The organism is Streptomyces sp. NPDC046862 (assembly GCF_040704615.1).
Taxonomy (GTDB): Bacteria; Actinomycetota; Actinomycetes; order Streptomycetales; family Streptomycetaceae; genus Streptomyces.
On the sequence record NZ_JBEYXP010000008.1, the window covers coordinates 57,672 to 158,113 of the forward strand.

86 protein-coding genes, 3 tRNA genes and 1 riboswitch (1 of these 90 only partly in view) are annotated in these 100,442 nt (G+C 70.5%); of the genes, 49 read left to right on the plus strand and 40 right to left on the minus strand.

Features of this window, described 5'->3' with window-relative positions; translation table 11 throughout:
* On the minus strand, window positions 1-690 hold the 5' portion of the coding sequence (femX, locus tag AB0959_RS10945; protein WP_366826033.1) for a peptidoglycan bridge formation glycyltransferase FemX. It extends 429 nt beyond the left edge of the window; 690 of the gene's 1,119 nt are visible here — the first part of the coding sequence; its start codon is at window positions 688-690; its stop codon lies beyond the left edge, outside the window.
* A 212-nt stretch (window positions 691-902) separates the two neighbouring features.
* Window positions 903-1,217 carry a hypothetical protein gene (locus tag AB0959_RS10950; RefSeq protein ID WP_366826034.1) on the minus strand — a complete coding sequence of 105 codons (315 nt, stop codon included), beginning with the start codon at window positions 1,215-1,217 and terminating at the stop codon, window positions 903-905.
* 263 nt (window positions 1,218-1,480) lie between these two features.
* Here AB0959_RS10950 and rpsF point away from each other — a divergent pair, with 263 nt between their 5' ends.
* From rpsF to rplI, 4 genes are all read left to right on the plus strand, one after another.
* Window positions 1,481-1,771: a 30S ribosomal protein S6 gene (rpsF, locus tag AB0959_RS10955; RefSeq protein ID WP_005482942.1), complete on the plus strand. Its 291-nt coding sequence runs from the start codon at window positions 1,481-1,483 to the stop codon at window positions 1,769-1,771.
* Window positions 1,772-1,847: 76 nt separating this feature from the next.
* The gene (locus AB0959_RS10960; RefSeq protein WP_366826035.1) at window positions 1,848-2,444 is read left to right on the plus strand and encodes a single-stranded DNA-binding protein; all 597 of its coding nucleotides are present in this window, start codon (window positions 1,848-1,850) and stop codon (window positions 2,442-2,444) included.
* A gap of 81 nt (window positions 2,445-2,525) precedes the next feature.
* A complete protein-coding gene (gene rpsR, locus AB0959_RS10965) occupies window positions 2,526-2,762 on the plus strand; it encodes a 30S ribosomal protein S18 (protein WP_003949403.1) in 237 nt (78 codons plus the stop codon).
* Window positions 2,763-2,780: 18 nt separating this feature from the next.
* Entirely contained in the window at window positions 2,781-3,227 is a 447-nt protein-coding gene (rplI, locus tag AB0959_RS10970; protein WP_366826036.1) for a 50S ribosomal protein L9, read from the plus strand.
* Window positions 3,228-3,359: 132 nt separating this feature from the next.
* On the opposite strand, the gene AB0959_RS10975 is transcribed toward rplI, so the two are convergent.
* Window positions 3,360-4,703: an MATE family efflux transporter gene (locus AB0959_RS10975; RefSeq protein ID WP_366826037.1), complete on the minus strand. Its 1,344-nt coding sequence runs from the start codon at window positions 4,701-4,703 to the stop codon at window positions 3,360-3,362.
* Between the two features lie 455 nt (window positions 4,704-5,158).
* Here AB0959_RS10975 and dnaB point away from each other — a divergent pair, with 455 nt between their 5' ends.
* The gene (dnaB, locus tag AB0959_RS10980; protein WP_366826038.1) at window positions 5,159-6,634 is read left to right on the plus strand and encodes a replicative DNA helicase; all 1,476 of its coding nucleotides are present in this window, start codon (window positions 5,159-5,161) and stop codon (window positions 6,632-6,634) included.
* Window positions 6,635-6,694: 60 nt separating this feature from the next.
* Window positions 6,695-8,086, plus strand: a complete 1,392-nt coding sequence (locus AB0959_RS10985; RefSeq protein ID WP_366826039.1) for a serine hydrolase domain-containing protein — start codon at window positions 6,695-6,697, stop codon at window positions 8,084-8,086.
* A gap of 89 nt (window positions 8,087-8,175) precedes the next feature.
* Here AB0959_RS10985 and AB0959_RS10990 read toward each other — a convergent pair whose 3' ends face one another.
* Both AB0959_RS10990 and AB0959_RS10995 read right to left on the minus strand, forming a co-directional pair.
* Entirely contained in the window at window positions 8,176-8,628 is a 453-nt protein-coding gene (locus AB0959_RS10990) for a GNAT family N-acetyltransferase (RefSeq protein WP_366826040.1), read from the minus strand.
* Window positions 8,629-8,638: 10 nt separating this feature from the next.
* On the minus strand, window positions 8,639-9,097 hold the full coding sequence (locus AB0959_RS10995; protein ID WP_366826041.1) for a MarR family transcriptional regulator: 459 nt from the start codon (window positions 9,095-9,097) through the stop codon (window positions 8,639-8,641).
* A 141-nt stretch (window positions 9,098-9,238) separates the two neighbouring features.
* On the opposite strand from AB0959_RS10995, the gene AB0959_RS11000 reads away from it, so the two are divergent.
* A complete protein-coding gene (locus AB0959_RS11000; RefSeq protein WP_366826042.1) occupies window positions 9,239-10,477 on the plus strand; it encodes an MFS transporter in 1,239 nt (412 codons plus the stop codon).
* Window positions 10,478-10,567: 90 nt separating this feature from the next.
* Here the strand turns inward: AB0959_RS11000 and AB0959_RS11005 are convergent, their stop codons facing one another.
* On the minus strand, window positions 10,568-11,434 hold the full coding sequence (locus AB0959_RS11005; RefSeq protein WP_366826043.1) for a GNAT family N-acetyltransferase: 867 nt from the start codon (window positions 11,432-11,434) through the stop codon (window positions 10,568-10,570).
* Between the two features lie 613 nt (window positions 11,435-12,047).
* On the opposite strand from AB0959_RS11005, the gene AB0959_RS11010 reads away from it, so the two are divergent.
* The gene (locus tag AB0959_RS11010) at window positions 12,048-13,481 is read left to right on the plus strand and encodes a globin domain-containing protein (protein ID WP_366826045.1); all 1,434 of its coding nucleotides are present in this window, start codon (window positions 12,048-12,050) and stop codon (window positions 13,479-13,481) included.
* Between the two features lie 28 nt (window positions 13,482-13,509).
* On the opposite strand, the gene AB0959_RS11015 is transcribed toward AB0959_RS11010, so the two are convergent.
* The 5 genes from AB0959_RS11015 to AB0959_RS11035 all read right to left on the minus strand — a co-directional run bounded on the left by AB0959_RS11015 (window position 13,510) and on the right by AB0959_RS11035 (window position 17,244).
* Complete coding sequence (locus AB0959_RS11015; RefSeq protein WP_366826046.1) at window positions 13,510-13,992, minus strand: NUDIX hydrolase; 483 nt, start codon at window positions 13,990-13,992, stop codon at window positions 13,510-13,512.
* 125 nt (window positions 13,993-14,117) lie between these two features.
* Window positions 14,118-15,023 (minus strand): LysR family transcriptional regulator, encoded by a 906-nt coding sequence (locus AB0959_RS11020; protein ID WP_366826047.1) that lies wholly within the window; start codon window positions 15,021-15,023, stop codon window positions 14,118-14,120.
* 209 nt (window positions 15,024-15,232) lie between these two features.
* Window positions 15,233-16,369, minus strand: coding sequence for a cystathionine gamma-lyase (locus tag AB0959_RS11025; protein WP_366826048.1), 1,137 nt, complete (start codon window positions 16,367-16,369; stop codon window positions 15,233-15,235).
* Window positions 16,366-16,857 carry a low molecular weight protein-tyrosine-phosphatase gene (locus AB0959_RS11030; protein WP_366826049.1) on the minus strand — a complete coding sequence of 164 codons (492 nt, stop codon included), beginning with the start codon at window positions 16,855-16,857 and terminating at the stop codon, window positions 16,366-16,368. Before AB0959_RS11030 ends, AB0959_RS11025 begins: the two co-directional genes overlap by 4 nt.
* Before the next feature lie 9 nt (window positions 16,858-16,866).
* Entirely contained in the window at window positions 16,867-17,244 is a 378-nt protein-coding gene (locus AB0959_RS11035; protein WP_366826050.1) for a phage holin family protein, read from the minus strand.
* Window positions 17,245-17,304: 60 nt separating this feature from the next.
* On the opposite strand from AB0959_RS11035, the gene AB0959_RS11040 reads away from it, so the two are divergent.
* The 4 genes from AB0959_RS11040 (at window position 17,305) to AB0959_RS11055 (ending at window position 19,722) form a co-directional block, all read left to right on the plus strand.
* Window positions 17,305-17,622, plus strand: coding sequence for a cupin domain-containing protein (locus AB0959_RS11040; RefSeq protein WP_366826051.1), 318 nt, complete (start codon window positions 17,305-17,307; stop codon window positions 17,620-17,622).
* 164 nt (window positions 17,623-17,786) lie between these two features.
* Entirely contained in the window at window positions 17,787-17,999 is a 213-nt protein-coding gene (locus tag AB0959_RS11045; RefSeq protein ID WP_366826052.1) for a DUF5326 family protein, read from the plus strand.
* 389 nt (window positions 18,000-18,388) lie between these two features.
* The gene (locus AB0959_RS11050; RefSeq protein ID WP_366826053.1) at window positions 18,389-19,186 is read left to right on the plus strand and encodes a helix-turn-helix domain-containing protein; all 798 of its coding nucleotides are present in this window, start codon (window positions 18,389-18,391) and stop codon (window positions 19,184-19,186) included.
* A gap of 98 nt (window positions 19,187-19,284) precedes the next feature.
* On the plus strand, window positions 19,285-19,722 hold the full coding sequence (locus AB0959_RS11055; RefSeq protein WP_366826054.1) for an SsgA family sporulation/cell division regulator: 438 nt from the start codon (window positions 19,285-19,287) through the stop codon (window positions 19,720-19,722).
* 65 nt (window positions 19,723-19,787) lie between these two features.
* On the opposite strand, the gene AB0959_RS11060 is transcribed toward AB0959_RS11055, so the two are convergent.
* A complete protein-coding gene (locus AB0959_RS11060) occupies window positions 19,788-21,329 on the minus strand; it encodes a YibE/F family protein (RefSeq protein ID WP_366826055.1) in 1,542 nt (513 codons plus the stop codon).
* Between the two features lie 71 nt (window positions 21,330-21,400).
* A riboswitch (TPP riboswitch) is annotated at window positions 21,401-21,557 on the plus strand.
* Between AB0959_RS11060 and thiC the strand changes: the two genes are divergently transcribed.
* Window positions 21,550-23,361, plus strand: coding sequence for a phosphomethylpyrimidine synthase ThiC (gene thiC, locus AB0959_RS11065; protein WP_366826056.1), 1,812 nt, complete (start codon window positions 21,550-21,552; stop codon window positions 23,359-23,361). It overlaps the preceding riboswitch by 8 nt.
* Window positions 23,362-23,553: 192 nt before the next feature.
* Here thiC and AB0959_RS11070 read toward each other — a convergent pair whose 3' ends face one another.
* The 3 genes from AB0959_RS11070 to AB0959_RS11080 all read right to left on the minus strand — a co-directional run bounded on the left by AB0959_RS11070 (window position 23,554) and on the right by AB0959_RS11080 (window position 27,057).
* On the minus strand, window positions 23,554-24,429 hold the full coding sequence (locus tag AB0959_RS11070) for a hypothetical protein (RefSeq protein WP_366826057.1): 876 nt from the start codon (window positions 24,427-24,429) through the stop codon (window positions 23,554-23,556).
* A gap of 193 nt (window positions 24,430-24,622) precedes the next feature.
* Window positions 24,623-25,714 carry a metallophosphoesterase gene (locus AB0959_RS11075; RefSeq protein ID WP_366826209.1) on the minus strand — a complete coding sequence of 364 codons (1,092 nt, stop codon included), beginning with the start codon at window positions 25,712-25,714 and terminating at the stop codon, window positions 24,623-24,625.
* Between the two features lie 230 nt (window positions 25,715-25,944).
* Entirely contained in the window at window positions 25,945-27,057 is a 1,113-nt protein-coding gene (locus tag AB0959_RS11080; RefSeq protein WP_366826058.1) for a LacI family DNA-binding transcriptional regulator, read from the minus strand.
* A gap of 418 nt (window positions 27,058-27,475) precedes the next feature.
* Here AB0959_RS11080 and hisC point away from each other — a divergent pair, with 418 nt between their 5' ends.
* The 5 genes from hisC (at window position 27,476) to AB0959_RS11105 (ending at window position 36,199) form a co-directional block, all read left to right on the plus strand.
* Window positions 27,476-28,555 (plus strand): histidinol-phosphate transaminase, encoded by a 1,080-nt coding sequence (hisC, locus tag AB0959_RS11085; protein WP_366826059.1) that lies wholly within the window; start codon window positions 27,476-27,478, stop codon window positions 28,553-28,555.
* Window positions 28,556-28,786: 231 nt separating this feature from the next.
* Window positions 28,787-30,295 (plus strand): cytochrome ubiquinol oxidase subunit I, encoded by a 1,509-nt coding sequence (locus tag AB0959_RS11090; RefSeq protein WP_366826060.1) that lies wholly within the window; start codon window positions 28,787-28,789, stop codon window positions 30,293-30,295.
* A gap of 20 nt (window positions 30,296-30,315) precedes the next feature.
* A complete protein-coding gene (gene cydB, locus AB0959_RS11095) occupies window positions 30,316-31,320 on the plus strand; it encodes a cytochrome d ubiquinol oxidase subunit II (protein WP_366826061.1) in 1,005 nt (334 codons plus the stop codon).
* A gap of 105 nt (window positions 31,321-31,425) precedes the next feature.
* Complete coding sequence (gene cydD / locus AB0959_RS11100; RefSeq protein ID WP_366826062.1) at window positions 31,426-34,926, plus strand: thiol reductant ABC exporter subunit CydD; 3,501 nt, start codon at window positions 31,426-31,428, stop codon at window positions 34,924-34,926.
* A gap of 208 nt (window positions 34,927-35,134) precedes the next feature.
* Entirely contained in the window at window positions 35,135-36,199 is a 1,065-nt protein-coding gene (locus AB0959_RS11105) for a peptidoglycan DD-metalloendopeptidase family protein (RefSeq protein ID WP_366826063.1), read from the plus strand.
* A gap of 69 nt (window positions 36,200-36,268) precedes the next feature.
* On the opposite strand, the gene AB0959_RS11110 is transcribed toward AB0959_RS11105, so the two are convergent.
* The 5 genes from AB0959_RS11110 to AB0959_RS11130 form a co-directional block, all read right to left on the minus strand.
* Window positions 36,269-37,144, minus strand: a complete 876-nt coding sequence (locus AB0959_RS11110) for a Cof-type HAD-IIB family hydrolase (RefSeq protein ID WP_366826064.1) — start codon at window positions 37,142-37,144, stop codon at window positions 36,269-36,271.
* A gap of 116 nt (window positions 37,145-37,260) precedes the next feature.
* Window positions 37,261-38,163, minus strand: a complete 903-nt coding sequence (locus tag AB0959_RS11115) for an LLM class flavin-dependent oxidoreductase (protein ID WP_366826065.1) — start codon at window positions 38,161-38,163, stop codon at window positions 37,261-37,263.
* Window positions 38,164-38,210: 47 nt separating this feature from the next.
* Complete coding sequence (locus AB0959_RS11120) at window positions 38,211-38,759, minus strand: RNA 2'-phosphotransferase (protein WP_366826066.1); 549 nt, start codon at window positions 38,757-38,759, stop codon at window positions 38,211-38,213.
* A 148-nt stretch (window positions 38,760-38,907) separates the two neighbouring features.
* Window positions 38,908-39,885, minus strand: coding sequence for a MerR family transcriptional regulator (locus AB0959_RS11125; RefSeq protein ID WP_366826067.1), 978 nt, complete (start codon window positions 39,883-39,885; stop codon window positions 38,908-38,910).
* A gap of 99 nt (window positions 39,886-39,984) precedes the next feature.
* Complete coding sequence (locus tag AB0959_RS11130; RefSeq protein WP_366826068.1) at window positions 39,985-41,766, minus strand: SDR family oxidoreductase; 1,782 nt, start codon at window positions 41,764-41,766, stop codon at window positions 39,985-39,987.
* Between the two features lie 337 nt (window positions 41,767-42,103).
* Here AB0959_RS11130 and AB0959_RS11135 point away from each other — a divergent pair, with 337 nt between their 5' ends.
* From AB0959_RS11135 to AB0959_RS11155, 5 genes are all read left to right on the plus strand, one after another.
* Window positions 42,104-43,102 carry an ABC transporter ATP-binding protein gene (locus AB0959_RS11135; protein WP_366826210.1) on the plus strand — a complete coding sequence of 333 codons (999 nt, stop codon included), beginning with the start codon at window positions 42,104-42,106 and terminating at the stop codon, window positions 43,100-43,102.
* Entirely contained in the window at window positions 43,092-44,021 is a 930-nt protein-coding gene (locus tag AB0959_RS11140) for an ABC transporter permease subunit (RefSeq protein WP_366826069.1), read from the plus strand. Before AB0959_RS11135 ends, AB0959_RS11140 begins: the two co-directional genes overlap by 11 nt.
* Complete coding sequence (locus AB0959_RS11145; protein ID WP_366826070.1) at window positions 44,018-44,929, plus strand: ABC transporter ATP-binding protein; 912 nt, start codon at window positions 44,018-44,020, stop codon at window positions 44,927-44,929. Before AB0959_RS11140 ends, AB0959_RS11145 begins: the two co-directional genes overlap by 4 nt.
* Before the next feature lie 10 nt (window positions 44,930-44,939).
* Entirely contained in the window at window positions 44,940-45,659 is a 720-nt protein-coding gene (locus AB0959_RS11150) for an ABC transporter permease (protein WP_366826071.1), read from the plus strand.
* Between the two features lie 92 nt (window positions 45,660-45,751).
* Window positions 45,752-46,009 carry a hypothetical protein gene (locus tag AB0959_RS11155; protein WP_366826072.1) on the plus strand — a complete coding sequence of 86 codons (258 nt, stop codon included), beginning with the start codon at window positions 45,752-45,754 and terminating at the stop codon, window positions 46,007-46,009.
* A 678-nt stretch (window positions 46,010-46,687) separates the two neighbouring features.
* Here AB0959_RS11155 and AB0959_RS11160 read toward each other — a convergent pair.
* From AB0959_RS11160 to AB0959_RS11200, 9 genes are all read right to left on the minus strand, one after another.
* Window positions 46,688-47,506, minus strand: coding sequence for an HAD family hydrolase (locus AB0959_RS11160; RefSeq protein ID WP_366826073.1), 819 nt, complete (start codon window positions 47,504-47,506; stop codon window positions 46,688-46,690).
* A complete protein-coding gene (gene serS, locus AB0959_RS11165; RefSeq protein ID WP_366826074.1) occupies window positions 47,503-48,780 on the minus strand; it encodes a serine--tRNA ligase in 1,278 nt (425 codons plus the stop codon). Before serS ends, AB0959_RS11160 begins: the two co-directional genes overlap by 4 nt.
* Before the next feature lie 765 nt (window positions 48,781-49,545).
* Window positions 49,546-50,481 (minus strand): prephenate dehydratase, encoded by a 936-nt coding sequence (gene pheA, locus AB0959_RS11170; protein ID WP_366826075.1) that lies wholly within the window; start codon window positions 50,479-50,481, stop codon window positions 49,546-49,548.
* A 119-nt stretch (window positions 50,482-50,600) separates the two neighbouring features.
* Entirely contained in the window at window positions 50,601-52,025 is a 1,425-nt protein-coding gene (gene efeB / locus AB0959_RS11175; RefSeq protein ID WP_366826076.1) for an iron uptake transporter deferrochelatase/peroxidase subunit, read from the minus strand.
* A gap of 8 nt (window positions 52,026-52,033) precedes the next feature.
* Window positions 52,034-54,235 (minus strand): copper resistance protein CopC, encoded by a 2,202-nt coding sequence (locus AB0959_RS11180; protein ID WP_366826211.1) that lies wholly within the window; start codon window positions 54,233-54,235, stop codon window positions 52,034-52,036.
* Between the two features lie 23 nt (window positions 54,236-54,258).
* Window positions 54,259-54,699, minus strand: a complete 441-nt coding sequence (locus AB0959_RS11185) for a copper chaperone PCu(A)C (RefSeq protein ID WP_366826212.1) — start codon at window positions 54,697-54,699, stop codon at window positions 54,259-54,261.
* A gap of 26 nt (window positions 54,700-54,725) precedes the next feature.
* Window positions 54,726-55,424 (minus strand): SCO family protein, encoded by a 699-nt coding sequence (locus AB0959_RS11190; RefSeq protein WP_366826077.1) that lies wholly within the window; start codon window positions 55,422-55,424, stop codon window positions 54,726-54,728.
* Between the two features lie 137 nt (window positions 55,425-55,561).
* Complete coding sequence (locus AB0959_RS11195; protein ID WP_366826078.1) at window positions 55,562-56,320, minus strand: YcnI family protein; 759 nt, start codon at window positions 56,318-56,320, stop codon at window positions 55,562-55,564.
* Between the two features lie 198 nt (window positions 56,321-56,518).
* A complete protein-coding gene (locus AB0959_RS11200; protein WP_366826079.1) occupies window positions 56,519-57,379 on the minus strand; it encodes a hypothetical protein in 861 nt (286 codons plus the stop codon).
* A gap of 376 nt (window positions 57,380-57,755) precedes the next feature.
* Here AB0959_RS11200 and AB0959_RS11205 point away from each other — a divergent pair, with 376 nt between their 5' ends.
* From AB0959_RS11205 to AB0959_RS11220, 4 genes are all read left to right on the plus strand, one after another.
* Window positions 57,756-58,208: an ATP-binding protein gene (locus tag AB0959_RS11205; RefSeq protein WP_366826080.1), complete on the plus strand. Its 453-nt coding sequence runs from the start codon at window positions 57,756-57,758 to the stop codon at window positions 58,206-58,208.
* Window positions 58,209-58,315: 107 nt separating this feature from the next.
* Window positions 58,316-58,540, plus strand: a complete 225-nt coding sequence (locus AB0959_RS11210; RefSeq protein ID WP_366826081.1) for a helix-turn-helix domain-containing protein — start codon at window positions 58,316-58,318, stop codon at window positions 58,538-58,540.
* Window positions 58,541-58,566: 26 nt separating this feature from the next.
* Window positions 58,567-59,526 carry an intradiol ring-cleavage dioxygenase gene (locus AB0959_RS11215; RefSeq protein WP_366826082.1) on the plus strand — a complete coding sequence of 320 codons (960 nt, stop codon included), beginning with the start codon at window positions 58,567-58,569 and terminating at the stop codon, window positions 59,524-59,526.
* 9 nt (window positions 59,527-59,535) lie between these two features.
* Entirely contained in the window at window positions 59,536-60,375 is an 840-nt protein-coding gene (locus AB0959_RS11220; RefSeq protein WP_366826083.1) for a triphosphoribosyl-dephospho-CoA synthase, read from the plus strand.
* Between the two features lie 159 nt (window positions 60,376-60,534).
* On the opposite strand, the gene AB0959_RS11225 is transcribed toward AB0959_RS11220, so the two are convergent.
* The 4 genes from AB0959_RS11225 to AB0959_RS11240 all read right to left on the minus strand — a co-directional run bounded on the left by AB0959_RS11225 (window position 60,535) and on the right by AB0959_RS11240 (window position 66,576).
* Complete coding sequence (locus AB0959_RS11225; RefSeq protein WP_366826085.1) at window positions 60,535-61,809, minus strand: MFS transporter; 1,275 nt, start codon at window positions 61,807-61,809, stop codon at window positions 60,535-60,537.
* 106 nt (window positions 61,810-61,915) lie between these two features.
* Window positions 61,916-63,286 carry a PLP-dependent aminotransferase family protein gene (locus AB0959_RS11230; RefSeq protein WP_366826086.1) on the minus strand — a complete coding sequence of 457 codons (1,371 nt, stop codon included), beginning with the start codon at window positions 63,284-63,286 and terminating at the stop codon, window positions 61,916-61,918.
* A 63-nt stretch (window positions 63,287-63,349) separates the two neighbouring features.
* Window positions 63,350-64,828 carry an aminopeptidase P family protein gene (locus AB0959_RS11235; RefSeq protein ID WP_366826087.1) on the minus strand — a complete coding sequence of 493 codons (1,479 nt, stop codon included), beginning with the start codon at window positions 64,826-64,828 and terminating at the stop codon, window positions 63,350-63,352.
* 185 nt (window positions 64,829-65,013) lie between these two features.
* The gene (locus AB0959_RS11240) at window positions 65,014-66,576 is read right to left on the minus strand and encodes a PP2C family protein-serine/threonine phosphatase (RefSeq protein WP_366826088.1); all 1,563 of its coding nucleotides are present in this window, start codon (window positions 66,574-66,576) and stop codon (window positions 65,014-65,016) included.
* A 484-nt stretch (window positions 66,577-67,060) separates the two neighbouring features.
* Here AB0959_RS11240 and AB0959_RS11245 point away from each other — a divergent pair, with 484 nt between their 5' ends.
* Window positions 67,061-67,726: a bifunctional DNA primase/polymerase gene (locus AB0959_RS11245; protein ID WP_366826089.1), complete on the plus strand. Its 666-nt coding sequence runs from the start codon at window positions 67,061-67,063 to the stop codon at window positions 67,724-67,726.
* Window positions 67,727-67,970: 244 nt separating this feature from the next.
* On the plus strand, window positions 67,971-68,501 hold the full coding sequence (locus AB0959_RS11250; protein ID WP_366826090.1) for a hypothetical protein: 531 nt from the start codon (window positions 67,971-67,973) through the stop codon (window positions 68,499-68,501).
* Window positions 68,502-68,756: 255 nt separating this feature from the next.
* Here AB0959_RS11250 and AB0959_RS11255 read toward each other — a convergent pair whose 3' ends face one another.
* From AB0959_RS11255 to AB0959_RS11265, 3 genes are all read right to left on the minus strand, one after another.
* Window positions 68,757-69,746, minus strand: a complete 990-nt coding sequence (locus AB0959_RS11255) for a DUF5926 family protein (protein WP_366826091.1) — start codon at window positions 69,744-69,746, stop codon at window positions 68,757-68,759.
* 313 nt (window positions 69,747-70,059) lie between these two features.
* The gene (locus AB0959_RS11260; RefSeq protein ID WP_366826092.1) at window positions 70,060-70,692 is read right to left on the minus strand and encodes an ATP-binding protein; all 633 of its coding nucleotides are present in this window, start codon (window positions 70,690-70,692) and stop codon (window positions 70,060-70,062) included.
* A gap of 242 nt (window positions 70,693-70,934) precedes the next feature.
* A complete protein-coding gene (locus AB0959_RS11265) occupies window positions 70,935-71,744 on the minus strand; it encodes a glycerophosphodiester phosphodiesterase (RefSeq protein WP_366826093.1) in 810 nt (269 codons plus the stop codon).
* 274 nt (window positions 71,745-72,018) lie between these two features.
* Between AB0959_RS11265 and AB0959_RS11270 the strand changes: the two genes are divergently transcribed.
* Both AB0959_RS11270 and AB0959_RS11275 read left to right on the plus strand, forming a co-directional pair.
* Window positions 72,019-73,566 carry a trypsin-like peptidase domain-containing protein gene (locus AB0959_RS11270; RefSeq protein ID WP_366826094.1) on the plus strand — a complete coding sequence of 516 codons (1,548 nt, stop codon included), beginning with the start codon at window positions 72,019-72,021 and terminating at the stop codon, window positions 73,564-73,566.
* Window positions 73,567-73,608: 42 nt separating this feature from the next.
* Window positions 73,609-73,693 (plus strand) — tRNA-Ser (locus tag AB0959_RS11275).
* Between the two features lie 74 nt (window positions 73,694-73,767).
* Here the strand turns inward: AB0959_RS11275 and AB0959_RS11280 are convergent.
* Window positions 73,768-74,637: a bifunctional DNA primase/polymerase gene (locus AB0959_RS11280; RefSeq protein ID WP_366826095.1), complete on the minus strand. Its 870-nt coding sequence runs from the start codon at window positions 74,635-74,637 to the stop codon at window positions 73,768-73,770.
* Window positions 74,638-75,019: 382 nt separating this feature from the next.
* Here AB0959_RS11280 and AB0959_RS11285 point away from each other — a divergent pair, with 382 nt between their 5' ends.
* From AB0959_RS11285 to AB0959_RS11320, 8 genes are all read left to right on the plus strand, one after another.
* Complete coding sequence (locus tag AB0959_RS11285; protein ID WP_366826096.1) at window positions 75,020-75,325, plus strand: hypothetical protein; 306 nt, start codon at window positions 75,020-75,022, stop codon at window positions 75,323-75,325.
* A 265-nt stretch (window positions 75,326-75,590) separates the two neighbouring features.
* Complete coding sequence (locus AB0959_RS11290) at window positions 75,591-76,754, plus strand: acyl-CoA dehydrogenase family protein (protein ID WP_366826097.1); 1,164 nt, start codon at window positions 75,591-75,593, stop codon at window positions 76,752-76,754.
* 68 nt (window positions 76,755-76,822) lie between these two features.
* Window positions 76,823-77,785: a bifunctional MaoC family dehydratase N-terminal/OB-fold nucleic acid binding domain-containing protein gene (locus AB0959_RS11295; protein ID WP_366826213.1), complete on the plus strand. Its 963-nt coding sequence runs from the start codon at window positions 76,823-76,825 to the stop codon at window positions 77,783-77,785.
* Window position 77,786: 1 nt separating this feature from the next.
* Entirely contained in the window at window positions 77,787-78,899 is a 1,113-nt protein-coding gene (locus tag AB0959_RS11300) for an acyl-CoA dehydrogenase family protein (RefSeq protein WP_366826098.1), read from the plus strand.
* Window positions 78,896-79,306, plus strand: a complete 411-nt coding sequence (locus AB0959_RS11305) for a MaoC family dehydratase (RefSeq protein ID WP_366826099.1) — start codon at window positions 78,896-78,898, stop codon at window positions 79,304-79,306. Before AB0959_RS11300 ends, AB0959_RS11305 begins: the two co-directional genes overlap by 4 nt.
* Window positions 79,303-80,469 carry a lipid-transfer protein gene (locus AB0959_RS11310; RefSeq protein WP_366826100.1) on the plus strand — a complete coding sequence of 389 codons (1,167 nt, stop codon included), beginning with the start codon at window positions 79,303-79,305 and terminating at the stop codon, window positions 80,467-80,469. Before AB0959_RS11305 ends, AB0959_RS11310 begins: the two co-directional genes overlap by 4 nt.
* Window positions 80,470-80,661: 192 nt before the next feature.
* Window positions 80,662-81,216 carry a SigE family RNA polymerase sigma factor gene (locus AB0959_RS11315; protein ID WP_366826101.1) on the plus strand — a complete coding sequence of 185 codons (555 nt, stop codon included), beginning with the start codon at window positions 80,662-80,664 and terminating at the stop codon, window positions 81,214-81,216.
* A gap of 244 nt (window positions 81,217-81,460) precedes the next feature.
* Complete coding sequence (locus AB0959_RS11320) at window positions 81,461-83,116, plus strand: long-chain fatty acid--CoA ligase (RefSeq protein WP_366826102.1); 1,656 nt, start codon at window positions 81,461-81,463, stop codon at window positions 83,114-83,116.
* Window positions 83,117-83,260: 144 nt separating this feature from the next.
* On the opposite strand, the gene AB0959_RS11325 is transcribed toward AB0959_RS11320, so the two are convergent.
* Window positions 83,261-88,108 carry a PAS domain-containing protein gene (locus AB0959_RS11325; RefSeq protein WP_366826103.1) on the minus strand — a complete coding sequence of 1,616 codons (4,848 nt, stop codon included), beginning with the start codon at window positions 88,106-88,108 and terminating at the stop codon, window positions 83,261-83,263.
* Window positions 88,109-88,464: 356 nt separating this feature from the next.
* A complete protein-coding gene (locus AB0959_RS11330; protein ID WP_366826104.1) occupies window positions 88,465-88,974 on the minus strand; it encodes an SSI family serine proteinase inhibitor in 510 nt (169 codons plus the stop codon).
* A 265-nt stretch (window positions 88,975-89,239) separates the two neighbouring features.
* Here AB0959_RS11330 and AB0959_RS11335 point away from each other — a divergent pair.
* The 4 genes from AB0959_RS11335 to AB0959_RS11350 all read left to right on the plus strand — a co-directional run bounded on the left by AB0959_RS11335 (window position 89,240) and on the right by AB0959_RS11350 (window position 92,311).
* A tRNA-Ser gene (locus AB0959_RS11335) sits at window positions 89,240-89,330 on the plus strand.
* 199 nt (window positions 89,331-89,529) lie between these two features.
* A tRNA-Arg gene (locus tag AB0959_RS11340) sits at window positions 89,530-89,602 on the plus strand.
* Between the two features lie 232 nt (window positions 89,603-89,834).
* A complete protein-coding gene (locus tag AB0959_RS11345; RefSeq protein WP_366826105.1) occupies window positions 89,835-91,049 on the plus strand; it encodes a hypothetical protein in 1,215 nt (404 codons plus the stop codon).
* Between the two features lie 437 nt (window positions 91,050-91,486).
* Window positions 91,487-92,311, plus strand: a complete 825-nt coding sequence (locus AB0959_RS11350; RefSeq protein WP_366826106.1) for a DUF2637 domain-containing protein — start codon at window positions 91,487-91,489, stop codon at window positions 92,309-92,311.
* Window positions 92,312-92,321: 10 nt separating this feature from the next.
* Here the strand turns inward: AB0959_RS11350 and AB0959_RS11355 are convergent, their stop codons facing one another.
* The gene (locus AB0959_RS11355) at window positions 92,322-92,798 is read right to left on the minus strand and encodes a MarR family transcriptional regulator (protein ID WP_366826107.1); all 477 of its coding nucleotides are present in this window, start codon (window positions 92,796-92,798) and stop codon (window positions 92,322-92,324) included.
* A 122-nt stretch (window positions 92,799-92,920) separates the two neighbouring features.
* Here AB0959_RS11355 and AB0959_RS11360 point away from each other — a divergent pair, with 122 nt between their 5' ends.
* The 6 genes from AB0959_RS11360 to AB0959_RS11385 all read left to right on the plus strand — a co-directional run.
* Complete coding sequence (locus AB0959_RS11360) at window positions 92,921-93,304, plus strand: HGxxPAAW family protein (protein ID WP_366826108.1); 384 nt, start codon at window positions 92,921-92,923, stop codon at window positions 93,302-93,304.
* Between the two features lie 74 nt (window positions 93,305-93,378).
* The gene (locus AB0959_RS11365; protein ID WP_366826109.1) at window positions 93,379-94,269 is read left to right on the plus strand and encodes a DUF2797 domain-containing protein; all 891 of its coding nucleotides are present in this window, start codon (window positions 93,379-93,381) and stop codon (window positions 94,267-94,269) included.
* A gap of 369 nt (window positions 94,270-94,638) precedes the next feature.
* Window positions 94,639-95,379: a response regulator transcription factor gene (locus AB0959_RS11370; RefSeq protein ID WP_366826110.1), complete on the plus strand. Its 741-nt coding sequence runs from the start codon at window positions 94,639-94,641 to the stop codon at window positions 95,377-95,379.
* On the plus strand, window positions 95,376-97,025 hold the full coding sequence (locus AB0959_RS11375; protein ID WP_366826111.1) for a HAMP domain-containing sensor histidine kinase: 1,650 nt from the start codon (window positions 95,376-95,378) through the stop codon (window positions 97,023-97,025). Before AB0959_RS11370 ends, AB0959_RS11375 begins: the two co-directional genes overlap by 4 nt.
* Before the next feature lie 14 nt (window positions 97,026-97,039).
* Window positions 97,040-98,542 carry a bifunctional glycosyltransferase family 2/GtrA family protein gene (locus AB0959_RS11380; protein WP_366826112.1) on the plus strand — a complete coding sequence of 501 codons (1,503 nt, stop codon included), beginning with the start codon at window positions 97,040-97,042 and terminating at the stop codon, window positions 98,540-98,542.
* Window positions 98,539-100,442 (plus strand): glycosyltransferase family 39 protein (locus tag AB0959_RS11385; protein WP_366826113.1); only part of this gene is annotated, 1,904 nt, incomplete at its 3' end. The genes AB0959_RS11380 and AB0959_RS11385, both read left to right, overlap by 4 nt.

A 100,442-nucleotide genomic window follows, 5' to 3' on the forward strand; every position in this document is an offset into this window, starting at 1 on the left:
CACGGCCGTGATCTCGTAGAGCCGCTGCCACTCCTCCAGGTCGTGGTAACCGCCCTGGACGACCTCGACGCCCGCCTTCTCGGCCTTCTTGATGTTGCGCCGCCACAGCTGGTTGAAGTTCTTGTGGACCTCTTCCAGGGAGCGGTTCGCGAGCGGCACCTGGAAGACGTAGCGGGGCTGGACGTCACCGAAGCCGGCCCCGCCGTCCTCGCCCTGCTGCCAGCCCATGCGGCGCAGCTTGTCGGAGACCTCGAAGGCCCGCGGCTCGATGAAGTCGGCCTCGATGTCGCGCAGGCGCTTCACGTCCGGGTCCTGGATGCCCTTCTTGATGGACGTGGCTTCCCAGCGGCGGATGATCACCGGCGGGCCCATCTTCACGGAGAAGGCGCCCTGCTGCTTGAGGTGCGCGAGCATCGGTTCCAGCCAGTCGGTCAGATTCGGCGCGAACCAGTTGATGACCGGGCCCTCGGGCAGATAGGCGAGGTAGCGCTTGATCTTGGGCAGCTGCCGGTACAGGACAAGGCCGGCGCCGACCATCTCGCCCGTCTTGTCGAACCACCCGAGGCTCTCGGAGCGCCACTCCGCCTTGACATCGGCCCAGGCCGGGACCTGCATGTGGCTCGCCGCCGGCAGGCTCTGGATGTACGCCAGATGCTGCTCTCGGCTGATCGTCCTCAGGGTCAGGCTCATTCGGGGCGCTCCTCGGGCTGGTGTGTCCCCATGGGTACAGGGGCTCCGGCTCTAGCGCCGAAGCCTACTGCGCCCTGCGAGCGCGCCGTCTGGCCGTATGCAACCTGGGTCCCGACCGGTGCGTGGGCGGGACGCCGAGGGGTGTTGTCCGGCCGGCTGACGGGTCGTCGGCCGAGAGCCTGCCGATGCCCCGTCAGCCGGACGCGACGGGATCAGCCGATGAGCCCGCCGAAGAGGCCCCCGTGTGCCATGCCGAGGAAGAAGCCGACCGCCGAGGCACCGAGACCCACGATCAGACCGAAGCGCTCACGGGTCGTCTCGGAGATGAACTGCCCGTACGCCCCGGTCAGGATCCCCACCAGCCCTGTCCAGGAACTGAGCAGGTGCAGATGGTGGAACATCGCCGTGACGAAGGAGACCACCCCGAGCACGAGCGTCACGGCAAGAAGGGTGTCCTGCACGGGATGGGGCTTGTGATCGGTGGCGAACAGGGATCCGGCGATGTTGGGTCGCATTATCTGTGCCATAGGGCACCTCCTGCGGAAGGCGGCGCATCGTAGCGCCTTACACACCCGATGTGTACAGATTGACGGTCCGCGCCGCCTGATTTCAACCCGGAGGACGGGTGCGGGTACTCTGTACCGTCTGCAAGGTGTCTGCCCTGGCCACGACGGGGGATCCCAGCCGGGATCCCCGATTGTCAGTGGCGGCCGATACCGTTGCGTACGCATCACAACCCTCCTGCCACGGAACGACCGTGGCCGCTGAGTCCAAAGGAGGTGGGTTCTACATGCGTCACTACGAGGTGATGGTCATCCTCGACCCCGATCTGGAGGAGCGCGCCGTCGCCCCCCTGATCGAGAACTTCCTCTCCGTCGTCCGTGAGGGCAACGGAAAGGTCGAGAAGGTCGACACCTGGGGCCGTCGTCGTCTCTCGTACGAGATCAAGAAGAAGCCTGAGGGCATCTACTCGGTCATCGACCTTCAGGCCGAGCCTGCGGTCGTCAAGGAGCTCGACCGCCAGATGAACCTGAACGAGTCGGTCCTCCGGACCAAGGTCCTCCGCCCCGAGACCCACTGAGCACTCCCGCTCAGCTGATCTCGGGACTCGAGTAGCAGCACCAGCAGCCAGCAGCAATCCCGCCGAGAGGTTCCCCATGGCAGGCGAGACCGTCATCACGGTCGTCGGCAATCTTGTCGACGACCCCGAGCTGCGCTTCACCCCTTCCGGTGCGGCGGTCGCGAAGTTCCGTGTCGCGTCCACGCCCCGCACCTTCGACCGCCAGACGAACGAGTGGAAGGACGGCGAGAGCCTGTTCCTGACCTGCTCTGTCTGGCGTCAGGCGGCGGAAAACGTCGCCGAGTCGCTCCAGCGAGGCATGCGCGTCATCGTGCAGGGCCGGCTGAAGCAGCGGTCCTACGAGGACCGTGAGGGCGTCAAGCGCACGGTCTACGAACTCGACGTCGACGAGGTCGGCGCGAGCCTGCGCAGCGCCACGGCCAAGGTCACCAAGACCTCCGGTGGCGCTCGCGGTGGCCAGGGCGGTTACGGCGGCGGTGGCGGTGGCGGCCAGGGTGGCGGCGGCTGGGGCGGAGGCCCCGGTGGCGGCCAGCAGGGCGGCGGCGCTCCCGCCGACGACCCCTGGGCGACCGGCGCTCCCGCTGGTGGCAACCAGGGCGGCGGCGGTGGCTGGGGCGGAGGCTCCGGCGGCGGCGGCGGTGGCGGCGGCTACTCGGACGAGCCCCCCTTCTAGGCACCGAGGACCGGGATGCCGGTCCTTTGTGGCGAGGGCGGGGCCGTACCCCAAACTTCTTGATCACACAGGAGAAACACCATGGCGAAGCCGCCTGTGCGCAAGCCGAAGAAGAAGGTCTGCGCTTTCTGCAAGGACAAGGTCACGTATGTGGACTACAAGGACACGAACATGCTGCGGAAGTTCATTTCCGACCGCGGCAAGATCCGTGCCCGCCGCGTGACCGGCAACTGCACGCAGCACCAGCGTGACGTCGCCACGGCCGTGAAGAACAGCCGTGAGATGGCGCTGCTGCCCTACACCTCCACCGCGCGCTAAAGGAAGGGTGACCTACTCATGAAGATCATCCTCACCCACGAGGTCTCCGGCCTCGGCGCCGCTGGCGATGTCGTCGACGTCAAGGACGGGTACGCCCGTAACTACCTGATCCCGCGGAAGTTCGCGATCCGCTGGACCAAGGGTGGCGAGAAGGACGTCGAGCAGATCCGTCGCGCTCGCAAGATCCACGAGATCCAGACCATCGAGCAGGCCAACCAGATCAAGGCCCAGCTCGAGGGTGTCAGGGTCCGCCTGGCCGTCCGCTCCGGCGACGCCGGTCGTCTCTTCGGTTCTGTCACCCCGGCCGACATCGCCTCGGCGATCAAGGCTTCTGGTGGCCCCGAGGTCGACAAGCGCCGCATCGAGCTGGCCGCGCCGATCAAGACGCTGGGCGCTCACCAGACGTCCGTGCGTCTGCACCCCGAGGTGGCTGCCAAGGTCGCCATCGAGGTCGTTGCGGCGTAAGCGTCGCGCTCGCTGAAGCGGTATCCGGGGCCGCACCCTTCGGGGTGCGGCCCCGGATGTTTGCTGGGGCGTGTTTCACGTGAAACGTCGTGTTTCACGTGAAACACGGTGACCCGGATGCCACCGGCCTGCTCAGCGCGTCGCTCCGGTGACGATCCAGCGACCCGAGCGGGAGCGCAGCCAGAGCGTCAGCATGCGCATGGTCATCATCAGTGTCATGGCTCCCCAGAGCGCGGTCAGACCGCCGCCGAAAGTTGGGACGAGCAGGGCCACGGGGGCGAAGACCGCGAGGGTCAGCACCATCGCCCACGCCAGATAGGGGCCGTCTCCCGCACCCATCAGGACGCCATCGAGAACGAACACGATGCCGGAGACCGGCTGGGAGAGTGCCACCACGACGAGGGCGGGCAACGCGACGTCCTGGACGAGCGGATCGCCGGTGAAGAGCGGGATGAACAGGGGGCGGCTGATGAGCACCAGCAGGCCCAGCACGATCCCGGTGGCGATGCCCCACTGCACCATGCGGCGACATACCTCCCGCGCACCGTGGGCGTCGCCCGCACCGAGGTAACGGCCGATGATGGCCTGCCCTGCGATGGCGATCGCGTCGAGTGCGAAGGCCAGCAGGCTCCACAAGGACAGAATGATCTGATGCGCTGCGATCTCCGTGTCCCCGAGGCGCGCTGCGACCGCGGTGGCGATCATCAGGATGGCCCGTAGCGAGAGCGTACGCACCAGAAGCGGTGCCCCTGCCTGGGCGCAGGCTCGTATCCCCGCTACGTCCGGTCGCAGCGAGGCACCGTGTCTGCGTGCCCCGCGGACCACGACCCCGAGGTACACGGCGGCCATGCCGTACTGGGCGATGACCGTGCCCCACGCTGAGCCGGCGATGCCCAGATCGGCGCCGTACACGAGACCAGCGTTGAGCGCGGCGTTGGCGACGAAGCCCGCTATGGCGACGTACAGCGGAGTCCTCGTGTCCTGGAGTCCGCGCAGGACGCCCGTGGCGGCCAGCACCATCAGCATCGCCGGGATGCCGAGCGCAGAGATACGGAGGTACGTGGTCGCGAACGGGGCCGCGGTGTCAGAGGCGCCGAACAGGTCCACCAGAGCAGGCGCTCCGGGCAGGACGACGACCACGACCGTCGCACCGAGAAGGAGCGCGAGCCAGATGCCGTCCATGCCCTGGCGGATGGCGGCCCGCAGATCGCCGGCGCCCACACGTCGGGCGACCGCGGCCGTCGTGGCGTACGCGAGGAAGACGAAGACGCTCACTGCGGTCGTGAGGAGGGCAGCGGCGACACCGAGACCGGCCAGCTGTGCGGTGCCGAGGTGACCGACGATGGCGGTGTCCGCCATCAGGAAGAGAGGCTCGGCGACGAGTGCGCCGAAGGCCGGAACGGCCAGCGCGACGATCTCTCGGTCGTGCTGTCGCCGGGCGGCCCTGGTTGCCGCGGGAGCCTGTGTCATGAGCATCAATCTAACCGTCCACAGGTAAGAGATGCAATTGGCCTGCGACCCTTACCTTTCTCTCGCTCGGGCGTGTCGTGGCAGCTCGTTCGAGAGGATCTTGGTCCGGCTGTGAAAGTTTTTCTTCTGCACAGCCAGTGGATCGGAAAACAGCAGGTCAGAGGCATAGATTCTGAATGCCTCAAGGCTTGTTCACAGGCCTGTCCACCGTGTCGTGCACAGGTTTCGTGGAGTTCTCCACAGCATCGGGCCCGTCGTCCACATGGCCTGTGGATAACCAGATTGGCTGACGGTGCCGACAGGCCTACCGTTGTCCGGCGCCCGCCCTGTCTTCCGGTCTCGGATATGCACGCAGAACCGACGTGCCGGAAGCGGAGTCGGGCCTCTCATTTGTCAGTGTCGTGCCGTAGGAAAGAGGGGCACGGCGAGGTCCGCGGGGGCGGACGGGAGGAGGTGGCCCGGTGAGCATTTCCGAGCCCTTGGACGAGCCGTGGGCCGACAGCGGACCCAGCGACCGTCTGCCCGCCTCCCGCCGGCGCGGCAACGGAGGCCGGGGACGCGACGAACAGCACGACCGGGGCCGTGAGGACAGCGCATGGGAGGGCGCGGGTCCGTCGTTCGAACGGGTGCCGCCGCAGGACCTCGACGCCGAGCAGTCCGTCCTCGGCGGCATGCTCCTGTCCAAGGACGCCATCGCGGACGTGGTCGAGGTCCTCAAGGGCCATGACTTCTACAAGCCCGCACACGAGACCATCTACCAGGCCATCCTCGACGTCTACGCCAAGGGCGAGCCGGCGGACCCCATCACGATCGCCGCCGAGCTCACCAAGCGCGGCGAGATCACCAAGGTGGGGGGTGCCGCGTATCTGCACGCCCTCGTCCAGACGGTGCCGACGGCGGCGAACGCCGAGTACTACGCCGAGATCGTCCACGAGCGCGCGGTCCTGCGCCGCCTGGTCGAGGCGGGCACGCGCATCACCCAGATGGGATACGCGGCCGACGACGACGTCGACGAGATCGTGAACAGGGCGCAGGCGGAGATCTACGCCGTCACCGAGCAGCGCACCACCGAGGACTACCTCCCGCTCGGCGACATCATGGAGGGCGCGCTCGACGAGATCGAGGCGATCGGGTCGCGGTCGGGGGAGATGACGGGTGTGCCGACCGGCTTCACCGACCTCGATCAGCTCACGAATGGCCTGCACCCGGGTCAGATGATCATCATCGCCGCCCGTCCCGCCATGGGTAAGTCGACGCTGGCGCTGGACTTCGCGCGGGCGTGCTCGATCAAGCACAACATGCCGAGCGTGATCTTCTCGCTCGAAATGGGCCGCAACGAGATCGCGATGCGTCTGTTGTCCGCCGAGGCGCGTGTGGCTCTGCACCACATGCGCTCCGGCACGATGACCGACGAGGACTGGACGCGTCTCGCCCGCCGCATGCCGGACGTCTCGGCCGCCCCGCTCTACATCGACGACTCCCCGAACCTGTCGATGATGGAGATCCGTGCCAAGTGCCGCCGCCTCAAACAGCGCAGCGACCTGAAGCTGGTCGTCATCGACTACCTGCAGCTGATGCAGTCCGGCGGCAAGCGGTCCGAGAGCCGCCAGCAGGAAGTCTCCGACATGTCGCGAAACCTCAAGCTGCTGGCCAAGGAGCTGGAGCTGCCGGTGATCGCGCTGTCCCAGCTCAACCGTGGCCCCGAGCAGCGCACGGACAAGAAGCCCATGGTCTCCGACCTGCGTGAGTCCGGATCGATCGAGCAGGACGCGGACATGGTGATCCTCCTGCACCGCGAGGACGCCTACGAGAAGGAGTCGCCGCGCGCGGGCGAGGCGGACATCATCGTGGGCAAGCACCGTAACGGCCCGACCGCCACGATCACCGTGGCCTTCCAGGGCCACTACTCACGCTTCGTCGACATGGCTCAGACCTGATCAATCCGCTCGCCATAAATCCGCTCGACTCCTGGTTCCGGGCCCGTTGGACTGGGCCCCATGACGACACCAGAGGAAGAGCTGCTGCCCGCCACCCGTCGCGCGCTGCTGCACCGCGTCGCCGTAGGTCAGGCCGAGGGACGGGCGCCGTCGATGGTCGCTGCGGTCGTCCGCGGCGGTCGGACGGTGTGGACGGGGACGCGGACCTGCCTGGAGGGACACGCGCCCGACGAGAACACGCAGTACAGGGTCGGCTCGATCACCAAGACGTTCACAGCCGTCCTGGTGCTGCGGCTGCGTGACGAGGGCGTACTGGACCTCGGTGATCCGCTGGAGAAGCATCTGCCGGGCACCGGCGCGGGGGAGGCCACGATCGCGGAACTCCTCGCGCACCGGGGTGGACTGGCGGCGGAGACACCCTCGCCCTGGTGGGAGCGCACCCCCGGCACGCTGCGTCCGGAACTCGCCGATGCCCTGGGTGAACAGCCGCACCGGCATCCCGTCGGCCGCCGCTTTCACTACTCCAACATCGGCTACGCCCTCCTGGGCGCCCTCGTCGAAGAGCTGCGCGGCGCCCCCTGGGAGGACGTGCTGCGGCGTGAGGTACTCGAACCGCTGGGCCTGCGCCGCACGAGCTGTGAGCCGATGGTGCCCCATGCGGGTGGCTGGGCCGTCCATCCCTGGGCGGACGTGATGCTGCCCGAGCCCACCGAGCACTTCGGACGCATGGCGCCCGCCGGACAACTCTGGTCCACCACAGAAGACCTGGCTCGCTTCGCAGCCTTCCTCGCCACGGGCGACGATCGGGTGCTGAGCGAGGAGTCCCTGCACGAGATGCGGACGCCCGCCGCGCCGGCCGAGGTAGCGGATGTGGCAGCGGGAGCGGCGTACGGACTCGGCATGCAACTCCAGCAGCACGAGGGCCGCTTCCTCGTGGGGCACTCCGGATCCGTTCCGGGTTTCCTCGCGGGCCTCACGATCAGTGTGGAGGACGATGTGGCGGCCGTCGTGCTGGTCAACTGCACTTCAGGCCCCGGCGCGTGGAGCGTCGCGGCCGATCTCGTCCGCATCGTGGCGGAGGCCGAGCCCCGGATTCCCGAGCCGTGGCGGCCACTGCCCGACGTCGATCGGTCGGTGCTGGAGCTGGCGGGGCAGTGGTATTGGGGTACGCATGCCTTCGCGCTGCGCCTCGTGACCGGCGGAGGTCTCTCGCTGGATCCGCTGTCGGGCGGTGGCGAGGACCTGGGCGCGCGGTTCAGGGTGAATGGTGACGGCACGTGGACCGGACTCAACGGCTATTTCGCGGGCGAGTCCCTGCGGGCCGTGAGAAGGCCCGACGGGTCCGTGGACCATCTGGACCTCGGGTCGTTCGTGTTCACGCGACAGCCGTACGACGAGGGGGCCTCGGTGCCGGGTGGGGTGGACCCTGAGGGGTGGCGAGGGATCTCGTAGCCCTGGCCGAGTGCATGAGGGTGCTGAGCGTATGAGGGCGGGGTGCTGTTTCACGTGAAACAGCACCCCGCCCTCATACGGACGGCATGTCAGAGGGGCAACTTGAAGCCCACGTGAGAGGCCTCGAAGCCCAGTCGTTCGTAGAACCGGTGGGCCTCGGTGCGAGTGGCGTCGGAGGTGAGCTGGACCAACTGGCAGTTCTGGCGCCGGGACTCGTCGATCGCCCAGTGGATGAGCTTCGTGCCGAGGCCGCTGCCGCGTTCGTCGCTGTGGACGCGGACTCCCTCGATGACCGATCGGGTCGCTCCCTTGCGGGACAGCCCGGGAATGATCGTGAGCTGGAGCGTTCCGACGACGCGGCCCTCGCGTACGGCGACGACCAGGTGCTGGTTCGGGTCGGCGCTGATGCGTTCCAGGGCCACCAGATAGGGCGTCAGGTCGTCCGGTGACTCGCGCTGGGCGCCCAGCGGGTCGTCGGCGAGCATGGCGACGATGACGGGAACGTCGGCGGTGACGGCGGGACGTATTTCAAGATCTCCCATGGCCCGCAGCCTATGCGGGCGTGCTCAATGACTCGACGACCCGGACAAGGGGAGCCAGTTCGGGAGTCTCGGCCGCCTTGTCGAGGGCCTCGCGGAGAGCCGCATCGTTGGTGGGCCGGGCTTCTTCAAGGAGCTTGAGCCCCGCCTCGGTGACGTTCGTGTAGATGCCACGCCGGTCCGTGGGACACAGATAGCGCGCCAGGAGCCCCCGGTCCTCAAGACGGGTGACCAGCCGCGTGGTGGCGCTCTGGCTGAGGACGACCGCGTCGGCGACCTGCTTCATCTGCAGGTGGCCCCCGTCGCCGTCGTGCTGCCGGCTGAGCACGTCGAGCAGGGAGTACTCGCGCACGCTCAGGTCGTGCTTGCCCTGCAGCGCGCGTTCGATGTGGGCCTCGATCCTCCCGTGCAGCAGAGAGAGGGCGCACCAGCCCTGGGCGAGGGCGGTGAGCGCGGGGTCCGTCGCGGTCATGCGTGTTCCTCCGTCGCGGGGCGGCTGGATCCAGGATATGCCAACTGAGCAATAGACGGCACTTGCTGTTATAGAGCGTCTGCAACTATTTTGTGCGCTGACAAAGCGCTCTTGCAATCTACTGGGAAGGTGTCACCCTCCATGCCTCTCGCGCTTCTGGCCCTCGCGATCGGGGCCTTCGGCATCGGCACGACCGAGTTCGTCATCATGGGCCTCCTGCCCGGGGTCGCTCAGGACTTCGGCGTCTCCATCCCCACGGCCGGCTGGCTGGTCACGGGCTACGCACTGGGCGTCATGGCGGGCGCCCCGATCATGACTGTTCTCGGCACCAGGATGCCGCGCAAACGGATGCTGATGCTGCTGATGGGCTTGTTCATCGTCGGTAATCTGTTGTCCGCCGTCGCCCCCGTCTTCGCCGTCATGCTGCTCGGCCGTGTGATCGCCTCGCTCGCCCATGGCGCCTTCTTCGGCATTGGCTCGGTCGTCGCCGCCGAACTGGTGGCCTCGGACAAGAAGGCCGGAGCCATCTCGATGATGTTCACCGGTCTCACCGTGGCCAACGTGGTCGGCGTGCCGCTGGGCACCTTCATCGGGCAGTCCATCGGCTGGCGGGTCACCTTCGCAGTCGTGGCCGCCCTCGGCGTTCTTGGGCTGGTGGGTATCGCACGGCTCGTGCCGGACCTGCCCAGGCCGGAAGGAGTGAGCCTGGGCCGTGAGCTGGCCGCGTTCAAGAACGTGCAGGTCCTGCTCGCCATGGCGATGACCGTGCTCGGCTTCGGCGGCGTCTTCGCGGCCATCACCTACATCGCTCCGATGATGACGCACGTCGCGGGCTACGCCGACTCCTCCGTCACCTGGCTCCTCGTCCTCTTCGGCCTGGGCATGGTCGGGGGCAATCTCGTGGGCGGCCGGTTCGCCGACCGCGCGCTGATGCCCATGCTGTACGCCTCGCTGGGTTCCCTGGCCGTCGTCCTCGCTCTCTTCACGCTCACCGCGCACGACAAGATCACGGCAGCGGTGACGATCGCACTGGTCGGTGCCCTGGGCTTCGCGTCCGTACCGCCTCTGCAGAAGCGCGTCCTCGACCATGCGCACGACGCCCCCACGCTGGCCTCGGCGGTGAACATCGGTGCCTTCAACCTCGGCAACGCGCTCTCGGCCTGGCTCGGCGGTCTCGTCATCGCCGCTGGTTTCGGCTACACGGCCCCCAACTGGGTCGGCTCCGCACTCGCCGCGACCGCCGTCGTCCTGGCCGTCCTCTCCGCCGCCCTGGAGCGCAGGCGCAGCGCACCCGGCACGATCGCGGCCGGGGCAGGAGAAGGCGACGGAGCCGGGGTGGCCGCGAGCTCGGCCGAGCGAGAGCACGCCGTTCGCCGCTGACACGGCGACGGCTCAGCCACATCCCGGTCCGTCACAACGACAAGCGGCGCGAGGGCACAACCGCCCCCGCGCCGCTTCTCGTGAATACCCTCAGCCTGCCGCCACTGTCAGGGGAGCGAACCGCCGGGTCCAGTCTCCCGGCAGATCCGGAACCCCGTAGGTCATCACCGCGTTGAAGGCCACCGACGTCAGCCCGCGGTTCTTCACCCACGTGAGCAGCTCGTCGTGACGTACGTCGATGTCGGTCCGCAGGGGGCGGTCGGAGTGGGCGGCCAGGGAGGTGATGAGCGCCTTGGCCGCCTCCGTGTCCCGCGCGATGAGCGGGCCCACGACATGGGTGTCCATGTTGGGCCAGGCAGCCGCGTACCCGATGATCCGGCCGTTCTCCACGGCGACGTGAAGGAGGTCGGCGAACGCCGGAAGACGCGTGATCACAGGGGTGCGGTCGGTACCGAAGACCTCTTCGTCGAGCCGGAGGATCGTGGTGACGTCCTCCGCCGCGGCGGGCCGGGTGGTGATCGCGGGTGACCGGTCGCCGGGGGTGAAGTGCCCCCTGACCATCTCGGCCCGACCGGTGACCTTGAAGCCCAGTTCCTCATAGAGGGGCCGGCCGTGCGGCGTCGCATGAAGGGTCAGCGGAGTCGTGGCCATCTTCGTGATGACATGCCGCATCAGGTGGCGGCCGACACCCTGGCGGGAATGACGCTCGGCCACCAGCACCATGCCGATCGCCGCCAGATCGGGGCGGCCTGGCGAGCCGTACTCGGTCACGACGCAGGCTGTGACGAGGCCGCCATCGGGGTCGTCGATGCCGTATCCCTTCCCCGCCGCGAGTAGCAGCCCCCATTTGTGTTCCTCCCGGGGCCACCCCCGGTCCTCGGACAAGTCGGCGCAGGCGGTGAGATCGCGAGGCGTCAGACGGCGAATGGGCAGAGCGGCGAGGGAAGGTGTCGGCACGCAGGTCAGGCTGTCTGACCTGCGCCCCTGACGTCTACCGGTTTGCGGGACCACGCATGAGCTTTTGGCCATGTCGTGCCCAAGTCCCCATCAAGCGGACAGGTGTTTCACGTGAAACAACGCGAGCGTTCAGCGCACCGACACACCTGGTCTCCCTATGGGATGCCCATCAATTGGCCTGCAGCGCCCGGTAGTTGAAGGAACCTGAGGGTTCGCACCCCGTCCTGATCGTGACGAAGGAAGGGGGGACTTGTGTGAGGGACGCCTGCCGGTATGGTCGAGTCCGGTTCTTGTCCAGGGCGAGGTGCGCTCATCTCATGAAGGCAAGAGCGCAGGCCAATGCAGCATAACGGGACGGAGAGATCGAAGAACCGCATTCTGCGTGATGTGGCCGGACCGCCGGGTGCGCGGTGGGACGCTGCGGTGTGAGTACTGCGGTCCATCTCACACTCTCTCCTACTTGTCCGTACACAGCGGAAACCCGGGTTGAATGTGGCCGCTTGGCCTACGGGACCGAACGGGGAATGCAAGGCCGTCTGCGGGGGACAGCAGGCAACCTCCCCGCCAGGGGAGTACGCAGAACGACCGAAAGAAGTTCGAGGCGAGGCACACCATGGACGCTCCCACCACCACGTCGGCCGACAACGCCACGTCCGGCGGCAACGGCGTGGGCGGCTGGTTCACCCCGCGTAAGCAGCCCACACCCACCGGCGGAGAACAGGAGACCGAGGGCAGCCGTCTGGCTGGGCTGCGCCCGGTGGGTCGGCCCGCGGAGGGTGAGCCGGCGTCCGGCGGCGGCCCCGCGGCGGGCGAAAGCGCCGGTGCTCAGGAACGAATACCGGACGCGCCGGCGCCCGCCGAGGATCCGGCGCCGGGATCGATCTTCCAGCAGGAACGCATACCCGCCCAACGCTCCACCTCCGCTCCCCAGGCCTCCCCCGATGCCGTGCTCATCCGCCGCACCATGGCGGAGATCAATCCGGTCGCCGACAAGGTCACCTCGTACTTCTACGCCATGCTCTTCGTGCGGCACCCCGACCTGCGCCCGCTCTTCCCACCGGCGATGGACGCGCAGCGGGACCGCCTGCTCAAGGCGCTGCTGACGGCGGCCGAACACATCGACAACACTCCGGTCCTGGTCGAGTACCTGCAGGGTCTCGGCAGGGGGCACCGCAAGTACGGCACTCAACCCGAGCACTACCCGGCCGTCGGTGAGTGCCTCATCGGGGCGCTGAGCCGGTTCGGTGAGGCCGTCTGGGACGACGAGACCGAGGCGGCCTGGGTGCGGGCGTACACGACGATCTCCCAGGTGATGATCGACGCGGCGGCCGCCGACGAGCTGCGGGCCCCGCCCTGGTGGATGGCCGAGGTCGTCTCGCACGACCTCAGGACGCCGGACATCGCGGTCGTCACGGTCCGGCCCGACCAGCCGTACCCCTTCCTCGCCGGGCAGTACACGAGTCTGGAGACTCCCTGGTGGCCGCGGATATGGCGGCACTACTCGTTCGCCTCGGCGCCCCGCTCCGACGGTCTGCTGTCGTTCCATGTGAAGGCGATCCCGGCAGGCTGGGTGTCCAACGCGCTGGTACACCGCGCCCGCCCCGGCGACGTCGTACGGCTCGGGCCGCCGACCGGTTCGATGACGGTCGACCACACCACCGACAGCGGACTGCTGTGCCTTGGTGGTGGCACCGGCATAGCGCCCATCAAGGCCCTGATAGAAGACGTCGCGGAGCACGGCGAACGGCGCCCCGTCGAAGTCTTCTACGGTGCTCGCACCGACCACGACCTGTACGACATCGACACGCTGCTGCGGCTGTCGCAGAGCCACTCATGGCTGGAGATCCGCGCGGTGGTGGATCGCAACGGGCCGCTGCAGCTCCCCGACGCCGTGCGCGAGTACGGGCCGTGGAACGAGTACGACGCGTATCTCGCGGGTCCGCCCGGCATGATCCGCAGCGGTGTGAACACGCTGAGAGACGTCGGCATCCCGTGGAACCGCATAAGGCACGACTCGGTGGAGGAACTGGTCGCGGCAGGGGACTGAGGTTCGCCGGTCTCCGTCCGGATCAAGGTCAGCCCAGGTCGGGCGCGTGCATCGCCCGTACGCCCTCGATGTTCCCGTCGAGGTAGTGCCGCAGGGACAGCGGTACGAGGTGGACGGATGCGATCCCGACCCTGGTGAACGGCACGCGGACGATCTCGTACTCGCCCTGAGGTTCGTCGACCTCCGGTCCGTGCCGCTGGGAGGTGTCCATGGACTCGAGGCGGCAGACGAAGAAGTGCTGGACCTTCACGCCGGTCGCACCGACGTCCTCGCCGATGTGCTCGACGGTGTCCACGAAGCAGGGCACCACATCGGTGATCTTGGCGCCGAGTTCTTCGTGCACTTCGCGATGGAGCGCGTCGACGACGGTGGTGTCCTCAGGTTCGACCCCGCCACCCGGTGTGAGCCAGTAGGGATCGACGCCGGGCTTGGTCCGCTTGATCAGGATCAGGTCGTCGCCATCGAGCAGGATGGCGCGGGCGGTGCGCTTGACCACGGGTCGGACGGTCATGGGAGAAATGTGGCCCGGCTGGTTCCACGTGAAACATCGAGCAGCTCCGGAAGAGAAGCTCGGGCAGACCCGTGAGAGAAGTGCAGATCCATGAGAGAAGTATCGGGCCCGCACGAGCAGCCGCGCTATGACCAGTCCGAGGCTGTTCGCAGCAGATGCTCGTGCGCCCGCGCGATGTGCCCCATGGCCAGTGTGCCGGTCCGGACCACCAGGAAGTACGTACGCAGTGGGGGCACGGCCGGCTCGAGGAGCGCCACGACGTCCCCACGCTCCAAAGCGGAGGCACACAGATAGCGGGGCAGTACGGCCAGGCCCGCGCCGGTGACGGCGCAGGCGAGGACCGCGCGGAGGTCGGGCACGATGACGGTGCCCGAAGCGGCGGGCCGGGAGTCGAAGACGGAGGCCCAGTAGCGGGCGACGAAGGGCAGCGACTCGTGTACCTCGACCACGGGGAGGTTCTCCAGTACGTGAGAGCCCTTGCGGCGCAGCTTGGCCGCGCTGACGCGGGAGGCCCAGCGAGGATCCGCTATCAGGACGTGCTCCTCGTCGCAGAGCGGAGTCGAGGTGAGCAGAGTGCCCCGGGTCCGGGCCGTTGTGATGGCCAGATCATGGTGTCCGGCGGCAAGTCCGTCCAGCGTCTCCTCGGCGTTCCCGAACGAGGCCCGCAACGCAAAACCCTGCCCGTGCTCCCCGGTCAGCTCGGTGAGGGCGGGCAGGGCGCGTTCGGCCGTGAACTCCGGTGGTCCGGCAAGGTGCAGCGTGCGTAAGGAGGAGTCCTCGTCCGCCCCGGTCTCGGCGATCTCGACCAGGGCATCGAGATGCGGAGCCGCTTTGTGGGCGAGCTCGTCGCCGATCGTCGTCGGGGTCACCCCGCGGGCCTGCCGCAGGAACAGGGGACGGCCCAGCTGCCGCTCCAGCGTGCGGATCTGCGAGGTGACGGCCGGCTGTGAGAGACCGAGCAGGGCGGCGGCGCGGGTGAAGGAGCCGGCCCGGTGCACGGTGACGAACGTGCGCAGCAGGGCCAAGTCCATGGTGCTCCTCCCCTCCCGTCTCCGGAGCGCCCAACTATAAATAAGTCGATAGGTCTCTGTCGCTACTGTGATTGGACACTGACACAGAGTCAACTAGCCTTGTTGGCGCGGTTCTTCGCGCGCAGAACCGGGACGGTCCGAGCCAAGAGGGGGGAGGCTCGGACCGTCCGATCCGCGTAGGGACGTGCTAGTTGGTAACAATTGTCGGATCACTCCGCCGACGCGTCGAGTGCGCGCAGCACGTCGGCCACCAGGTCGTCGGTGTCCTCGACGCCCACCGAGAACCGGATGAAGCCCTCCGGGACCGCGTCCCCGCCCCAGCGACCGCGCCGCTCGGCAGTGGACCGTACGCCGCCGAAGCTCGTGGCGTCGTCCACCAGGCGCAGGGCGTCCAGAAAACGGTCGGCACGCGCGCGCGTGGGAAGGGAGAACGACACCACGCACCCGTAGCGCCGCATCTGTCGCGAGGCGACCTTGTACGCGGGATCGTCGGGCAGGCCCGGATGACGCAGACCGGTCACCTCCGGCCGCTCCTTGAGTGCCTCGGCGACTGCCAGGGCGTTGGTGCCCTGCCGGTCGGCGCGCAGGTGCAGCGTCGCCAGCGAGCGGTGGGCGAGCCAGGCCTCCATCGGCCCCGGAATCGCCCCGGCGATCTTGCGCCAGCGCCGTACCGCCGTCATCAGGCCGGCGTCGCGGGCCACCACGTACCCCAGCAGGAGGTCGCCGTGCCCGGTGAGCTGCTTGGTGCCGCTGGCCACGGCGAAGTCGGCACCCAGCTCCAGCGGCCGCTGCCCGAGAGGGGTCGCCAGGGTGTTGTCGACGGCCACAAGGCATCCACGCGCGTGGGCCGCCTCGGTGAGCCGCCGGACGTCGCACACGTCGAGCCCCGGGTTCGACGGCGTCTCGATCCACAGCAGCCTCGCGCCGTCGAGGACGTCGAGTTGCGCGTCGTCGGCCGTCGGAGCGGTGCGCACCTCGATGCCGTACGCGCGCATCTGCTCGACGACCAGCGGCAGTGCCTGGTAGCCGTCGTTCGGCAGCACGGCGACGTCACCGGCGCGGAGCTGGGAGAAGAGGACGGAGGAGATGGCTGCCATGCCGGAGGAGAAGACGAGCGTCTCGGCGCTGTCCTGTCCCGGAGCCTCCAACTCGCCGATGGCGCGCTCCAGGAGCGTCCAGGTGGGGTTCTCGTCGCGACCGTAGGTGTAGGGGCCCGTCGGGTCGCCCGGCAGGTGGTAGTGCGCGGCGAAGACCGGTCCGGGCACGCTGGGCTCGTGCTTGACGGGCTCGGGCAGCCCCGCCCGTACCGCGCGTGTGCCGTCGCCGAACGCGCCCGGGTCGCTCATGCCGCCCGTCCTTCCAGGTGCTCCCGTACGGCAGCGAGAAGGCCTGGGCTCGCCGCCTCCACCATCTCGAGGCACTCCTCGAAGCCGTCGATGCCGCCGTAGTACGGGTCCGGTACGTCGAGGTCGTCGCCCGCGGCGGGGTCGTACGACCGCAGGAGCCGGACCTTGGCGGCGTCCTCCGCGGTGGGTGCGAGACGGCGCAGGGCCTTGAGGTGGCCGGAGTCGAGGGCGATCACGAGGTCGAGGCGGGCGAACCAGGAGTCCCGGAACTGGCGGGCCGTGTGCTCGCTGCCGTAGCCGTGGTCCTCGAGGACGGAGACGGTGCGCGGGTCGGCGCCGTCGCCCTCGTGCCAGCCGCCCGTGCCCGCGCTGTCGACCTCGACCTGGCTGTCGAGCCCTGCCTCCTCCACACGCGCGCGGAAGACGGACTCGGCCATCGGGGAACGGCAGATGTTGCCGGTGCAGACGAAACAGACGCGGTAGGTCATGGTGGGTGCTCAGTCGTTGTCGGGCAGGACGACGTGGAGGGCCCAGGCGACGACCGAGATGATCAGGCCGCCCAGGACCGCGGTCCAGAAGCCCTCCACATGGAAACTCAGGTCGAGTGTGTCGGCCAGCCACGAGGTGAGCAACAGCATCAGTGCGTTGACCACCAGGGTGAACAAGCCGAGCGTCACTATGAACAAGGGGAAGGTCAACAGCTTGACTATCGGCTTGACCACGACATTCACGAGACCGAAGACGAGGGCGACGAGCAGCAGCGTCCCGACCTTCTTGCCCGTGCTGTCACCGGTCAGAGTGATCTTGTCGAGGAGCCATACGGCGACCGCCAGGGCACCCGCGTTGGCGATCGTCTTGACTACGAAATTCTTCATGTGTCTGATCGTGGCAGACGAGATCGGGCGCGAGCACTGGGGCAGGGGCGGACAAGGACGATGAAGGCATTCCGGCTGGACGAACTGGAGGCGGAGCGCGCCGCCCATGACGGTGCCTACCTGCAGTTCTTGCGTGAGCGGAACATGTCGGTCGGTCTGTACGCGCTCAATGCCGGCGAGCACGACCCACAGAACCCGCACAAGCAGGACGAGGTCTACTTCGTCGTGAGCGGCCGCGCCTCGATCACGGTCGGTATGGAGACGACGCAGGTGGCGCGTGGCAGTGTCGTGTACGTGCCCGCCGGGGTCGCCCACAAGTTCCATCACATCACCGAGGACCTGCGGGTCATGGTGGTGTTCTCTCCGCCCGAGAGCTGAGCCGGATCTCAGGGTTCCCTAGGGGGACGATCAGGGATGGACAAGGGGCGCGAGGCCCCCGAACCCGCCCTGTGCCGCCCTAGCATCGAAGGCAGGACACGAAGAACCCGGACGCAAGGCCCCGAACACGGGGCCACGGGTAGCGAGAAGTAAGGACAAGGGCGATGAAGGAGCTTTTCACGGGACTGCCGTGGTGGGTGAAGTGGGTCGCGGTGCCGATCATCGCCCTGGTCGTGTTCGGCGGCCTGATACTGAGCGTGCTGCACTTCGTCGTGGCGCTGCTCTTCAAGGTGCTGGTGTTCGTCGCACTGGTCGGCGGGCTCATCTACGTCGTCCGGAAGTTCATGGCGGGCTCGTCGTCGCGCAGTGACTGGTGACGCGTCAGCACGGCACACGGAGTGACCCGAACCGGGTGAGCGGCCGGTAACGGGAGAGGTGCCAACAGGAACCCGAGGTTCCCTCGGGGGAGGGAAGTTTCCCAGCTGACCGTCTGCGGGTGGTGACGGACCGTTAAAGTCCGGAGCTCGCTGCGGGGGCGACCCCGCGGGCGGCGCACATCCCTCCCGTGTTCCCTCGCACGGGCGGCCCTCCTCCGCTTCGGGAGTGACCCTTGGCCACGGCTGACACCGCACCCGCAGATCCGCAGACCCGGCCCACGACACCCACCAGGGCCCCGGCTCCCCCCATCCAGCCTCGTACCTCCCCCGGGGAGCCGCCCGTCCGGTCGGCGGAGCCGCGTTCGTCCCGCGTCGGGACACCATCCGCGGTGCGCGTCCCCTCCCCGAAGCCTCCCCCGGCGTCGGCCGCGGAGACGCATCCCACCACCCTCATCGGCTCCGTGCAGCGTGCGATGAGGCTGCTGGAGGCCGTGGCCGCCCGTGAGCACGGGGCGCCCGCCAAGCAGCTGGCCCGGGACGCCGGACTCGCGCTGCCCACGGCGTACCACCTTCTCCGCACACTGGCGCACGAGGGCTATCTGCACCGGGACAAGGGGCTGTTCTTCCTCGGAGAGGCGGCCGAGAGGCTGAGCAGCAGCGGAGCACAGCAGAAACGTCGCAGCACGGTGAGCGACGTCCTCGCGCGCTGGCGGGACACCATCGGCGTGCCCGTGTACTACGCGATCTACCGAGAAGGCGAGATCGAGGTGATGTGCGTCGCCGACAGTCCGGGAAATCCGGCGGTCGAGGAGTGGGCCGACTTCCGCGAGACCGGGCACGCGCACGCGATCGGGCAGTGTCTGCTGTCCCAGCTCGGCGAGGAGGCACGGCGCGACCACCTCGACCGCTATCCCGTGAGGGCGCTCACTCCCTACACGGTGCGTGACGAGCAGACGCTGTTGCGGCGCCTCAACCGGATGGGTCGGATGGAACCGGTCGTCGAGCGACAGGAGTACGCGCTGGGCACGGTCTGCGCCGCGATCCCCCTCACTCTCGGAACGACCGCCGCGACCATGGCCATCTCCCTGCCGTCCCACCAGGCCGACCGGCTGCTGCCCGCGGCTCAGCAGTTGCAGGACGAGATCGGAAGGCTACTAGGGACACTCGCGCTCTCTATCAGCATCTGAAAAATCACTCCTTGTGATCTCTCGTGTACTTTCAGCAAACTGCGGGCAGTGTCGGGGCTGATTCCCGGCCAGTCGACGGCAACTGACGAGGTAGGCGAATGCGCGAGTCAGTACAGGCAGAGGTCATGATGAGCTTTCTCGTCTCGGATGAGCTCTCCTTCCGGATCCCGGTGGAGCTGCGCTACGAGACGTGTGATCCCTATGCCGTACGGCTGACCTTCCATCTTCCCGGAGACGCCCCCGTGACTTGGGCCTTCGGGCGGGAGCTGCTGGTCGACGGCGTGGGACGGCCGTGCGGCGAGGGTGACGTGCACATCGCGCCCGCCGATCCGGAAGGGTTCGGAGAGGTGCTGATCCGGCTTCAGGTGGGCTGCGACCAGGCGCTGTTCAGGTCCGGGACGGCGCCGCTCGTGGCCTTCCTGGACCGTACGGACAAGCTGGTGCCGCTCGGGCAGGAGCGTTCCCTCGCGGACTTCGAGACCCACCTCGACGAGGCGCTGGACCGCATCCTCGCGGAGGAGCAGAGCGCGGGCTGAGCCACGCGCCCGCGGGTGACGTAACGCTTCTGCGTGAGCGCCTGCCGCGCTTCCGCGCGCCGGTGTCACCGCTTGCGGCGGCGCCCCCTCCCCGCGCGGGCCGGTGCGGCTGCTGCCGCCGGCTCATCACTCGGGCGATCGGCCGAGACCACCAGCGCGGCCAGGGCGGTGGTCACCGGAACCGAGGCCACGAGGCCGATCGAGCCGACGAGCGTACGGACGATCTCCTCAGCGACCAGCTCGCTGTTGGCGACCGTACCGACGCTGCTCTGCGCGATCGAGAAGAGCAGCAGCAGGGGCAGCGCGGCACCCGCGTAGGCGAGGACGAGCGTGTTGACGACGGAGGCGATGTGGTCGCGGCCGATGCGGATGCCGGCGCGGTACAGGCCCCGCCAGCCCATCGAGGGATTGGCGTCGTGCAGCTCCCAGACGGCCGAGGTCTGCGTCACCGTCACGTCGTCGAGCACACCGAGCGAACCGATGATGACACCCGCGAGCAGCAGACCGCTCATGTCGATCGACGGGTAGAGGCCGTGGATCAGGCCCGTGTTGTCGTCCGTGTTGCCGGTCAGCGAGGCCCAGCCGATGAACTGAGAGCCGAGCACACCGATCAGCAGCAGCGAAGCCAGGGTGCCGAGCACGGCGACCGAGGTGCGGGCGGAGAGACCGTGACACATGTAGAGCGCGATCAGCATGATGGCGCTCGCTCCGACCACCGCCACGACCAGCGGGTTCGACCCCTGCAGGATGGCGGGGAGGATGAAGAAGGTCAGCACCAGGAAGCTGATGGTGAGCGCGACCAGTGCCATGACACCGCGCAGGCGGCCCACCACCACGACGGCGAGCGCGAAGATCCCGGCGAGCAGCGCCATCGGGAACTTCCGGTTCACGTCGGTCACGGAGTACTGCAGGTCCTTGGGCGCCGAGGGCTCGTAGGCGGCCACGACCTCTTGGCCCTGCTCCAACTGCCGTGACTGGTCCGGCTGGACGATCTCCGTGAACGTGCGGCCCTTGTCGTTGCCGGTGTCGACCCTGATCGTCGCCTTCTTGCAGGTGCCGTTCGCCTGCTGCTGGGCCGACGAGCCCTCGGCGGTCGACGTGTCGCCGGTCGGGGCCTCCCCCGAGGCGTTCACGGACTTGCAGTCCACCTCCACGACCTTGGTGACCGTGGCCTGCTGGGTCTGCCGGTCGAAGCCGACGCCGGTGCGCTCGTGCGGTGGGGCGCCGCCGGGCCAGAGCACGACAAGGCCCACGACGACCGCCGTGGCGAAGGGGATCAGCACTGCGGCGATGACCTTGCGCAGGTGCCGGGAGACGGGGGTGGCCGGGCCGTGGCTGTGGGAGTGCCCGTGGCTCCTGCCCGCATCCGGGCCGTGGCCATGCCCCTGACCGTCATGGGGATCACGGCCGTCACCGGGGTCTTGGCCGTCACCAGGGCCGTGGCCTCCGCCGGGGCCCCAGCCGCCACCGGATCCATGCCCGCCACCGGATCCATGCCCGCCACCAGGGCCTTGGCCACCACCGGCGCCGTGTCCATGGCCGTAGCCGGGACCGTGTCCGTGTGGGGGCTCCGAGGGCGGGAGCGGGGGCTGTCGCATCGTGGTCACCGACCGATCATCGCAAGAACGGCGGGGGCCCACTGTTCACCGCGCCACATCTGACGCTAGCGTGGAGGCACCTTTGCACACGCGGGAGCTCGGAGCACCGGGCTGAGAGGGCGCTGACCTCCGCAGACGCGATGTTTCACGTGGAACATCGCCGGGCGGACATCGCTGCGTCGACCGCTGAACCTGTTACCGGGTAATGCCGGCGTAGGGAGTAGGTCACATGACCAACAAGGACACAAGCACGCCTGCCTCCAACCAGACGAACGGCTCGTCCGTCGCATCTCAGGGCGAAAAGCCGCAGGAGGCCGGGAAGTCCAACGGCTGGCACAAGGCATACGTCGGGGGATCGCGCCCCGACCTGCAGGTGCCGGTCCGCCAGGTGCACCTCACCAACGGGCAGTCGGTCACCCTGTACGACACCTCCGGCCCGTACACCGATCCGAGTGTCGACACGGATGTCCGCAGGGGACTCTCTCCTCTTCGCGAGAGCTGGATCGTCGCTCGTGGAGACACCGAGGAGTATGCGGGCCGTGCCGTCCGGCCCGAGGACGACGGGATCAAGCACACGTCACCGCGTGGTGGGCTGCGCAACCTCGACGCGGTCTTCCCCGGGCGACCGAGGCAACCGCGCCGGAGCCGGGACGGCAAGGCCGTGACCCAGCTCGCCTACGCGCGACGCGGAGAGATCACGCCCGAGATGGAGTTCGTGGCCGTCCGGGAGAACGTCTCGCCCGAGGTCGTCCGCGAGGAGATCGCGGCGGGCAGGGCGGTACTGCCCGCCAACGTGAACCACCCCGAGATCGAGCCAATGATCATCGGCAAGCGGTTCCTGGTGAAGGTCAACGCCAACATCGGCAACTCGGCGGTCACGTCCTCCATCGAGGAGGAGGTCGAGAAGATGACCTGGGCGACCCGATGGGGCGCCGACACGGTCATGGACCTGTCCACGGGACGCAATATCCACACCACGCGCGAGTGGGTGCTGCGCAACTCCCCCGTCCCCATCGGCACGGTGCCGCTCTATCAGGCGCTGGAGAAGGTCGACGGGAGGGCCGAGGAACTGACCTGGGAGATCTACAAGGACACGGTCATCGAGCAGGCCGAGCAGGGCGTGGACTACATGACGGTCCACGCGGGCGTGCGCCTCCCGTACGTCCCCCTGACGGCGAACCGCAAGACCGGCATCGTCTCGCGCGGCGGCTCGATCATGGCGGCGTGGTGCCTGGCGCACCACAAGGAGTCGTTCCTGTACGAGAACTTCGAGGAACTGTGCGAGATCCTCGCCGCGTACGACGTCACGTACTCGCTCGGTGACGGTCTCCGGCCCGGCTCGATCGCGGACGCCAACGACGAGGCGCAGTTCGCTGAACTCCGCACGCTCGGGGAACTCAACCGGATCGCGAAGCGTTTCCACGTACAGACCATGATCGAGGGGCCGGGACACGTCCCGATGCACAAGATCAAGGAGAACATCGACCTTCAGCAGGAGATCTGCGATGAGGCTCCGTTCTATACGCTCGGCCCGCTGACCACCGACGTCGCACCGGCGTACGACCACATCACCTCGGGCATAGGTGCCGCGATGATCGCGTGGTGGGGCACGGCGATGCTCTGCTACGTCACGCCCAAGGAGCACTTGGGCCTGCCCAATCGTGACGACGTCAAGACCGGCGTCATCACCTACAAGATCGCGGCCCATGCGGCGGACCTCGCCAAGGGACACCCTGGCGCACAGGAGTGGGACGACGCGCTGTCGGACGCCCGCTTCGAGTTCCGCTGGGAGGACCAGTTCAACCTTGCCCTCGACCCCGACACGGCCCGTGAGTTCCACGACGAGACGCTTCCCGCGGAACCCGCCAAGACGGCCCATTTCTGCTCCATGTGCGGCCCGAAGTTCTGCTCGATGAAGATCTCCCAGGACATCCGCCGTGAACACGGCGGATCCCAGGCCGAGATCGAGGAGGGCATGGTGCAGAAGTCGAGGGAGTTCGCGGCGAGTGGGAACCGGGTGTATCTGCCGATCGCCGACTGAGCGGCAGGGCCGGTGGCTCCAGGCGGCTGTCGACCTCCCGGCCCGTTCGGTCGCTCGGGCAAGCCGCAGAGGCCGGCGCGCGGGCTGGCTCACGGGTCCGCCTCGGCCGACCACAGACCGGAGTGACGCTGCGGGGCGGCCGCCGGGGCCGGAGTAAGGCTCCGGCATGGCGGCGGCCCGGTCCCCGGTGCGTCACTCCGGCTGGTGCTCCGGCCCTCCGAAGTCCGGGCTCGTGAAGTCCGGGCTGGAGTAGCTCGGGCGAGAGCCGGCGGCGGGGCCGCCCTCTCCGGGGCTGCTGAAGCCCGGTCGGTTGTAGCCGAGGTGCGGGATACGGCTGGGTGGGGTGGACGGGACCGCATCGCCCATGACGGCGGAGGCCGGGTCGGTGAGGGCCTCGCGGAGGAACGGCATGATGCCGCGCTCCAGCAGGGCCTCGAGCCAGGCTTCCCTCGCCCGGGCCACCTCTTCGTTCAACTCGCCCTGTGCCTCGGCGTCCAACGAGGTGGCGCCGTTGCGCAGGGCGGTGAGCAGGAGGCCGACGGCGGCCACGAGGATGGCGGCCGCCGTGACCGCCCCGAAGACCCACCCGGTCGTCGTGAGGGTCTGCGCGATGCCCGGCTGGGGGTCGAGCATCTTCAGGACGTATCCCACGAGCAGGAAGATCGCCGCGGCGGTACCGGCGAGGACGGGAGCGAGGACGGCGACGACGGCTCCGGCGCCCGCCCCGGCCGTCTCGGTGACCTCCCCCATGGTGGTCGCGAGCCCCACCGCGGCGCCGCCCGGCTCGACCGGGCCGGAGGTGCCTTCGCGGGACGACGGGGTGGACGGCGCCGGATGGCGCAGTTCCTCACGGACCTTCACGTAGTACTGGTATTCGGTCGTCGCGGCGGCCGTGATGAGCGCGGTGGCGTTGAGCGCCATGGTGCGCAGTTGTTCGGGGTTGAGCCGCTGACCGACAGCGGCGAGTTCCGGGCGGTGTGGCGCGGAGCGCAGCGCCTCGCCGAGGAGCCGCTCGAAATCCTGGCGGTCCTCGCTCAGCAGGTGCTGCGGAACGCTGTTCATGTGCATCCCCCGATGCTCCGTAGGGCTGGGGCTCGGCATGCTGACGAGCCGTCGGGCAGAAACGGAGGGGAGCCTGCTACGGATAAGCCGATGGTAGAGCGATGAAGGCACGCGGTGACAGGGGGTTTGCCAAAAATGGCCCCTGGCCAGCACGGTTCCTCGACGGTCCTCGGCGAGAGGACGCCTGCCCCGAGAACGTTCAGCCAACCACCGGCAGTTGCTGGACCAGCAGCTTTCCGGCCATGGTCACGCCGCCGTCCATGGCGATGGCCAGACCGTCCGCATAGACGTGGGGTCCATCGACCACGGGACCCGACTCGTCCTCGCCGTCCTCCGAGCCGACCTCGCCCAGGAGGTACGGGATGGGGCTGTGGCCGTGGACGATGCGCGTGCCGCCGTAGACGTCGAGGAGCGAGCGGACGGCGTCGGCGCCGTCGTCGCGGAAGGCGAAGCGCTTGGTGAACTTGCGGAAGAGGTCCCAGACCTCGTCCGCGTCGTTGCGGGCGATGGTCTCGCGGATGGTGTCGTTGACCGCCTCGATGGAGTCGCCGTAGTCGAGGTATGCGGTGGTGTCGGAGTGCACCAGCAGGTGCCCGTCGACCTGCTCCATGGCGTCCAGACGGGCCATCCACTGCAGATGATGGTCCTGGAGGCGGTCCATGTCGGTCTTCTGGCCGCCGTTGAGCAGCCAGGCCGCCTGGAAGGTGGCGGTGCCCGCGCCGGAGTTGACGGGCGTGTCGCCGAATCGCTTGGCGCCGAGCAGCAGCAGCTCGTGGTTGCCCATGAGGGCCTTGCAGTAGCCGCCGGCCGCCGCCGCCTCGGCGGACAGCCGCATCACGAGGTCGATGACGCCGATGCCGTCCGGGCCCCGGTCGGTGAAGTCGCCCAGGAACCACAGTCGCGCGGTGCCCGCGGACCAGTTGCCCTCGGCGTCGACCAGGCCCTTTTCCTGGAGCGCGGCGACCAGCTGGTCGAGATAGCCGTGCACGTCCCCGACGACGTACAGGGGACCCGGCCCGGTCTCGGACTGGGCGGCCTCCACGGCCTCGGGGTCGACGGAGACCAGAACGGTGTCGCCCCGGTTGATCACCGGCAGATCGCGCTGGGTGGGCGTGTACCCCTCGGGGTAGCCCTCGGTCTCGTCGAGCGGCGGGGCCACATCGCCCGGGTGTGTGCTCTGCGCGTAAGGACCGGCCTCGTGGACGTACGCGGGCACACGAAAATCGCGCACCGTCGGCGTCCGCACCTCGGGTCCCTGACCGGCCCCCTGAGTCATCGACCCCTCCACCACCATCGCCCGCATCTGCACCGGATCGGACTGCCTGGTCGTGGCGGCCCGCGGTGTCGTGCGCCCATCATAGGAATGCGGATCGCGCCATGTGATGACCCAGGGGTGGTGAAATGGCGCAGGGCCCCGTTTCACCACGGTTTTCGCCCGAATTGGGCGGGCCTTTCCCCGCCCAATTCCTCATCGGATCCCCGAAGGGCCCACACACGGCCCGTCGGATCCTCCTTCGGTGCTCACCTCTCCTCGGGTGACCGGGGCGGGCTGACCGTCGTGCGCGGCGAACGTCGCTCGGAAGAGGTGCGCACGAACAGCTCCGTCGGTATCACCTGTTCGACGGGGCGGTCGGACTCCACTCCCTCGATGGCGTCGATGAGGAGCTGCACCACCGCGGTGCCGATCCGGCGCGGCTTCAGGGAGAGCGTGGTGATGGGCGGCTCGGTGCTGGCGTACACGGTCGACTCGCTGCAGCAGACGAGCAGCAGGTCCTCCGGGACGCGAAGGCCGTACCGCCGGGCCGCGGCCAGCAGGTCGGTGCCGTTGGGGTCGAAGAGGCCGTAGACGGCGTCCGGGCGGTCGGGCCGGGCCAGCAGCCGGTCGGCGGCCACGGCTCCGGCGCACGGATCGTGTGCCGGATAGGCCTCGTACACGGGATCCTGCCCGACCCGCTCGCACCAGTGCAGGTACGCGGTCGTGGACAGGTGCGTGTACGTGTCCGTCGTGGTCCCCGTCAGGAGGCCGATCCGGCGGGCGCCGGCGTCGGCCAGGTGGTCGAGGATGCCCAGGACGGCCGCCTCGTGATCGTTGTCGACCCATGCGGTGACCGGGAGCGAGCCGGCGGGGCGGCCGTCGGAGACGACCGGAAGTCCCTGGCGGACCAGCTCGCTGACGACGGGATCCTGGTCGGACGGATCGATGACCACGGTGCCGTCCAGGGCCACGTTCGACCACACGTCGTGGCGCGAGGTGGCGGGGAGGATGACCAGGGCGTAGCCCCGGGCGAGCGCGGCCGAGGTGGCGGCTCGCGCCATTTCCGCGAAGTACGCGAACTCGGTGAAGGTGAAAGGTTCATCCCCGTACGTGGTCACGGTGAGGCCGATCAGCCCGGACTTCCCGGTACGAAGGGTTCGGGCGGCGGCCGAGGGGCGGTAGCCCAGCCGGTCGGCGACCTCACGGACATGGCGTCGGGTGGCGTCCGGGAGCCGGCCCTTGCCGTTGAGGGCGTCGGAGACGGTCGTGATGGAGACCCCCGCTGCCGCGGCCACGTCTCTGATGCCCGCCCGGCCCGGCCGGTTACCCCGGCGGGGAGTCTCTGCCCGGCTCACCTGGTGCTTCCCTGCTGCTGTCATGGCGAGCCGATAGTAGGGCTCATGCGGTGGGGTAGTGCGGACGCATATGCACGCGTTGACAGGCACGTTTCTGCAAGGTCAAACTCCTTCAAATGCCTTGGAAAACAAGGGACTTGACCCAACCAATATCAGTAGGTGACTCGTCGGCGCGCATGGGCCTGCCAAGTCGCTCATGTCTCGAAGAGGTCTCAACTCACCTTCACGGGGGATGCGCGCCACGGCGCGAGCCACCGGCGCGTGCGGTTCTGAGTAGCGCGCCCCCCGTTTCGTACGCCTTCGTACAGTGATGCCCGTGAGGCCTGAGTGACTGGAGGGGACGTGAGCGGCGAGGGCGCCAGAGCGTTGTCCACAGGCCGTTCGCAGCGACGCCCATTCCTCATAAAGTGAGCATCATTACGTGTCGACTAGGAGGACTGCGGTGAGCGAGACGAGCCCCAAGCTGCGAGCCGAGCTGGCGGGGATTCCCACCTACAAGCCCGGCAAGCCCGCCGCCGCGGGTGGCCCCGTGGCGTACAAGCTGTCCTCCAACGAGAACCCCTACCCGCCGCTGCCCAGCGTGCTGGAGACCGTGACCGCGGCGGCCGGGTCCTTCAACCGGTACCCGGACATGATGTGCACGGCCCTGATGAACGAGCTGTCGGACCGCTTCGGCGTGCCGGTCTCCCACCTGTCCACCGGCACGGGCTCGGTCGGCGTGGCCCAGCAACTGATCCAGGCGACCTCCGGCCCCGGCGACGAGGTGATCTACGCCTGGCGGTCCTTCGAGGCGTATCCGATCATCACGCAGATCAGCGGTGCCACCGCCGTGCAGGTCCCGCTGACGCAGGGCGAGGTGCACGACCTGGACGCGATGGCGGACGCGATCACCGACCGGACGCGGCTGATCTTCGTCTGCAACCCCAACAACCCTACGGGCACGGTGGTGCGCCGGGCCGAGCTCGAGCGCTTCCTCGACCGGGTGCCGGGCGACGTGCTGGTGGTGCTGGACGAGGCGTATCGGGAGTTCATCCGCGACACCGAGGTTCCGGACGGGGTCGAGCTCTACCGTGAGCGGCCGAACGTCTGCGTGCTGCGCACCTTCTCCAAGGCGTACGGTCTCGCCGGGCTCCGGGTGGGCTTCGCGATCGCCCACGAGCCGGTGGCGGCCGCCCTGCGCAAGACGGCTGTGCCGTTCGGAGTGAGCCAGCTCGCCCAGGAGGCGGCCATCGCCTCGCTCCGTGCGGAGGACGAACTTCTCGGGCGCGTCGGGGCGCTGGTCTGCGAGCGCACGCGCGTCGCAGAGGGCCTGCGGGCGCAGGGCTGGACGGTGCCCGAGACGCAGGCGAACTTCGTATGGCTGCGCCTGGGGGACCGCACGGCCGAGTTCGCGGCGGTGTGCGAGCAGGCCGGCGTCGTCATCAGGCCGTTCCCTGGTGAGGGCGTTCGTGTGACGATCGGCGAGCCCGAGGCCAACGACATCTTCCTGAAGACGACGGAGTCGTTCCGCAAGGATCTGTAGCCCGCTGGGCCGCGGCCGAGTGCCGCGAGCCCGGCTGTAGATTCAACAGTCTGTTGAAGTGCGCCTGGGGGGTTGACTCATAGAGGGGACCCCCCTTCAGGCGTTGCGGACCGGTGCGCCATAATGGCTTGTGAATGTGAACGCGTTCACAAGCTCGTCCGTTTACATCCGAGCTGTGAGGGATGTACCGGGCAAAACTGCCGCCATGACCACGGCATGTAAGGAGAAGACGTGGACATCGCTCTGGCGCCGGAGACTCTGGCGCGATGGCAGTTCGGCATCACCACCGTCTACCACTTCCTCTTCGTCCCCCTGACGATCTCGCTCGCCGCGCTCACCGCCGGCCTGCAGACCGCATGGGTCCGCACGAACAAGGAGAAGTACCTCAAGGCCACCAAGTTCTGGGGCAAGCTCTTCCTGATCAACATCGCGATGGGTGTCGTCACCGGCATCGTGCAGGAGTTCCAGTTCGGCATGAACTGGTCGGACTACTCGCGCTTCGTCGGCGATGTCTTCGGCGCTCCGCTGGCCTTCGAGGCCCTGATCGCCTTCTTCTTCGAGTCGACCTTCATAGGCCTGTGGATCTTCGGCTGGGACAAGTTGCCACCGAAGATCCACCTCGCCTGCATCTGGATGGTCTCGATCGGCACGATCCTGTCCGCGTACTTCATCCTCGCGGCCAACTCGTGGATGCAGCACCCGGTCGGCTACCGGATCAACGAGCAGAAGGGCCGCGCCGAGCTGACCGACTTCTGGCTCGTTCTGACCCAGAACACCGCGCTGACCCAGGTCTTCCACACCCTCTCCGCGGCCTTCCTCACCGGTGGCGCGTTCATGGTCGGCATAGCCGCCTTCCACCTGGTCCGCAAGCAGCACATACCGGTGATGAAGACCTCGCTGCGGCTGGGCCTGGTCACCGTGGTCATCGCCGGCATGCTCACCGCGATCAGCGGCGACCTGCTCGGCAAGGTCATGTTCAAGCAGCAGCCGATGAAGATGGCGGCGGCCGAGGCCCTCTGGGACGGCGAGGCGCCGGCGCCCTTCTCGGTCTTCGCCTACGGCGACGTCGACAAGGGGCACAACAAGGTCGCCATCGAGATCCCGGGCCTGCTGTCCTTCCTCGCCAACGACGACTTCGACTCCTACGTCCCCGGCATCAACGACGTCAACAAGTCCGAGCAGCAGAAGTTCGGGCCCGGTGACTACCGGCCCAACATCCCCGTCGCCTACTGGGGCTTCCGCTGGATGATCGGGTTCGGCATGACGTCCTTCGCCATCGGTCTGGCCGGACTCTGGCTGACCCGCAAGAAGTTCCTGTTGCCGCAACACCTGAGGGTGGGAGACGACGAGGTCCCGCATCTCGTGCTGGTGCCCACCAAGGCCCTCGGCCCGACGCTGACCAAGTGGTACTGGCGCATCGCGATCCTCACCCTGGGCTTCCCGCTGATCGCCAGCTCCTGGGGCTGGATCTTCACCGAGATGGGCCGCCAGCCGTGGGTCGTCTACGGCGTGCTGCAGACCCGTGACGCGGTCTCCCCCGGTGTCTCGCAGGGCGAGGTCATCACGTCGATGGTCGTGTTCACCACGCTGTACGCGATCCTCGCCGTCGTCGAGGTCAAGCTGCTCGCGAAGTACGTCAAGGCCGGGCCGCCCGAGCTCACCGAGGCCGACCTCAACCCGCCCACGAAGATCGGCGGCGACTCCCGTGACGCCGACAAGCCGATGGCCTTCTCGTACTAGGCCGAGGGAGCTGCACAGTCATGGAACTTCACGACGTCTGGTTCGTCCTCATCGCCATCCTGTGGACCGGCTACTTCTTCCTGGAAGGGTTCGACTTCGGGGTCGGCGTCCTCACCAAGCTGCTGGCCCGTAACCGTCCGGAGAAGCGGGTCCTCATCAACACCATCGGCCCTGTCTGGGACGGCAACGAGGTCTGGCTGCTCTCGGCCGGCGGTGCCACCTTCGCCGCCTTCCCCGAGTGGTACGCCACGCTCTTCTCCGGCTTCTACCTGCCGCTGCTGCTCATCCTGGTCTGCCTGATCGTCCGCGGAGTCGCCTTCGAGTACCGGGCGAAGCGGCCGGAGGAGAGCTGGCAGCGCAACTGGGAGACCGCGATCTTCTGGACCTCGCTGCTCCCCGCGTTCCTGTGGGGCGTGGCCTTCGCCAACATCGTGCGCGGAGTGAAGATCGACTCCGACATGGAGTACGTGGGCAGTGTCGGGGACCTGCTCAACCCGTACGCCCTTCTGGGCGGTCTGGTCACGCTGTCGCTGTTCACCTTCCACGGGACGGTATTCGTCGGGCTCAAGACCGTGGGGGACATCCGGGAGAGGGCGCGCAGGCTCGCGCTGCGCGTCGGCCTGGTGACGGCCGCGCTGGCACTCGTCTTCCTGCTGTGGACGCAGGCCGACAAGGGAGACACCGCGTCGTTGGTCGCGCTGATCGTGGCGGTGGCCGCACTCGTCGCCGCGCTGGGTGCTGCTCAAACGAGCCGTGAGGGCTGGGCGTTCGCGCTGTCGGGGCTCACCATCGTGGCGGCCGTCGCGATGCTCTTCCTGACGCTGTTCCCGAACGTCATGCCGTCCTCGCTGAACGCGGACTGGAGCCTCACGGTCACCAACGCCTCGTCGAGCCCGTACACCCTGAAGATCATGACCTGGTGCGCGGGCATCGCCACGCCGATCGTGCTGCTCTACCAGGGCTGGACGTACTGGGTGTTCCGCAAGCGGATCGGTACGCATCACATCGCCGACGTCGCGCACTGAGTCCGGCAGAGAGGTGTGTTGCGCGGTTTCACGTGAAACACACCTCTCCGGGCCGAAGGCGTGTTTCACGTGAAACACGCCTGCTGAGAAGAGGGTGTGTTTCACGTGAAACCGATCGACCCGCGACTGCTCCGGTACGCCCGCGCCACCCGCCTCTTTCTGGGGGCGGTTGTCGGCCTGGGAGTCGCCGGGGCCGTCCTCGTCATCGCGCAGGCGATGCTCATCGCCGAAGTGGTGGTCGGTGCTTTCCAGCACGGGATGGGGGTCGCCGACCTGCGGACCCCGCTCCTGCTGTTGGTCGCCGTCGCGTGCGGCCGGGCGTTGGTCTCCTGGCTCACCGAGCTCGCCGCGCACCGGGCGAGCGCGGCGGTGAAGTCCGAGCTCCGCGGGCGCCTGCTGGAGCGGGCCACCGCACTGGGGCCCGGCTGGTTGAGCGGGCAGCACACGGGTTCGCTGATCAACCTCGCCACGCGGGGCGTGGACACCCTCGACGACTACTTCTCGCGCTACCTGCCGCAGTTGGGGCTGGCGGTGGCAGTGCCCGTGGCGGTGCTCGTGCGGGTCGTCACCGAGGACTGGGTCTCGGCGGCCATCATCGTCGGCACACTGCCGCTGATTCCCGTGTTCATGGTGCTGATCGGCTGGGCCACGCGCTCGCAGATGGATCGCCAGTGGCGGCTCCTGTCCCGGCTGTCCGGGCACTTCCTCGATGTGGTCGCCGGGCTGCCGACGCTGAAGGTGTTCGGCCGGGCCAAGGCGCAGGCCGAGTCGATCAAGCGGATCACCGGCGAGTACCGGCGAGCGACCATGCGGACGCTGCGGATCGCGTTCCTGTCCTCCTTCGCGCTGGAGTTGCTCGCCACGATCTCGGTCGCGCTGGTCGCGGTGACGATCGGGATGCGGCTCGTCCACGGTGAGATGGACTTGTACATCGGGCTGGTGATCCTCGTCCTCGCGCCCGAGGCGTATCTGCCGCTGCGGCAGGTGGGAGCGCAGTTCCACGCGGCTGCCGAGGGGCTCGCGGCGGCCGAGGAGATCTTCGAGGTGCTCGAGACGCCGGTACGGGCCTCCGGCTCGCTGCCCGTGCCGGACGGTGGCGTTGGCTTCGAAGGGGTGACCGTCCGGTACCCGGGGCGGTCGGACGACGCCGTCGCGGACGTGACCTTCGAGGTCGCCCCGGGGGAGACGGTGGCTCTCGTCGGGCCGAGCGGAGTGGGCAAGTCGACGCTGCTGAACGTGCTGCTGGGGTTTGTGGAGCCGACCGCGGGGCGGGTACGGGTCGGGGGAGCCCACCTGGCCGACGTCGACCTGGAGGAGTGGCGCTCACGGGTGGCCTGGGTGCCGCAGCGGCCCCACCTCTACGCCGGGACCATCTCGGAGAACGTACGGCTCGCGCGGCCCGACGCGGACGACGAGGACGTGCGGCGGGCCTTGGCCGACGCGGGAGCGCTGGACTTCGTCGACGCGCTGCCGACCGGGCCCGACACGGTCCTCGGCGAGGACGGTGCCGGTCTCTCCGCCGGACAGCGCCAGCGTCTGGCCCTGGCGCGGGCCTTCCTCGCGGACCGGCCCCTGCTGCTGCTCGACGAGCCGACGGCTTCCCTGGACGGGGAGACCGAGGCGGAGGTCGTGGACGCGGTACGGCGACTCGCGGTCGGCCGGACCGTGCTGCTGGTGGTGCACCGGCCGGCGCTGCTGGAGGTGGCCGATCGGGTGGTCCGGTTGGAGCCCGGGACACCCGCGACGGTTGCCGCTGCCCCGTGGACCGGTGGGACGCGGACAGGCGCACGAGCGGAGGGGGTGCACCTGCCGCCGCACGCTCGCGAGAACGAACTGCCGCTGGAACGGCGTCATTCCGTGCTGAGCCGTGTCCGTGCCATGGCCGGCCCCCGTCGTGGTCGTCTCGCTCTTGCCCTGTTGCTCGGCAGCCTCGCCCTCGGCAGCGCCGTCGGCCTGATGGCGACCTCCGGGTGGCTCATCTCGCGGGCGGCCCAACAGCCGCCGGTGCTCTATCTGATGGTCGCCGTGACGGCCACACGGGCGTTCGGGATCGGGCGCGCGGTGTTCCGGTACACGGAGCGGCTCGTGTCGCACGACGCCGTGCTGCGGATGCTCGCCGACACCCGGGTCGCCGTCTACCGGCGGCTGGAGCGGCTGGCGCCCGCGGGCCTGCGGCGCACGCGACGCGGTGACCTGCTCTCGCGGCTCGTCGCGGACGTGGACGCGCTGCAGGACTACTGGGTGCGGTGGCTGCTGCCGGCCGGGGCCGCGGTCGTCGTGTCGGCCGCCTCCGTCGGCTTCACGGCGTGGCTGCTGCCCGAGGCCGGCGCGGTCCTCGCCCTGGGACTGCTCGCCGCCGGGGCCGGGGTACCGCTGATCACCGGAGCCGTGGCGCGGCGCGCCGAACGCAGGCTCGCCCCCGCCCGCGGGGAGCTGGCCACCCGCGTGGCCGACCTGCTCACCGGGACCGCCGAGCTGACGGTGGCGGGCGCTCTGCCCACGCGTACCGCGGACGCACGGCGGGCCGACACCGCACTGACCCGGATCGCGTCCCGTGCCGCCACCGCCACCGCACTGGGCGACGGACTCACCGCGCTCGTCACCGGTCTCACCGTGGCCGGGGCCGCGCTCGTCGGGGCGCAGGCGGTCGCGGACGGCCGGCTCGGCGGGGTCGCGATGGCCGTCGTCGTCCTCACTCCCCTCGCCGCTTTCGAGGCCGTCATGGGGATGCCCCTCGCCGCGCAGTTCCGGCAGCGGGTGCGCAAGAGCGCCGAGCGCGTGTACGAGGTGGTGGACGCTCCCGACCCCGTACACGAGCCCGAACGGCCCGTGCCTCAACCTCAGTCGCCGTTTCCTCTCGTCCTCAGCGGGCTCGCCGCACGTCACGCCGAGCAGGACCGCGACGCGCTCGCCGCGATCGACCTCACCCTCGACCAGGGCCGCAGGATCGCCGTGGTCGGCCCCTCGGGCTCGGGCAAGACGACGCTCGCGCAGGTCCTGTTGCGGTTCCTGGACGCGCGCGAGGGGACGTACACGCTGGGAGGGGTGGACGCCCACGCGCTCGACGGCGACGCCGTACGGCGACTCGTCGGGCTGTGTGCCCAGGACGCGCACCTCTTCGACAGCTCGGTACGGGAGAACCTGCTGCTGGCCCGGAAGGACGCCACGGAGGCCGATCTGCGGGACGCGCTCGCACGGGCACGGCTCCTCGACTGGGCCGACGGACTGCCCGACGGGCTCGACACCCTCATCGGTGAGCACGGAGCGAGGCTGTCCGGCGGCCAGCGCCAGCGGCTCGCCCTCGCTCGCGCCCTGCTCGCCGACTTCCCCGTCCTGGTCCTCGACGAGCCCGCGGAACACCTCGACCTGGATACCGCCGACGCGCTCACCGCGGACCTGCTGACCGCGACCGAGGGCCGTACGACCCTGCTGATCACCCACCGGCTGGCCGGGCTGGAAGCCGTGGACGAGGTCGTCGTCCTCGCGGAGGGACGGGTCGTGCAGCGTGGCCCCTTCGCGGAACTGGTGGCCGTGGACGGGGTGTTGCGGTCGATGGTGGAGCGGGAGACGGCCGGGGAGCTGCTGGCCGGCGCGCGGGGACGCTGACGGTCGAGAAGGGCGCCGGGACGGCGGTCGCGTACGGTGCGGCGGTGCTGACGGGCGAGCGCGTGTGCGCTCGCAAGCCGCCGTGCGGGACTCCCTCGTACCGGCCCCCTGTTCGGCTCAGCGGGCCTGGTCCATTCGTGGCACTCGATCCCCCAGCCGTACGACTCGAACACGACCTCGCGCCCTGGAGCGCGCCACGATCGCTGGCATGCGCTCTTCTTGTCGACATCACCCGTTGCTCGTCCTGGTGCTGCTCTGCGCCTGCGTGGCCCTGATCGCGCGGCCGGCGGTGGCCGAGGGCGACAGCGGAGGCACGGGGGTCCCCGGCCCCTCCGGGTCCAGCGCCCGTGTGGCGGCTCTGTACGAGGCAGCGGCCGCGGCGACGCAGCAGTACGAACTGGGCCGGAGCGAGGCCGAGGCACAGCGGGCGGAGGCACAGCGGCTGCAAAAGCTCCTGGTGCGGGAGCGGGAGCAGATCGAGGCCCTGCACGAGGACCTCGGGCGGATCGCACGAGCCCGGTACCGCGAGGGCGGCGGACTGCCGTACACGGTGCAGCTGTTGCTCGCGGACAGTCCGGAGGAGCTGATGCGAGGTCACCGGGTCGTGAGTCAGGCGAACCTGGCGGCCGACAAGGCCGTGTCCAGGAGCCGCCGTGCCGAGGCGAGGCTCGCGGCCGGTGAGAAGCAGGCGGCTGCCGAGTGGCGGAGACTGGAGTGGCGCAACGCCGAACTCGCCGGGACGAGGCGGGCGATCGAGAAGAAGCTCGAAGAGGCGCGGTGGATGCTCCAGGGACAGGCTGACGCGTCGGCGGCAGCGGGTGCGTGCCCGGGCGCCACCCGGCTGGACCAGCCGCCCACGGGCTCCCGGCGCGCGTGGGTCGCGCCCGTGGAGCGGTACGTACTCTCCGCGGGCTTCGGCAGCGGCGGTGCGCGCTGGGCGAACCGGCACACCGGGCAGGACTTCGCGGTCCCGATCGGAACGCCGGTCCGGGCCGTGGGGGCGGGGCGGGTCGTGCGGGTGTCCTGCGGGGGCGCCTTCGGCATCCAGATCGTCGTCCGGCACACCGACGGCTACTACACGCAGTACGCGCACCTCGCCTCTTTGGCCGTGGACCAGGGCGAGCGGGTGGCTCCTGGGCAGTGGATCGGACAGGCAGGAACGACCGGCAACTCCACCGGCCCGCACCTGCACTTCGAGGTACGGATCACGCCGGAGCTGGGCTCGGGCATCGACCCGGTGCCGTGGCTGCTGAAGCACGGGGTGGAGCTGTAGAGAAGACGGCTGCCGCTTGACCGCTGTGCACGAAATGGCCGGGGCCGTGACCGACGGCCCCAGCGCCCACTAAGCCCGCAACCGTTCCGCCACCATCCGCTCGATCACGACCGCGACCCCGTCCTCGTTGTTGGCGACGGTCCGACCCGAGGCGGCGGCGATGACATCGGGGTGTGCGTTCCCCATGGCGTAGGACCGGCCCGCCCACGTCAGCATCTCGACGTCGTTCGGCATGTCCCCGAAGGCGACGACCTCCTCGTGGGAGATGCCGCGCTCGGCGCAGCACAGCGCGAGAGTACTGGCCTTGGAGACGCCGGGGCCGCTGATCTCCAGCAGCGCGCTGGGGCTGGAGCGGGTGATGGTGGCCCGGTCACCGACGGCGATGCGAGCGGTGGTGAGGAAGTCGTCGGGGTCGATCTCGGGGTGGTAGGCGAGGATCTTGAGCACGGGTTCGTCGGCGGCGACCCCGTCCGGCGCCAGCAGCTTCTCCGCGGGCGCGAGGGCGTCGGGGATCTCCATGTGGAGCTTCGGATACTCCGGCTCCTGGTAGAAGCCGTATGTCTGCTCGACGGCGTACACGGTTCCCGGCGCGGCCGCTCGCAGCAGCCGTACCGCGTCGAGCGCGTTCTCCCGGGCGAGCTCGCGGATCTTGACGAAACGGTGGGCTCCGGGACCGCCGTGCAGGTCGACCACGGCGGCACCGTTCCCGCAGATGGCCAGGCCGTGACCGTGGACGTGGTCGCTGACGACGTCCATCCATCGGGCCGGCCGGCCGGTGACGAAGAAGACCTCGATACCCGCCCCCTCGGCGGCCGCGAGAGCGGCGACCGTGCGTGCGGACACCGTCTTGTCGTCGCGCAGGAGGGTGCCGTCGAGGTCCGTGGCGATCAGTCGGGGCGGGACGGTCGGGGCAGGGGTTGCGGGCTGTCTCGTCGCTGAGGTCACCGCCTCATTCTCGCGCAGCTGTGCGTACGCCCGTGCGGGGGTCCGTACAGGTGAGTGATTGCTGTCCCCGTCCACGTCGTTACCGTCCGGCGTGATCGGCTCGCTCCGGTGGGTGTTCATCCCAGCTGTGCCGTCGCTTCCATGGCGATGCGTTCGAAGACCTTCTCGTCGGCCGCGAAGTCCGATTCGGGGATCGGCCAGTGGATCACGATCTCGGTGAACCCCAGCTCCGCGTGGCGGCCGGCGAAGTCCACGAAGGCGTCCAGTGACTCGAGCGGGCGAGCGCGGTCCGGGGTGAAGCCGGTGAGTAGAACCTTGTCGAGGTCGGTCACGTTCCGGCCGATCGCGGCGCACGCGTCCGCCAGCTTCTCGGTCTGTCCGCGAAGGGCCTGGACCGACTGCTCAGGGGTGCCCGTCTCGTACAGCCGGGGGTCTCCGGTGGTTACCCAGGCCTGGCCGTACCGGGCCGCCAGCTTCAGTCCGCGCGGTCCGGTGGCGGCCACCGCGAAGGGAAGCCGGGGGCGCTGTACACAACCGGGGATGTTGCGTGCCTCGTGCGCGGAGTAGAAGTCGCCCTCGTACGACACGGAGTCCTCGGACAGCAGCCGGTCGAGCAGGCGCACGAACTCGGCGAAGCGGTCGGCGCGCTCGCGCGGCGTCCACGGGTCCTGGCCGAGCGCGGTGGCGTCGAAGCCGGTACCCCCGGCACCGACGCCGAGCGTGAGGCGGCCGCCGGAGACGTCGTCGAGGGAGATCAGCTCCTTGGCGAGGGTCACCGGGTGCCGGAAGTTCGGCGAGGTCACGAGGGTGCCCAGACGCAGGTGATCGGTCGCGGAGGCCGCAGCCGTCAGCGTCGGGACCGCCCCGAACCACGGACCGTCCCTGAAGCTCCGCCACGACAGATGGTCGTACGTGTACGCGGCGTGGAATCCGAGCTGCTCGGCCCGCTGCCACGCGGCACGCCCGCCTTCGTGCCAGCGGACGTACGGGAGGATCACGGTGCTCAGACGCAGACTCATGCCTCAGAGCCTAAGCGGCGGTGCGGTGTGGTGAGGGACCGCGCAGGTCAGTGCGGCTCGGGAAAGCGCAGGTACCGCGGCGGTACGGCCCGGGTCAGCCACACACCGTTGGCGCTGACGTGGAACACATGGCCGTCGCGGTGCATGGCGCCGGCGTCCACGGAGAGGACGACCGGACGGCCGCGCCGGGCGCCGACACGGGTGGCGGTCTCGCGGTCGGGCGAGAGGTGCACGTCGTGCCGGTTCATGGCGCGCAGCCCCTCGGCCCGGATGACGTCGAGGTTGCGGGCCACGGTCCCGTGGTAGAGGTACGGCGGTGGTGTCGCCGTGGGAAGGCCGAGGTCGACCTCGACGGTGTGACCCTGGTTGGCGCGGATCCGGGTGCCTTCGACGGCGAAGCGCTGTTTGTCGTTGGCGGCGACCACATGGTCGAGTTCGGCCCTGGTGATCCGGAAACCGTGCGAGGCGGCCGCCGCGAGCAGGGTGTCGATCTCGACCCAGCCGCCGTCCGCGAGGGTGAGCCCGATCCGGTCGGGCTGGTGACGCAGGTGCTTGGACAGGTACTTCGAGACCTTGACGGTGCGTCGATCATCCATCCGTTTTGTCCGTTCGTTCCTTCATCCCACCAGCGTGCCTGGAGAGACGCGTATCACGCACGCGATTTTGATCCGGATGTTTGATCCACAGCCAAGTATGGTTATCCACAGGGGAATTGGCGTACCTGTGGACAACTCACTCGGCCATTCAGGGCATTTCATCAAAATTGGTCTGTTTAGTGCTATTTGTCGCGAGTGAGTCCAAGATCCTCGCCTGTACCTCCCGTTCGGCTGCGATGGCGACGAACTCGGCGGACCGCTCCACGCCAACCAGCCGCTCCACCGCCCGCATTGTGGCCGCCGGTACCGGTACCGACCGCATCTCGTCCGGGTCCCCCGGCGTCTGCTCGGAACCCGGGTGCCGTGGTAGGCGCCGCTCGGCGAACAGGCGTGTGGCCCGCGCGAGTTCGGCGTCCACCGTCCGTCGTGCGAGGGGTCTCAGCCGGCGTACGAGCGTCTCCACCTCGCCGGTCTCCGCGTTGCTCGACGGGTGGTCCAGGCCCAGACGGACTGGGGGGACCTGCTCCGTGGTGAACTCCACGAAACGGGAGGCGATGTGCTCGGCCTGGCCTCTCAACTCCCGCAGAACGCTCGACAGAACGGACAACGGAAGGCCAGCGGCACGCAATTCGACGGCCAGCGGCAGCTGTTGTGGTCTCGGCACGGCGAACACGTCGTCCTGTCCGGGCACCGGCTCCAGCAGGCCCAGCTCGATGGCGTCCGCCACCGTCGCGTCGTCCGGTCGGCCGCCGAACAGCTCGTCCAGATCGGTCCGCAGGATCCGCGCGGCTTTCTCGTCGCCCCACGGACCGTCGGCCCAGGAAGGGTCGGCCCCCGGTCCGTCGGCCTCGGCGACCAGCCCGAGTATCCCGCCGAGACCGCGGCCCGTGTCCCAGGCCTGAAGGAGCTCCTTGATCGAGGCCAGCGTGTAGCCGCGGTCCAGGAGGTCGGCGATCTGGCGGAGGCGGGCCAGATGGGCGTCCGAGTACACGTTGGCCCGGCCGCGGCGCTCGGGGCGGGGGAGCAGCCCGCGGTCCTGGTAGGCGCGGATCGTCCGGACCGTGGCACCACTGCGGTGCGCCAGGTCCTCTATGCGGTACGCGACGCCGACCGACTCGTCGTTCACGGCCCCTGCCCTTCCACCGGTTGGTTTCGCCCGGGGCCCCCGTGCGAGGTGCCGGACTCCCGCACACGCTCGTGCGGCGTACGGCGACTCACGGACCGCTCACAGTGGTGGCTCCAGACGTGCGATCGCGTGCAGTGTCCTCGGCGCGAAGCGGGACAGAAGGCGGCCGCCGCGGGCCTCCGGGGTGACCGGGACGACGGCCTCGTCGTGCACGACGGCGCGCAGGACGGCGTCCGCGACCTTCTCCGGCGGGTAGTTGCGCAGTCCGTACAGTCGCGCCGCCTTCTTCTGGCGCCGCTTCTCCTCGTCGGCGTCGACGCCCGCGAAGCGCGCGGTGGAGGTGATGTTGGTGTTGACGAACCCCGGGCAGATCGCCGACACACCGATGCCGTGCCCTGCCAGCTCCGCGCGCAGGCACTCGCTGAGCATCAGGACGGCCGCCTTGGAGGTGCTGTAGGCGGGCAGTGTCTTCGACGGCAGGTACGCCGCCGCCGACGCGGTGTTGACGATGTGGCCGCCCTGGCCGCGCGCCGCCATCTGCCGTCCGAAGAGCCGGCAGCCGTGGATCACGCCCCACAGGTTGACGTCGAGGACCTTCCTCCAGTCCTCGGAGGTGGTGTCGAGGAAGGACCCCGACAGCCCGATGCCCGCGTTGTTCACCAGCACGTCCACCACGCCGTACTGCGTGGCGACCCTCTGGGCGAGCTTCTCCATGGCCTGCTCGTCGGAGACGTCGACCTGTTCGGCCCATGCCTCGGGAGCGCCCGCCGGCCGGCACAGCTCCGCCGTACGGGCCGCGCCCTCCGGGTCCAGGTCGACGGCCACCACGCGTGCCCCGGCCCCGGCGAAGGCGAGGGCGGTGGCCCGCCCTATGCCGCTGCCCGCGCCGGTGACCAGCACCAACTGCCCGCCGAACCGGTCGGCGTACTTCCCCGTGCCCGCCGACAGGGGCCTGCCGGCCTCGGCGGCCGTCACGAACTCGGTGATCCAGGTGGCCAGCTGATCGGGGCGCGTACGCGGGATCCAGTGCCTGGCCCGGAGCGTACGACGGGTCAGTCGCGGGACCCACTTCTCCAGCCCGTCGTAGAGCCGCTCGGACAGGAATGCGTCCTCCAGGGGCGTGATGAGCTGTACGGGCGCGTGTGCGTAGGCGTCGTCACGCGGTCGAGACAGCCGGGCCCGGACGTTGTCCCGGTACAGCCACGCACCGTGCGCCGCGTCCGTACCCACCGAGGGGGCCGGGTAGTCGCCCGCCGGGAGGTTCTCGGCCCGCCGCAGCATCCGGGGCCACCGCTTGCCGAGCGGGCCGCGCCAGGCCAGCTCGGGCAGGTGCGGAGCGTGCAGCAGGTAGACGTACCAGGACCTGGCGCCCTGGCCGAGGAGCTGGCCCGCCCCGCGCGGCGTCGGACGCTTCACGCGCTGCTTGATCCAGTGCCCGAAGTGGTCGAGTGACGGCCCTGACATCGACGTGAAGGAGGCGATCCGGCCCTCGGTGCGCCCGATCGTCACGAACTCCCAGCCCTGCACCGAACCCCAGTCGTGCCCCACCAGGTGCACGGGCCGGCCGGGACTGACCGCGTCCGCGACCGCCAGGAAGTCGTCCGTCAGCCGGTCCAGGGTGAACCCGCCGCGCAGCGGCCGCGGAGCCGTCGAACCGCCGTGCCCGCGCACGTCGTAGAGGACGACGTGGAAACGGCCGGCCAGGCGCGGCGCGAGTTCGGACCACACCTCCTTGGTGTCGGGGTAGCCGTGCACGAGGACAACCGTGGGCTGTCGTGGGTCGCCGAGTTCCGCGACGCACAGCTCGACATCACCCGACCGCACCCGGCGCCGGCGCGCGCCGGCGAGGCCGCCGCCCGGCGCCTGTCCCCTGTCGCTCATGCGTGTCCCTTCCCGGCTCGGCGCCGCGAGTGGTCGAAGAACACGAACGGTGACGTCCTCGCTCGCGGCCGCCTTTGACTGCGCTACGTGTCCGTAACGTGACACCGCCGAATGTGACAATGGTCGGCGGCTGCGTCAATAGCCGTGCGGGCGCCTGTGGACAACTCACAGCGGTCTGGCGGACACACGGCCCCGTCGACGAGGCCCGTTGGCGAGGCCAGGTTGTTCGACCTCAGGGTGACCCTTACGGGCCCGTAATACTCGAGAGTGACTCACAGACAGCTCTGCGGGGTGACGACCGGCTGTGGTCCGCGCCACTAGCGTCGAAGGCGTGACTGTGATCGCGACCGAAAGCCTGAGCAAGCGGTTCCCGAGGGTAACCGCGCTTGACCGGCTCTCCGTGGACGTCGGGCCCGGTGTGACCGGACTCGTCGGAGCCAACGGGGCCGGCAAGTCCACACTGATCAAGATCCTGCTGGGTCTGTCCCCCGCCACCGAGGGCCGCGCCGAAGTGCTCGGACTCGACGTCGCCACCCAGGGCGGCGCCATCCGCGAGCGGGTGGGGTACATGCCGGAGCACGACTGCCTGCCGCCCGACGTCTCGGCCACCGAGTTCGTCGTGCACATGGCCCGCATGTCCGGCCTGCCGCCCACCGCCGCGCGCGAGCGCACCGCGGACACGCTGCGCCACGTCGGCCTGTACGAGGAGCGGTACCGCCCCATCGGCGGCTACTCGACGGGCATGAAGCAGCGTGTGAAGCTCGCCCAGGCCCTGGTCCACGACCCGCAGCTGGTCTTCCTGGACGAGCCGACGAACGGCCTCGACCCGGTCGGCCGAGACGACATGCTCGGCCTGATCCGCCGCATCCACACGGACTTCGGCATCTCGGTCCTGGTCACCTCCCACCTGCTGGGCGAGTTGGAGCGCACCTGCGACCACGTGGTCGTCGTCGACGGCGGCAAGCTCCTGCGCTCCAGCTCGACCACGGACTTCACCCAGACCACGACCACGCTCGCGATCGAGGTCACCGACACCGACGAACACCCGGACGGCACCCGGGTGATGCGCGAGGCGCTCCACGCGCGCGGCGTGGAGACCCACCAGGGCGACGGCCTCCCCGGCGCGGGACACATCCTCCTGCTCACCGCGCAGGGCGAGGAGACATACGACCTCGTGCGCGACCTGGTCGCCGACCTCGGCCTCGGCCTGGTCCGCATGGAGCAGCGCAGGCACCACATCGCGGAGGTCTTCAAGGACGACGAGCGGGCGGACGTCCCGGCGGGCACGCCAGGCACACCGGGCGCACGGAAGGAGGCGGTCGGCCATGGCGGTTGAGCAGCCCCAGGCACAGGCGCAGGCACAGGCCATGGCACCCGCGGGTGAACAGACCCGCATCCACGACATCGGCTACCGCAACTACGACGGCCCCCGGCTGGGCCGCGCCTACGCCCGTCGCTCCCTCTACTCGCAGACCCTGCGCGGCGCGTACGGGCTGGGCCGCTCGGCCAAGTCCAAGGTCCTGCCGATGCTGCTGTTCGTGGTGATGTGCGTCCCCGCGCTGATCATGGTCGCGGTCGCGGTCGCCACGAAGGCGAACGACCTGCCCGTCGCCTACACGCGCTACGCCGTCATCATGCAGGCCCTGATCGGACTGTACGTGGCGTCCCAGGCACCCCAGGCCGTCTCGCGCGACCTGCGCTTCAAGACCGTCCCGCTGTACTTCTCACGCCCCATCGAGACCGCCGACTACGTGCGCGCGAAGTACGCGGCGCTGGCCTCGGCTCTGTTCATCCTGACGGCCGCGCCGCTGCTCGTGCTCTATGTGGGCGCGCTGCTGGCGAAACTCGACTTCACCGATCAGACCAAGGGATTCGCACAGGGACTCGTTTCCGTGGCACTGCTCTCGCTGCTCTTCGCCGGCATCGGCCTGGTCATCGCGTCGGTCACCCCGCGCCGCGGCTTCGGCATAGCGGCCGTGATCGCCGTACTGACCATCTCCTACGGCGCGGTGTCCACCCTCCAGGCCATCGCGGACGCCCAGATGAGCAGCGGAGCCATCCCCTGGATCGGCCTGTTCTCCCCCATCACGCTCATCGACGGGGTGCAGACCGCCTTCCTGGGCGCGAGCTCGTCCTTCCCCGGCGCGGTCGGCCCCGGCACCGGTGAGGGTGTCGTCTACGCCCTGGTCGTCCTGGGCCTCATCGCCGCCAGTTACGGCCTCCTGATGCGCCGCTACAAGAAGGTGGGACTGTGACCACGCTCTCCATCGACCATGTCTCCCGCTGGTTCGGCAACGTGGTCGCCGTCAACGACATCACCATGACGGTAGGCCCCGGCGTCACCGGGCTGCTCGGCCCGAACGGCGCCGGAAAGTCCACCCTCATCAACATGATGGGCGGCTTCCTCGCCCCCTCCACCGGCTCCGTCACGCTCGACGGCAAGCAGGTCTGGCGCAACGAGCAGATCTACAAGCACATCGGCATCGTTCCCGAGCGGGAGGCGATGTACGACTTCCTCACGGGCCGCGAATTCGTCGTGGCCAACGCCGAGTTGCACGGCCTCGGTGAGAAGGCCGCCCAGCGGGCCCTCGCCACCGTCGAGATGGAGTACGCGCAGGACCGCAGGATCTCGACGTACTCCAAGGGCATGCGACAGCGCGTGAAGATGGCGAGCGCCCTCGTGCACGACCCGTCGCTGCTCCTGCTCGACGAGCCGTTCAACGGGATGGACCCGCGTCAGCGGATGCAGCTCATGGACCTGCTGCGGCGCATGGGCGACGAGGGCCGCACGGTGCTGTTCTCGTCCCACATCCTCGAAGAGGTCGAGCAACTCGCCGCCCACATCGAGGTGATCGTCGCTGGTCGGCACGCGGCGAGCGGTGACTTCCGCCGCATCCGCCGCCTGATGACCGACCGCCCGCACCGCTACCTGGTGCGCTCCAGCGACGACCGTGCCCTGGCGGCCGCGCTGATCGCGGATCCGTCGACCTCGGGCATCGAAGTCGACCTCACCGAGGGCGCGTTGCGCATCCAGGCCGTCGACTTCGGCCGCTTCACCGCGCTGCTGCCCAAGGTGGCCAGGGACCACGGCATCCGCCTGCTGACGGTCTCGCCGTCGGACGAGTCCCTCGAGTCCGTGTTCTCGTATCTGGTCGCGGCGTAGGAGGCCGAAGATGTACGACCCCACAGTCGCCCGACTCACCTACCGGGCCCTGCTCGGCCGCCGTCGGGCCCTCATTCTTGGCGCGCTGCCCCTGTTGCTGATCGTGATCTCGGTGGTCGTGCGCGGCTTCAGCGGCGCAGACGACCAGGTGGCCGCGGACGTGCTCGGCGGGTTCGCGCTCGCCACGATGGTGCCGCTCATCGGCGTCATCGCGGGAACGGGCGCGATCGGACCCGAGATCGACGACGGCTCGGTGGTGTACCTGCTGTCCAAGCCCGTGAAGCGCCCGACGATCATCTTCACCAAACTGATCGTGGCGATCGCTGTGACGATGGTCTTCTCGGCGGTCCCGACCCTCGTCGCGGGCCTGATCCTCAACGGCAACGGTCAGCAGATAGCGGTCGCGTACACGGTGGCGGCCCTGGTCGCGTCGATCGCGTACGCGGCGGTCTTCCTCCTGCTGGGCACCGTGACACGGCACGCGGTCGTCTTCGGACTCGTCTACGCGCTCGTCTGGGAGGCCCTCTTCGGCTCCCTGGTGTCGGGTGCGCGCACGCTCAGCGTCCAGCAGTGGGCCCTGGCGGTCGCCCAGAAGGTCGCGGGCGGGGATCTCGTCACCTCGGACGTCGGGCTGCAGACCGCGGTGATCCTGCTGGCCGCGGTCACCGCGGGAGCGACCTGGTACGCGGGTCAGAAGCTGCGGACGCTGAAGCTCGCCGGGGAGGAGTGACCGGGCTTCCGGGGCGTTCCCGGTCTTGACCGTGGCTTCACACGTGTCCGGGCACACTGGGCAAAGGGGATGGACGACCAGGAGGATCGGGGATGGCAGCGGAGGAGTCGAGGGGCGAGGCCGAGGCGGCCTCGGGATCCGGTCCCGGGTCCGGTGACGTCTGGAGCGATGTGGTTCTCGACGAGGACTTCATACGGTCCGCGGAGACGTCCGAGCCGTCCGCACGGGCCCGGATGCTCGCCGCCCGCTGGCGCGACCAGGCCCCCGATCCTCAGCCCTGGCGGTCCGACGAGCCGCCCGCGGGCTGGTTCTTCAGCAAGGCGCGCCGACGGAAGTGGCGCCGCCGGTAGAGGTGAGGCCGGTAGGGGTGAGGCCGGGTCAGGCCACGGGCGGCCGGGCGGCGGAGTTCCGATCGGCTGAGCACTGGCCGAGCAGATCCTGGCCGGCCGGGCCCTGGCTGACCGGGGTTCAGCCGACCGAGTCCTGGCCGGACGGGGTTCAGCCGCCAGGGTCCTGGCCGGCCCGGGCATAGGCGATCGGGACGTGGCCGACCGGGACGTGGCCGATGGGGGCGTCGTTGATCGGGCCCTCGCCGACTGGCCCTTGCCGACTGGGCCCGGCCCGGCCGGGTGTCGGCCGGGAGCTTTGGGGCGCTGGGTGGCGGTTTATTCGGTGGCGTCCGACTTGGTGCGACAGGCACAGTGGATCTGTTCCCGACGCCGGTGTGAGCCGGCGTCACGATCTGGGAGCGGGGTCAGGCGCGTCCTGCGCCGGGCTCCCGGCAGGGCAGCCCGCGGTGGGTTCCGGAGAGCCATCTCTTCGTCGAGCCCGTTCCGCACGGGGGAGCTGCCCGGGGCGGCCGCTTCGAGCGCGCGATCCCGCGCGGGCCGCCCCACCCGGGCTTCGCCCCTGTGGCTCGGCGGACTTGGATCCGCCGGGCCACAGCGGTGTCTCCCACGAAACCGGTCTCCCACGAAACCGGTGACGCGCCCGGGACGCCCGGGCCTCCCGCTACGGCCTGTTGCGCCCTAGCCCAGCAATCGCTCCAGGACCACCGCGATGCCGTCCTCCTCGTTGGAGGAGGTCACCTCGTCGGCGACGGCCTTGAGTTCCTCGTGGGCGTTGGCCATGGCGACGCCGTGTGCCGCCCAGGCGAACATGGGGATGTCGTTGGGCATGTCGCCGAAGGCGAGGGTGTCGGCCGCGCGGAAGCCGAGGCGGCGGGCGGCCAGGGACAGGCCGGTGGCCTTGGTCAGGCCGAGAGGGAGGATCTCCACGATGCCCTCGCCCGCCATGACGACGCCCACCAGGCCGCCCGCGACCCGGCGGGCCGCGTCGGCGAGTTCGTCGTCGGAGAGGGTCGGGTGCTGGACGTACACCTTGTTCAGGGGGGCGGCCCAGAGGTCCGCCGGGTCGCGGATCGGTTCGTAGGGCAGGGGGCCGTCGTGGACGCGGTAGCCGGGTCCGACGAGCACCTGGCCGTCCAGGCCGTCACGGCTCGCGGCCAGCAGCAGGGGACCGACCTCCGCCTCGATCTTGGCCAGGGCCAGCGTCGCGAGCTGCCGGTCCAGGGTCACCGAGGTGAGCAGCCGGTGCTCCCCCGCGTCGTACACCTGGGCGCCCTGGCCGCAGACCGCGAGACCGCGGTAGCCGAGGCCGTCCAGGATGTGCTTCGTCCACGGCACCGCGCGTCCCGTGACGACGATGTGCGCGGCGCCCGCCGCCGTGGCGGCGGCGAGTGCCGCACGGGTGCGCTCCGAGACCGTCTCGTCGGAGCGCAGCAGCGTCCCGTCGAGGTCGGTCGCGATCAGCTTGTACGGGAGGTCGTGGGAAGCGGCCTCGCTCACTTGGCTACCGGTTCCAGGACCTCGCGGCCGCCGAGGTAGGGGCGCAGCACCTCGGGCACCCGCACGGAGCCGTCGGCCTGCTGGTGGTTCTCCAGGATCGCGACGATCGTGCGCGGGACGGCGCACAGTGTGCCGTTCAGCGTCGCCAGCGGGCGGACCGTCTTGCCGTCACGCATGCGGATCGACAGCCGGCGGGACTGGAACTCGGTGCAGTCCGAGGTCGAGGTCAGCTCGCGGTACTTGCCCTGGGTCGGGATCCAGGCCTCGCAGTCGAACTTCCGCGAGGCCGAGGAGCCCAGGTCACCGCTCGCCACGTCGATCACACGGAAGGGCAGCTCCAGCGACGTCAGCCACTGCTTCTCCCACTCCAGCAGACGCTGGTGCTCGGCCTGCGAGTCCTCCGGGGCGACGTACGAGAACATCTCGACCTTGTCGAACTGGTGGACCCGGAAGATGCCGCGCGTGTCCTTGCCGTGCGAACCGGCCTCGCGGCGGTAGCACGGCGAGAAGCCGGCGTAGCGCAGCGGGAGGCGGTCGGCGTCGAGGATCTCGTCCATGTGGTACGCGGCCAGCGCCACCTCGGACGTGCCGACCAGGTAGAGGTCGTCCTTGTCCAGGTGGTAGACGTCCTGGGCGGCCTGGCCGAGGAAGCCGGTGCCGGCCATCGACTGGGAGCGGACCAGCGAGGGGGTCAGCATCGGCGTGAAACCGGCGGCCGTGGCCTGCGCGATCGCCGCGTTCACCAGGGCCAGCTCCAGCAGGGCGCCGACGCCGGTGAGGAAGTAGAAGCGCGAACCCGAGACCTTCGCGCCGCGCTCGACATCGATCGCGCCGAGGATCTGGCCCAGTTCCAGGTGGTCCTTGGGCGCGAAGCCCTCGGCGTCGAAGTCCCGGATCTCACCGAGCGTCTCCAGCGTGACGAAGTCCTCCTCGCCGCCGACGGGCACGTCGGGGTGGACGAGGTTGCCGAGCCGGAGGAGGAGCTCCTGGGTCTCGGCCGCGGCCTCGTCGCGCTCGGCGTCGGCGGCCTTGACGTCGGCGGCCAGCTGGCTCGCCTTCTTCAGCAGCTCGGCCTTCTCGTCGCCGGAGGCCTTGGGGATCAGCTTGCCGAGGGCCTTCTGTTCGGCGCGGAGCTCGTCGAAGCGGACGCCGGACGACCTGCGCCGCTCGTCGGCAGACAGGAGGGCGTCGACGAGCGCGACGTCCTCTCCACGGGCGCGCTGCGACGCACGCACACGGTCGGGGTCCTCACGGAGCAGGCGAAGGTCAATCACCCCTCAAGGCTACCGGTGCACGGTTCCGGCCCACGACTCGGAATTGCAATACGCGACTTTTGTGGGCTCTTGCCCGGTATTTCGATCCCTGTAAGAGCCGCTTCGGAGCGTCAATCAAAAGGAGATCGGCACCCTGAAAGGAGGCGGGGTGGGTGGCTCGGGTTGACTCTATTTCCTTGCGGGAAGCGGCACTTGGGATCGGCTGTCCACAGGGATCCACAGCCCCGGGAAAGTTATCCACAGGCTGTGCGAAAGATCTGTGGATTTCGATGGTGATCATTTCGAGGGTGGTGGGCGAACCGGATAATTCCCGGCTCAAACCATCTTCATACCTACTTTCGAGTGGAAACGGGTCGCTCCAAAGGATTGCCCGAGGGAAACAGGTGGACGAAGGGTGATGTAGCGGGCTGTGGGCGAAGTGGGGGTCCATAGGGAGATTTGTCGACCGAGCGGCACTGCCTTGTCGACTTGTCCCCAGGTCGAGACGCTGGCCTGTGGATAACTTCTGTGGACGGAGAAAATCGGCAGGTAGGACCGGTTGTGTGGGCCTGTGCACAACCGGAATCGCCCCCTCTCGGAAGCGGCCTGGAGGTGACCTGAAAGCGGCGTTCAGTCGGCCGTGGGGTGGCCCTGGGGGTTGTGTCGGCGAATGTGGGTGGGTGTGGGCGAGCTGGGGTGGGCGACGGCCGGTCGCGGGTCGGTCGGTGGCCAGTCGGTGGCCCGACGATGGCGCGTCGGCGACCCGTCGGCCAACCCCTTGGTGGGCTAGAACCTGCCGTCCTGGCAGCGCGCCACCCAGTCCGCGGCCGTGACGAACTCGGTGTCCGACGTCCCCGGCAGGGGGACGCGGACGTCCTTCACGGTCGCGTCCGCGCGCGGGTACGACCCGAGGTAGCGCACCTCCAGGCAGATCCGCTTGAGCCCCATCAGGGCCTCCGCCACACGCCGGTCGGAGATGTGCCCTTCGGCGTCGATGGCGAAGCAGTAGTTCCCGATGCCCTGGCCGGTGGGGCGGGACTGCAGCAGCATCAGGTTGACGCCCCGCACGGCGAACTCGCCCAGCAGGTCGCGCAGCCCACCGGGGTGGTCGTCGCGCTGCCAGATGACCACCGAGGTCTTGTCCGCACCGGTCGGCGCCGCCGGGCGGGAGGGGCGGCCGACGAGGACGAAGCGCGTCTGGGCGTTCTCCGCGTCGTGGATCCCGGTCTCCAGGGCCTCCAGGCCGTACCGGGCCGCCGCGAACTCTCCGGCGAAGGCGGCGTCGTACCGGCCCTCCTGGACCAGCCGGGCGCCGTCCGCGTTCGACGCGGCCGACTCCCAGACGACGTCGGGCGGCAGGTTCGCCTTCATCCAGTTGCGGACCTGCGGCTGGGCGGCGGGATGCGCGGTGACCGTCTTGATCTCCGAGATCTTCGTCCCGGGCCTGACCAGCAGGCCGAAGGTGATCGAGAGGAGCACCTCGCGGTAGATCATCAGCGGGGCGCCGGCGACCAGCTCGTCGAGGGTGGTGGTGATGCCGCCCTCGACGGAGTTCTCGATCGGTACGAACGCGGCCTCGGCCTCGCCGTTGCGGACGGCGTCGAGCGCGGCGGGGACGGAGACCATGGGGACGAGCTCACGGGTCGCCGTCTCCGGCAGTGTGCGCAGGGCGACCTCGGTGAAGGTGCCCTCGGGACCGAGGTACGCGTAACTGGCTGGCATGGCCTCACCCTAATGGGCCTTGCGGAACCCGGCGTACGCTTCCCGCCCTCACCACCCCTGAGAGCGATGCACGGGCACGAGGGTGCCGGGGGTACCGCGGGGGTTCCGGGGGTGTCGCCTCACCCCTCCAGCAGCCGTTGTCCCACGTACTCGCCCTCCGCGGCCCCGCCCGGCACCGCGAACAGGCCGCTCGACTCGTGGCGGACGAACTTCGACAGGGCGTCCCCCCGGTCGAGCTTGCGCTGCACCGGGACGAAGCCGCGCAGGGGGTCGGCCTGCCAGCAGACGAAGAGCAGGCCCGCGTCGGGCATCCCGTCCGTGTCGATCCCGTCGTGGAAGGAGAAGGGGCGGCGGAGCATGGCCGCGCCGCCGTTCTGGTCGGGGCGCGTGATCCGGGCGTGGGCGTTGATCGGGATGATCAGCCTGCCGTCGGAGCCGGTCTTCTCCAGGTCCGGCTCGGTCGTCTCGCTGCCGCCGGTCAGGGGTGCGCCGGTGGACTTCTTCCGCCCGATGACGTCTTCCTGGTCCCTCAGCGAGAGCTTCTCCCAGTCGTCGAGGAGCATGCGGATACGGCGTACGACCGCGTAGGAGCCGCCCGCCATCCACGTGGGGTCGCCGGAGCCGGACGCGGGCACGAAGATGCGCTGGTCGAAGTCCTTGTCGGTCGGCTTCGGGTTGCGGGTGCCGTCGATCTGGCCCATCAGGTTGCGGGCCGTCATGGGCCGGCCGGTGGCTCCCGGGGAACGGTTGAAGCCGTTCATCTGCCAGCGCACGCGTGCCGCGCTGCCCGCGTCCTTCTGGATCGCGCGCAGGGCGTGGAAGGCGACCAGCGCGTCGTTGGCGCCGATCTGCACCCACAGATCGCCGTCGCTGCGGGCCTTGTCGAGGTGGTCGGAGGAGAAGTCGGGCAGGGGGTCCAGAGAGTCCGGACGCTGCTTCTCCAGCCCCGTACGGGCGAAGAAGCCGTAGCCGAATCCGAAGGTGACCGTCAGGGACGAGGGTCCCGCGTCGCGCGCCACGTCCGTGTCGTCCTGTGTGGACGCTTCGCCCGCCATCAGCCGCCGGGCGGTCTCCGACCAGCGGCGCAGCAGGGCGGACGCCTCCTTGCGGCCCGCGCCCGCGGCCAGGTCGAAGGCGACGAGATGCCCGCTGGCCTGGAGAGCGGTGGTGATTCCGGGCTGATGTTTCCCGTGAAACATCACCTGGTCGGCTCCCACGGAGCTGAGCGGGGCGGTCTTGTCGTCCGAGGGCGCCGCCGCGTATCCGGCGGCGCCGCCCACGGCGCCGAGCGCGAGCCCGGTCGCCCCGGCGGTGCCCAGCAGACGCCGCCGCGAAATGGCCCCCTCCGAGGGAGCCCCCTGGAGAGGCACCCGAGGCACCTCCTTCGGGGAGCTCGTGGAGCCCGCAGAGCCTGGGGCACTCTTGGCGCCCGCAGGCCCTGCAGTGCCCGCAGTGCCCGCAGCGCCCGTAGCGCCCGCAGCGCCGGTAGCGTCCGCGGAACCCGCTCCCGGCGCGGGAGCCTCGGGTGTGGACTGGTCAGCCATGGTGTGGTTCAGCCGATCTGCGCGTTCTTGGTGACGGTCGCCTGGTCGATGTCGGACGTCCGCACGGTGACCGCGATCTCCCAGTTGCCCGCCATGGGGATCTGCACCCCCGCGGCACTCCAGTGTCCGGTGGCGACGCGGTCGGGGGCGACCGGCAGCGGACCGATGTCCTTCGCCTTGAGCGTGAAGGCGACCTTCACCTCGGGGACGTCGAAGACCCTGCCGTTGGGCCGCTGGATGTAGACGTGCATCTCGTTGGGGCCCACGGTCGCGGGGTCCATGTCGACCCGTACGAGCCCCTTGCCGTCCTGGCCACCCGTGTCGAACGGAATGTCCAGGGCCAGCGCTCCCGAGTCCCCGGCCACGTCGGACTGCTGTGCCGCGGACGTGGCCGCCTTGGCCTCCTCCACGGTGCGCCCGGGCTCGGTCGACGTCAGCACGGTCGTCACGGCCAGCAGGACGACGGCCACGCCCGTCTCGGCGAGCACGGATCGGCGCAGTCCCGCGCGCCCCGGATCGGCGTCCCGGATGCGCTTCTCGCGCGCGGTGGCCATGGCGGCCCGCTGCCGGGCGAGTTGGGTGGCGCGCTCGGGGTCGCCGGAGTCCTGCCCGGAGGCTCCCGAGTCCGCGGTTTCCCTGTCCTCGACCTCGACCTCGTTCTTGACCTCGTTCTTGACCTCGTTCTCGCCCTGGTTCTCGTTCTCATCCTCCGGGTCCGGGGCGGAGTCCTCCAGCGTCGTGGTCGAAGCCTTGGCGTCCCCACCCGCGGCGACAGCCGTACGGGCACCGCTCGTCCGCTGCGCCGTCGCTCCGGTCACCACGGAGGCCGGGGAAGCCACGTTCTCCGCCGGTGTGTCCGCCAGCCTGTCGGTCCACCGCCGGGAGATCCACGCGATGCCCACGAGCACCGCGACGAGTCCGATCTTCACGAGCAGCAGCTGTCCGTACGAAGTGCCGGTCAGCGCGGACCAGGAGCCGAGCTGGCGCCACGACTGGTAGACGCCGGTCGCCGCCAGCACGAGCACGCTGGTGAACGCGACGCGCGAGAACCGACGTACGGCCCCCGCCTCGATCGGGGCCTCGGCGGGCGCCCGGAACAGTGCGACGAGCAGCGTCGCGAGCCCGCCCAGCCAGGTGGCGACCGCCAACAGGTGCACCACGTCGACGGGCATGGATATCCCGGTCTGGATGCCGGTCGAGGCGTGCTCGGCCATGGCCCAGCTCGCGGCCAGGCCCGCCGCCACCACGCTCCCGCCGATCGCGAGCCCGAAGGTGAGGTCCTTCTTGTAGGCGGACGGTTCGGCGTCGCTGTCGTGTTCGGCGTCGCTGTCGCTGTCCCTTTCGACGTCACCGTCCGGCTCGGCGCGGTCGTCCGTTTCGGCGTCACCGTCCCCTTCGGCACCGGCGAGGCTCTCCTCGGCATCGTCCCGTCGCGCGTACGCCCCGAAGAGCACCGCGATGAACAGCGCCGCCGCCGCGAGCAGCAGCAGCCGGGACACCAGCGCCGCGCCCGCCTTGGTCTGCAGCACGGTCCCGAGCAGGCTCAGGTCGAAGATGTCACCGACCTTCCCGGACCCGGTGTACGAGCCGCGCAGCAGCAGCATCGCGAGCGTGGCCGCGGTCAGCGTGAGCCATCCGGACACCACGAGCCGCTGTACGGGCCGTACCGCCGCGCCTCGCTGCCAGCAGGCGAGCACGAAGGCGGCGCCGCCGACCAGGAGGATGAAACCGGCGTACGCGGCATAGCGGGCGAACCCGTAGAGGCCGCCGACGAGCCCGCCGCCCGCCGTCTGCTCGGGCACGGCGGCGGTGGTCTTCGAGGGCGCGCCCACGGAGAACGTGAACGCGCCGGAGACGGGGTGGCTGTCCGCCGAGACCACCTGGTAGGTGACGGTGAACGTGCCGTCGGGCAGCCCCGAGTGCAGCTCCACCCCGTAGCTGTTGCCGCCCAGGTCGGACGTCTTGCCGGTGTCGACCTCCTTGCCCTTGGGGTCGTACACCCGTACCGAACCGTCGGACATCGCGACCTTCTCGGAGAAGGTCAGCGACACCTTGGACGGCGCCTCCTTGACCACCGCGCCCTGCTGCGGGTCGCTCCCGGTCAGTGCGGCGTGCGCGGAGACCGGCGCGGCGCCGGCGAGCAGGACGCCGGTCACGGCGACGAACAGCAGCAACAGCGCCCGGACACGGGGAGCGATGGCCTGCCTCAGGGGGCTCAACGGTGGTCCCTCCCTCACTGGTGCGATGCCGAAGCGGGCTGGTACGTGGCCGACTTCACCGGCATCTCGACCTTGACCGGATCGGTCTTCGCGAAGTGCAGTTCCACGGACACCGTCTCGCCCTCCTTCGGTTTGCGCTTCAGCTTCTCGAACATCAGGTGCGTGCCGCCGCTCCGCAGGACGAGCCTGCCGTGGGCGGGGATACCGCGGTCGTTGCTGCCGGCGCTCTCCATCGTCTGCCCGGACGTCGTGTGGATGGTGACGTCCTGAGCGATGTCGCTGGTGACGGACCGGAGGGTGTCGGGGGTGTCGCCGTCGTTCTCGATGACCAGGTAGCCGGCGGCCATCGCGGCGGTGACCGGCTGCGGCATGTAGGCGGAATCCACCTTCAGAGCGGTCCCCTCGCTCCCCCCGCTGTCGTCGCCGCAGCCGGCGAGGGTGAGTACGGCGGCCATGGCCACGGCCGCCCCGGTGAGGTTCCTCACGGCTTCTCACCCTTGAGGAGCTTCGGGAGGTCCTTGGCGTAGTCCTCGACGGTCGCGTCCTCCCCGTACAGCACGTAGCCGCCGTCGTTCTTGGGCGAGAACGCGATGACCTGGGTGCCGTGCATGGAGGTGACCTTGCCGTCCTTGCCCTTCTTCGGCGGCTCGATGGAGATGCCGAGGGTGCGGGCGCCGGCCTGGATCGTGTCGAAGCTCCCGGTCAGGCCCACGACGTCGGGGTCGATGCCCTTGAGCCACTCGCCGAGGGCCTTGGGGGTGTCCCGCTCCGGGTCGGTGGTGACGAAGACGATGCGCAGGTTCGCCAGTTCCGACTTCGGGAGCTTCTTGGACACCTCCTTCTTGGCGACGGCGATGTTGTTCATCGTCAGCGGGCAGATGTCGGGGCAGTTGGTGTAGCCGAAGTAGACCAGCGTCGGCTTGCCCTTGGTCTCCTTGCGGAGGTCGTACGACTTGCCGTGCGTGTCCGTGAGGACGAGGTCCGGCTTCTCGAACGGCTTGTCGAGGACCGTCGCCGCCTTGGCCGAACCGGACTCCGCGGACACCTCGGCGACGGGCGCGTTCGCGTCGTCACCGCCGCTGCCGCAGGCGGAGAGGGTGAGGGCGGCGACGGCCACCAGGGCGGCCGCCGCGTACGTCTTCTTCGGGCGGTTGGGGCGGTTGGAGCTGTTGGTGCGCATAGAAAAATGTCCCAGATGTTCGTTGCCCGGCCCGCACCGGGGTCGTACGGCGACGGTCGGCGTGGTGTGACGGCGATGCGCCGTCGTGCCGACGAGACGGACCGTACGCCCCCGGGTGCGCGCCGGAGGCGGAGAGGTCAGGCGCTCTGGCGCCGGCGACCGGCCAGCACGCCGTAGGCCACGCCCGCGGCGCCGACGACGATGCCCACGACGCCGAGGACGCGGGCGGTGGTGTCGGAGCTGTCGGCGGGTTCGGCCGCGGACGTCTTGGCGGAGGCGGCCTCGGCTTCGGTGTCGTCGGAGTTCTTGGATTCCGCCGCCTGGTCGGCGTCGGCTCCGGACGCTCCGTGGTGGTCCCCGGTGGCGGCGGACAGGGCGAGCACCGGGGCCGGGTTCTCGGGCTCCTCCTCGCCTTCCTTCGGCACCTCGATCCAGCGCACGACCTCCTTGTTGGAGTACGTCTGGAGGGCCTTGAAGACCAGTTCGTCGGTGTCCTCGGGGAGCTGGCCGACGGAGAGCGGGAACTTCTGGAAGAAGCCCGGCTCGATGCCCTTGCCGGTGGCGGTCCAGGTGACCTTGGAGACGGCCTCGTCGATCTTCTCGCCGTGCAGGTCGAGCGGCTTGTCGAGCTTGGACCGGGTGACCTCGACCTTCCAGCCGTCGACGGCCTCGGGCTGTACCGAGGCGAGCGGGTGGTCGGTGGGGAGGGTCACCTCCAGCTTGGTGGTCGAGGCGTCGTCACGCTCGTTCGGGACCTTGAAGTTGACGGTCGCGTACCCGCCCTTGGCGGCGGTGCCCTCGGGCGCGACGCTCACGTGGGCGAACGCGGGGGAGGACAGGACGACGACGGCCGAGGCGGCGACGGCACCGACGGCGGCGAAACGAGAAGCCTTCATGGCAGTTGACACTCCACAGTGACGAATGGTCTGGAGAGGAAGAGGGACGCGCGTGCGTGTCGGTGCCATCGGAACCGCTGAAGCGACTCCCGGGCGGGCCCGGGGCATCGACAACAGCCGAAGCCCTGGGACGGCGAAAACGACGGCCACGCGCGCGTGCCGACGGCGGCGTCCCCTCCGGTGGAGCGGCGCGTGGCGTCAGGCAGCGAGGGCGAGTACGGCGGCGCGGGACGGCGGGCCGCGCCGGATCACCGTGTGCTGAAGCGCGGCCGTACGCGGTGCCGGTGGCGCCTCGTGAGCGGTCAGCGGAGCACGGGGAGCCGCCTCCGGCGCGCCCGGGAGCCCGGAGCGCAGGGCGCGCACCAGTGCGAGGGCCGCGCGCAGGGACCGTACGACCGTCGCGTCCGCGGAGAGCCGCACGATCCGCAGCAGCGCCAGGTCGCCGTGCCGCAGCACCCATCCGGCGGCGACGGCAGCGAGAACGTGACCGAGCAGCATCGGCAGGGTCGGCAGGACGGACGCCGAGGAGCCCGTCCCCTGTGCCATGCCCGCCATACCTGCCATGCCCGCCATGCCGTCGGCGGAGCCGTGCGTGGCGTGCGGGTCCAGACCGGCGTCCACGAGGATGCGCTGGGCCTGTGCCGGGCTGATCGCCGCCGCCGTCGCCCCGCACACCAGGCGCGCGGCACGCTCGACGAGGGAGATGTCCACGGTGCCCATGGCGTCGGAGGTGCCGGACGGCACGGAGGACATGGAGGAGATGGCGGACGTGGACGACGTGGGGTGCTGGCCGAGCCCGAACAACGCGTGCAGCACGGTCTGCCCCAGCGCCAGCACGGTCGCGATGCCCGGCAGCGACCGCTCGCGCCCGGCGAGCGGGGCCGCGACGGCGAAGACGGCGGCGAACCCGGCGCCCAGAGTCCACAGCGGGACCTTGGCGCAGGAGGCGAGCGCATGACCTGCCGCGGCCAGCACGACGCAGACCGCGGCGAACACCGCGGCCCTCAGAACCCGGAGATCACCTCCGGCGCGCGCCGTGCGCTGGTGGGGGGCAGTCATGGCCGGCTCATCATCGCACTGGCCTTGAGCGCCCCATTCGGCAGGTCCACGACGTGACGTACGGCCGGAAGGGGGGTGTGCGTTCAGTGAGGGCCCGGTGTGTCTCCTGAGCTGCGAGTTCCGGAGAGCGACGAACGGGGGCACGGCGCCCCGCGATCCGGGTGGCGCCGCCCGTGTCCCCGGACGCCTTACGGCTCCCGGGCCGTCTTCTGCGACGGGACGGGCGGCGGGCCCGCCGGCGGAGGCGCACGCATACACCCTTGTGCGCCGTCCGCGCATCCGCTGTATGGGCGGCATCACGCGATCCGTGCGCTTACACACCCGCAGTGAGGGCAATACGTAACGGTATGTCGAGCCGCGGCCAGGAGGCTGGAGCATGAGCATCTGGTGGTCACTGCATCTGCGGCGTGACGCCGCCAGCGTGCCGCTCGCCCGACGGCTCCTGATCGGCACCATGGAGACCGCGGGCGTCGACCCGGACGTCTCCTACGACCTCTCCGTCGCCCTCAGCGAGGCCTGTGCCAACGCCGTCGAACACGGTGGGGACGCGCCCGGCTCGTCCGAGGCGTTCCGGGTGACCGCCTACCTCGACGGCGAGAAGTGCCGCATCGAGGTCACGGACTCCGGGCCGGGCTTCCCCGCCACGAAGGAGCGCCCGCAGATCCGCCTGTCCCGCGCCGAGGCCGAGCACGGCCGCGGCCTCTGTCTCATCCAGGAACTCGCCGACCACGTCCACATCGGCAACAAGCCGGGCCGGGGCGGCGCCGTGGTGAGCTTCGACAAGATCCTCAAGTGGCGGGAGGGCGCCGCGCCGCTGATGGCGGTGTAGCGGCGGGTGGTCGGCACCGGCCCCGAACACGTTCCGCGGCTGGAACGCGGCTGGAACGGGGTGTTGTCGTTGGCCGATGCCGCCGGGACCGGCTGGATGACGTCCCAGTGCTCGGCCTGGTCAGCCGGACCGCCTACCCGACCGTGCCCCCGCGCGTCGACTACGAACTCACCGAACTGGGCCGCACGCTGCTCACTCCCATCTCCGCCCTCCACGAGTGGGCCGTGGCACACCGCGACGGCATCCGCCACGCACGCGCCCACCACGACCACACCGCCGACGGCCGCGCAGAACACTCTCAGGGCGCTCACAGCTCCGCCTCAGCTCGCTGACGGCAGGCCTCCCTAATTTTCCCGCCATGACGGGAAACCACAGGAACACCACGATCACCCGGCGCCGCGCCATCGCGGTCACCGGGGGCACGGTCGCTGCCGGCGGGCTCGCGGTCACCGGCTACCAGTCGGCCTTCGCCGACGAGACGACCGACGGGACGACCACCACCGCCACGGACACCGCCTCGGCCTCCGCGACCTCCACCAGCGGCGGCCAGTGCGTGCTGATGTCGAGCGTCACCGAGGGGCCGTACTACCTGGACGGCGCCCTGGTGCGGAAGAACATCACCGAGGGCAAGGACGGCGTGCCGCTGACGTTGCGCATCGTCGTGCAGGACACCACCGAGTCCTGCGGCCCGGTGGCCGGCGCGGCCGTCGAGATCTGGCACTGCGACGCCTGGGGCTACTACTCCGGCTACACCACGGCCAACCCCGGTGGCTCCGCGCCCGCCGAGAGCGAGGACGGCTCGGACGCCAACGACCAGACGTACCTGCGCGGCTACCAGATCGCCAACGCCAACGGGGTCGTCAAGTTCGAGACGATCATCCCGGGCTGGTACACGCCCCGGACCTGCCACATCCACGTCAAGGTGCACACCGGCGGCGAGAAGGAGGACGGCACCTACGAGGGCGGCAAGGTGAACTTCACCGGCCAGCTCTTCTTCGACGACGAGGTCGCCGAGTCGATCTTCGAGCTGGAGCCGTACAGCAAGCACACCGGCAGCTACACCACGCTCGACGACGACATGGTCTACGACGGCGGCGGCGCCTCCAGCGGCCTGCTGACGCTGGAGCCGGTCCACAAGAAGGACCCCTCGAAGGGCTACAAGGGCTACATCACCCTCGGCATCGACCCGGACGCCGAGAACACCGGCGCGGGCAGCGGCGACGGCGGCGGTACGCCTCCGTCGGGCGAGCCCCCGTCCGGCGCTCCCAGTGACGCCCCGAGCGACGCCCCCTCCCCTTCCGCCTCGGCCTCCTCGTAGGGTGCGGGGATGAGCAGCCGCGAGGACGACGCGCTGGCCGGGGCCGCCGTGGCCGCGCTGACATGGCAACTGGAACTGACCCCCAAGCCCGGACTGCCCGATCCGCGTGACCTCGACGCCCGTGTCACCCGCCAGGACCACTGCGCCCGGCGCTGGTCGGCGAAGGCGCTGGCGCCCGGCCTCGCGGCGATGGCGGCGGCCGCACGCCGGACGGGCGCCCCGACCCCCGAACTCCGGGCGGAACTCGGCGCCATCGGCCGGTCCACCGAGCACTCGGTCGCCCTGGCCGGTGGAGGCCACCGGGGAGCGACCTGGGTACTGGGACTCCTGGTCGCCGCCGCGGCCCTGGAACCCGGCGCCCGGGGACGCGAACTCGCCGCGACCGCCAAGAAGATCGCGGCCCACCCCGACCGCAGGGCCCCGCGTCGGCCCTCCCGGGGCTCGTCCGTCTCCGCGAAGTACGGCGCGGCCGGGGCGCGGGGCGAGGCACGGGCCGGATTCCCGCACGTACGGCGGGCGTTGGACGCCCTGTCCAAGGCCCGCTCCTCGGGCGCTCCCGAGGACCACGCCCGGCTCGACGCCCTCCTGACCGTCGTGTCCACTCTCCAGGACACGGAGTTGCTGTACACAGCGGGCCCCCACGGCCTCCGCCACGTCCAGGCCGGCGCCCGCGCGGTCCTGGATGCGGGCGGCACGTTCACGGAGGCCGGCCGCGAGGCGCTGACCGCCCTCGACGCCGACCTCCACGCGCGCGCGTGGAGCCCTCGCGGCAGTGCCCCCCTGCTGGCGGGCGCCCTGTTCGCGGACTCGCTGCCGATGGTGGCGGGGGCTGCGGCCGTGGCCGCGTAGTGCCTCCGGCGGTTCCGGGCCGTACGGTCCTGGGTCCCGCGCCGTACGGTCCTGGGTACTGAGCCGCGCGCCGTACGGTCCCCGGCCCGGGTCGTACGGTCCTGGGCCCTGGGTCCTGGGCGTGCGGTCCCGGGTCGTACGGCCGACGCCGGCTGCCGTTCACGAGCCGCCGCGCCCCTTCTCCGCCCAGGTCACCGCCGGGCCCATCCCGTACGACGCCGCGAGCGTCACCGCGCCGAGGAGCAGCCATCCCGGCGTCCCCCAGTCCACCAGGAGCGCCGTCAGGAGCAACGGGCCGAGGGTGCGGGCCACGGTGACGCCGGTGCCGAAGAAGCCCTGGTACTCGCCCATCCGGTCCGCCGGGGCCAGATCGAAGGCGAGGTGCCAGGAGCCCGCCGACTGACGCGTCTCGGCGGCGACCTGGAGCACCGCGCCCAGGACGAGCACCCCGGCCGCCACCGCCGGCGAGGCCCCGGCCGAGAGGGTGAACACTCCGCAGGACGCCAGCATGACGACCCCGGAGCGCCGTATCGCGCGCGTGGCGGTCCTGCGGTCCGTGACGCCCCGGGCCGCGCGGACCTGGAAGGCCATCACCGCGCCCGTGTTGAGCACGAACAGGGCGGAGACCACCCAGGCGGGAGCCTCGGTGCGTTCCGTGATCCATAGCGGGAGCCCGAGGCTGAGCAGCGGCATCCGCAGCAGCAGCACGGTGTTGAGCAGCGCGATCGTGGCGTACGGCCGGTCGCGCAGTACGCCGAACCGGTGCTCCGGCCCGGCGGCCGAGCGTGACCCGCTCGCCGCCACCGGCGGCAGCCGCAGCAGCACCACCGCGCAGAGCAGGAAGCTCAACGCGTCCAGCGCGAAGACCGCGAGGTAGGCCGTCCGTGTCCCGGCGTGGAGCGCCAGCCCGCCCAGCCCCGCGCCGGCCGCGAGCCCGGCGTTGAGCGTGGACTGGAGGTGCGCCAGCAGCCCGGTCCGCTCCCCGGCGGGCACCAGCCCGGCCAGCAGCGCCTGCCGGGCCGCCGCGAGCCCAGACTGGGCGGACGCGTACGCGCACGCGGCCAGCAGGAACGGGACGAACTCGCGGACCAGCAGGAACGACGCCACCGCCAGCCCGGTCGCCGCCGCCAGCAGCACCGCGGTCTCGCGCGGCCCGCGCCGGTCCGCGAGCCGCCCCAGTGGCACACCCACCAGCGAGCCGACCGCCCAGGCGACGGTCAACCCGAGCCCCACGCGTGTGGGGGACAGCCCCACGACGTGCGTGAAGTACAACGCGGACGTCACGTAATAGGCGCCGTCGCCCACGGAGTTGGCCAGTTGCGCCAGGGCGAGGACGCGCGGCGGGCCGGCGGGCGGGACGAGTCGGCTCGCCCACGTCGCTGTCTCGGCCGGGGTCTTGACCGGAGAGGCCACCGGTGTGTCGTGGAGGGGCATGCCGTCGACGCTATGAGCTGTTTGGACCCCTTAACAGGACCAATTCCACAGCACTTTCCTGGCCCACTTCATGATCGACCCAAGACGTCGGTCACGACGAGTTCCGTCACGACCAATCCGCCAGCACCCGCCCCAAAGCCTCCAACGCCTCAGGAAAGGCCCGCTCCCGAGGCGTCCCGTACCCCACGACCAACCCCTGCGGCCGCTCACCGTCCGGCGCGTGCCAGTGGTCGCCGAGGCGGCCGATCGCGAGCCCCTCTGCCTCCGCACGCGCCAACGCCTCGGTCTCGTCCGGCACTTCGACCAGCGCGTGCAGCCCGGCCGCGATCCCCCGCACGGTCCGCCCCGCACCCAGCCGGCCCAGCAGCTGGTCCCGGCGGCGCCGGTAACGGAGGCGGCAGGCCCGTACATGGCGGTCGTACGCGTGGCTGTTGATCATCTCCGTCAGGGCCAACTGCCCCAGGGACTCGGTGTGGTGGTCGCTGTGCAGTTTGACGTCGGTCACGGCGTCGACGAGGTGCGCGGGGAGCACCATCCAGCCCAGCCGCAGTGCGGGGCCCAGCGTCTTGGAGGCGGTGCCCAGGTAGACGACCTGGTGGGGCGCCATGCCCTGGAGCGCGCCGACCGGCTGCCGGTCGTAGCGGAACTCCCCGTCGTAGTCGTCCTCCACGATCAGCGCGTCCCGCGCGCGGGCCCAGTCCGTGAGGGCACGGCGCCGCTCCGGGTGGAGGGTGACGCCGGTCGGGTACTGGTGGGCGGGGGTGACCACGACGGCCGCCGGGTCGCCCAGGCCGTCCACGCGCACGCCCCGTTCGTCGACCCCGACCGGAACGACCGTCCCGCCACCCCGCCGCACCACGTCCCGGTGGAACGGCAGCCCGGGGTCCTCCATGGCGACCACGCCGCCGTCCAGCACACGGGTGAGGAGGGCGAGCCCCTGCACGTACCCCGACGTGATCACGATCCGCTCCGGCGGCGCGATCACCCCACGGGCCCGCCCCAGGTAGCCCGACAGTGCCGTCCGCAGCTCGATGCGGCCGTGCGGGTCCCCGTAGTCGTACGCCGCGGAGGGAGCCGTCGCGATCGCGCGCCGCATCGCCCGCAGCCAGGCCGCCGCCGGGAACACGCCCACGTCGGGGCTGCCGGGCCGCAGGTCGAAACGGGGCGCACGCGCGCGTGGACGCCCGGCAGGCGCCGACATGGTGTCCGAGGGCAGCGGCGCCACCTCCGTGCCCGACCCCTGGCGGGCGGTCAGGTAACCCTCGGCGACGAGCTGGTCGTACGCGGCCTTCGCCGTGCCCCGCGATATGCCGAGCTCGGCCGCCAGGCGCCGGGTGGCGGGCAGGCGGGTGCCCGGCGGGAGCCGTCCGTCACGCAGGGCGTCCCGCAGGGCCCGCTCCAGACCCGCCCTGCGCCCGGCCGCCGCGTCCGGCTCCAGATGCAGGTCCACACCGACGCCGGACCAGAAGTCGGTCACGTGACCGGGCCCCTTCCGATCACCCCGGCGGCCTCAGCCCTTCCTCAGCCCTCTTCCACTTCCTCAGCCCTTGAGGGACGCCATCCACGACTCGACCTCGTCGGAGCGCCGCGGCAGCCCCGCCGACAGGTTCCTGTTGCCGTCCTCGGTCACCAGGATGTCGTCCTCGATGCGGACGCCGATGCCGCGGTACTCCTCGGGCACGGTCAGGTCGTCGGCCTGGAAGTACAGCCCCGGCTCGACCGTCAGGACCATGCCGGGCTCCAGCGTGCCGTCCACGTACGACTCCACGCGCGCGGCCGCGCAGTCGTGGACGTCCATGCCGAGCATGTGGCCGGTGCCGTGCAGGGTCCAGCGGCGCTGCAGGCCCAGCTCCAGGACGCGCTCGACCGGCCCCTCGACCAGGCCCCACTCGACGAGCCGCTCGGCCAGCACGCGCTGCGCGGCGTCGTGGAAGTCCCGGTACTTGCCGCCCGGCTTCACGGCCGCGATACCGGCCTCCTGGGCGTCGTACACGGCGTCGTAGATCTTCTTCTGGATCTCGCTGAAGCGGCCGTTGATCGGCAGCGTGCGCGTGACGTCCGCGGTGTAGTACGTGTGGGTCTCCACGCCCGCGTCCAGCAGGAGCAGGTCACCGGAGCGGACGGGGCCGTCGTTGCGCACCCAGTGCAGCGTGCAGGCGTGGGGGCCGGCCGCGCAGATGGAGCCGTAGCCGACGTCGTTGCCCTCCACGCGCGCCCGGAGGAAGAAGGTGCCCTCGATGTAGCGCTCGGAGGTGGCCTCCGCCTTGTCGAGGACCTTCACCACGTCCTCGAAGCCGCGCACGGTCGAGTCGACGGCCTTCTGCAGCTCGCCGATCTCGAAGTCGTCCTTGACCAGCCGGGCCTCCGAGAGGAAGACGCGCAGTTCCTCGTCGCGCTCGGCGGTCACCTTGTCGTGCAGCGCCGCCTCGATGCCCGCGTCGTAGCCCCGCACCACCCGGACCGGACCCGTGGCCTCCTTCAGCCTGTCCGCCAGCTCGCGCACGTCGGAGGCCCCGATGCCGTACAGCTGCTCAGCCTCGGCGAGCGAGTGACGGCGGCCGACCCACAGCTCGCCCTGGCCGGAGAGCCAGAACTCGCCGTTCTCCCGGTCGGAGCGCGGCAGGAGGTAGATCGTCTCCTTGTGGCCCTCGGCCGTCGGCTCCAGGACCAGGACGCCGTCCTCGGTCTGGTTTCCGCTGAGGTACGCGTACTCGACGGAGGCGCGGAAGGGGTACTCCGTGTCGTTCGAGCGGGTCTTCAGGTTGCCCGCGGGGACGACCAGGCGCTCGCCCGGGAAGCGTGCGGAGAGCGCGGCCCGGCGGGCGGCGGTCTCGGCGGCCTGGGCGATCGGCCGCAGGTCGCGCAGCTCGGTGTCGGCCCAGCCGGACTTCATGTTCTCGGCCAGCTCGTCGGACACGCCCGGGTACAGGCCGTTCTTACGCGGTTTGATCGGCTCTTCTTCGGCTTCGGCCGCCTCGGTCTCCGGGGTCTCCGGCTCGAGCTCGTCCGCCACGGTCATCCTCCTCGATACGGCGCTGGACCTCCTCCATCGTACGGTCGTGCGGAAGAGCGCCACGGGCCCTGGGAGACGTGTGTGAGCGCGGACGCCTGGTTGTGAGCGCGGTCGCCGGGCCGCCAGGTGGCTCGGTGACCCGGTCGCTCGGTCACTCGGTCGCCCGGTTATTCGGTCACCCGGTCCGCCGGTCACTCGAAGCGGGCCGCCAGCAGCACCACGTCCTCCTCGCTGTCGTCCACCGGTCCCGGTCCCGGTTCCGCCAGGTTGTGGGGCGCCCGCACGTCCAGGCCGTCGGGCAGCACGCTCCGCAGGATGTGGTCGGCGACCGCGCCGGGGTCGGCGCGCACCGCTCTGGGCAGGCTCGCCGCGGCGGCGTGCAGCCGGGCGAAGGCACGGTCCATGGGGTCGCCCGTGCGCCGCAGCAGTCCGTCGGTGTAGAGCAGCACCGTCTCGCCCGGCTCGGCGCACAGTTCGACGCTGGGCGCCTCCCAGCAGGCGAGCATCCCCAAGGGGGCCGACAGGGAGGTCTCCACGAACTCGGTGCGCCGCTCGCCGATCACCAGCGGCGGGCTGTGCCCGGCCCCGGCCAGCGTGATCCTGCGCAGGGAGGGTTCGCAGTAGGCGAAGAGGGCGGTGGCCGAGCGGGCGGGTTCGGTGAGCCTGAGGAGCAGTTCGAGGTCCGAGAGGACGGCGACGGGATCCTCGCCCTCCATCACGGCGTACGCCCTCAGCGACGCCCGCAGCCGCCCCATCGCGGCGATCGCGCTGGGCCCCGACCCGGTGACGGATCCGACCGCGAGCCCGAGCGCGCCGTCGGGCAGCGGCAGGGCGTCGTACCAGTCGCCGCCACCGCGCGGGCCGGTGCGGCGCCGGGCGGCGAGCTGGACGCCGGCGACCCGGGGCAGCCGGGAGGGCAGCAGTTCCTCGGAGATCGTCCTCATGCACGCGCGCGTGCGCTCTGTTTCGACGGTGCGGGCCAGGTGCTCGGTGGCGTAGCGGACGTAGAGGCCGACCAGGTGGCGCTGCCGCTCGACCGGCTCGGCGGGTTCGTCGTAGAGCCAGACGGCGGCACCCAGGCGGCCCGCCCGCTCCGTGCTGAGGGGCAGCGCGTAGCAGGCGGCGTAGCCGAGTCGGGCGGCCACCTCGCGGTGCCGGGGGTCGAGCCCGTCCTCGGCGAACAGGTCGGGCTGTGCGATCCCGCCGTCGCCGCCCGGCAGCCCGGCGGGTGTGTCGAGGAGCCGTCCGTACGACATGGACGCGCGCGGCACCGTCTCGATGTGGCCGAGATCGGCCCGGCCGAGGCCGAGACCGATGGTCTTGTCCGGGCCGAGTCCGTCGCCCGGTTCGAGGACGACGAGACCGCGCCGGGCGCCCACGAGGGCCGCTCCGGCGCGCAGCAGTTCCTGGAGCGCGGCGGCGAGTGAATCCGTGCGTGCCAGGCGCTCGGTGAGTTCGTGGAGGGTCGTCAGGTCGGAGACCCAGCCTGCGAGTCTGTCCTGGAGAACGGCCCCGGGGGCGATGGGCGGCGCGGCCGGAGGGGAGCCCGTGGCGACGGGCGTGGGCGCGACAGTGTGTGCGGGCGAAGGAACGGTTGAATCGATTCCAGCCACTTTCGGAAGGTGAGGGGCGTTCATGGTGTCCGGCTTCCGGACCGGCGCATATTTCTCCATAGCATCGCAAACCCCCATGTCATTTTGCGCCGCTAGCGGTGTCTCCACATGTACACGCACTCGTAAGGGGATGTCCAGCATTGTCCTGCTGGGATATCTGGTGTCCGTGGGGCTGTGTGAGTGGATTGCGGAATGGCAAAGTTGGCTTAAAAGTGCCTCAGGGAACGGTGTATTGCGGTCGACTGGCCTTGTTCGACAGAGCGTCACAGCGGTCGTGATGGGTACGTACTCGGTGAAAGCCAGGGGCGGTGAGGGAACCGCCCGGGAACCTGGCGCCGGAGCCGGGCGTCCTATCCACCGACGACCGTGCCCCATCCTCCCGTGGCGGAGGCGACGAGCAATAGCGGGACGGCAATACGCCAGGCGTCGCCACCCCTACGCCATGCTCATGCTTGAGAGCAGACGCAGTATGGACACGGAAGCAGCCAGAGCTCGGCCTACAGGGGTTTCCCTTGTCTCGGGCAGGGGTGTGATGCGCCAGCAGGTACGCACAGTGAAGTGATCGACACATGGTGTGATGTGGACCGCGGTGTTGCCAGGCGTGCAACGGAAAGGACGAGCGCTCATGCGCGAGATCCCCGGAAAGCGACGCAGGCTCCTGTCCAAGCGGAACGGCGGGAGGTCTGAGATGCTCCACCAGGCCCTGACGTTCGCGACCGAATGGCAGTGGCCCGTACTCCCGGGTGTGGCCCCGGACCCGCAGGGACGGGCCCGCTGCCAGTGCCCGGACGCGGAGTGCGTGGTGCCAGGCGCCCATCCCTTCGACCCCGGACTCCTCGCGGCCACCACCGACGAGCGCATGGTGCGCTGGTGGTGGAGCAACCGGCCCGCCGCGCCCATCGTGCTGGCCACGGGAGGCAAGGCACCCTGCGCGGTGAGTCTGCCGGCCCTCGCCGCCGCGCGCGCCCTGGAAGCGCTCGACCGCAAGGGCATGCGTCTCGGCCCGGTCGTCGCCACCCCCGCGCGCTGGGCGATCCTCGTGGCGCCCTACTCCATGGAGCAGCTGGGCGAGTTGCTGTACGCCAAGGACTTCGTGCCGGGCTCCCTGCGCTTCCACGGCGAGGGCGGCTATCTGGCGCTGCCCCCGTCCGAGACCGGCATCGGCCAGGTCCGCTGGGAGCGGGCGCCGCTGCCCGGCTCGGCCGCGCCCTGGGTGCCCGATGTGGAGGCCGTCGTGGACGCGGTGGTCGAGGCCCTCACTCGTACGGGTGTGAGCGCACCCGAGTTGTGAGGGTGTCGGGCGCGCGGGGAACCGGGCGCCCGCTGTGGGTCGTTATCTTCCGTTCATGCAGTTTCATTCCGGTCGGCATCGTTCCGGCCGGCACAGAGCCTCATCGTGGCCGCGGCGTCGTGGCCCGGGTGCCCGAAGGGCCCGCCTGGCGGCGCTGATCGTCGGAGCCGTCGCCGCAGTCGCCCTGCCGCTCGCCGTCGCCTCCGCGGGGCCTGCCGGCGACGCCGGGTGGATGGTCGCCCGGATGTCCGGACTCACCGACGACAGTTCGCGAGCCGGCGACGGCAAGGCGCGAGCCGGCGACGACAGTTCGCGAGCCGGCGACGACAGGGCGCGAGCCGTTGACGGAGCCGGTGAGCATCGCGGCGAGGAGGTGCGTGGCGAGGACGCGGCGGCCTCCTCGTGGTCGCACCTGTCGCTCGGCGGCGGCCTCGGTACCACGACCACCACTCGCTGCGGCCCCGAGCTCTCGTCGCCCGACGGCGTCGAGGCGCAGACCTGTGTGCTGGCACGGGGCGGGGAGACCTGGGCCCGCACCTACTACCGCAACGCGACGGGCAGGCAACTGAGTTCGGCCCTCAGCCTCATGGCCCCGGACGGGCGTTCCGTGCGGATCCACTGCGTTGTGGGCGCGCAGGACGAGCCAGGAGTGTGCGAGACGCCGCGGGAGCGCACACGGGGCGATCTGGAGGCGTACACGGCCGTCGCGGAGTTCGCGTCGAGCGACGGACAGGGGCCGCTGCTGCTGCGTTCCGGGAGCAACTCGCCCCATTGAAGGGGCCGTTGACGTCCGCGTCGGTTCCGTACAGCTGGCCGGGCCCGAGGCCGGACATGAAAAGACCCGGTTGCTGGCGACGGGGGATGCACCAGCAACCGGGCTACTCGAACGGTAACAAGAGATCGGCGGTTCGCAAATTCGATCTCGGCTATTCAGACACCGATTTCCTTGTCACAGCGGGGAGTTGTGACAGGAGTCACCTGTTCTGTGACTGCTGGGTCGGCTGACCGGTCGGTCAGCCGACCCCGTCCGTCAGCTGAGCGTGACCTGCCGGTTGGTCAGTCCGCCGCGGGCCCGCCGCTCGTCCACGGTGAGCGGTGCGTCCGAGGCCAGCGCGGTGGCGAGGCGCTCGGCGAACTCGGCGGCCGGCTTCTCGATCTCCTCCGCGCCCATGCCGCCCGGCAGGTCCCAGACCGGGACCGTGAGGCCGTGCGCACGGAAGGAGCCCACCAGACGGGTGCCCTCGCCGAGCCCCGACTGCCCGGCCGCGTGCAGCCGCGCGAGGGCGTCCAGAAGCTGCTCCTCGGCGTGGGGCATGACCCAGCGCAGGTGGTTCCTGTCGGGCGTCTCGCACCAGTACGCGGCGTCCACACCCTGCAGTTTCACGGTCGGGATGGCGGCGGCGTTGGCCCGCTCCAGGGACGCGGCCACGTCCGCGGCCGCGTTCTCCGCGTCCGGAACCCAGAATTCGAAGCCCGTGTGCACAACTGGCTCGAACGTGCCTTCGGGGTCGAGCACATCCTGCAGCCGCGGAGAGCCGGCCGGGGCGCGGCGGCCCTGGACCGGAGTGCCGGGCTCCGCGACGAGCGCGCGCTGGAGGTTGTCGGCGAGGTCACGGCTGATGTCACCGGACGCCGTGTCGTTCTGCAGGCCGAGCAGCACCGAGCCGTCGTCGCGGCGCAGCGCGGGCCATGCCATCGGCAGGACGGTGGCGAGCGTCACCGATGGGACGCCCTCCGGGAGGCCATCCTTCAGCGTCAGTTCGACGGTCGCGGCCGGCACCAGCTCGCGCAGCGCGATCCAGTCGCACTCCCCCGGCAGGCCCTCGAAGGGACGCTGCACCAGCTCGGTCACCGCGTGTGCGGCGGCCCGGCCGTGGCAGGCCTTGTAACGGCGGCCGCTGCCGCAGGGGCAGGGTTCGCGCGCGCCGACAACCGGAACCTGGCCGTCAGCGCCTGCGGCGCCGGCTCCGCCCGTGTTCTGCGGGCGCTTGGCCTTCGTCTGGGGTCGCTTCTTGGCCATCGTGGGTGTCTCCCGGTTACGGCTCGTCTCGTACGGTCGCGAGCCTAGCCGCTCGTACGGCAACCGACGGGACCCTGTGGACAACGCACCGAGTCGTCACCGGAACCACCGGTTCGTGCCGGGGTGTTCCGGGGTGTTCCGGGCCGAGAGCCGGCACGGAGTGCGTTTCACCGGGTGGGGGCTGTTCGGCCGGGACGCCGTGGTGCGAGTCGCGACGCCGTGGTGCGAGCCGGGACGCCGTGGTGCGAGCCGGGACCTCGTGGTGCGAGCCAGGAGACCGTGATGCGAGCCAGGACACCGTGATGCGCGGCGTCTAGTCCATGTCCTCGAAGGCGTCCGCCAGTTCCAGGCCGGGTATCGCGGAGACCGGTGGTGCCGTGACGCGGGTGACGAAGTCGTCGCGGCGGCGGGCACGGTCCACGTCGTCCTGGACGACGACCCACACGGTGACTTCTCCGCGCGCGTCGTCCCGGACGCCCCAGTCGTCGGCCAGCGCGGTGATGATGTTCAGCCCACGGCCACCATGTGCGGTGACCGAGGGCGTGGCCGGAACCGGTCGGGTCGGACCACCTCCGTCCGTCACCTCGACGGTCAGCCGGCCCGACGGGTCGACGCACCACGCGGCGCGCACGTCGCCGTCCCCGGCGAAGGCGTCGTCACCCAGTGGTCTGCCGTGTTTGCAGGCGTTGCTGAGTAGTTCGGAAAGGATCAGTACGGCATCGTCGATGACCGCTTCGGCCACGCCACCGGTGCGCAGCTGGTCACGCATCCTGTGCCTTGCTTCCCCCACGCCCGCAGGGCCATGGGGTACGGCCATGCTCGACGACGTGGGCACCTCCTGTGCCACCACCAACGCCACCCCCGAGACCTCCTTTGCCCCACGCCACGGTGTGAATGCCCCATTGGACTGGACTGGAAACCGGCCAATCCGCGTCCACTGACGCACTCGTAACGATCAGATACGGACCGAACGCGCCGGTGCACTCCCCGTAACCGCGTGGCTGGATTTCGGTGCTGTTCTGTGGCTTCTCGGGGTGCTCCCCGGCCCTCTTGGCGCTTCGCAGGGATCTCCTTGGGAGAGTTTTTCCCTTTTCGGCGAACTGTGCGGAGGGCGGTATTGGTGGACTCCGGACACCGGGCCGGTGGCCGGTTCACCACGGCGCGGCGGCATCGGCGGCGCCGACGGCGTCAGTGGCCCAGTTGTCCCAGCACCGCGCGCGGGCGGTTGGTGATGATGGCGTCGACACCCAGGCCGACGCAGAGGTCGACGTCCTGGGGGTCGTTCACGGTCCATACGTGCACCTGGTGACCCGCCCGCTTCAGGCGCTCGATGTACGCGGGGTGGTTGCGCACGATCCGGATCGAGGGACCGGCGATGTGGACGCCCGCGGGCAGTCGTCCGTCACGCAGCCGGGGCGAGACGAACTGCATCAGGTAGACCGTGGGCAGCGCCGGTGAGGCGGCCCGGACGCGGTGCAGTGAACGCGCGGAGAAACTCATGACCCGTACCGGCGACTCGGCGGGGGACTCGGGCGCGTCCAGACCGAACCGCTTCAGCAGGAGCAGCAGCCGCTCCTCCACCTGGCCCGCCCAGCGCGTCGGGTGCTTGGTCTCGATGGCCAACTCCACCCGGCGGCCCGTGTCGGAGACCAGCTCCAACAGGCGCTCCAGGGTGAGGACGGAGGTGTCCTCCCGGTCCTCGGGACGGTGCTCCCAGTCGGGCTCCTCGTCACGGCTCTTCCAGGAGCCGAAGTCCAGGGTGGCGAGGTCGGCGAGCTCCAGGGCGGAGACCGCGCCGCGGCCGTTGGACGTACGGTTGACGCGGCGGTCGTGCACGCAGACCAGGTGGCCGTCCGCGGTCAGCCGTACATCGCATTCGAGGGCGTCCGCGCCGTCCTCTATCGCCTTCTTGTACGCGGCCAGGGTGTGCTCGGGGGCCTCTTCGGAGGCGCCGCGGTGGGCGACCACCTGAATCGGGTGCTGTCGTGCGTGGGTCACCGCGTCATGGTGCCACCGTGTCGGGGTACGCGTGAGGTCGATCGCGTCACAAAGCGTCTGTTTAGTCTGACAGGTCCGATATAAAGGATGGCTGCGGACCCACAGGCACCGCTTATGGTGCTCTGACGGGCCATGGGAAAAGCTGACGGCAGACACAATCACATGACAAGCACATGCACAGATGCACTGCTTCATCGTGCCGGACCGTCGAAGCGTGAGCGCGTGTGACCGAGTGCTACCGAGAATCAACAGCCGTGGATCGAGGAGAAGAGCTGTGAGCACCGAGAACGAGGGCACCGCGGTACCCCCCGCCCCGTCCGCACCTCCCGTGCCGGTGGAATCTCCCGCTGCCTCCGCGCCGGCCCAGGCGTCCGAGCCGAGCACGCCTGCCGGTGACACCGCCGCACAGGGCGCGCCGACGGCCCCGATCCCTGCGGTGCCTCCGAGCGCTCCGGAAACCACCGAGCAGGATCTGGTGCACTCGGGGGCGCCGGCGTACGCGTCCGCCGGCGGTCAGGGCGCCGACGGCCACGCACAGCCGCACGGAGCCCCCGGAGTGCCCTCCGGCGGGGCGAACTCGCCCGCGGCCGCGGGCTGGCCCCCGCCTCCGCCACCGGCCACGCCGTCGTACGCGGACGGCGGCGGCTCCGGCGCAGGAGGCTGGGGCACCGCCTACCAGCAACCGGCCCCCAAGCCCGCCGGCAAACGGAGCGGACTGGTCGCCGCGATCCTCGTCGCCGCCCTCGTGGCGGGCGGCGTGGGCGGCGGTATCGGTTACACGCTGGCCGACCGCAACCAGAACTCCACCGACTCGACCACGGTCTCCGCCACCCAGAGCGGCGGCGACCTCAAGCGCGACCCGGGCACCGTCGCCGGCGTCGCCGCCAAGGCGGTGCCCAGCACGGTCACCATCCAGGCCGAGAGCAGCAACGGCGAGGGCGGCACCGGCACCGGCTTCGTCTTCGACAAGCAGGGCCACATCGTCACCAACAACCACGTGGTGGCGGGCGCCGTCGACGGCGGCAAGCTGACCGCGACCTTCCCCAGCGGCAAGAAGTACGACGCCGAGGTCGTCGGGCACGCGCAGGGCTACGACGTCGCGGTCATCAAGCTCAAGAACGCTCCCTCGGACCTGAAGCCGCTGACCCTCGGCAACTCCGACAAGGTGGCCGTCGGCGACTCGACCATCGCGATCGGCGCGCCCTTCGGCCTGTCCAACACCGTGACCACGGGCATCATCAGCGCCAAGAACCGCCCCGTGGCCTCCAGCGACGGCAGCTCCAGCAGCAAGGCGTCCTACATGAGCGCCCTGCAGACGGACGCGTCGATCAACCCGGGCAACTCCGGTGGCCCGCTCCTGGACGCGCAGGGCAACGTCATCGGCATCAACTCCGCGATCCAGTCCTCCAGCAGCGGCGGCCTCGGCGGCACCGGCCAGTCCGGCTCGATCGGTCTGGGCTTCGCGATCCCGATCAACCAGGCCAAGAACGTCGCCCAGCAGCTGATCAAGACGGGCAAGCCGGTCTACCCGGTGATCGGCGCGTCGGTCTCCCTCGAGGAGGGCGCCGGCGGAGCGACGATCACCCAGCAGGGCGAGTCGGGTTCCGACGCCGTCACTCCGGGCGGCCCCGCGGCCAAGGCCGGCCTCAAGCCCGGTGACGTGATCAACAAGCTCGACGACACCCCGATCGACAGCGGCCCCACCCTCATCGGCGAGATCTGGACCCACAAGCCCGGCGACAAGGTGACCCTCACCTACACCCGCGACGGCAAGACCCGTACGGCCGAGGTCACCCTGGGCCAACGCGAGGGCGACAGCTAACGGTTAGTCTTGTCCCGCGCGCTCCGATCGTGGGGTGCGCGGGGTGGGTTGCCCGAGCGGCCTAAGGGAACGGTCTTGAAAACCGTCGTGGCGCAAGTCACCGTGGGTTCAAATCCCACACCCACCGCGTGCGAGTCAGAAGGCTTGCAGGTCAGAAGGGGTGCTCCTCAGTGAGGGGCACCCCTTCCTCGTTCGGCGTGCTCACGGCCGCCGCCCCGACATCCGGGCCGCCGAGGCGATCGTCGAGCGGGCCTCGTGTTCCGTGAGGCCGGTGTGTACCGCGGCGTCGGTCAGGGCGTCCGTGAGGTCCGGGCCGATGCCGTTCTCGTAGGCGCGGCAGGCGGCCCAGAAGAGGCGGGTGTTGCGCTGCCCCTCGTGTGCGGCGAGGACGAACTGGACCAGGCCCTGGCCGTGCTGGGTGGTGGACGCGGGGGCGGTCGGGTGGTGGGCGCGAGGTGGGGGGAGCAGGAGGCGCAGGAGGGTCGGTGGGCAGGAGGCGGGGGTCAGGTGGGCGGTTCCCGGGGCGGTGCTGTAGACGCCGTGGTCCGTGCGTGAGCCGGGGCCGACCAGGTAGCCGCCGGCGCCCCTGATGTCGATGCCGGGGGCCAGGCGGCTCGCCGAGTTGGGCACGATCACGTCCGGCGGTCCGGTCAGCCACAGGTGACGGCCGCCGCTGGGGGTCAGGACGACGACCGTCTCGGGGATCGTGAAGAGGTGCCTGAGGGCCAGTTCGCGCAGGGCCGCGGACGAGTCCGTGCCTGATTTGGTGTCGAGGTCTATGCCGATCAGATGGTGCGGGTGCAGTCCGCAGGCGATGCCGTAGCCGGTCGCCCAGGGGGCCGCGGCGAAGAGTTCGCGGATGCGGTGCGGGTCGGTCGAGGCGTCGTACACGCCGTGTCCGAACCGGCCGCACTCACCGTGGCAAGGGGTCGGCGTCGGGTCGTCGCGATGGGGTGAACGGAGGGCCGGGAGCTTCGTCCGGGTCAGGGGGATCACCGCCAGTCCGCGTTCGGCGGCGGACAGGGCGTGGGCCAGGGCCAGGGTCGTGGCCTGCCGGTCTGTGGTGGCCATGCCTCCATGTTCGTACTTGTGTTCGAAAAAGGGAAGAGGGGGTGGGTGTGGGTGCGGGCCGGGGTGCGGGCTGTCCGGGTGGCGTGCGGCGGGGTGGCTGGCAGCGTGCTGGAACGCTTCCTCCCTGGTGGCCGCTGTGTTTGCGACGGGTCGGCGGCCCTGAGCTGGTGATGTGTGCGGCATTCAGGGGTTTATCGACATGTCATCACGCTTCCGTGCGAATCAAGAGGTACGAGGTGGTTCGCCGGGGATTGGATGGGCAACTCTGGAGTCGCGACGTCGAGCACAGAGCCGGGGCGGTCGGCCAACCGCCCTGGAATCAGCCGCACTTCACGTACGTCCGGCAGCGAAGCCGGTACGTACTCGGGTCTGGAGGAAACACATGGCAAGCATCCGTACCGCACGCGTCCTCGCCGCCGTGGCGGCACTGCCCCTGGCCGCCACCCTCTTCTCGGGCGTGGCGGCGGCGGACAACGGCGCGCTCGCGGACCTCGGATCGAACGCGGCCGCGGCGTCGGCCAAGAGCGGGGTGGGGCGCGACAACTACGGCAACTCCTCCACCACGCAGCAGCAGGCCGTCGGCTCGGGCGCCTCGAACCAGAGCAACACGGCTCAGGTCAACGGCCCCGCGTTCGTGCCCATCTACCAGTCGAACGAGAACGTGGCGGTCAACTTCACCGATCTGTAGGGGGCGAGGCTTTCGGGGTGGATGCTCTCCCATCGGCTCCGAAAGCCTCGCCCGGGGGTGGGCTGCGGGGGGTGACGACGCGTCTGCGCGGCGGTACTTCGGTATCGCCGCGCAGGCGTTTTCCTGTGTTTACCAATGTCTCGATGTTTTTCCGTGGTCCACGCGTGCGTGCCCGACGCTGCGAGCCCGACGACCTTGACAGCGACCGTTATCTGACGGACAGTCAGAAACTCTTGCTCGTACGAGGTCCTGGAGGGCCGGAGCCGTGCACCTCGCCCCCACCGAGCGCCAGCGCCGGCTGCGCGTCGAACTCCGTACGTACTTCCGGGACCTGATGCCGGACGGGCCGCCCGGTCCGGACGACCCGCAGGGGCAGCGCGCCCTGTTGCGCCGTATCGGCGCCGACGGCCTGCTGGGGCTCGGCTGGCCCGAGGCGTACGGCGGCCAGGGGCGCGGCGCGGACGAGCAGTTCGTGTTCTTCGACGAGGCCTACCGCGCGGGCGCGCCCGTGTCGATGGTCACGCTGAACACGGTCGGGCCGACCCTGATGAAGTACGGGAGCGAGGAACAGAAGGCCTTCTTCCTGCCCCGCATCCTCAAGGGCGACCTCGTCTTCGCCATCGGCTACAGCGAGCCGTCGGCGGGCACGGACCTCGCGGCGCTGCGGACCCGGGCCGTCCGCGACGGCGACGGTTGGCTGATCGACGGGCAGAAGATCTTCACCTCGAACGCCCAGAACGCCGACTGGATCTGGCTCGCCTGCCGGACCGACCCCGACGCGCCCAAGCATCGCGGCATCTCCATCCTCCTCGTCCCCACGGACGCTCCCGGGTTCTCGTGGACGCCGATCGAGACGGTGGGCGGACTGACGACGACGGCGACGTACTACGACGGGATCCGCGTACCCGCCGCAGGCCTCGTCGGCGAGGAGAACGGCGGCTGGGGGCTCATCACCAACCAGCTCAACCACGAGCGCGTCGCCCTCGCCGCGATCGGCATGCAGGCGGAGGACTTCTGCGCGGCCGCGCTGGAAGCGGCGCGTACACCTGATCCAGTGACGGGCAAGCGTCGGGTTGACGAGCCGTGGGTGCGTTTTCGGCTGGCCGAGGTGCATGCCCGGCTGGCGGCATCGCGCCTGCTCAGCTGGCGTTTGGTGGGGGACGTGGGAGCCGGCCGACTGGCCCCCGGCGACGCCAGTGGGGTGAAGTTCGCGGGAACGGAATCGGCAGTCGCGACGTATCGCATGTGTCAGGAGATCGTCGGAGCGGACGCGCTGATCCGCTCCGGTTCGCCGGGGGTGTTCGGGGACGGCGAGCTGGAGCGGATGAACAGGGCGGCGCAGATCAACACGTTCGGGGGCGGGGTGAGCGAGGTGCAGCGGGAGATCGTCGCGACGATGCGGCTCGGGATGACGAGGGGGCGGCGGTGAGCGCCGAGCCGGGACAGCCGGTCCGGAGGGAGCCGGTTCAGCCGGACGAGCCGGATGAGCCGGATGAGCTGTCGGCGCGGCTGAAGGCGTACGAGGGGCGTCCGGCGGCGGTCGGCGGCGTGGGCAAGGACCCGGTCAACGAGCCGATGATCCGCCACTGGTGCGAGGCTCTGGGCGACACCGACCCGGCGTACGCGGGGCCGGACGCCGTCGCGCCCCCCACCATGCTCCAGGCGTGGACGATGGGCGGCCTGTCCGGGCACACGGGCCGCTCGAGCCGCTCGGGCCGCTCGGAGGCGTACGACGAACTGCTGGGCCTCCTGGACGACTCCGGGTACACGTCGGTGGTCGCCACCGACTGCGAGCAGGAGTATCTGCGTCCCCTGCGGCCGGGGGACGAGATCACCTTCGACTCGGTGATCGAGTCGGTCTCGGAGCGCAAGACGACCAAGCTGGGGACGGGCTACTTCGTCACGACGCGGACGGACGTACGGGCGGGCGGCGAACCGGCGGGGACGCACCGGTTCCGCATCCTCAAGTACACGCCCAAGTACACGCCCGCCCGGCGGAACCCGAAGGCCCCTCGGGCCCGGCGACCAAGCCCGGTGATCAACCGGGACAACGCCGGCTTCTGGGAGGGGGTGGCCCGCGGGGTGCTGCTCATCCAGCGGTGCGGCGACTGCGGGACACTCCGCTTCCCCTGGCTCCCGGGGTGCGCCGCCTGCGGCTGCCCGGAGTGGGACACGGTCGAGGCGAGCGGCGAGGGATCGGTCTATTCGTACGTCGTCATGCACCACCCGCGCTTCGAGGCGTTCGACCCTCCCTACGCGGTCGGACTGATCGAGCTGGCGGAGGGCGTGCGGATCGTCAGCAACGTGGTGGGGGTGCCGTACGACAAGGTGCGCATCGGGCTGCCGGTGCGGCTGGAGTTCGCGCGGTTCGACGAACGGGACGGGGAGGACAAGGCGGGCGGGGAGGGCGCGGAGCTGGTGCTGCCCGTCTTCCGGGTCCAGGAGGGTGGCGGGGGCTGACATGGACTTCACGCCCACGGAGGAGCAGACCGCCGCCCGCGAACTGGCCGCGCGGATCTTCGGCGACCTCGCCACGCACGAGCGGCTCACCGCCGCCGGGACCGGCAGCGACATGGAGCTGTGGAAGGCGCTGTGCGCCGCCGGACTGGTGAGCGCCGTGGAGGATGTCGGCGTGCTCGGCCTGGTGCTCCTGCTGGAGGAGCAGGGGCGCACCACGGCCCAGGTGCCGTTCGCGGCGAGCTGCGTGTACGGGCTGCTGGCGGTGCGTGCGCACGGCTCGCCGGACCAGCGGGGACGGCTCCTGCCGGGGATCCGCGACGGCTCGGTGGTGGTGTGCGGGGCGTTTCCGGCCGTCGGGGGTGTACGGGCGTCCGGGCGGGGCGAGTTGACGGGCACCGTGCCGCTCGTGCCCTGGCTGAGGGACGCCACGCATGTGCTTGTGCCCGACGAGCGGCGGCGGCTGTGGCTGGTGCGGGCCGCCGACGCGGACTGCGAGCCGGTCGAGTCGACGGCTCCCTGGGCGGCGGGGCGGCTGACGCTGGACGGGACGCCGGGAGAGCCGCTCGGGACACCGGCCGCGTACGACACCGCTCACGAGGGTGTGCTCGTCACCGCGTACGACGACGTGCTCGCCATGGCCCGTACCGCCTTCGCGGGCCTGCAGGCCGGGGTGTGCGCGGGATCGCTGGCGCGCGCCGTGACCCACACGAACACCCGGGAGCAGTTCGGGCGTCCCCTCGCCGTCAAGCAGGGCGTCCAACTCCGGGCGGCCGACGCGTACATGGACACGGAGGCGATCCGCGTGACGGCGTACGAGGCGGCCTGGCGCCGCGACCAGGGCCTGCCCTGCGCCACGCACGCGCTGACCGCCGCCTGGTGGGCGTCCGAGGCCGGGCAGCGCGTGGTGCACACCGGACAGCATCTGCACGGTGGCACGGGAGCCGACCTGGAGCATCCCGTCCACCGGCACTTCCTGTGGGGCCGGCAGCTCGACGCGTACCTGGGGTGCGGGAGCGAAGCGCTGCAGGAGCTGGGGGAACTGATCGCGAGCGGCACCGAGGGCAACGAGGGCAACGAGGGCACCGGCGACGCCGGAGGAGGTGAGGCGGCATGAGGACGGGGGAGCCGGGTGAGGAGCTGCCACCGCTGGAGATCCCGATCACGCGCACGCTGATCGTCGCGGGGGCCATCGCCTCGCGCGACTACCAGGACGTGCACCACGACGCGGAGCTGGCGCGGCAGAAGGGCTCGCCGGACATCTTCATGAACATCCTGACGACCAACGGCCTGGTCGGGCGGTACATCACGGACCACTTCGGCCCGGGCGCGGTCCTGCGCAAGGTGGCCATACGGCTCGGCGCACCCAACTACCCGGGCGACACGATGGTGTTGACCGGGGCGGTCGAGACGGTTGATGACGGCACCGGCACGGCGACGGTGAGGGTCGTCGGGGAGAACGGCATCGGCAGACATGTGACCGGCACCGTCACGGTCACCCTCCCCTCGGAGGGCGACTCATGAGCGTACGGGCGCGGGACACCCTCGGAGGGCGGGCGGCGGTCGTCGGGGTCGGGGCGACCGAGTTCTCCAAGGACTCGGGGCGCAGTGAGCTGCGGCTGGCGGCCGAGGCGGTACGGGCCGCGCTCGACGACGCGGGGCTGACCCCGGGCGATGTGGACGGGATGGTCACGTTCACGATGGACACCAGCCCGGAGATCACCGTCGCGCAGGCCGCCGGGATCGGGGAGCTGTCCTTCTTCTCGCGGATCCACTACGGCGGCGGGGCCGCGTGCGCCACGGTCCAGCAGGCGGCGCTGGCGGTGGCGACCGGGGTGGCCGAGGTCGTGGTCTGCTACCGGGCGTTCAACGAGCGGTCGGGCCGGCGCTTCGGCTCCGGGGTGCAGCACCGCGAACCCTCGGCCGAGGGCGCCGCGCTCGGATGGTCGCTGCCGTTCGGGCTGCTGACGCCGGCGTCGTGGGTGGCGATGGCGGCTCAGCGGTACCTGCACACGTACGGACTGACACCCGAGGCGTTCGGGCACGTGGCGGTGGTGGACCGGAAGTACGCGGCGACCAACCCTGCGGCGTACTTCCACGGGAGACCCATCTCGCTGGCCGAGCACGCGGCCTCGCGGTGGATCGTCGAGCCGCTGAGGCTGCTGGACTGCTGCCAGGAGACGGACGGCGGCCAGGCGGTCGTCGTCACCTCGCTGGAGCGGGCACGCGACCTGCCGAACCCGCCCGCCGTGATCCTGGCGGCCGCCCAGGGCGCGGGGCGGGCGCAGGAGCAGATGACCAGCTTCTACCGGGACGACCTCACCGGGCTGCCCGAGATGGGCGTGGTGGCGCGGCAGCTGTGGCGCACGTCGGGGCTGGGGCCCGAGGACATCGACGTGGGCATCCTGTACGACCACTTCACGCCGTTCGTGCTGATGCAACTGGAGGAGTTCGGGTTCTGCGGGGCGGGGGAGGCCGCCGACTTCGTGGCCGGGGAGCGGCTGCCGGTCAACACGCACGGCGGACAGCTCGGGGAGGCGTACCTCCACGGGATGAACGGGATCGCGGAGGGAGTGAGGCAGGTGCGGGGCACGGCGGTGAACCAGATACCGGGTGCCCGCAGGGTGCTGGTCACGGCGGGTACAGGGGTGCCGACCTCCGGGCTGGTGCTGGGAGCGGAGGAATGAGCGGTGCCGTGCCTACGACGACGGCGCCTACGACGGCGGCGGGTGCTTCTCAGGGATACACCCTCAGTACCTGAGGGCCGCTCGTCCACCTCTGGGAGGTGGAGCCAGCCCCCCTCCTACAACCTGAGGGGGATTCGCCTTCGGGACCTCCGGCCGATCCGCTCGAACGGGGGTCGCTCATAGCGTGGAGCCATGACCACACTCGTCTGCACCAGCGCTTCGAACGCCGCCACGCCGGCGAGGCAGACCCTTTCGTACCCGTCGTTCTCGTCGTACGTGAAGGACCGCCAGACGGTGCTGCTGCGTACCGCCCGGTCGCTGACGGCGAACCCGAGCGACGCGGAGGACCTGCTGCAGACCGCGCTCACCAAGACGTATGTCGCCTGGGACCGCATCGAGGACCACCGCGCCCTCGACGGGTACGTGCGGCGTGCCCTTCTCAACACGAGGACGTCCCAGTGGCGCAAGCGCAAGGTGGACGAGTTCGTGTGCGACGAACTGCCGGAGCCGGAGACGGTGCCCGCCGGGGACCCCGCCGAGCAGCAGGCGCTGCACGACGCGATGTGGCGGGCGATCATGAAGTTGCCGGCACGGCAGCGGGCGATGGTCGTCCTCAGGTACTACGAGGACCTGAGCGAGGTGCAGACCGCCGAGGTGCTCGGGGTGTCCGTCGGCACCGTCAAGTCGGCGGTGTCGCGCGCCCTGGGCAAGCTGCGCGAGGACCCCGAGCTGGAGCCCGTGCGGTAGCGGATCCAGTGGGAAGGGGGCCTGACCGGCCGCGGGAAGGGGGGCCTGACCGGCCGCGGGAAGGAGAGTCTGCCCGGCCGCCGTTCCATGGACCCGCACATACTCGCTCACTCGTCAACCGTCTCCGCCAAGCGCCGACACCGGCGAACAAATCCACCGTGACCTAGTGACATACTGCTCGGTATGCCAGCACAATCGCGGGACACCTACCCTCGCGTAGCCGCTTCAATGAGGAGGCCCCCCGGTGCTGAGCACGATGCAGGACGTACCGCTTCTGATCTCCAGGATCCTGAGTCATGGCTCGGCCCTGCACGGGACATCGCAGGTGATCACCTGGACCGGTGAGGGGGAACCGGACCGCCGTTCCTTCGCCGAGATCGGGGCGCGCGCGGCTCAGCTGGCGCATGCCCTGCGGGAGGACCTCGGGGTCGACGGGGACGAGCGTGTGGCCACGCTCATGTGGAACAACGCCGAGCACGTCGAGGCGTACTTCGCGATCCCCTCCATGGGAGCCGTGCTGCACACGCTCAACCTCCGCCTCCCGGCCGAACAGCTCGCGTGGATCGTCAACCACGCCGCCGACCGCGTGGTCATCGCGAACGGTTCGCTGCTCCCCCTCCTCGCACCGCTGCTCCCGCACCTCAAGACGGTCGAGCACGTAGTCGTCTCCGGGCCGGGTGACCGTTCGCTGCTGGACGGGACGACCGTGCGGGTGCACGAGTACGAGGAGCTCCTGGCCGGCAAGCCGACGACGTACGACTGGCCGCAGCTGGACGAGCGCAGCGCCGCGTCCATGTGCTACACCTCCGGCACGACCGGCGACCCCAAGGGCGTCGTCTACTCGCACCGGTCGATCTACCTGCACTCCATGCAGGTCAACATGACCCAGTCCATGGGCCTGACCGACCAGGACATCACCCTCGCCGTGGTCCCCCAGTTCCACGTCAACGCCTGGGGCCTGCCGCACGCCGCCTTCATGACCGGTGTGAGCATGTTGATGCCGGACCGGTTCCTGCAGCCCGCGCCGCTCGCCGAGATGATCGAGAAGGAGAGGCCCACGCACGCGGCGGCCGTCCCGACCATCTGGCAGGGCCTGCTCGCCGAGCTCGCCGCGCGCCCCAGGGACGTCAGCTCCCTCACCCAGGTCACCATCGGCGGCTCGGCCTGTCCGCCCTCGCTGATGGAGGCGTTCGACGAGCTGGGCATGCGCGTCTGCCATGCGTGGGGCATGACGGAGACCTCGCCGCTCGGCACAGTGGCGCGTCCGCCGGCCCACGTCATCGGCACCGAGCAGGAGCTCGAGTACCGGCTCACCCAGGGCCGTTTCCCCGCCGGCGTCGAGGCCCGGCTCACCGGCCCCGGCGGCGAGCGACTGCCCTGGGACGGGGAGTCGGCGGGCGAGCTGGAGGTGCGCGGGCCGTGGATCGCGGGCGCGTACTACGGCGGGGACGGCGCCGAACCCCTGCGTCCCGCCGACAAGTTCAGCGAGGATGGCTGGCTCAAGACCGGTGACGTCGGCACCATCAGCCCCGACGGCTACCTGACCCTCACCGACCGCGCCAAGGACGTCATCAAGTCGGGCGGCGAGTGGATCTCCTCCGTCGAGCTGGAGAACGCCCTGATGGCCCACCCGGACGTCGCCGAGGCCGCCGTCGTCGCCGTACCGGACGAGAAGTGGGGCGAACGCCCGCTCGCCACGGTCGTGTTGAAGGAGGGCGCCACCGCGGACTTCGCGATCCTGCGATCCTTCCTCGCGGATGAGGGCAAGATCGCCAAGTGGCAGCTCCCCGAGCGCTGGACGATCATCGAGTCCGTGCCGAAGACGAGCGTCGGCAAGTTCGACAAGAAGGTACTGCGTCGGCAGTACGCCGAGGGCGGGCTGGACGTCACGCAGATCTGACGCGTCGTACGGCGTGAGCAGGTAGACAACACTGGGGGCGCTGTTTCACGTGAAACAGCGCCCCCAGTCACGCGCGGGCGGACCCGGCTCGTGATCGGTGATCGGTGATCGGTGACCAGCGATCAGTGATTCGTGATCGGTGATTCAGTTCGTTCCGATGCGGGCCAGCAGGTCCACGATCCGGTTCTGAACCTCGGGGCTCGTCGAGCGTTCCGCGAGGAACAGGACCGTCTCCCCCGAGGCCAGGCGCGGGAGTTCGGTCGGGTCGACGGCGGCGGTGTAGACGACGAGCGGGGTCCGGTTCAGCTGGCCGTTCGCGCGCAGCCAGTCGACGATTCCGGCCCGGCGGCGGCGCACCTGCAGCAGGTCCATCACCACGAGGTTCGGCCGCATCTGGGCGGCGAGCGTGACCGCGTCCGCGTCGGAGGCGGCCCGCGCGACCTGCATGCCGCGCCGCTCCAGCGTCGCGGTCAGTGCCAGCGAGATCTCCGCGTGCTCCTCTATGAGCAGCACGCGCGGCGGGTGCTGCTCGGAGTCACGCGGCGCGAGGGCCTTCAGCAGTACGGCGGGGTCGGCGCCGTACGCCGCGTCCCGCGATGCCTGCCCGAGGCCCGCCGTCACGAGCACGGGGACCTCGGCGGCGACGGCGGCCTGGCGCAGCGACTGCAGTGCCGTACGCGTGATCGGGCCCGTGAGCGGGTCGACGAAGAGAGCGGCCGGGAAGGCGGCGATCTGTGCGTCGACCTCTTCGCGCGAGTTCACGATGACGGGCCGGTAGCCGCGGTCGCTCAGCGCCTGCTGGGTGGTGACGTCGGGCGCCGGCCACACGAGGAGGCGGCGCGGGTTGTCGAGCGGCTCCGGGGGGAGCTCGTCGTCCATCGGCTGAGGCTGCGGCTGGTCGGAGACCTCCACGGCGCCACCGGGACCGTCGAGCGGCTCGGGGCCTTCGTCGGCGTTCTCGTCGGGCGCCCCTATGGCGTACGAGCGCCCGGCACCCTCGGTGACACCGGCCGCCAGACGGGACTGGCCGGCGAGCGAGGGCTGCGCGGGGAGCGGGGTCTGCCCGGCGAGAGACGGCTGTGCGGGTTCGGGTGCCTGCACGGCGGGGGTCGGCACGGCGGGGATCGGCACGGCGGGGGACTGCGAGGCGGGTGCCTGCATGGCGGGGGCCGAGACCACCTGGGCCTGCCCCGGCTGCGGGTGCGGGCGTGCCGCCGCCTCCGGGCGCGCGGTGGGCTCCGGAGGCGTGCCCAGCTTGCGGCGGCGGCCGGAGCCGTTGGTGCCGGAACCGTTGCTCTGGTGCGAGGGGGTTGTCCCGGGGGCACCCGGCTGGGGCTGGCGGGCGAACGGCACGCCCTGGCCGAGCGTGCGCACACTGATCGCCCGCCCCTGGGTGGAGTTGGGATCGACCGGGGCGGCGGCCTCGGCGGGCAGCGGCTGTGCGGTCCGCGCCTGTGCCTGTGCCTGTGCTTGTGCGGGCACCTGAGCCTGCGCCGGTGCCTGCCCCTGCTGTTGGGGCTGCTCGGGCGGGAGCGGGGTGCCGGACGCCGGGGTGGCCTGCTCCGCCGGAGCGGGGGACGCGGCCTGCGCGGGGGCGGCGGCCGGTGCGGGGCCGGCGCCCTGGGCCGGCGTACCGGTGCCGGAGGCGTCGTCGGCGCCGGGCCACGGCGGGGGGCCCGCCTGGACGGGGGTGCCGGGGGGCTGGGCCTGGGGTTGCGGCTGTGCGTTCGGCGGCACGGACTCGGCGAGCCCGGGGCCCGGGCCGAGCTGCAGCGGGAGTTGGGCGGGGACGGTCACACCCTGGGTGCCCTGTGCGGGTACGGGCCGGCCCGGCCCTGGCACTCCCTGCGCGGGCACGGGCCGAGGGGTGCCCGGCGCTCCTTGCGCGGGCACGGGCTGGGCTCCGCCCGGGATGCCCTGGGCCGGGACAGGCTGAGCGTGGCCCGGAACACCCTGCGGGGGCACGGGCTGTTGGGCGGGCACGGTCACTCCGCGCGGGGCGACGGGCTGCGCGGCCTGAGCCGGTACTCCGTGCGGAGGCACGGGCTGTTGCGCAGGGACAGGCTGCCCCGGAGCGGCCTGCGCGGGTGCGGCCTGCGCGGGTACGGCCTGCTGCGCTCCCACCTGAGCCGGAAGTCCCTGAGACGCGGCTGCCTGCCCCGGCACCTGGCCCTGCGTGGAGGGCATCTGCGCAGGGACACCCTGTGCGGGTGCCGTCCCGCCCTGCTCCGGAGCACGGTGGGCCCTGCGGCGGCCTGTCGGCGCGGGCAGGGGGTGCGGCTGGGGCGGAGTGTGGTCGTCGGACGGATCATGCAGCGCCGAGTCGTGACGCCCGTCGTCCGCCTGGTCCCCACCGGGCACACCGCCGGGCACACCACCGGGCATCCCGGTACCGGGCGCGCCCGGCACGTCGGCCACCTGGCTGCCTGCTGCGTCCGGCCCGACGGAAGGAGCCTGCCCTGCGAGCTGTACCGGAGCCTGTCCCGCGGCCTGGGCAGGAGCCACGGGAACTCCGCCGCCCTGCCCGGTGGCGGCCGCGCCGTGCGCGGCCTCGTACTCGGGTGTGCGGTCGGCCTCGGCCGGCGGCAGGGCGAAAACGGCGCGGCCCGGCCCCTGCTGCGCGGCGGCGCGCTCCTCCGCGTTGGCGAGGGCCCTGCGTCGGCGCCCGGTCGGCTGGGTCTGCCCTCCGGCGGCGCCCGCACCGTCGGCCTCCGGCGCGCTCTGGGCCGCGGGCAGGGCGGGCGGCAGGGCGTGCTGCTCGGGGTTGCGACGTGCCCGCCGTCCGGTGGGCACGGGCACACCCTGCGGCGGCACCGTCTCCCCCAGCCCCGTGGCCGCGGTGCCCGCCGCGTGCTCGGCAGCCGTGACGACCGCGCCCTCGGAGACCCCTTGGGCGCCGTTCTCGGCGGGGCTGGGCCGCCCACGCCGCCGTCCCGTGCCACCGGATCCGGCACCGGGTTCCGCGCCGGACGCTTCGTCGTTCCCCTCGCCCTGCGCCGGAGCGGCCTCGGGCTCACCGTCCGCGGACTCCGCCCGCCGCCTGCGCCGTCCGGTGGGCGCGGCGGCCTCCGGCTCGGACTCGGACTCCTCGCTCTCCAGGAACGCGTCCACCGACGACCGCTGAGCCCGCCGCCGACCGCGCCGGGAGGCATTCTCCTGAACACCGCCCTGAACATCGCCCTGAACACCGCCCGGGGCCTGCTCCGGCAACGCGAGCTCGGCACCGACACTCTGCGCACCGACACTCTGCGCACCGACACCCTGCGCACCGACGCCCTCGGCGGCAGCGGCCACGTCGACCGCGGGCGGCTGCTGGGCCGGAACCGCCCCGGCACCGCCACCGATCGGTACCTCGAGCACGTACGCGCTGCCGCTCATGCCCGGCACGTCGTGCGTCTGCAGCACACCGCCGTGCGCCCGCACGATCCCGCGCACGATCGGCTGGTGCACCGGGTCTCCCCCGGCGTACGGGCCGCGCACCTCGATGCGGACACCCTCGCCGCGCTGGGCGGCGGCCACGACCACCGTGTTGTCCATGTAGCCACCGGCCGACATGGGCGAGTTGCCCGTCGCGTCGACCCCCGCCACGTCGGCGATGAGGTGGGCGAGCGCGGTCGCGAGCCGCCGCTGGTCGACCTCGGCCTCGATGGGCGGCGCGTGCACGGCGAACTGCACCCGCCCCGGTCCGATCAGCTCGACGGCCCCTTCGACACCGGCCGCGACGACGGCGTCGAGCATCACCGCGGTCCGTACGAGATCGTCGTCGCCGGAGTCGAGGAGCTGGTAGCCGAGCACGTTGTCGACGAGCGTGGTGATGCGCGAGTACCCGGCCGCCAGGTGGTGGAGGACCTGGTTGGCCTCGGGCCAGAGCTGCCCGGCGTCGTCGGCGGCGAGCTTGCCGAGTTCGCCGCGGAGCTGATCGAGCGGGCCGCGCAGGGAGTGCCCGAGCACGGCCAGGAGCTGCTCGTGCCGCGCGGCCAGCGCCTCGTACCGGTCCTTCTCGCGCTCGCCGAGCGCCGCGTACCGCTCGTCCCCGGCGGCGAGTTCCTCGGCGTGGCGCTCGCGCAGTTCGTCGAGCTCGCCGGTGTGCTCCTCGCGCAGCGTGCCGAGTTCCTCGGCGTGCTCGGCGGAGAGCTTCTCGATCTCCTCCGCGTGCTTCTCGGCCTCGTTCTTCTTCTCCTCGGCGAGCGCGTCGTACGACCGCCGGTCGGTGAAGGTCATGACGGCGCCGACGAGCTGGTCACCGTCGCGCACGGGAGCGGTCGTGAGATCGACCGACACCTTGTCGCCGGCCTTCGACCACAGCACCTGGCCGCGCACCCGGTGCTTGCGCCCCGAGCGCAGGGTGTCGGCGAGGGGCGACTCCGCGTACGGGAAGGGGGCGCCGTCCTCACGGGAGTGCAGGACGAGGGTGTGCAGCTCCCGCCCACCGAGATCACTGGCCCGGTAGCCCAGTATCTGAGCGGCGGCCGGGTTGACGAGCACGATGCGCCCGTCAGTGTCCGTCCCCACCACACCCTCGGAGGCGGCCCGCAGGATCATCTCGGTCTGGCGTTGTGCCCGGGCGAGTTCGGCCTCGGTGTCGACCGCGCCGGACAGGTCGCGCACGACGAGCATGAGCAGCTCGTCAGCGGTGTAGCCGTATCCGTCGTACGCCTGCTGGCCGTTCTCCAGGTTCGCGCTCGTGACCTCGACCGGGAACTCGCTCCCGTCGGTCCGCCGCGCGATCATGCGGGTCGGCTTGGTGCGCCCGTGTGGATCGATGGAGGCGGGCCGCCGCATGGACCCGGGGATGAGTCGGGAGTCGAACTCGGGCAGCAGATCGAGCAGCCCGCGCCCCACCAGAGCGGTCCCCGGGGTCTCGAAGGCCTCCAGGGCGATGGTGTTGGCGTTGACGACCGTCCCGTTGGCGTTGACCAGCACCAACGCATCCGGGAGCGCGTCGAGTATGGCTGCGAGGCGAGCAGCGCCTCGGGATGGCCTGCTGCTCACGAGACGCTTCCTCCCTGTTACCGCATCTTCCCGACCGCCTGGGCCATCTTGCCAACCGGCCCGCAGCGTGTCACGCGAGGGAGTCTACGGGCAGAGGTTGCGCTCGCGACGCCGGATGAGAGGGAGGTCGCACGTGGATCTTTATGGGGATCTGCGACGGACCTGTGACCGGTGTGTTTCGCCCAGCGTGGGCGTGATGATCGACTTCGTGAAGGTGCGGCCCGGGGTGATGGACCGTACGTGTGTGCGGTGCGGCGCAGGGTGGTTCGGTGCGGAACGTCCGCCGGCGGACCTCTCCCGCCACTCCCTCGCCCCTTCCCGCCTTCCTCCATCCCTCCCTGCTCGGACTCCGTCCCCTACTTGTGCCGGCTCTGCTTGGGCAGCAGGGGGACGAGGGCGTCCCACCGGGCGATCTCGCAGCCGTTGCGGCGGTCGAAGCGGGCGTCGACGGGGCGGCCGGCCCAGGTGCCGGTGACGTGGGCGGTGGCCGGACCGCCGTACTGCATCGTGCACATCGTTCCCGGGGCCACGGGGGCGAAGGGGTCGCGCCCCCAGCTCGTGCCGCGTTCGAGCTTCCCGCAGGCGGCTCGGGCGTCCGGATGGCTCCCGCCCTCCGGGTGGCACTCCAGCCCGACCGTCCCGTCCGTGTCACGGCCCGTGCCCTCGACCGTGACGGTCAGCCGGTCCCCGGAAGCAGGCGGGGGTTCGGGGGCCGGTGCGGGCAGCGGCCGAGCCGCACCGCTCTCCGCGTACGCCGTCGGAGGCGCGCAGGCCAGGGCGGTGACCGCGCCGAGGGCGGCGGCACCGGCGAGGAACCGCCGGAGGGCGGCGGGACGACGGGGAGCGGAGGAAGCGGGACGGACCATGACCTGCCTAACGCCGGCCAGCGCGCACGGTTGCGCCACCGGCTTCGGGCCCCGGGTTCCGGGACCCGAGGGGCTCGTTCGTGCCCCGGGTTCCGGGGCCTGCGGGGATCATCCGCGATGAAGATCCCGCGCCCCGCCGAACCGCCGCCATACGGCTTTGCCCTGCGGCCTCTCCGCCTAGTAACGTGGTGGGCGATTGGTGACGGCCCGCCGGGCTGTGTCATCATCTGCACGCACCACTCGCGCTCGCGCGGGCGGCTGTGCTGGAGGCGTCGCCTAGTCCGGTCTATGGCGCCGCACTGCTAATGCGGTTTGGGCCTTAAAGCCCATCGAGGGTTCAAATCCCTCCGCCTCCGCGTCTGATCCCGAAGCCCCGGTCCTCGACGACCGGGGCTTCGGCCGTTCTTCGGGCTGGCGAGTAAGCACGTTTTCGCAGGTCAGTCCGGGTGCGGCTAACGGATTTCGCCTCACGCCGCCAGTCATGTAATGTTGTTCCCGCAACGCCGACCGGGCCGAAAAGCCCGGAAGGAAGCGCCAACACAACAGAACACACAAGCACTCGTAGCTTAACGGATAGAGCATCTGACTACGGATCAGAAGGTTGCAGGTTCGAATCCTGCCGAGTGCGCAGAGATCAAAGGCCCCCCGGGATCATCCCGGGGGGCCTTTGACATCAGTAGGTGACATCTTCGTCACCGCAGGCATCTGGTTGGTCACCTCAGGTACCCGGCCGTGTGGGTGTGCGTGGCGATCCGTGGAGGCCGCCTCTTTCCTCAACTCCCCTTTCCTGACTGTGGGTATGTTCAGATGATCATCTGAACATCGTTGTGCGGACGGGTTCACGGAGGGCGAGGGGGCGCATGGACACGGCAACCGTCATCGCGCGGCTGGACGAGGCTCGGGGAGCCGATTCCAGAACGCGCGACCGCGTCTGCGACGAGGTGGCCGCGGAGTTTCTGGCGGCAGGGACCCCGCCGTTCATCGAGGTGCGCTCCGCCGACCTGCGCACGGACCCCTACCTCATGTGTGCCGACCGTTACTGGCGCGGCCGCTTCCAGGAGCAGCCGACGGCCAGGACGGCCCTCGAGTGCGCCCGGTGGATGTCGGACCACGTGAACGACGAGAGCTGGGAAGCCGTCGCCGAGCAGTGGGCACTCGGCAACGGCTTCCTCAACCGGGACAACCTGGAGTCCCCGGACCAGCTCGCGGAGGTGATGGGAGAGACGGGCACGGGCGCGGCGGTGGAGCGCTTCGCGTTCTTCCTCACCCTGTTCCACGCGGGCAAGTTGCGGGCGAACTTCTGCTTCGACGAGTTGCACGCCTTCCTGGCGTACTCGCCCTCGTCCGCGGCGGCCGGCTCCCTCCGAGGGGAACCCGTCTTCGTGGCACTGCAGTCGTTCGCCGCGTTCGGCAGCAGGACGCTGACCGCCGCCTACGCCTCCGAGCTGCTGGAGCAGGCCTGGTCCGCGGCCGACCGGACCCGGCACACGGTGGACATCTGCCTCAACGGCGTGGCCTTCGCGCCCCCCTTCGCAGGGCAGGGCGAACTCCTGCGCGACTACGCGGAGGAGGCGGTGGAGGCCCATCCGGGCGACCACATGTTCCACGCGCGCCTGGCCGCCGGGCTGCACATGTGCGGCCGGCACGACGCGGCGCTGGAGAGCATCGACACCGCTCTGGCGTTGCTCGCGGCCAGCGCCACCGCCAGCCTCAGCGTTCTGCAGAACCAGTACCTGACGAAACGGGACGCCATCCAGGAAGGGCGTCTGCGGGCCGAGCGGGACGCGGAGCAGCTGCACCGCTGGGAACAGCAGGCCGCGGCCAACGCGCAGTTGGAACGCTCCCTGCACACCTCCTCCGTGCGCGCCGTCGAAGTCGTCGCCGTCTTCACGGCCGCCATCGCCTTCGCTGTCGGATCCCTCCAGGTCACCCTCACCGGAAAACTCCCCCTGTCCGATCGCCTGTGGCTCCTGGCCGCCCAGGGCGTGGGGCTGGCCGTCTTCGCGCTGCTGATAGTCGGCGGGACCTGGTTGATCACCCGGAGCCATCACGGGCAGGACAAACGCACCGGGTGACTGCAATAACACCCAAGATCACCTGAGGACGGCTGCGCCATGCGGCACCCGCCTTTCCTTCTCGTGAAACGCCTGTATGGCCCAACCCCGTCACCTGATTGCCGCGCATCTGCACCATTGTGTCCCGCGTTGGTGGGGTATGACTACAGCAACGTCCTCAACTGCGTCATGGGGTTCTTCAAGCGGCGCGGATTCCCGCCTTCATGCCCGTGGGCTGTCGAAGAGAGGGTGGGCCTTCACGCCGCGACCCGCGTCCACCCCGGATGCGAACGCTTATCTGTGGTTTCGCGGTAATCGCATTGAATTGATGTACTCGTCCACTGCCCTTGAGGGGTTCCTCGCGGAGATGAGTGAGATTCAGGACGAGTTCGAGCGCCTGTCGACCGGGGAGCCGGTCGGCGGCGCACGTCGTGGGGGCTGGATGGGGCAGAGCCGTCATGTCTGAGATGTACAGCGGCCATGGCGTCGCCGGAACCCACGTCGAACCGGGTGTGAGGGCGTGGCCGTACACGGATTACGAGAGTTCCTCCCCGGCGTCCGTACAGCCTTCTTTTCCGCCGTTCGCCCCCTTGGACGCGTCATGGGACCCGGCGGAGGAACTCGCCTATCTGCTGAGGGATCAGGCCGCGGCCGAGAGCGCTGCTTTTCCTCCGGAACCGGCTGTCGGTGAATCCGGCGAGGAAATGCCGACAGCTGAACGGCTTGCCGGTTTGGCGCAGGTCACCGAAGAACTGACGCGCGTCCGTCCCGTGCCCGGCCATCGCCGTGTCACACCGCGAAAACCCGCGCTCAGCGCGCTGCAGAAGACCAGCTACTTGATCGTCGCGATGGCGGCTGTCGTCGTCTCGATGGTCAGCGTGCTCGGCGGGGTGATCACCTACGATCCGCTCCGCCGTCTTCCCGGTCCCCACGCCGCCTACGGGGCCGGCGGTTTGTGGCCCCTGCTCGTCTACGGCCCCTGGACGGTGGCCACTTTGTCCATTCTGCGCGCCGCTCTCCATCGGCGTCGCGCGGCGCACTCCTGGTCCGTCGTGCTGTTCTTCTCGGGCGTCACCATGCTCCTGTGCATTGCCGAGGCGCCCAGGACCATCCCCGGTGTGGCGACCGCGGCGCTTCCCTCTCTCGCCGCCCTCGCCTGCTTCCAGCAGCTCGTCCGTCAGATCACCCTCACCCGTCCCCCGCGCAAGACCGTCCGCCGGCACCGCACGTCCACGTTGCCCTTCACCCCCTACCGTCCGCCGCAGCAGAAGACCGGCGCCTGACCTCGCCGCGTCACCTCTGCTCTCGCAGCTCTGCCACGTACTGCTTGGTCAAGGCGCCCGTGCGTGTGAACCAGTCGTGCAGGACGGCGATCTCGTCCGGGGAGTAGTCGGCGAAGATCTCCGCGAGGCGGGCGTAGTACGGGGCGTAGAGGGACTGGACCTGCTCGGCGGCGCAGGCGGTGGCGGCCACACGGACGCGGCGGCGGTCCTCGGGGTCGGGGCGGCGGGTGACGTAGCCGGCGCGTTCGAGGCGGTTGAGGATGCCGGTCACCGCGCCTGTCGTGACGTTCGCGCGGGCGGACAGGTCGCCCGCGGTGAGCAGGTCGTCGCCCGCCTCCAGGACGTACGCGAAGCAGGTGAGGTCCGTGACGGTCAGGCCCAGGCGCTGGGCCACCTCCTGCTGACCGATCATGCTCGTCGCGATCAGGTGGTCCATCGCGGAGAGGGTCTGCGCGGGGGGCGCGGGCGGGCGCGGCTTGCCCTGCATGGTGGGTTCCTCGGGGTTTCTCTAGATTTTATCTTAGCTCGTGAGAGGTTTAGGTTATTAACCTCTTAGGTAGTGAGGGGTCGAGGGATTCTAAGGGCAGGACGCGGAGGGGGTGGTACGTCGTGGGTGCGCATCAGTACGACGAAGGGCACACCGTCGCAGGCTGGACCGGGTTCGGGATCGCCACGGTCGGGGCGGCGGTGGCGGGGCTCGGCATGTGTACGGGGAGCACGGTGGAGCTGTGGGGCGGGATCGCCGGCGTCGGGGTGAGCGTGATCGTCACGTGGGTGCTGCATCTCGCCGGGTGGGGCAAGGCGCCGGGGACACGGCCCGCGGACCAGTGGGGGATGCGGGTCCGGGATCTCTCCGCCCGGAAGGGCCATCCCGGGTGCGTGGGATGCCGGCTGGCCGGGCGGTGGCCGACGGAGTCCGTGGCCGTGGTGCCTGCCGTCGTGCCGGCCCCGGTCTCCGGGGCCGTAGAGGGCAGCGCCGAGGTCGTCGGCTGATTATGGGCGGCCCCCGTTATCGCGTTGTGCCAGGTCAGTCGCATTGTCAGTGGCGGCACCTAGTCTTGTGAGCGATGGCACAGGCGTGGAGATGTGCGGGGCTGCGGTGGGTCGGCGCGGAGCCCGTGCTGGTGTGGGAAGGCGGGCGCGGGAGTGCTCTGCCACGGGGGAAGAAGGTGGCCTTTGGAGTGGTGACGGGGGGTGTACGGACGTGTGTGGGAGCACGGGGGCACGGGTGCCCCACACGGGCCGGGGTGTCGGGGCGGAGCACTGGCGCGCGGTGTGAGGAGTGTGCGCGGCTGGATCGGGCGCACTCCGTCGCCGCCGACACCATCGCGGACGATCCGCGGCCGTACCACGTGTACCTCGCGTGGTTCGGGCCCGGCATGGTGAAGGTGGGGATCACCGCGGTCGAAAGGGGGTCCGCACGGCTGTTGGAGCAGGGAGCCGTCTGCTTCAGCTGGCTGGGGCGCGGACCGCTGATGGCGGCACGCCGGGCGGAGGAGGTCCTGCGGGCCGCGCTCGGAGTGCCGGACCGGATTCCGTACGCCACCAAGCGGGCCGTACGGGCCGCGTTGCCCGAAACCGGGGAGCGGGCGGCAGAGGTGGCGGAGCTGCACGCGCGGGCGGTGGCCCTCGACGGCTGGCCGGAGTCGTTGGAGCGGATGCCGTGCCGGACTGTCGACCACGCAGAGGTGTTCGGGCTCGACGGGCTGCCGGACGCCGACGGGGTGGTCGGCGAGCTGGCCGCGGGCGGGACGGTGGGCGGCGTGGTGCTCGCCGTGGCCGGACCCGATCTTCATCTGGCCACGGGGAGTGGGGTCGTGGTCCTCGACACACGGCTGATGACGGGGTGGGAGCTGGTCGCGGTGGATGCGAGCGGACAAGAGGTACAGGGGGTGCTCGGGGTGCCGGTACGGGAGTTGAGGAAGAGTGGGGGTGGTGTCCAGGACGGGCTGTTCTGACGAGCCCTTGTGGCGGGCTGTTCTGACGGGCGGCCGACTCCGCCGGGACGGGCGGGGCGAGGCGGGGAGCGACGGGCCGTCTGAGGACGCTGTGTCCGCGGGAATGGTCCGGGGATGGCCCGGGGATCGGGTTCACCCAGCGGAAGCACAGGATGGTCGGCGTCGCACACAGCAACTCTCCGACAGGGCGCACGTGCAGGCCGAAACACCTGATCAGCGCAGGTGCGGCGGCGGACGGACACCTCAGCGTGGACCAGGTGCCGGGGCAAGGAATTCCCAGGGGTCGCCTGAGAGGCGCCTGTGAGTTTCTCAGGGAAATCACAGGTTGCCGAAAGCGTGCTCTCAGAGCGGAGCGCCATGGTTTCCAGCATGACCACGACCTCGCCCCAGGGGCGCACCGAACTTCTGAGGCCGGACGGGAGCCCCGTCCGAGTGCTTGTGGTGGACGACGAGCTGTCGATCACCGAGCTGCTGTCCATGGCCCTTCGCTACGAGGGCTGGCAGATCCGTAGCGCGGGGGACGGGCACGGGGCGGTGCAGACCGCCCGCGAGTTCCGGCCCGACGCCGTCGTCCTCGACATGATGCTGCCGGACATGGACGGCCTGGCCGTTCTCGGGCGGCTGCGGCGTGAGCTGCCGGAGGTGCCGGTGCTGTTCCTGACGGCCAAGGACGCGGTGGAGGACCGTATCGCCGGGCTGACCGCCGGCGGGGACGACTACGTCACCAAGCCGTTCAGCCTCGAAGAGGTCGTCGCCCGGCTGCGGGGGCTCATCCGGCGTTCGGGTGCGGCGGATCGGCGTTCCGACTCCGTGCTCGTCGTGGGTGACCTCACGCTCGACGAGGACAGCCACGAGGTGTCGCGGGCCGGGGACAACATCCACCTCACCGCCACCGAGTTCGAGCTGCTGCGGTTCCTGATGCGTAACCCGCGGCGTGTGCTCAGCAAGGCGCAGATCCTGGACCGCGTGTGGTCGTACGACTTCGGCGGCCAGGCCAACGTCGTCGAGCTCTACATCTCGTACCTGCGCCGGAAGATCGACGCCGGGCGCGAGCCGATGATCCACACCCGGCGCGGCGCCGGTTACCTGATCAAGCCCGCGGCGTCATGAGCGGACGACGACGGTCGCGTACGCAGGGGCAGAGGCGAGAACGCCAGCCGCGCACGCTGCGGACGCGGTTGGTCGTCTCCGCGGTGGCGCTGATCGCGGTGGTGTGCGCCGTCATCGGGACGGTGACGACCATCGCGCTGAACCAGCATCTGTACCAGCAGCTGGGCGAGAAGGTCAGTGACGTCGGTAAACGGACCGGTGGGCCCAGGCCGCAGGGGAAGCCGGGAGACGGCCAGATCCCCCTCCCCGGCACGAGCAGCCTGACCACGGACGAGAAACTCGGGTTCGTCACTAAGGGCGGCTCGCCGGAGCAGACGGTCGGCGCCGTCGTGGAGAACGGCACCGTCACCAAGGCGGTCGTGTCCGAGCTGCGGAGCACCACCACCAGCAGCAGCACGAACCAGGAGATGACGGCCGTCACGCTGAGCAGTGCGGACCTCAGCGCGCTCTCCGCCGTCGCGCGGGACAACAAGGCGCACACGGTCAGCTTCCCCGACCTGGGCGAGTACTACGTCAGGTACGTCACCAACCCGAGCGGCGACACCTTCTACGTGGGCCTGCCCACCAAGTCCGTCACCGACACCGTCAACACCCTCATCCTCGTCGAGATCAGCGTCACCGCCGCCGGTCTCGTGGCCGCCGGTATCGCCGGTGCCGTCATGGTCGGCGTGGCCCTGCGCCCCCTGCGCAAGGTGGCCCACACCGCGACCCGTGTCTCCGAACTCCCCCTGCACACCGGCGAGGTCACCCTCAACGAGCGGGTCCCCGAGTCCGAGACCGACCCCCACACGGAGGTCGGGCAGGTCGGCGCGGCCCTCAACCGCATGCTCGACCACGTCCACGGCGCCCTGCACTCACGTCAGCAGAGCGAGATGCGAGTACGGCAGTTCGTCGCGGACGCCAGTCATGAGCTGCGGACGCCGCTCGCCTCCATCCGGGGGTATGCCGAGCTGACCAGGCGAGGGAGAGAGGAGATCGGGCCCGACACGCGGCACGCGCTCGGGCGGATCGAGTCCGAGTCGGGCCGTATGACGCTGCTCGTCGAGGATCTGCTGCTGCTCGCCCGGCTCGACGCCGGGCGGCCGTTGCAGTTCGAGCAGACCGATCTCATCCCGCTCGTCGTGGACACCATCAGCGACGCCCGGGCCGCCGGTCGCCAGCACATCTGGCGGCTCGACCTGCCCGACGAACCCGCGCTCGTGTCGGCCGACGCCGCACGCCTGCAGCAGGTCCTCGTCAACCTGCTCGCGAACGCCCGTACGCACACACCACCGGGGACGACCGTCACCGCGCGCGTGCAGCGGCGCGGGCCGTGGATGTGCGTGGACGTCGAGGACGACGGGCAGGGCATCCCGCAGGAGCTGCTGCCGCGGGTCTTCGAACGTTTCGCGCGCGGTGACTCCTCGCGCTCCCGCTCCTCCGGGTCGACCGGTCTGGGCCTCGCCATCGTGCAGGCCGTGGCGACCGCGCACGGCGGTGCCGTGACCGTCGACAGCGTCCCCGGGCGGACGGTGTTCACCGTGCACCTGCCTGCCCTTGCCAGGCCGTTGCCCTCGCTTGACCAGGCAACGAACTGGGAAGCGGACTGGGAACCGGACTCACAGGCGGACCACAGCACCACCACATGGGTACAACAGGGCGCTTGACGAAAGTCGGTCCCATGCGAACCGACTCTTCTCCCGGCAACCTGCCGGCGCGGGAGCACCTCCCGGCCGGAGACGCCGGTACGCCTGTCCTGGACGTAGTGATCCCCGTCTACAACGAGGAGAAGGACCTCCAGCCGTGCGTCCGCAGACTGCACGAGCACCTGGCACGCACGTTCCCGTACGCGTTCCGCATCACGATCGCGGACAACGCGTCGACGGACACCACCCCGCAGGTGGCCGCGCGGCTGGAGGCGGAGCTCCCGGAGGTCACGTCCTTCCGGCTCGAGCAGAAGGGGCGCGGGCGGGCCCTGCGGACGGTGTGGTCCGCGTCCGACGCGCCGGTCCTCGCCTACATGGACGTGGACCTGTCCACCGACCTCAACGCGCTGCTGCCGCTGGTGGCGCCGCTGATCTCGGGTCACTCCGACCTGGCGATCGGCTCCCGGCTCAGCCGCAGCAGCAGGGTGGTGCGCGGCCCCAAGCGGGAGTTCATCAGCCGCGCCTACAACCTGATTCTGCGTGGCTCGCTGCAGGCCCGCTTCTCGGACGCCCAGTGCGGCTTCAAGGCGATACGCCGTGACGTCGCCCAGGTGCTGCTGCCGCTGGTGGAGGACACCGGCTGGTTCTTCGACACCGAGATGCTGGTCCTGGCCGAACGCGCGGGTCTGCGGATCCACGAGGTGCCGGTCGACTGGGTCGACGACCCGGACTCGACCGTCCACATCGTGAAGACCGCCACCGACGACCTCAAGGGGGTGTGGCGGGTGGGCAGGGCCCTGGCGACCGGCTCACTGCCACTGGACCGGATCGCCCGGCCCTTCGGGGACGACCCCCGCGACCGCGAGATCCAGGACGTGCCGCGCGGCCTCGCCCGCCAGCTCGTCGGGTTCTGCGTCGTGGGCGCCCTGTCGACCCTCTTCTACCTGCTGCTCTACAGCGGTTTCCGTCCCTTCATGGGCTCGCAGTTCGCCAACGCGCTCGCCCTGCTCGTCTCGGCGATCGCCAACACGGCGGCCAACCGGCGCCTGACCTTCGGCGTCCGCGGCCGGGACCGTGCCGTGCGGCACCAGGCCCAGGGCCTGGTGGTGTTCGGGATCGGGCTCGCCCTCACCAGCGGCTCGCTCGCCGCCCTGAACACGGCGACGTCCAGCCCCTCGCACTCCACGGAACTGGCGGTCCTCATCGCCGCCAACCTCGCGGCGACGGTGCTGCGGTTCCTGCTCTTCCGGGCCTGGGTGTTCCCCGACCGGCGTGACGGGGCCCCGGAGCCCTCGACCGTCGTCGCCCACAACCTGTCCCACAACCTGTCCCACAACCTGTCCCGCGATCCGGCTTCGCCGACGTACGGGACAGCCCCCTCGCCCACGTACGCGACGGCTCCCTCGCCGTACGTCACCACCCCTTACTCCCCATCCCAGTTCCGCGCCGGTGACGCCGCGGACCGCACCTGGGGCGACGCCACCACGCAGCTTCAGCCGGTGCGCCCGCACGATCACGATTCGAGGAACGCACGATGACCACGCAGTACGACACGACACCCCAGCAGGGGGTGGGTCCCGACGCGCACACCTGGGGGCCGCCCAGCAGAACAGCGGTCGAGGAAGCTGTGGTTCCCGAGGCTCCTCGCACCCCGACCGCCCCCGACTCCGGCCAGCCCAAGGAGCCCTTCGCGCGCCGCCTGTGGAGGGGCCGACCCGAGGACCACCGCTGGGTGCGTCCGGCCTTCCTCCTCACGCTGCTGGTGATCGGCGGCCTCTACACCTGGAACCTCACGGCCTCCGGATACGCCAACTCCTTCTACTCGGCGGCCGTCCAGGCGGGCAGCCAGTCCTGGAAGGCGTTCTTCTTCGGCTCCCTCGACTCGGCCAACGCCATCACGGTCGACAAGCCCCCGGCCTCGCTGTGGCCGATGGCCCTGTCGGTGCGGGTCTTCGGGCTCAACTCCTTCGCGATCCTGTTCCCGCAGGTACTGATGGCCGTCGCCACGGCGGCTGTGCTGTACGGGGCCGTCCGCCGCCGGTTCAGTGCCGCGGCCGGCTTCCTCACCATGGCGGTCCTCGCGCTCACGCCCGTCGCCGCCCTGATGTTCCGCTTCAACAACCCGGACGCGGCCCTCGCGCTGCTGATGGCCGCCGCGGTCTACTGCACGCAGCGCGCCCTGGAGAAGGCGCGGACGAAGTGGCTGGTGTGGGCCGGTGTCGCGATCGGCCTGGCCTTCCTGGTCAAGACGCTCCAGGCCTTCCTGATCCTGCCGCCTCTCGCTCTGGTGTACGTGTTCTTTGCGCCGGCGAGCTGGAAGAAGCGCGTCGGCCAGGTGCTGCTCGCCGGGCTCGCGATGGTCGTCGCGGGTGGCTGGTGGGTGGCGATCGTCGAGCTGTGGCCGGCGTCGTCCCGCCCCTACATCGGCGGCTCGCAGAACAACTCCTTCCTGGAGCTGACCTTCGGCTACAACGGCCTCGGCCGCATCAACGGCGACGAGACCGGCAGCGTCGGTGGCGGCGGCGGGGGCGGCAACGGCGGCGGCATGTGGGGCGAGACCGGCTGGGACCGGATGTTCAGCTCCAGCATCGGCGGTCAGATCTCCTGGCTGATTCCGGCCGCGCTGATCATGCTCGTGGCGGCTGTGTGGATGACGCGGAAGGCCAAGCGGACGGACACCGCCCGCTCCGCCTTCCTCCTCTGGGGCGGCTCGCTGCTGATCACCATGGTGATCTTCAGCTTCATGCAGGGCATCTTCCACGAGTACTACACGGTTGCCCTCGCGCCCTACGTCGCGCCGCTGATCGGCATGGGCGCGGCCGTCCTCTGGGAGGAGCGCGGCAGGGCCTGGGCGTCGCTGACGCTGGCGGGCGCGATGACGGCGACCGCGGTGTGGGGGTACGTCCTCCTCAACCGTTCCTCCGACTACCTGCCCTGGCTGAAGTGGCTCGTGCTCGTCGGCGGTCTCGTCGCGGCGCTCGGCCTGATCTTCGTCAACAAGCTCGGTCGGCAGCTCACCATGGGTGTCCTCGGGCTGGGCTTCGTCGCCGCGCTGGCCGGTCCGACGGCGTACACGCTCACCACGCTGAACGAGGGCCACACCGGCTCGATCATCACGGCCGGTCCGGCTGTCGCGGGCGGTCGCGGTGGGCCGGGCGGCGGTGGCGGGATGCGCGGCGGGCCCGGCGGTGGCGGCGGCTTCCCGGGCGGCCAGAACCAGCAGGGTCAGCAAGGGCAGCAGGGTCAGCAAGGGCAGCAGGGTCAGGGGCAGCAGAACGGCAACGGTCAGAACGGTCAGATGGGCCAGCCCCCGACCGGCGGCAACGGCGGCGCCTTGCCCGGCGGCGGCCAGAACCAGCAGGGTCAGCAAGGGCAGCAGGGTCAGCAAGGGCAGCAGGGTCAGGGGCAGCAGAACGGCAACGGTCAGAACGGTCAGAT

Excerpts from the sequence above, each read along its gene's own strand:
- AB0959_RS10950 (WP_366826034.1), bottom strand. The coding sequence starts at position 1,217 with ATGGCACAGATAATGCGACCCAACATCGCCGGATCCCTGTTCGCCACC.
- rpsF (WP_005482942.1), top strand. The coding sequence starts at position 1,481 with ATGCGTCACTACGAGGTGATGGTCATCCTCGACCCCGATCTGGAGGAG.
- AB0959_RS10960 (WP_366826035.1), top strand. The coding sequence starts at position 1,848 with ATGGCAGGCGAGACCGTCATCACGGTCGTCGGCAATCTTGTCGACGAC.
- rpsR (WP_003949403.1), top strand. The coding sequence starts at position 2,526 with ATGGCGAAGCCGCCTGTGCGCAAGCCGAAGAAGAAGGTCTGCGCTTTC.
- rplI (WP_366826036.1), top strand. The coding sequence starts at position 2,781 with ATGAAGATCATCCTCACCCACGAGGTCTCCGGCCTCGGCGCCGCTGGC.
- AB0959_RS10975 (WP_366826037.1), bottom strand. The coding sequence starts at position 4,703 with ATGCTCATGACACAGGCTCCCGCGGCAACCAGGGCCGCCCGGCGACAG.
- AB0959_RS10985 (WP_366826039.1), top strand. The coding sequence starts at position 6,695 with ATGACGACACCAGAGGAAGAGCTGCTGCCCGCCACCCGTCGCGCGCTG.
- AB0959_RS10990 (WP_366826040.1), bottom strand. The coding sequence starts at position 8,628 with ATGGGAGATCTTGAAATACGTCCCGCCGTCACCGCCGACGTTCCCGTC.
- AB0959_RS10995 (WP_366826041.1), bottom strand. The coding sequence starts at position 9,097 with ATGACCGCGACGGACCCCGCGCTCACCGCCCTCGCCCAGGGCTGGTGC.
- AB0959_RS11000 (WP_366826042.1), top strand. The coding sequence starts at position 9,239 with ATGCCTCTCGCGCTTCTGGCCCTCGCGATCGGGGCCTTCGGCATCGGC.
- AB0959_RS11010 (WP_366826045.1), top strand. The coding sequence starts at position 12,048 with ATGGACGCTCCCACCACCACGTCGGCCGACAACGCCACGTCCGGCGGC.
- AB0959_RS11015 (WP_366826046.1), bottom strand. The coding sequence starts at position 13,992 with ATGACCGTCCGACCCGTGGTCAAGCGCACCGCCCGCGCCATCCTGCTC.
- AB0959_RS11020 (WP_366826047.1), bottom strand. The coding sequence starts at position 15,023 with ATGGACTTGGCCCTGCTGCGCACGTTCGTCACCGTGCACCGGGCCGGC.
- AB0959_RS11025 (WP_366826048.1), bottom strand. The coding sequence starts at position 16,369 with ATGAGCGACCCGGGCGCGTTCGGCGACGGCACACGCGCGGTACGGGCG.
- AB0959_RS11030 (WP_366826049.1), bottom strand. The coding sequence starts at position 16,857 with ATGACCTACCGCGTCTGTTTCGTCTGCACCGGCAACATCTGCCGTTCC.
- AB0959_RS11035 (WP_366826050.1), bottom strand. The coding sequence starts at position 17,244 with ATGAAGAATTTCGTAGTCAAGACGATCGCCAACGCGGGTGCCCTGGCG.
- AB0959_RS11040 (WP_366826051.1), top strand. The coding sequence starts at position 17,305 with ATGAAGGCATTCCGGCTGGACGAACTGGAGGCGGAGCGCGCCGCCCAT.
- AB0959_RS11045 (WP_366826052.1), top strand. The coding sequence starts at position 17,787 with ATGAAGGAGCTTTTCACGGGACTGCCGTGGTGGGTGAAGTGGGTCGCG.
- AB0959_RS11055 (WP_366826054.1), top strand. The coding sequence starts at position 19,285 with ATGCGCGAGTCAGTACAGGCAGAGGTCATGATGAGCTTTCTCGTCTCG.
- thiC (WP_366826056.1), top strand. The coding sequence starts at position 21,550 with ATGACCAACAAGGACACAAGCACGCCTGCCTCCAACCAGACGAACGGC.
- AB0959_RS11070 (WP_366826057.1), bottom strand. The coding sequence starts at position 24,429 with ATGCACATGAACAGCGTTCCGCAGCACCTGCTGAGCGAGGACCGCCAG.
- AB0959_RS11080 (WP_366826058.1), bottom strand. The coding sequence starts at position 27,057 with ATGACAGCAGCAGGGAAGCACCAGGTGAGCCGGGCAGAGACTCCCCGC.
- cydB (WP_366826061.1), top strand. The coding sequence starts at position 30,316 with ATGGAACTTCACGACGTCTGGTTCGTCCTCATCGCCATCCTGTGGACC.
- AB0959_RS11105 (WP_366826063.1), top strand. The coding sequence starts at position 35,135 with ATGCGCTCTTCTTGTCGACATCACCCGTTGCTCGTCCTGGTGCTGCTC.
- AB0959_RS11115 (WP_366826065.1), bottom strand. The coding sequence starts at position 38,163 with ATGAGTCTGCGTCTGAGCACCGTGATCCTCCCGTACGTCCGCTGGCAC.
- AB0959_RS11120 (WP_366826066.1), bottom strand. The coding sequence starts at position 38,759 with ATGGATGATCGACGCACCGTCAAGGTCTCGAAGTACCTGTCCAAGCAC.
- AB0959_RS11130 (WP_366826068.1), bottom strand. The coding sequence starts at position 41,766 with ATGAGCGACAGGGGACAGGCGCCGGGCGGCGGCCTCGCCGGCGCGCGC.
- AB0959_RS11140 (WP_366826069.1), top strand. The coding sequence starts at position 43,092 with ATGGCGGTTGAGCAGCCCCAGGCACAGGCGCAGGCACAGGCCATGGCA.
- AB0959_RS11150 (WP_366826071.1), top strand. The coding sequence starts at position 44,940 with ATGTACGACCCCACAGTCGCCCGACTCACCTACCGGGCCCTGCTCGGC.
- AB0959_RS11155 (WP_366826072.1), top strand. The coding sequence starts at position 45,752 with ATGGCAGCGGAGGAGTCGAGGGGCGAGGCCGAGGCGGCCTCGGGATCC.
- pheA (WP_366826075.1), bottom strand. The coding sequence starts at position 50,481 with ATGCCAGCCAGTTACGCGTACCTCGGTCCCGAGGGCACCTTCACCGAG.
- efeB (WP_366826076.1), bottom strand. The coding sequence starts at position 52,025 with ATGGCTGACCAGTCCACACCCGAGGCTCCCGCGCCGGGAGCGGGTTCC.
- AB0959_RS11185 (WP_366826212.1), bottom strand. The coding sequence starts at position 54,699 with ATGGCCGCCGTACTCACCCTCGCCGGCTGCGGCGACGACAGCGGGGGG.
- AB0959_RS11190 (WP_366826077.1), bottom strand. The coding sequence starts at position 55,424 with ATGCGCACCAACAGCTCCAACCGCCCCAACCGCCCGAAGAAGACGTAC.
- AB0959_RS11195 (WP_366826078.1), bottom strand. The coding sequence starts at position 56,320 with ATGAAGGCTTCTCGTTTCGCCGCCGTCGGTGCCGTCGCCGCCTCGGCC.
- AB0959_RS11200 (WP_366826079.1), bottom strand. The coding sequence starts at position 57,379 with ATGACTGCCCCCCACCAGCGCACGGCGCGCGCCGGAGGTGATCTCCGG.
- AB0959_RS11205 (WP_366826080.1), top strand. The coding sequence starts at position 57,756 with ATGAGCATCTGGTGGTCACTGCATCTGCGGCGTGACGCCGCCAGCGTG.
- AB0959_RS11215 (WP_366826082.1), top strand. The coding sequence starts at position 58,567 with ATGACGGGAAACCACAGGAACACCACGATCACCCGGCGCCGCGCCATC.
- AB0959_RS11220 (WP_366826083.1), top strand. The coding sequence starts at position 59,536 with ATGAGCAGCCGCGAGGACGACGCGCTGGCCGGGGCCGCCGTGGCCGCG.
- AB0959_RS11225 (WP_366826085.1), bottom strand. The coding sequence starts at position 61,809 with ATGCCCCTCCACGACACACCGGTGGCCTCTCCGGTCAAGACCCCGGCC.
- AB0959_RS11235 (WP_366826087.1), bottom strand. The coding sequence starts at position 64,828 with ATGACCGTGGCGGACGAGCTCGAGCCGGAGACCCCGGAGACCGAGGCG.
- AB0959_RS11240 (WP_366826088.1), bottom strand. The coding sequence starts at position 66,576 with ATGCTGGACATCCCCTTACGAGTGCGTGTACATGTGGAGACACCGCTA.
- AB0959_RS11245 (WP_366826089.1), top strand. The coding sequence starts at position 67,061 with ATGCGCGAGATCCCCGGAAAGCGACGCAGGCTCCTGTCCAAGCGGAAC.
- AB0959_RS11250 (WP_366826090.1), top strand. The coding sequence starts at position 67,971 with ATGTCCGGACTCACCGACGACAGTTCGCGAGCCGGCGACGGCAAGGCG.
- AB0959_RS11255 (WP_366826091.1), bottom strand. The coding sequence starts at position 69,746 with ATGGCCAAGAAGCGACCCCAGACGAAGGCCAAGCGCCCGCAGAACACG.
- AB0959_RS11280 (WP_366826095.1), bottom strand. The coding sequence starts at position 74,637 with ATGGCCACCACAGACCGGCAGGCCACGACCCTGGCCCTGGCCCACGCC.
- AB0959_RS11285 (WP_366826096.1), top strand. The coding sequence starts at position 75,020 with ATGGCAAGCATCCGTACCGCACGCGTCCTCGCCGCCGTGGCGGCACTG.
- AB0959_RS11300 (WP_366826098.1), top strand. The coding sequence starts at position 77,787 with ATGGACTTCACGCCCACGGAGGAGCAGACCGCCGCCCGCGAACTGGCC.
- AB0959_RS11305 (WP_366826099.1), top strand. The coding sequence starts at position 78,896 with ATGAGGACGGGGGAGCCGGGTGAGGAGCTGCCACCGCTGGAGATCCCG.
- AB0959_RS11310 (WP_366826100.1), top strand. The coding sequence starts at position 79,303 with ATGAGCGTACGGGCGCGGGACACCCTCGGAGGGCGGGCGGCGGTCGTC.
- AB0959_RS11315 (WP_366826101.1), top strand. The coding sequence starts at position 80,662 with ATGACCACACTCGTCTGCACCAGCGCTTCGAACGCCGCCACGCCGGCG.
- AB0959_RS11330 (WP_366826104.1), bottom strand. The coding sequence starts at position 88,974 with ATGGTCCGTCCCGCTTCCTCCGCTCCCCGTCGTCCCGCCGCCCTCCGG.
- AB0959_RS11345 (WP_366826105.1), top strand. The coding sequence starts at position 89,835 with ATGGACACGGCAACCGTCATCGCGCGGCTGGACGAGGCTCGGGGAGCC.
- AB0959_RS11350 (WP_366826106.1), top strand. The coding sequence starts at position 91,487 with ATGTCTGAGATGTACAGCGGCCATGGCGTCGCCGGAACCCACGTCGAA.
- AB0959_RS11355 (WP_366826107.1), bottom strand. The coding sequence starts at position 92,798 with ATGCAGGGCAAGCCGCGCCCGCCCGCGCCCCCCGCGCAGACCCTCTCC.
- AB0959_RS11365 (WP_366826109.1), top strand. The coding sequence starts at position 93,379 with ATGGCACAGGCGTGGAGATGTGCGGGGCTGCGGTGGGTCGGCGCGGAG.
- AB0959_RS11370 (WP_366826110.1), top strand. The coding sequence starts at position 94,639 with ATGACCACGACCTCGCCCCAGGGGCGCACCGAACTTCTGAGGCCGGAC.
- AB0959_RS11375 (WP_366826111.1), top strand. The coding sequence starts at position 95,376 with ATGAGCGGACGACGACGGTCGCGTACGCAGGGGCAGAGGCGAGAACGC.
- AB0959_RS11380 (WP_366826112.1), top strand. The coding sequence starts at position 97,040 with ATGCGAACCGACTCTTCTCCCGGCAACCTGCCGGCGCGGGAGCACCTC.